Below are 112,844 nucleotides of genomic sequence, written 5' to 3' on the forward strand. Positions count from 1 at the left end.
GCACCACCGCCCGGCTACCGCTTCGCCGCCTGGACCGTCCCCCAAGCTCTTAAGGAGCAGGGCGATACCCCCCATCGTCCCCGATGCCCACGCCGCCGGGTTCGCCCGCGCGCACGACGCCATGGAGGACGCACCGGCCGGCGACCTGGACCTGGCGCACGACCCCTGGAAACCCCGAACGCGTCCGCGCCGCCGCCCGAGTCGTCCTCGACCGCGGCGGCGTCCTGCTGACCGTGGCCGCCCTCGCCGAGGCCGACGGCACCCTCGCCGCCTCCACCGAACTCCTCCTGCCCACCCCCGGCATCCGTACGCGCCCTGCGGTACGACACCGTTGTCCTCCCCGGGCACCGCGGCCACGGCCTGGGCCGGGCCGTCAAGCTCCGGACGCTGGAACGGCTGCGCGCGAAACGGCCGGGCGTACGCGAGATCACGACGACGGTCGCCGACGAGAACCGCCCGATGCGGGTGGTCAATGCGGCCCTCGGCTATCGGGCAGAGGGCGGGCCGGGTCTGTATCAGGTGCGGTGGTGAGGGCTGCCCTCGACGGGTGCCTGCGCGCCCGAAGGAGCTGTCGATGGTGGCTCGGGGGCCCGGCCCGGTCCTCCGGCCCCTCGGGGACCGGGGCGCCGGCCGCCCTGCCTCCGGGGAGCGGTAGCGGGCCACCCGTCCGTACCCTGACCAGGTGACGGAGCACGGCAGAAGCACAAGCGGCGGGGACGGCAGAAGAGGCGGGACCGGCGGGACCGGCGGGCGGAGGGGCCGGTCCGGGCGGGCGCCGTCGGAGGCCGAGGAGCTGGTCGGCGGCGTACTCGGCAGCGTCCGCTACGCGGCGGACGGCGCGGCGGCCGAGGATGCCGTCGAGGCGGGTGCCTCGATGCTGGCCGCGGCGCCCGCCGGCTGGGAGGCGGTGAGCGCGGCGGTCGTCGCGGCCGCCGCGGACGGCGTGGCGCAGTGCTGGGCGGGCGGCTGGCAGCCCGCCGACCTGGAGCGCTACGTACGGCGCGAGGCCGCCGACGCGCCCCTGGTGGCGCTGGTCGTGGACGCGATAGCGGCCGAGGCGGCGCGCCACCCGGCGGCCAGGACCCCGCGCGGCACCCGCTGGACCGAACAGCTGCGGCGGCTGGGCGCCGAGGTCTGGTGGGAGTCCGGCCCCGGCTACCTCGACGCCCTGGCCGCGCGCCGCCGCACCACCCGCTTCGAGACCGCCTACGCCGTCCTCATGGCCCTGCGCGCCCTCGCCAGGGTTCCGCGCATCACCCCGCTGCCGGCCCCGCCCACGGCGCCCGCCCGCAAGGCCCACAGCGCGGCCGCCTCCCGCGCCCTCGGACGCATCCGCGGCCTGCTCGCCAAGGCCGAGGCGACGAACTTCGCGGAGGAGGCGGAGGCGCTGTCCGCCAAGGCCCAGGAGCTGATGGCCCGGCACAGCATCGACGAGGCCCTCCTGGACAGCGGCTCCCCGGAAGGAGCGACGGACGGCCCCTCGGCGATCCGCATCGGCATCGAGGGCCCGTACGAACAGGCCAAGGCGCTCCTCCTGGACGCCGTCGCGGCCGCCAACCGCTGCCAGGCCGTCTGGGCCGCCGACATCGGCTTCTCCACCCTCATCGGCTTCGAAGCCGACCTGGAGGCCACCGAGCTCCTCTACACCTCCCTCCTCCTCCAGGCCACCACCGCGATGCACCGCGCGGCCGACGCCCTCCCGCAAGCTCTCAAGGAGCAGGCCGGTGCCCCCGTCGCCCGCGGCCGCTCCCGCCGCACCCGCGACTTCCGCCAGACCTTCCTCATCGCCTACGCGGACCGCATCCGCACCCGCCTCACCGAGGCCACCGAAGCCGCCACCACGGCCGCCACATCCGAGTCCCCCCACACGGCCCCCGACCTCCTCCCGGTCCTCGCCGCCCGCGAACTCGCCGTCGAGGAAACCACCGCCACCCTCTTCCCGGACACCGCCCCGGTCCGCCTGCGGGGCGTACGCGACGCCGACGGCTGGCACGCGGGGCGCGCGGCGGCGGACCGGGCGCGGTTGGGGGAGGGTGAGTGAGGGGCCTGAGGGCGGCTGAGGGTGCCTGAGGGGAAGCGGCCGAAGGCAGGCGGCCGGGGCGCCAGGGAGCCGCTCGAGCAGCGAGAAGGAAGCCGTCCATGCGTGAACATGAACTCATCCTCAACGAGCTTGCTCAGGGACTCCGCCCCATGGCAGAGGCGTCGCATGGTTCGCCGGCCTGCCGGAGGAAGAGCAACGCCGCGCCGTGCATGCGCTGCAGCTGTTCTGCCACCAGGCCCATCCCGTCAAGGAGGATGCGGCGGAGAGCATTGCGCGTTCGGGCATACGGCCCACGCACACGCCGGCCGTCATGCTCACCAAGTGGCGACTCGGTATGGCCCAACTTCCCGCGTACGAGCTTCCCAAGGCGTTCCGGCTGCTGACCGCCCTGCTGGCGATCGCCGACACCCGACGGCGCGATCGCTACTGCGCCGACGGGTGTGGTCGCGAATGGCATCAGCTGGCGGCCCGCCCGGACACGGGACCCGCCGCTACATGATCAGCTGTCGGCGGGCGCCGCACCGATCGGGCAGGAAACCCCCGTCCCCCCGATCCCGCAGTACCCCGCCGGATTCTTGTCGAGGTGCTGCTGGTGCCTTTATTCAGCGGGCAATTCGGCCTCGATGAGGTCAACCGCCCGCCGGGTGCCGCCCTCGGTAGCCATCTCACGTTGGATGGCCGTGAGGCGGCGTCCCACTTCCGGGTCGGCGACGAGCGCGAGCACCGCCGCGCGGAGGGTGGCGGCGTCCGCCTGGTCCATCGGGAGGTGGCGGGCCACGCCGAGTCCCTGGAGCATGTCCGCGTTGCCGAACTGGTCGGCGGCCTGCGGGACGGCCACCATGGACGTGGCGGTGGCCAGGCCCTCCTGGCTGCCTCCTGCGCCGGCGTGCGTGATGAAGGCGTCGGCCTTCCTCAGGATCGCCAATGCGGTATCCAGTGGTGCACTTCGACGTTCCCGGGGACCTCCCCGAGCTCGTCGGCGGTGATGTGCTTACCCACCTGGAGCACGACGTGCCAGCCCGGCAGGTCGCCGAACGCCTTGACGCACTCGCGGTAGAAACCGGGCTGCTTGGTGAAGGACGAGGGGAGAGTCGCTGCATGATCAGCCTTCGGCGGGCACCACGCCAATGGGGCAGGAAACGCCGGTGCCGCCCAGTCCGCAGCACCCGTTCGGGTTTTTGCTGCGGGAAGGTACTGCCGGTGTCACTCGTCTCGATCGTCATTGAGAGACAGGGCGCGACGGTGGCGCAGGCGTCGGAGGCACCGGCCGGCGGCAGCGATGACAAGGGCCGCGGCCAGGGCGCCGAGGAACTCGGGTACCGCGGCCAGGAGGAGAGCCTCTGCGGCCTCCCGCAGGCCGGGCGCGGCCAGCACGTCGACGTGGCGATCAGAGACGGTGTGCACGGTCATTCTCTCCTTCACGGAATACCCAACATTCCTCTGGGCGGTGCGAGGTGAGGTGACAATGGACCGTGGGGAGTTGGTCCTCGAGTGTTCATGGGACCGACCGGGACCGGCTGGGACAGGCGGCAGCGTGTCCGCAGCTCGAAGCGTGCGTCGTACTTGTGATGCCGGCGCTGCCCCTGGGACGTAGTGGCCATTTCGGGGACATGGTCCCGGAGAGAAGGAGAGGGGCGGGGGTGCAGGTCACGCACAGCCCGGCAAGCCGTGAGGACGATCCGCGGCGAGATTTTGCGGAGTTTCTTCAGTACCAGGCCCGTCAGAGTGGCTTGAAGGTACGGGACATCGCCGAGCGCTTCGATCAGGAAGCCCGGAAAGAAGAGGAAGCGGTCGCGAGTGCCCCCGGCAGCAGGCCGGAGCATCCCGTCCGTGAGATGGCATTCTCCAAGTCGCACATCGACCGTCTGTTCAAAGCCCAGGCCTTGCCCAGCCCACCCTGGCCGTTCACCCTCCAGTTTCTGAGGATCACCAGCCGAGCTGCCGGCTTGTCCCTCGAGGAGCATCAAAAGCGCTGTGCGGAGGCACGTTCCTTGCTCCAGGCACTGGCCGCCTCATCCGCGACTCAAGCCGCGCCTGGTCCTGCCTCGTCATCCGATCCGCCTCGGGACAGCCCCAGCGAGGCTGTTGCCGCTCTGCGACTAGAAGTGGAACTGGAGCGCGCACGCCACAGCGAAACCAGGCTTTGCCACGCCCTGAGAGACGCCCAGTTCCTCGTGACAACTCTGTGGCGGATCATCAGCGCCTTGAGAGACATCATTTGCAGCCATGACGCCCTCCTCGCCCAGGCCCACCACGGCTACGCCGGCCCAGTGAAGCTTGACCGCTTGCGTGACGAGTCTCGACAGGCGCTCACCCATAAGCACACTGCCCAGGAGGAAGCCAACCGCGCCGCCGCCCGCATCCGCACTCTTGAGGCGGCTTGGGACCAGGCCCGCGCTGACGTAAACCGCCTGTCCCTCCACCCCGGTGCTGCTGACCTCACGCCCTTCTCCTCCGACTCCGCGCCCCCTCAGCCGTTACTCCCTCAAGATCTTCTTGCCCAGCCCACCCTCGACGACATAGCCGCCGCCCTGCACACGGCCCAAGTCCTCAACACTCAGGAAGAACAAACAGTCCGCGACCTGCAGCGAAGCTTCACCTCGTCCAGCGCTCTCCAGCCGGATGACGAACTCGCCGTCCTGCTGGCAGCAACCCGGCTCCCCAGTAACCCCAGGCCCCGGCAAGCTGCCGCGGAAGCGCTGGCGAAGGGGTGGCCTGGCGACAGCGATGCCCGCGACGCCCTGCTCCGCCTCACCCGGGACATTGACTACCTTGTCCGGCTGGCCGCCACGATGTGGCTGCCTCGTGGGTGGCCGGGCGATTCGGAAGCGCGCGACGCCCTTCTCCGGCTCACCAGCGACGACTACCAGGTCATCCGGCGGGCAGCCGCGGAAGGGCTGGCGCGTGGGTGGCCCGGCGATTCCGAAGCGCGCGACACCCTTCTCCGCCTCACCGGCGACAACGTCAAGGAAGTCCGACTATCTGCCACGTTGGGGCTGGCGAAGGGGTGGCCCGATGCCATGAGCACGCGACGGTAGACGCTCAGTGACAGCCTTTCAGGCACCCTCCAGCACAGTCCAACGAGGCCTCACTCATCCTTCGTGAGGGTCAACTGGCGGCGGCTCCACACGGACGCATCGACCCCGCAGTACCCAATCGGCCGGCGCCGGCGAAGAGCTCAACCAGGACCGTGTTGGTGCGGCCCAGGACCACGGTGTATTCGTCCTCGGTCTCCGGGAAGCGCTTCGAGCCGGGCAGGCGTCGAGAGAAAGGCTCATTCGCCGGCCGGAGCCACACCGATCGGGCAGGAAACCCCCGTCCCCCCGATCCCGCAGTACCCCGCCGGATTCTTGTCGAGGTACTGCTGGTGATACCCCTCGGCCGGATAGAAGGGCCGTCCGTCGGCGGGGAGGATTTCGGTGGTGATGTCGCCGTAGCCGGAGTTCTGGAGGACGGTGCGGAAGGCGTCGCGGGAGCCCTCGGCGGCGGCCTGCTGGGCGGGGGAGTGGGTGTAGATCGCGGAGCGGTACTGGGTGCCCGCGTCGTTGCCCTGGCGGAAGCCCTGGGTGGGGTCGTGGGATTCCCAGAAGAGCTTCAGGAGGGCCGTGTACGGGACGACGGCGGGGTCGTGGACGACGCGGACGGCCTCGGTGTGGCCGGTGTGGCCGCTGCAGACCTCGTCGTAGGTGGGGTTCGGGGTGTGGCCGCCCTGGTAGCCGACGAGGGTGGTCCAGACGCCGTCCGCCTGCCAGAACTTGCGCTCGGCACCCCAGAAGCAGCCCAGGCCGAAGTCGGCGGTCTCCAGGCCCTCCGGGTACGGGCCGAGCAGCGGGTTGCCGAGGACGGTGTGCCGCTCGGGGACGGTGAAGTCCCGCTCGGGGCGGCCCTTGAGCGCTTCCTCGGGGGTGGGGAGGTGGGTCTTGAAGCGGGAGAACAGCATCAGGATCAGGCTCCAGAGGAAGGGGAGGGGCAGGGGGAAGGTGAGGCGGACGGACACGGGCGCGGCCTATTGGGCAACGCCTGGCGGTGCGCCCGCATTCCGTGCAGGCCGCGGCTGTCCCGCGTACCCCATCGGGCGGACGCCCCGGCCACCCTCACCGCCCCTCCGGCGGAAAGCCCGCCGACGTGCCGCCCAGTTGTTCCCAGCCCGCGATGGCCAGGGCGCGGTAGGCGGCGTACTCGGCGGCGGGGCTGCGGCCGTAGGACCACGGGACGGCGCCCACATGGCCGTCGACGAGGCGGAGCTGGTCCATGGCCTCGGCGTAGCGCTCGGCGCGGACCAGGAACCAGACCAGGAGATGGCGGACGTGCGGGGCCATCGGATGGTCGGCGGGGGCCTGCCCCAGCGCGAAGTGGGCGCCCTCGATGGCCCGCTCGACGACCGCGCTCTGGTAGAGGCTGCGGACCATGTTGGCCTCGGGGAGGTGCTCGTACACCGCGAAGAGGGGGAGGGCGGGCAGGAGACTGTCCGCGGGCGCCCCGGCCGCCGCGCGCTCCGCGAATGCCTCGGCCTCCTTACGGGTCCCGTGCCACTTCTCCGACCAGTACGGGAGCGCCGCGAGATGCGCGCCCATGTGGTGCGGGGCCCGCTGGGCGACCTTGGACCACAGCTCTTCGTAGTCGGCGGGGCGGTCCTGCAGGCCGCGGGCCACGGCCAGCTCGGTGATGTACGGGATCGGGCTGCCGGGTGCCAGCAGCGCCGCCTCCTGGCAGACCGTACGGGCCTCCTCCAGGATCATGCGGAAGTCCTGGGAGCCGGGCTCACGCAGTGCCTGGAGGACCAGGAACTGGGCATGGGTCTGGGCGCCGCCAGGGTCCTTGGGGGACTCCAGACGCCAGGTGCGCAGCCAGAGGCCGCCGGTCCGCTGCCCGGCGCCGTGCGAGGCGTCCGCCGCGCCCCCCTGGGCCAGCTCGAACGCGGCCGAGCCGGCCAGCGTCTGGACCCGCTGCCAGCGCAGCTCCCAGTTGTCCCCGGTGGACTTCAGCAGCTCGGCCGCAGGGCGCCAGTCGTGGGTACGCCGTATCGCGGCCAGCGCCTCGTCCAGATCCTGGTCGGGGCCCGGCAGGCGGACGTCGAGTTCGTTGAGCGGCACAAAGCCGTAGCCCGCCATCGGGTCGGTGGCCACCACCAGACCCTGCTGGGCCTGCTGGACGGCCCGCCGGCGTCGCATCCAGGGCAGGAAGACGAGACCGCCGAGAGCGGTCGCGGCGAGGAGCAGGAGCAGAGCGTCCATGTGGTGTGTCCCGGTCGGAGGGAAGAGGAGGAGAGGAGAGGAGAGGAGAGGGGGCTGGGTCGGGGTGAGGGGGCTGGTTCGGGCGAGGGAGCTGGTTCGGGCGAGGGGCGAGTGCGTGCGTCGGATGGAGCTGTCTTATGTATTCACTATCCAGCGAACCAGAAAGTTCCGGAAAGCGGGGTTGCGCGGCCGACTACCCTCGGCAGGCATGAGCGAACAGCGCGAACAGCGCCATCAGCATTTCGAAACCCGCGCCATCCACGCAGGTCAGGAGCCTGACCAGGCCACTGGTGCAGTGGTGCCGCCCATCTACCAGGTGTCCACTTACAAGCAGGACGGCGTGGGCGGGCTGCGCGGCGGCTATGAGTACAGCCGCAGCGCCAATCCGACCCGTACCGCCCTCGAGGAGAATCTCGCCGCCCTGGACGGCGGCCGCCGCGGCCTCGCCTTCGCCTCCGGCCTCGCCGCCGAGGACTGCCTGCTGCGCACCCTGCTGACCCCCGGCGACCATGTCGTCATCCCCAATGACGCCTATGGCGGAACGTTCCGCCTCTTCGCGAAGGTCGTCGAGCGGTGGGGCGTGGAGTGGTCGGTGGCCGACACCTCCGACCCGCAGGCCGTACGCGACGCCCTGCGGCCCCGTACGAAGGCGATCTGGGTGGAGACGCCCAGCAACCCACTGCTCGGCATCAGCGACATCGCGGCGCTGGCCGGCATCGCCCGGGAAGCGGGCGCCAAGCTCGTCGTCGACAACACCTTCGCCAGCCCCTACCTCCAGCAGCCGCTCGCCCTGGGCGCGGATGTGGTGGTCTATTCGACGACCAAGTACATGGGCGGCCACTCCGATGTCGTGGGCGGCGCGCTGGTCGTCAACGACGACACCCTCGGCGAGGAACTCGCCTACCACCAGAACGCGATGGGCGCGATCGCCGGGCCCTTCGACGCCTGGCTGGTGATGCGCGGCATCAAGACCCTGGCCGTACGGATGGACCGGCACAGCGCCAACGCGGCCCGCGTCGCGGAGCTGCTGGCCTCCCACAACAAGGTCACCCGGGTCTACTACCCGGGACTGGCCGAGCACCCGGGCCACGAGACCGCCGCCAAGCAGATGCGGTCCTTCGGCGGGATGGTGTCCTTCCAGGTGGCGGGCGGCGAGCAGGCGGCCGTGGAGGTCTGCAACCGGGCGCAGCTGTTCACCCTCGGGGAGTCGCTGGGCGGCGTGGAGTCGCTGATCGAGCACCCGGGGCGGATGACGCACGCCTCGACGGCCGGTTCCGCGCTGGAGGTCCCCGCCGACCTCGTACGGCTGTCGGTCGGCATCGAGTCCGTCGATGATCTGCTGGCGGACCTCACGCAGGCCCTCGGCTGACACGAGGCCGTTTGCGGTCCCGCCGACCCTCTCGTCGACAGTCCCGCCGACAGTCCTGTTGGCGGGACTGTTCGGCAGCCCGCCGGCGGTCCCGGTCCCGGTGGCGGTCCGGTCGAGCGGTTCACCACCCTGCGCCGGAGGGGTGGTGTGGGCCGGCGGCGGCAGCCAGGGCTGATCCCTCGCCCACGTCAGCGGCGCCGTCAGCGCGAGGAGGGCGAGCAGCCGGCCGATCCGGCGCAGGAGGCGGCGCCGGGCCAGGAGCCGGCAGCCGCGGGCGGTGGCCCGTACGGCCAGATCGGGCGGTCAAGGGGCGCGGCAGGGGGCGTACGGATACGGGGCCACCAGGCGTCCGTCACGGGGCGGTCCGACGGCGTCCGCTACGGGACCCCGCCGGGAGTGGCGAGCACGGCGCGCGGGCGGAGCATCAGGCGGCGTCGCGGACGGCAGAGAGGTAGAGAGACGCCCGGCCGCTCGGGAGGCGCGGCAGCGAGATGTGAGCTGTGAGCCGCGAGACGTGAGCCGCGAGCCGTGAGAATCGGCAGGCCAGTGCAGGGGCGGGGGCCGTCGGCGTCAGCCGGCACAGCAGGTCGGGGGCCCCATCGGGGGCGCGGCGGACGGCAGGCAGGCAGGCGAGACGCCCGCCCGGCCCCGGCCTCGCCGGGCCGTCCCACCGCCGCCCGTCAGGACTCCGGCCCCGCCGGCGACAACGACGAGGTGAGCGTGGCGAGGGAGGTGTTGAAGCGGGTGAGCAGCGTGCAGAACGCGTCGCGGTCGTCCTGGGACCAGTCCTCCGTCACCAGGGCCATCAGTGCGCGGCGCGAGGCGCGGACCTCCTCCAGGCGGGTGTGGCCGCGCTCGGACAGCTGGAGCACCACCGCCCGGCCGTCCTCGGGGTGGGTGGCGCGGCTGACCAGCCCGGCGTCCACCAGAGGGGCCACCTGACGGGTGACCGTGGAGGAGTCGATACCCATCCCGGCGGCCAGGGCCTTGACGCCCATCGGGCCCTCCTGGTCGAGGCGGTTGAGCAGCAGGTAGGCGGCGCGGTCCATGGAGTTGCGCGCCTGCCCGACGCCACCGAGCCGGCTCTGTTCGGCGCGGCGGGCGAAGACGGCCACTTGGTGCTGCAGCGCGTCGAGGAGAGCGGTGTCGGGGTGGGTCGTCATGTCCGAAGAGGTGGGCATGGCCGGGAGCTCGCTTCATGGAGGTGCGTATGGATGGGAGGACAGCGTACGCGGACCCTGCGCGGACGGTACCGACCCAGTCGTTCCGATAACAGGCCGTGAGGTGGCCGAGACCGTTCCGCGCCGTACGGGCGATCTCGCCATCCGGTCGAAAAGGCCCGGGACCGCCCGAACTGCGAAACTGACGGCATGGCCGATCACACGCCTCGCACGCCGCACGAGTCCCCCGCAGCAGCGCTCGCCGCCGACGCCGCGATCACCGAGGACCCGCTCGCAGAGGACCCGATTGCCGCAATTACGGTCGATGACGTACGCGAGGCGCACAAGCTCCTCTCCGGCGTCTCCCGCGCCACCCCTCTGGAGGGCAGCCGCTATCTCTCCGGGCTGGTCGGCTCCCCCGTCCACCTCAAGTGCGAGAACCTCCAGCGCACCGGCTCCTTCAAGATCCGCGGCGCGTATGTACGGATCGCCGGGCTCTCCCCGCAGGAGCGGGCGGCCGGTGTCGTGGCGGCCAGCGCCGGCAACCACGCACAGGGCGTCGCGCTGGCGGCGTCCCTGCTGGGGGTGCGCTCGACGGTGTTCATGCCGGCCGGCGCACCGCTGCCCAAGGTCGCCGCGACCCGCGAGTACGGAGCCGAGGTACGGCTGCACGGCCAGGTCGTGGACGAGACGCTGGCCGCCGCCCAGGAATACGCGAAGGAGACCGGTGCGGTCTTCATCCACCCCTTCGACCACCGCGACATCATCGCGGGCCAGGGCACGCTCGGCCTGGAGATCCTCGAGCAGTGCCCGGAAGTGCGCACCATCATCGTCGGGATCGGCGGCGGCGGGCTGGCGGCCGGCGTCGCGCTGGCGGTCAAGGCGCTGCGGCCGGACGTGAAGGTCATCGGGGTGCAGGCGGCGGGCGCGGCCTGCTATCCGCCGTCGCTGGAGGCCGGGCACCCGGTGGCCGTCGAGACGCTGACCACGATGGCGGACGGGATCAAGGTCGGGCGGCCCGGTGATGTCCCGTTCCGGATCGTCCATGAGCTGGTGGACGAGGTCCGTACGGTCTCCGAGGACGAGCTCTCCAGCGCGCTGCTGCTGTGCCTGGAGCGGGCGAAGCAGGTGGTGGAGCCGGCCGGGGCGAGCCCGGTGGCGGCGCTGCTCTCGCATCCGGAGACGTTCGAGGGGCCGATCGTCGCGGTGCTGTCCGGCGGCAACGTCGACCCCCTGCTGATGCAGCGCGTCCTGCGGCACGGCATGGCCGCCGCCGGCCGCTATCTCTCTCTCCGGCTGCGCCTGACGGACCGGCCCGGCGCGCTGGCGACCCTGCTGGGCGTGCTGTCCGCGGCCGACGCCAACGTCCTGGACGTGGGCCACGTACGGCTCGACCCCCGACTCGGGCTGACCGAGGTGGAGGTGGAGATCCAGGTGGAGACCAAGGGGCCGGAGCACTGCGCCGAACTGGAAGCGGCGCTGCGCGAGGCCGGGTACTTCGTCATCACGTAACTACCGGCCGCTGGGGTCCGACGCGCGGCGTCGCGGGAGAACCGCGGCGCCGCACGCGTGTTTCCGCACGGACGGGCCGCCGGTATGGACGAGCGGGTACGGCCGGGCCGGTACGGAGAAGCGCGCACCGGCGGGCTGGTGCGCATGCCGGGCGAGTGCGCCAGGCCGGACGGGTGCCCATGCCGGGCGAGTGCGCCGGCCCGGAGGTACGAAATCGGTTGTGCGACACCAGGTGTCCAACACAGGATGCCGACGCCGGATGTGCCGCGCCGGATGCGACGTACGAAAAACCGACAACTTGTATCGCGATGTATCGCGTCTGGCGTACAGTCCTCGTGCCGGGCCGCCGTTCCACCATGGCGACCCACCACGGACAAACGCGCACAGAACGCGTAGATGCGGAGCAAACGCCCGCAAGGCGTGCAATGTCCCTCAAACGTAATATTCGACCTGGACCTCACCCAAGCCATGGGAGTACCCACATGCCAGGCGCCATTTACGCCGAAGGTCTGGTGAAAACATTCGGTGACGTGCGGGCTCTGGACGGCGTCGATCTCGACGTACCCGAAGGAACCGTGCTGGGAATGCTCGGCCCGAACGGCGCCGGCAAGACCACCGCCGTACGGGTCCTGACGACCCTGCTCCAACCCGACCGCGGCAAGGCCGAGGTCGCCGGGATCGACGTCCTCGCCCACCCCGACCGGGTGCGCCGCGCCATCGGGCTGTCCGGCCAGTTCGCCGCCGTGGACGAGTACTTGACCGGCCGCGAGAACCTCATGATGGTCGGGCAGCTCTACCAGATGAGCGGCCACGACGCGAAGCGGCGGGCCGGCGAGCTGCTGGAGCGCTTCCACCTCTCCGACGCCGCCGACCGCACCGCAAAGACCTACTCCGGCGGGATGCGCCGCCGGCTCGACCTCGCCGCTGCGCTGGTCGTCAGCCCGCCCGTGATGTTCATGGACGAGCCGACCACCGGCCTGGACCCGCGCAACCGCCAGCAGCTGTGGGACGTCATCCAGGAGCTCGTCGCGGGCGGCACGACCCTGCTGCTCACCACGCAGTACCTGGAGGAGGCCGATCGCCTCGCCCACGACATCTGCGTCGTCGACCACGGCAAGGTCATCGCCCGTGGCACCTCCGACCAGCTCAAGGCCCGCACCGGCGGCGAGCGCGTCGAGGTGGTGGTGCATGCGCCCGAGCACATCTCCGTCACCGAGGAGGTCCTGCGCCGCTTCGGCAAGGGCGAGGGCACCGTCGAACCGCACACCCGCAAGATCACGGTCCCGGTGGCCGGCGGCGCCAAGCTGCTCGCCGAGATCATCCGCGAACTGGACACCCGCGGCGTGGAGATCGACGACATCGGCCTGCGCCGCCCGACCCTCGACGACGTCTTCATCTCACTGACCGGGCACGCCGCCGAGACCACGGACGGGGCCTCGGACGGGGCCTCGGACGGGGGCGACGCGGACGGGACCACGCGCGGGGGCGCGGAGAACGGCAGGGGCGGCGCCGGAGGGCGTCGGAAGAAGGGCCGGAAGGGCGCCGCGACGGGCGAACCGGCCGCCGTACGGGAGCCGGCCCGCGAGACGGCCGACAAGGAGGGCGTGAAGTGACGACGGCGACAGAAACGGCCCCGGTCCGCACCCCGCAGCCACGCGGCGGCATCAGCCGGTCCGTACGCGACTCCCTGGACGTGAGCGGGCCGGAGGTGCAGGCGAAGTGAGCACCATGAGCGATTCCCTGGTCCTTGCCCGACGGAACCTGATTCGCATGAGCAGGATTCCCGAGATTGTTCTTTTTGGGCTTATTCAGCCGGTCATGTTCGTGGTGCTGTTCACGTACGTCTTCGGCGGCTCCATCAGCATCGGCGGCTCCACCGATCCGAAGCTCTACAAAGAGTTCCTGATGGCGGGCATCTTCGCGCAGACCGTCACCTTCGCCACGGCGGGTGCCGGCGCGGGCATCGCCGACGACATGCACAAGGGCCTCATCGACCGGTTCCGGTCGCTGCCCATGTCGCGCGGTGCGGTGCTCACCGGACGGACCCTCGCCGACCTGGTGCAGAGCGCGCTGACCCTCGTGGTGCTCGCGGGCGTCGCCCTGCTCGTCGGCTGGCGGGCCCACGAGAACATCGCCAAGGTGATCTGTGGCTTCCTGCTGCTGCTCCTGCTCGGCTACGCATTCTCGTGGATCGGCGCGCTCATCGGCCTGACGGTGCGGACACCGGAGGCCGCCACGTCCGGCGGGCTGATCTGGTTGTTCCCGCTGACGTTCATCTCGAACGCCTTCGTGCCGGTCATCGGCATGCCGACGTTCCTCCAGCACATCGCGGAGTGGAACCCCTTCAGCGCTACGGTGGCGGGCGCCCGTGAGCTGTTCGGGAACACGATGCCGAAGGTGCCGAAGTCGGTCACCGGCGCCTGGCCGATGGAGCACCCGGTGATCGCGTCGATCCTGTGGTCGGTGCTGATCGTGGTGGTCTTCCGCACGCTTGCGGTCCGCAAGTACCGCCGGGCGGCCGGTTGAGGTTTCAGCCCGCCGAGGCCGCAACTCGTTGATGCTTCACCAGCCCTCGGGCAGCGAGGCCCCCACCCTCTCGGGTGGGGGCCGCTTCATGTCTGGGGGTGCGGCCGCGGTGGACATCGCGCGGGGGATCGACCGGCTGTCGGGCGAGGTGATCGGTCCGGCTCAACTGAGGGACCTGGCACCGGCGTTCGCGGCGCAGACAGGGGTGCGGGTGGGGGATGAAGAGGAGTATGGGTGGAGGGAGACGTATGGGTGGAGGGAGACGTATGGGCGCTGTGAGGCGTGCGATGGCGTGAAGGGCGAGAGGAACGAGGCCGGTGAGGTCGGCGATCAGGTCGTGCAGGAAGTCGCGGGCCTCGCGGCGTAGTGCGGTGTACGGAGCGCCGGGCCTCGCCCAGCGACTGGCGGGCCGGCGCCTGGGCGCGGTCCAGGTGCTCGCGATCGGCGATGTAGGCATCGCCGCAGAAGAGGTCGTGCCGCAGGGCGTGCACATCCGCGGTCCGGTAGTCCGTCTGTGGGGGATCAGGGAAGCGGCCGGACAAGGAATAGCCGAGATCGATCACCTATTGATCGATCACATAGTGATGGCGTCATGCCGGTGCGGTGGTTCATCGCCCGCACCCGTCGTACCCAGGGCCGTCGACAGCGATCAAAGGGCGGCCTACGCGGCCGAGGCCAGGAGTGGCCACGGCGACGGGCTCGGCAATTCCTCTTACGGCAACGATTACGGAGAGTTATTAGTTCCCACGTGCTGTCACCCACGGTTGTGGACCCGGATCCCCGGTACACACGGCGAAGCGGCCCGGAGCGCTCCTCAGGCTCCGGGCCGCTTCATGCCCTGTTTGCTGCCGCGGGCGGCTCAGGCGTTGTACGGCTTGGCCTCGAGGATCTTCACGGAGGCCTTCTTGCCGTTCGGGAGCTCGTACTCCGCGGTGTCGCCGATCTTCTTGCCGTTCACGCCCCTGCCCAGCGGCGACTGCGGGGAGTAGGTCTCGATGTCCGAGCTCGCGTACTCCCGCGAGGCCAGCAGGAACTCGAGCGTGTCGTCCGGGTCTCCGTCGAACGCGATGGTGACGACCATGCCGGGAGCAACGACGCCGGTCGCGGCGGGGGCCTCGCCGACCTTCGCGGTCTGCAGCAGCTGGGTCAGCTGGCGGACGCGAAGCTCCTGCTTGCCCTGCTCTTCCTTGGCCGCGTGGTACCCGGCGTTCTCCTTCAGGTCACCTTCCTCGCGGGCTGCCGCGATCTTCTCGGTGATCTCGGCGCGTGCGGGACCAGACAGGTGCTCCAGCTCGGCCTTGAGCTGGTCATACGCCTCCTGGGTAAGCCAGGTGACGTTCTCGCTGGTCTGGGTCACAGGTGCTCCTCGTCGGTACTGGGGATAAATCAAACGCCCTACCAGGAAGGTTTGCGCCTTCACAGGTGGGCGAAACCACGAGCCTAACAATTCCGGCACAAAACGGGGAGGGGGAATTCCACAGGGAACGCACAGTGACGCATCGTCGCTGCTCAGCGGCGTTCACCCGGCGCGACACCCGGCCCCGTGTGCCGGGCATGCCGGATAGGTGACGCGGGCGCCGGGTGGTGCCGCTGTCAGTTGCCGCCGGCAGCCCGGCAGCCGACCAGTACGGCGTTGGTCGCCCGCTTGGTCGTGCGCAGCGTGACCTCGGTGTTCACCTGGTCCGTGTGCTGGTCGACGGTGACGTCCTTGCGGCCCACCTCGGAGCCGTCCGCGGCCTGCGAGCGGAGCGTACACACGCCCGTGTCGTCCTTGTCCTTGATCACCTCAAGGTGCACCGTGACGGCGCTGTCGGACACCGCGTCCCAGGTGATGATGCGGCCGCTGAGATCTTCCCCGGCGATGTACGAGGCGCCGGCCCAGCCGACCACCCCGAGGAGCGCGACGCCCAGCACCGCGCCGATGATCTTGAGCTTGCGGTCCGCGCCCTGGTCCGCGGAGCGGCCGTAGCGTCCGTCCGGGAGTCCGTCGCGCACCGTCGTCATGACCATTCCTCCTGCGTACGGGGACCTGTACGGGGATCTGGGGCCCCGGAGCCCTGACGGCTCTGCATCCCAGGGGTCGGTCCAGGGAATACAGCGCCCCTCGCTTCGGTCACTATAGGAGGCAACTTCTTGAGCCTGGCACCCAGCCTTTCACTGAGGATCGAGTCTTGACTGAGCAGCTGCGTTTGATGGCGGTCCACGCCCACCCCGACGACGAGTCGAGCAAGGGTGCGGCCACCATGGCCAAGTACGTGTCCGAGGGGGTGGACGTGCTGGTCGCCACCTGCACAGGAGGCGAGCGAGGTTCCATCCTCAACCCCAAGCTCCAGGGCGACCCGTACATCGAGGAGCACATCCACGAGGTGCGGAAGAAGGAAATGGACGAGGCCCGGGAGATCCTGGGCGTCAAGCAGGAGTGGCTGGGCTTTGTCGACTCCGGGCTGCCCGAGGGCGACCCGCTGCCGCCGCTGCCCGAGGGCTGCTTTGCGCTGCAGGACGTCGAAGAGGCCGCGGCGCCCCTGGTGAAGCTGATCCGCGAGTTCAAGCCGCAGGTCATCACGACCTACGACGAGAACGGCGGCTACCCGCACCCGGACCACATCATGACCCACAAGATCACGATGGTGGCCTTCGAGGCGGCCGGTGACCCGGAGAAGTACCCGGAGGCCGGCGAGCCCTGGCAGCCCCAGAAGCTCTACTACAACCAGGGCTTCAACAAGCCGCGCACCATCGCGCTGCACGAGGCGCTGCTGGAGCGGGGCATGGATTCGCCGTACGGCGAGTGGCTGGAGCGCTGGAAGCAGTTCGAGCAGCGCGAGCGCACGCTGACCACCTACATCCCGTGCGCCGACTTCTTCGAGATCCGGGACAAGGCGCTGATCGCGCACGCCACCCAGATCGACCCCGATGGCGGCTGGTTCCGGGTCCCGATGGACATCCAGCGCGAGGTCTGGCCGACGGAAGAGTACGAGCTCGCGAAGTCGCTCGTGGACACTTCCCTCCCCGAGGACGACCTCTTCGCGGGCATCCGCAACAATTGACCCCATGATGAGCGCGACCAGCACCCTCGCCCTGACGCACTTCGTCACCCTTGCCGACACCTTCGACAAGAACAAAGTGACCCCCGGCGTCCTCGGCTTCCTCGTCTTCGCGGTCATCGGCGGCGCCGTGTGGCTGCTGATGAAGTCCATGAACAAGCACATGAGGAAGGTCGACTTCGAGGAGGCCCCGGAGGAGGGCGCGGCGGCTGCCTCCGCCACTCCGACGGTTCCCAAGCCGAAAACCGGCTGAACCGGCGGAGACCGGCTGCGGACCTTTCGGGGACGCCGCAGACCGGGGCGGCCGATGGACCGGGTGACGGTCGTTGGCCGGCCGATGGGTTACGGCCGGCTGACCGGCCCGGCGGCTCGCTGATCCAAGCGGTCAGCGAGCCGTACCGGCGCGGCCGTCGCCGGGCCGCGACCCGGCGTCAGTCGGCGGTGGCCGGTGCGACGGCTATGCCCATGACCTCGCGCGCATGGCGGCTCGGCAGCATGCCGAGCCGCCACGCCTGCCACCCCGTTTCCGGCTCCACCCCGCGCTCCAGCAGCAGCGCATACGCCTCCGCGCACTCCGTCAGCTTTGCGTCGCGCGCCGCATGCTCCTCCCGTACGAGCTGCGCCAGCTCTTCCTGCGCCACGGCCGAGCCCACCACGGAGCCGCCCGGCGAGGCGAACGGCAGCAGTGTGCAGCGCAGGAAGCGGGCCCAGTCCTCGCCGCGCCGGTCGCCGTAACCGGCGAATGTCCGCGCCGCCTCGTCGGCCAGCTCCAGCGCCTGTGCCGCCCGGCCGTTGCCCGCGTCGATGATCACCAGCTCCAGGCACGACCAGGCCTCGCCGTGCGGCACCCCGATCCGCTGGAAGTCCTTGCGGGCGTCCTGCAACAGCTGCCGGGCGAAGCCGCTGTTGCGCAGCGAACCCGTCTGGGCGGCCCGTAGATCCCGGGTGACCCGCCCCGAATGGTGCCGGGCGCACGCCAGGCCGTAGCCGTCCTGCACCCGGCTGAACATCGTCCGCGACCGCTCCAGCTGCCGCAGCGCCGCGTCCAGCTCGCCCTGCTCCTCCAGCGCCTGGCCCAGGTAGTACATCGTCCAGGCCTCACCGCGGGCGTCCTCGTGCCGCTGGTGCAGCGACAGCGCCTGCCGCAGCCGGTCGGCGGCCGGATCCGGATCACCGTCCACCAGCCTGGCCCGCGCCAGCTGGGTCATCGCCCAGGCCTCGCCGCGCTCGTCCTGCGTCCGCCCGTAGAGCTCCATCGCGGCGTGCAGCGCCTCTTCCGCCCGCGGCACCTCGCCCATCCGCAGATACACCTGGCCGAGCTGGAAGTGCGCCCACGCCTGGCCGTGCACGCTCTCGCTCTCCTCGTGCAGCTCCAGCGCCTCACGGAGCAGGGCGAGGGCCTCGGCGATCCCCGCCCGGTCCCGCTCGACGGCGGCCAGCGCATGCAGCGTCCAGGCCCGGTCACCGTGCATATCGGGCCCGGACTGCATCTCCAGTGCCTCCCGCAGCTTCGCTGCGGCCTCGGCCAGATTGCCCTGCTGCTGGAGGGTGATGCCCAGATCGCGCAGCGCACGGGCGGCGCCCGCCGGATGCTGCGCCTCGAAATACAGGTCCACCACCGACGACAGGGTCGTGCGCGCCTTGTCCAGCTCACCCAGCTGGCGGGCCGCGACACCCGTACGCCACTGCACCGAGCGCATCAGCAGGCCCTGGCCGACCGCCCGGGTCAGGTCGTTCAGCTCGCCGAGGCGGTAGAGGTCGCCGCGCAGCAGGCAGTAGTCGGCGAGTGCGCCCAGCAGATGCGAGACCGTCGCCTGGTCCACGTCCTGGTCGGCGTGGGCCAGCGCGGCCGTGATGAAGCTGGACTCGTCGTCCAGCCACTGCAGGGCCGCGTCCAGCGAGGTGAAGCCGTGCGATCCGAAGCGGTCGGCGCGCGTCGACGTACGGCCGTCGACCAGGCGGATGACCGAGTCGGCCAGCTCCGCATAGCCGCGGATCAGCCGCTCCTGGGCCGCGACACGTTCCTCCGGCGCCTCCTCGGCGGTCAGCCGGTCGTACGCGAAGCGGTGCACCAGGGTGTGCAGGCGGTACCGCTTGCCGCGCACATGCTCTATCAGCCCGGCCTCCGCCAGCGTCGTCAACTGCCGTTGCGCCTCCGCGTTTTCCACCCCCAGCAGCGCCGCCGCGGCCGCCGCGCCCAGGGACGCCCGGCCCACCAGGGCGAGCCGGCGCAGCAGCCGCCGGGCCGTCTCCGAGTGGTCGGCGTAGCGCAGCGACAGGGCCCGCTCCACCGGCGTCGCCGTGTCGTGCGATGCGAGATCCATGGCCAGCGCGGCCGGGGTGCGTGAGCCCAGCGAGGAGCCGGCCACGCGCAGCGCCAGCGGCAGTCCCGCGCACAGTTCCGAGATCGTCTCGATCGCCTGTGTGTCGTACGGACCCGCCTCGCCCGCGGTCTCCGCCGCGGCCGACTCCCGCAGCAGCTCCTCCGTGCCCGCCGCGTCCAGCGGCCCCACCGGCAGCTGATGCACCCAGGCCTGGAGGTCACCGGGTAGTTCCAGCGGCTCGCGGGAGGTGACCAGCACCAGGCTGTCGGAGCGGTCCGGCACCAGCGTGCGCACCTGCTCCGGATCCGAGGCGTCGTCCAGCAGGACCGTCACCGGAAGGCCCGCCACATGCTGCTGATAGAGCTCGGTCAGCCTCTTGATGTGCTGCTCCTGGGACGTCCGCTCGCGGAACAGCAGCTGCTCGCGGGGTGCGCCGAGCCGGTTGAGCAGATGCAGCAGGGCGTTGCGGGTGGGCAGCGGCATCTCTTGGGGGGTGTCGCCGCGCAGGTCCACCACACAGGCGCCACGGAACTGATCGCGCAGCTGGTGGGTCGCCCGCACCGCCAGCGCCGTGCGCCCCGAGCCCGGCTCGCCGTGCAGCACCACCACGGTCGGCTTGGTCTCCGTGCTCGCGCGGGCCGCGTGCACCCACTGTGCGATCTGCGTCAGCTCCGTGCGCCGCCCTGCGAACGGCCCGTCGGGGCGCGGCAGTTGGGAGAACGAATGCTCCAGTACGGACCGCTGCCGGGCCGCTGCGCTGCGGTCCCCGCCGCGCAGCTGCGGGCCCCGGGAGGCGGGTGTGGCGGCCGTCTTGGACCGCGTGCCGCTGCCGTGGGCCGCCGCCAGCATCCGCTGCTGATCCAGGAACGGCCGGATGCCCCGCACCTCCAGCGCCGTCAGCCACTGGAGCCGCAACTGCTCCGGGCCGCCGGGCTGGCCCCGCTTCCCCGCCTGCTCGTGTGCCGCCGGCAGATGCCCTGCCGCCAGCTTCACCACCGTGGCCGCGGCGCCCGCCACCACCACGGCGGCGCCGACGCCCAGCGCCGCGCCGGCGCCCGTGCCGTACGCGAGGTCCGTGCCGAAGGCCGCCACCGCCGCCACGGCCGTCGCCACCGCCGGGGTGCCCAGCTCCTTGCGCGACAGCCGCTCGGCCAGCGGGCGCTGCCCGGCCCCCGCCTCGTCCAGCGCCCGCACGTACGCGGTGTACTCCTCGGCCGCGCTGCCCGCGATGTCGTCCAGCGCCGCGCGCGCTCTGCCGAGCAGCGCGCCCGCGTCGAGCCTCCCGCCCGAACGCCGTGCCTCTTCCTCCACGGCCCGTGCCAACAGCTCGTCCGCCTCCGCTCTGTGCCCGTCACGCAGCACAGCCAGTGCCCCCGGCATGCGAATCCCCCTCCAGCAGTTGCAGCAGTTGCAGTAGTTCCAGCAGTTGCAGTGGTTCGAGCAGGTCCAGCAGTTCTGGTCGTCCCGAATGGTTCTGATGTGGCTTCGGCGTTGATCGTCGCCGTACGCACAGTGTTCCGTCTCCACCCGAATTCCGGCAGGGCTGTGGACAACCGGCCTGTGGACAACCGCGGACAACTCCCTGCGCTCCCGGCGCACCGCCCCGCCTTGGGAGAGGACGGACCCATGCCGAACCGCCTGGCTCATGAGACTTCCCCGTATCTGCTCCAGCACGCCGACAACCCGGTCGACTGGTGGCCGTGGTCCACCGACGCGTTCGAGGAAGCGAGACGACGCGGGGTCCCCGTGCTGCTCAGCGTCGGCTACAGCTCGTGCCACTGGTGCCACAGACACCCGTCATCGTGCTTGTCCGCCCCGTCGTCATCGCCCCGCAAACACGACGGTTCCGGCTGCTGCCGGGCTGGAGTGTCGATGCGCTGTGCTGGTCACAGCCGCTGCTGCGGCCGCACGGCCGGGCGTTGGCGGCGTTCCTGACCCGGCACATCGACGGGATACCGCACCTGCTGGCGCGCGCGTCGGCGGAGGGTGGGCTGCCGAACGGGATGGAGATCGGGCCGACCGTGCAGCACATTCCCGGCGACTGCGGGCGGCCCGGCCGGACGCCGTTGCTCGACCTGGTAGGGGACCCCGACCCCGCGATGATCCGATACGACGCGGTGCACTCGGACGAGGGCGGGCGGTTCCTGCACTCGGAGAGTCGGTACCTGGTCATCGAGACCGACGACGATCAGGTACCGCTGGATCCGCCACCCGGCTATCTGTGGCTGACGCCCGGCCAGTTGACCACCCTCGTCCAGCACCAGTCCTACGTCAACGTCCAGGCGCGGACGCTGCTGGCGTGCCTGACCCTGGGCGCGGTCACTCGGCCTTGAAGTGCGGGTTGAAGATGAGGCCGATCAGGTCGCCGACCGGGTTGCGCACGACCGCGACCTCGATGCCGCCGCCGACCTCGCGGCGTGGCGAGCGAGACGCGCAGCCCGCGGCGAGCAGCTGCTCCTCGGCGTCGGCCACGTCCGCCACACCCCAGTAGACGATCGGGCCTTCGTCGGCGTCGGCATCGGGGTCGAGCGCAAGCTCGTAGCCGCCGACGTCATATCCGACATAGAAGGGCTCGTCGAAGTAGGGCTCGAAACCGAGGACCGAGTTCCATGAGAGCTTGGCGGCGACCAGGTCGCGCGCCGGATAGACGACCGTTCGAAGACCCAGAAACTTTACACTCACCAGCAAACTCCTTCGATCGATTTAGCCGGCCAATATCCTGACCGGGCGCACGATAGCGCAAAACCTCTGAGGTTCGATACCGCCGGATGTAATAGGCATCGCCTCGCGACGGACGCTACCGGAGATCTCGACCGTGCCGGAAATCGACGTGATGGCGATCGCCGCAGGGCCGGCGTGCTGGAGATTTTGCCGTTCTGCAGAACCGGATCATTCAATTTCGGTAAGGCGCTGACCAGGAGCACCTTCCTACGGAAGGCCTTTCTGCGCCGGAGAGCAGGCATGCCGGAACGTCGGGCTGTGGGGCGATCGCCAGTCGATGTCCAATCTCTTGACATCGGTTTTTGCGTCCTAAAGACTCTCCCCGGAAGCTACGGGGGAGTACGGGGGAGGCTGACATTCACACTCTTGATGAGTTGATACGTGCCAGGAAGATCCTGGCCATGGTCGAGGCCGCAGACAAGCTGGGGCTGCTCACGGAACTCGCGCGACAACCTCTGACCCTGACCGATGTCGCCGGCCGCGCCGAGATTGACCGGGGTATGGCATATAAATTCCTCACCATTCTCGCATGGAATGGAATTCTCATGCGGAAGGGTGATCACTGGGCGCTCGATGGGGCCCTGCGCGCCGAGGTGGAGAGCGGGGCGCTGCCCCTGCTGCGCATCGAGGGGTGGGCCACGCGAGACCATCTGAACGCCTTTGGGATCGTTGCCGCGCTGCGCGGGCACCGTAGCCCGCCGGAGATCGACAACCACTACGTGGGTGCGCTGGCCGAGGCCATGCTGCGCGGCGCGCGTGCCAGCGCCCCGCACCTGGCGCGGCTGCCGCTGTGGCGCGACCGCGCCCACCTGGCCGACCTGGCGGGCGGCACCGGCGGCTACGCCATCCTGCTGTGCCGGATGTACCCGCATCTCCGGGCGACGGTGTACGACCGCCCGGAGATGCTGGAGCACACCGCCCGTGCGGTAGCGGACGCCAGGCTGGACGACCGGATCGCGCTGGAACCGTGGGAGCTGCGCGGCGACCCCGTCCCGGCGGGGCACGACTGCGCGCTTCTGTCACATGTCCTGCACCTGCTCGACGCCTCGGCACGGGTAGGGCTGCTGGGCCGGGTCCGGGCGGCGCTGGCGGAAGGCGACCCGGTCGTGGTGCACGACTTCATGCCCGGTACAGCACCGGGCACGCCTTCGCCGGAGGAGGCCGCCTCCGCGATCGACTGGCTTGCGAACGGCTCGGGCTTCCTGCCGGACCTGGACGAGCTCGGCGCGGAGTTGGCAACCGCACAGATCTCCGTGCGCAGCGTCACGCCGCTCGCCGCCACGCGCACGACCGTTGTGTCCGCCGCCTGCACGCGCGGCCTCCCGGACCGCCATTCGAGTCTGAACGGCTCTGTGGAACGGAAGTCCTGATCTTGAGCGACGGTACGAAAGAACTGGACGCCTCCCTGGACAGCCCGGCCGCCGCCGATCCCCCGGAGGACTACCTGGAGAAGCTGCTGCGCAGCTTGGACGACCGCCGGCCCGAGCCGAGCCGGTGCGAGGGATACGCCCTTTGCGGCGACTGGCCCTGGTAGCGGAGACGGGGGCGTGAGGGTAGTTCTCACGCCCCCGTCGAAACCCCGTAGGGAAGGGGCGACGCCGCATCCAGGAACCGCTCGGCTTCGATCAAGAGTCTTGTCACTACAGGTAGTGGGCCCCTATGCGCGGCACAATTCTCGCCGGTGGTACCGGCTCGCGGCTCTGGCCGATTACGAAATCAGTGTCCAAGCAACTCATGCCTGTCTATGACAAGCCGATGGTTTATTACCCGCTGTCGACGCTGGTCCTGGCTGGGATTCGAGAAATCCTGGTGATCACCACGCCAGAGGACCAGGCGGCCTTCCAACGCCTACTCGGCGACGGCTCCCAATGGGGGCTCGAGCTCGCTTACGTGTCCCAGCCCCAGCCCGAAGGGCTGGCTCAGGCATTCATTCTTGGCGAGGAATTTATCGGGGAGAACTCCGTCGCCTTGGTCCTGGGCGACAACATTTTCCATGGCACCGGACTGGGAACCCAATTGCGGAACAACGCTGACGTCCAGGGTGCCCGAGTGTTCGCTTACCCGGTTTCTGATCCCAGAGCATACGGCACGATGAACGTCGAAAGGGAAACGGAATGGACGCCGAACTGATGGCGACGAAGGACATCCATCCACCGCGCGCAGCTCTGAAGGCCGTCATATTCGACCTCGACGGGGTGCTCGTCGACAGCTTCGACGTGATGCGCGAGGCGTTCTACATCGCGTACCGGGAAGTTGTCGGCGGCGGAGAGCCGCCGTTCGAGGAGTACAGCCGACATCCCGGCCGGTACTTCCCGGACATCATGAACATGATGGGCCTGCCCCTGGAGATGGAGGCCCCCTTCGTCAGGGAGAGCTACCGGCTGGCCGACCGCGTCCGCCTCTTCGATGGCGTGACTGACATGCTGGGCGCGTTGCACGAACGCGGCCTCCGGTTCGCCGTCGCCACCGGCAAGAGCGGCCCCCGCGCCCGCTCCCTCCTAGAGGGGCTCGGTGTGCTGCCGATGTTCGACCACGTCATCGGCTCGGACGAGGTCGCCAGGGCCAAGCCCGCACCGGACATCGTCCTGCGGGCCCTGGACCTGCTCGGCGTGGAACCCGACGAAGCGTTGATGATCGGCGACGCGGTGACCGATCTCGCCAGCGCCCGCGGCGCCGGAGTCACGGCCGTCGCTGCGCTCTGGGGCGAGAGCGATCCCGAGCCGCTGCTGGACGCGGCTCCCGACGCGGCCATGGAGAGCCCCGCCGACCTGCTCGCCTGGTGCCTGGAAGTGGGACCATGACCGCAACTCCCCAGATCGTCGCTGTTCACCTCGGCGAGCGCTCGTACGACGTGCACATCGGCCAGGGGGTCCGGCATTCCCTGCCGGACATCGTCGCCGCTCTCGGTGCCCGGCGGGCCGTCGTGATCTCCGCCCGTCCGCCCGAGTGGGTGCCCGACCCCGGCGTGCCCTCGCGCATCCTCCCGGCAGCCGACGGAGAGCACACCAAGACCCTGGCCACGGTCGAGGAATATTGCCGGCAATTCGCCGAGTTCGGGCTGACCCGCTCTGATGTGGTCGTCTCCTGCGGAGGCGGAACCACCACCGACACCGCGGGCCTTGCCGCGGCGCTGTTCCACCGAGGCGTACCCGTAATCCACCTGCCCACGTCGCTGCTGGCACAGGTCGACGCGAGCGTCGGCGGCAAGACCGCGGTGAACCTTCCCGAGGGCAAGAACCTCGTGGGCGCCTACTGGCAGCCCAAGGCGGTGCTGTGCGATATCGACTATCTCACCACCCTGCCGCCGCGGGAGATGACCAACGGCTTCGGAGAAATTGCCCGTTGCCACTTCATCGGCGCGGGCGACCTGCGCGGGCTCTCCCTGAGGGAACAGATCGCCGCGAGCGTACGGCGCAAGTCGGAGGTTGTCGCAGCCGACGAGCGGGACTCCGGTCTGCGGCACGTGCTCAACTACGGGCACACGCTGGGCCATGCGCTGGAACGAGCCACGGACTTCTCCCTTCGGCACGGCGAGGGTGTGGCCATCGGGACGGTCTTCGCCGGCCGTCTCGCCGGCGAACTCGGGCGCATTTCGCAGGCGCGGGTCACCGAACACCATGATGTCGTGAGCCATTACGGGCTGCCGACGCAGCTGCCCTCCGGTGTGGAACCGGCCGAACAAATCGCCCTGATGCGCCTCGACAAGAAGGCGACCACCGGTCTCGCCTTCGTCCTCGACGGCCCGGACGGCGCGGAACTGGTGACGGGGGTACCGCAGGACGCGGTCGCCAAGGTGCTGGCGTCGCTGTCGAGGGAGGCCTGACCGGGGCTTTCGGCATCGCAATTAGGGAGGACCAAGGGCTTGCGGGGAATCAAGGTGTTGCTTCCCGATCTGGGGCCCGTTGCTGGTATGCGCATCCCGGACGAGACTCGTAAGCAACTCACGGTGACGTTCGCGGTGCTGTTCCCGCATCTGGACGAGCGGCAGCGTCGACTGTTGATGGCCGCTGAGGCCCGTGTTCTGGGACACGGCGGAGTTCGGACTGTCGCACTGGCGGCTGCGGTGAGTGAGACGACGGTCCGTAAGGCCGTGTTCGAGCCGGAGGCCGTCGAGGAGCCCCTGGGCCGGGTGCGGCGTCCGGGCGGGGGACGTAAGCGGGTCGCGGACCTCGATCCGGGGCTGCGGCCCGCTCTGCCGGCGATGGTCGAGCCGGATGTGCGGGGTGATCCGATGTCGCCGCTGCGATGGACGGTGAAGTCGACCCGCGCACTCGCGAGGGAACTGACCTGAGCTGGGCACCGGGTCAGCGCGGACACCGTCGCTGATCTGCTGCGGGAGGAAGGCTTCAGCCTGCAGGCCAACGCCAAGACACTCGAGGGCAGCCAGTACGTCGACCGGGAGGCACAGTTCCGATACCTCAACGGCCAGTATCGCCTGAAGGGTCTTCGGCCCGGCCGTGGCAAGGATGTCGAAGAAGCGGGAGACCGTCGGGTCAAAGGCCACCGGCCCGAACACGGTCGGCTCGGCCCGCAGCATCCCGACATCCGCGACGCCTGGGACACCACCCCACGGCTGCCGCCCTCACAACAGACGCGTGGAGAGGAGGACCCGATACGCTTCTTCACCTGGGAAGTGCCTCCGACGGTGGCCGGAACAAGGACCTGAAAAATCCCCATTCTTGCTGGTCAGAGGCGCTTTTCGGTTACCGGGCCACCCGGCGGAAAGGTCGCTCGGGCCCGTCTCGTCAGCCGGAGTGGAGTCGGCGGCCTCGCGGTCACGTGCTGCGTGCAACTTATTGCTCCTGGGTCCGGCCTCGACAAGCTGGGCTGGAGGGTCCTGATCGTGCGACGATGCCGGTATGAATCGACTGGCCAACTCCCAGTCGCCTTATCTCCTCCAGCACGCCTCCAACCCGGTGGATTGGTGGCCATGGGGAGAGGAGGCGATGAGGGAAGCTAAGCGGCGGGACGTGCCCATTCTGTTGAGTGTGGGTTATTCGTCCTGCCACTTATGCTTCCCCTAGTTCACTGGTGCCATGTGATGGCCCACGAGTCCTTCGAGGACGAGGCCACCGCCACCCTGCTCAACGATCACTTCGTCGCCGTCAAGGTCGACCGCGAGGAGCGGCCGGACGTTGACGCGGTCTACATGGAGGCCGTACAGGCCGCCACCGGCCAGGGCGGCTGGCCCATGACCGTCTTCCTCACCCCCGACGCCGAGCCCTTCTACTTCGGCACCTACTTCCCGCCCGCGCCCCGCCACGGCATGCCGTCCTTCGGCCAGGTCCTGGAGGGCGTACGCAGCGCCTGGACCGACCGCCGCGACGAGGTCGACCAGGTCGCCGGCCGGATCGTCGCCGACCTGGCCGGCCGCTCGCTCACCGACTCGCTGCCCGCGGACCGCCGCCCGCCCCGCCCCGAGGAACTGCACGCCGCCCTCATGGGCCTGACCCGTGAATTCGACGCGGTGCACGGCGGATTCGGCGGCGCACCCAAATTCCCGCCGTCCATGACACTGGAATTCCTGCTGCGCCACCACGCCCGTACGGGCTCCGCCGCCGCCCTGGAAATGGCGCAGGCGACCTGCGCGGCGATGGCCCGCGGCGGCATCTACGACCAGCTGGGCGGCGGCTTCGCCCGGTACGCCGTGGACGCGACCTGGACCGTGCCGCACTTCGAGAAGATGCTCTACGACAACGCCCTCCTGTGCCGCACCTACGCGCACCTGTGGCGGGCCACCGGCTCCGACCTTGCCCGTCGGATCGCCGTGGAGACCGCCGACTTCATGGTCCGCGAACTCCGCACCGACCAGGGCGGATTCGCCTCCGCGCTGGACGCGGACAGCGACGACGGCACCGGGTCCGGCAGGCACGTCGAGGGCGCCTACTACGTCTGGACGCCGGATCAGCTGCGCTCCGTACTGGGCGAGAAGGACGCGGAATTCGCCGCCGCCCACTTCGGTGTGACAGAGGAGGGCACCTTCGAGGAGGGCGCCTCCGTCCTCCAGCTCCCGGATACGGCCGACGGCCTGGTGGACGCCGAGCTGGTCGTCTCCGTCAAGGAGCGCCTGCTGGCGGCGCGCGCCGAGCGGCCGCGCCCCGGCCGGGACGACAAGGTCGTCGCCTCCTGGAACGGCCTGGCCATCGCCGCACTGGCCGAGACCGGCGCCTTCTTCGACCGGCCCGACCTGATCCAGGCCGCCACCGACGCCGCCGACCTCCTGGTCCGCGTCCACATGGACTGGCAGGCCCGGCTGCACCGCACCTCCCGCGACGGCACCGCGGGCGCCAACTCCGGCGTCCTGGAGGACTACGCCAACGTTGCCGAGGGCTTCCTCACCCTGGCCTCCGTCACCGGGGAGGGCGTCTGGGTGGAGTTCGCCGGCTTCTTCCTGGACACCGTCCTTCTCCAGTTCACCACCCCGGACGGCGCCCTCTACGACACCGCCGCCGACGCCGAGACGCTCATCCGCCGCCCCCAGGACCCCACCGACGGCGCCACCCCCTCCGGCTGGACCGCCGCCGCCGGCGCCCTCCTCTCCTACGGGGCACTGACCGGCAGCGCCCTCCACCGGGACGCCGCCGAACGTGCCCTGGGCATCGTCACGGCCCTCGGCGGCCGCGCCCCGCGCTTCATCGGCTGGGGCCTCGCGGTCGCCGAGGCCGCCCTGGCCGGCCCGCACGAGGTCGCGGTCGTCGGCCCGCCGGACGACCCCGCCACCACCGCCCTCCACCGGGCCGCGCTGCTCGGCACGGCACCGGGCGCGGTCGTCGCCCTGGGTGCCCCCGGCTCGGACGACGCCGAAGAAATCCCGCTGCTCATGGACCGCCCCCTGGTCGACGGCCGGCCCGCGGCGTACGTCTGCCGCCACTTCACGTGCGAGCGGCCGACGACGGATCCGGAGGAGCTGGGGGAGCGGTTGCGGGGGTGATCCGCCTCAAGTCCTAGGACCATCGACCGGTTTGACCTTGACGCGCGCGTCAGGTTCTAGCCTCGGGGCATGACAAACCGCACGCACCGTGAAGTCCACCTGGCCGCCCGCCCCCAGGGTCGGGTCACCGATGACCTCTTCGAGATCGTGGAGGTTCCGGTGCCCGAACCGGGGCCCGGCCAGGTACTCATACGCAACACCCATATGGGCGTCGCCGCCGTGATGCGCACCCTGATGGACGAGACCAGCGACGTGCCGATGCCGCCGTACGAGATCGGCAGGCCGCTGCACGGCTCCGCGGTCGGCGAGGTGGTGGCCGCCCCAGGGACCGACCTCACCCCCGGTGACCTGGTGGAACACCGGCTCGGCTGGCGCGAGTACGCCCTGCTCGACGCGGACGGGGTGCACCGCCTCGACCTGGACCTCCTGCCCGATCCGGCCGCCTACCTCTCCCAGGGGCCCACCGCCCTGATGGGTATCGCGCGCGGCGCCGAGGTCCGCCCCGGCGACACCGTGTTCGTCACCGGGGCGGCGGGCGGCGTCGGTTCCCTGGCGGGCCAGATCGCCCGGCAGTACGGCGCCACCAGGGTCATCGGCAGCACCGGCTCGCAGCAGAAGGCCGACCGGCTGATCAAGGAGCTCGGCTATGACGCGGTGGTCATCCGCGGCGCCGGCCCCATCGAGGAGCAGCTGCGCACGGCCGCCCCGGAGGGCATCGACGCGCTCTTCGACAACGTGGGCGGCGAGCAGCTGCAGGCCGCCCTCGCCCTCGCCAACCGGGGCGCCCGGCTCGCGATCGTCGGCGCACTCTCCAGCCAGCTCTCCGAAAACGGCCCGGCCCCCACGCCGATCGACACCCTCTCGCTGCTCTCCCGGAGCATCACCCTGCGCGGCGTCGCCCTGTATGACCACCTCGACCTGATCCCGGAGTGGAACCAGCGCTTCGCCGCGGGCCTGCGCGACGGCACCCTCACCTTCCCGCACGCCCGGCTGCACGGCATCGAGCAGGCCCCGCGTGCGCTGCGCGAGCTGACCGAAGGGCGTCATCTGGGCGCCGTGGTACTGGAGTTGTGATCCCGGCGCGGTGAGCGGTGCGGCGGCGGGCGTCCGCCGCGGGACTGTCAGTGGCCGGCGGTAGCCTGCGAGCGTGGAGACCTTGCTGAGGTACCGATCCCTCCTCCGGGACGCCGCGGCGCTGCGGTCCGGCACGGACGACCCCGTCGCCGCTGCGGCGCGCACCTGCGACCGCATCGATGCCATCGATGCACGGGTGCAGGCCTTTGTGCCCGAACCGGAGCGGCGCACACGGCTCTTGGACGCGGCACGACGGCTGACGGCGGCCGTTCCGCCGGACGGGGCCGAACTGCCCGCCCTGTACGGCATACCCGTCGGCGTCAAGGACATCGTGCACGTCGACGGCCTGCCCACCCGCGCGGGGTCCGCGCTGCCGCCGGAGGTACTGGGCGGCGCTCAGGCCACCGTCGTCGACCGCCTGTGTGCGGCGGGCGCCCTGATAGCGGGCAAGACCGTGACCGCGGAGTTCGCCGTCACGGCGCCCGGCCCGACCCGTAATCCCCACAACCTCGCGCATACGCCCGGGGGTTCGAGGTGGGGGTACCTCCCATGCCCTTTAGGCAATGGGGGAGGCTCGGCGGCTGCGGTTGCCGCCGGGATGGTGCCGCTGGCGATCGGGACGCAGACCGTCGGCTCGATGATCCGTCCGGCCGCGTACTGCGGGGTGGTCGGTTTCAAGCCCACGTACGGGCGGATCCCGGTCGACGGGGTGATCCCCAACGCCGCCGGGTTCGACACGCTGGGGTGTTATGCCACGGATGTGGCGGGGGTGGCCCTCGCGGCAGCGGTGCTGTGTGACGGCCGGCGGCCGGACGGGGAAGCGGGCGAGGTTCCGGGAGAGCGGCGGCCGGTGCTCGGCATTCCGGTCGGCCCCTACCTGGAGCGTGCCGGGGACGAAGCACTGCGCGCGTTCAAGGAGCAGCAGGAGCTGTTGCAGGCGGCCGGTTACCGGGTCCGTGAAGTGCCGGTCATGGGTGACTTCGACGAGATCGTCGACCAGCTCTTCACCATCAACCGCTACGAGGTGGCGCAGGCCCACGCCGAATGGTTCGCACAGTACGGTGACCGCTACCGGGACGAGACGGTGGCGGCCATCCGGCAAGGCCACACGATCGGGGACGCCGCCTACGAGGCGGCCCGGATCCGGCGGACCGCATTCCGCGAACGGCTCGCCGCGGAGGCGGACGCGTCCGGAATCGACCTCTGGGCATCCCCCTCGGCCACCGGTCCCGCGCCCGCCGGCCTCGCCAGTACCGGCACATCCATCATGTGCCTGCCTTGGAGCAACGCAGGCCTCCCGTCCCTCAGTCTCCCCGCCGGCCACGCCGCCAACGGGCTGCCGCTCGGGCTCCAGCTGGTCGGTGCGCCGGGCGCGGACGAGTATCTGCTGCGGGCGGCCGCAGACATCGAGAGCGCGCTGGCCAAGGGGGCGGGCGGCCCGAAGGCACCCACTCGAGCAGCGGAAGCGGGAAGGTCCGCCCATGCGCATCGGTGACGCCGCGGCCGCTGCCGGGCTGACGCCGCGGACGGTGCGGTATTACGAGCAGCAGGGGCTGGTGACGGCCCGCAGGGCGCCGTCGGGGCACCGGGAGTACGACGCGGAGGATGTACGGCGGCTGCGGGCGGTTCGTGAGCTGCGGGATGCGGGGCTGACGGTCGGTGATGTCCGCGCCTTTGCGCATCTGCTGGCGACCATGCCGGCCGAGGGGCTGCCGGAGGTGATACCCAAGGACCCGCGGGCGGAGCGGTGTTCGGCCGCGGAGGCGGTGGCCCGGCGCCGGCTTGCTGACCTCGATGCCCGGATCGAGCGGCTGTCGCAGCTGCGGACGCGGCTCGCGGCCCGGCTGGGAGAACCGGGCGCGCAGGGGGAGGAGGCGACCGGGCCGGGCGACGGGTTACGGGCGGGGGCGGACAGCGGCCCGATCTTCTGGCTGGATGCCGCCGCCCCGGCCGACCGCCCCGTTCCGGCCGACCGCCCCGCCCCGGCGGATCGCCCGCCCTTCAGAGCGTGAGGCCGCGGGCCAGGACGTCCATCGCCTGGTCGACCAGTGCCTCCAGGTCGGCGTCCGGGCCCGCCTCGACCCAGCGCATCAGCGCCTCCTGAAGGGCCGCCAGGGCCGCCGCGCTGATGACCCGTACCTCCAGGTCGTCGACCGGACGGCCGGTGCGCTCGGCGATCACGGTGCTGATCATCGCGGCGTCGCGGGCGGCGTTCTCCGCCGTACGGCCCCTGATGGCGGGCACGTCGCGGACCAGCCGCATGCGCTGGACGAGTTCCGTACGGGCCTCCGCCGCGAAGGTGCCGAGCGCCTCGATGGTGACCCGCCGCAGCGACTCGACCATCGGCTCATCCGCCGGACGGGCGCGGAGCCCCGTCTCCAGGACGGTGTCGTACTCGTCGGTCAGCACGATGTCTTCCTTGGTGGGGAAGTAGCGGAAGACCGTGCTGGGCGAGACCTCCGCGGCCTCGGCGATCCGGTCGACGGGGGTCGCGTCGTAGCCCTGCTCCTCGAAGAGCCGATAGGCGGCGCGGCGGATCGCCTGCCGGGTCTGCATCTTCTTCCGCTCGCGCAGTCCGGGCCTGGGAGCCCCGGGCGACGACGTAGTGGCGGAGGGGGAGGTACGTGCGGAGGCCATGGTCATCATTGTCGGGCATCGGGTGTCCTGGTGGCCACGGCCGTGTCCGTACCGGGGAGGTGCCCCGCAGCCGGGCTGTCGGCCGGAGCCGGGCTGTCCGCCGTACCCGGCCCGCGCCCCGCAATCCCCTCTCCGCCGCGTTCCCGCCCGGTCCGCGGATTGGGCAGGAAGGCCGCCGTCAGCAGCGCCGCCACCAGGGCCGCGATGCCGCACACCAGCAGGACCAGGCCCATGCCGTGCAGATAGGCGCGGTCCGCGGAAGCGGCCAGCTGGGGCGCGCCGATCCGGTCGGCCACCAGGTGGGCGGCGACGACCGAGTCCCCCGCGGCGTCGGCGGCCCGCGCCGGAAGCCCGGTGGTGTCGATCCGGTCGCCGTACGCCCCCGCGAGCAGGCTGCCGAGCAGCGCCACGCCCAGCGCACCGCCGAACTGCCGCACCGTCATGAGCAGTCCGGACCCGCTGCCCGCGCGGTCACCGGGCAAGGCACCGAGCGCCGCATCCATGGCCGGGACCATGGCGAAGCCGAAGCCGATGCCGGCGATGGACAGCCACAGCGCGGTGGTGCCGTAGCCGTCGTGGACGTCGGTGGTGGAGCCGAGGAAAGCCGCGCAGGCCAGCACGATCAGGCCGCCGGTGACGACCGGGCGCGGCCCGATGCGCGCGGCGAGGGCGCCGCTGCCCTTGGCCGCGACCAACAGCCCGGCCATCATCGGCAGCATCCGCAGGCCGGTGCCGAACGCGTCCTGCCCCAGTACGGCCTGGAGGTACTGCGGCAGGAGGAACATCAGCCCCGACAGCACCAGGGTGCCGAGCGCCGCGGCGACCGTGTTCCAGAGGAAGCCACGGCCGCGCAGCAGCCGCAGATCGAGCATCGGCCGCTCCAGGCCGCGGCCGCGCAGCACCAGGCCGGTGATCAGGGCAACGGATGAGGTCAGCGCCGTGACCACGAGCAGGTCGCCCCAGCCGCGCGCCGGGCCCTCGATGATGCCGAAGACCAGGGCGCCGAGTCCGGTGGCGGTCAGGCCCGCGGAGAGGGCGTCGACCTTGGGGGAGGCCGGGTCGCGGGTTTCCGGGAGCAGGAAGACGCAGGCGGCGATGCCGATCAGGGCGAGCGGGACGTTGACGAAGAAGATCGACCCCCACCAGAAGTGGTCCAGCAGCCAGCCGCCGACCAGCGGGCCGAGCGGGAGGCCGAGGGCCGAGGCGGCGGAGATCGCGCCGACGGCGGTGGAGCGTTCGTCGGGCCCGAAGAGCGAGGGCAGTACGGACATCGCCAGCGGCATGATCAGCGCGGCGCCGATCCCCATCACGGCGCGGGCCGCGATGACCAGGTGGGCGCTGTCCACGAGGGTGCCGAGCAGCGAGCCGACCAGGAAGATGCCGAGGCCGCAGAGCAGCATCCGGCGGCGTCCGAACCGGTCGCCCAGGAGTCCGGCGGGGAGCATCAGGGCGGCGAAGACGACGGTGTAGGCGTCGGCGATCCACTGCTGCTGGCCCGTGTCGGCGCCCAGTTGGGCGGCCATGGCCGGCAGCGCGACGTTGAGGATCGTCGTGTCGAAGCCGAGGACGAGCATGGCGGCGACGAGCGCTCCAAGTGCCCACCAGCGGCGGGGGCCGGGTGGTGCGGAGGGGGCCGCGTGCGGTACGTCGGTCGGCGATGTCATGGCACACCTTTGAAGTCGACAGTGAGAGCGAGCAGCAGAATCGAGAGCTTGACTCAAATGAGAGTAACTCCCAAAAGATGGTTACTGTCAATATTGGTGCGGAGCGGGGTAGGGCGGGGTGCGGCGGCGGGTGCTGACGCCCAGACATGGCAAATGGCCGCGACCCCAAGGTCACGGCCATCGTTCGAGTCCCGTCGCGAGCCCCCTCGCGGGTGCTCGCCGGTGCCTACGCGTGCGTGTAGGCCACCAGGGAAATCCCCACGTAGTGCACGACGAACGCCGCCAGCGTCAGCGAGTGGAAGACCTCGTGGAAGCCGAACCAGCGGGGCGAGGGGTTGGGGCGCTTGATCCCGTAGATCACGCCGCCCGCGCTGTAGAGCAGGCCGCCGACGACGACCAGCACCAGCACCGCGATCCCGCCCGTCTGCAGGAAGTCGGGGAGGAAGAAGACGGCGGCCCAGCCCATGGCGATGTAGCAGGGGGTGTAGAGCCAGCGGGGCGCGCCGACCCAGAAGACGCGGAACAAGATGCCGGCCAGCGCGGCCGCCCAGACGGCCCACAGGAGTACCTGGCCGCGGGTGCCCGGTACGAGCAGCATCGTCAGCGGCGTATAGGTGCCCGCGATGATCAGGAAGATGTTGGCGTGATCGAGACGCCGCAGGATGCCGTCGGTCCGGGGGCTCCAGTTGCCGCGGTGGTACAGGCCGCTGATCCCGAAGAGCAGACAGGCGGAGAGCGTGTAGATGGCGCAGGCCAGGCGGCCGCGGGGGCTGTCGGCGAGCGCGGTGAGCAGGACGCCGGACAGCAGCACGGCGGGAAACATTCCGGCGTGCAGCCAGCCGCGAAGCCGCGGCTTGAGCGGTGCGGCCGCGGCGGCCACCGCGGAGACGGCGCCGGCCGCGGACGGTGCGGGGTGGGTCGGGCTCTCGGCTGCGTCGGGCGCGGAAGTCATGGCCGACATGCTACCTACGCGACCGTAAGTTACCTCTCTGCCGAGAAGTGGTGACGGTCACGAAAGTGCCCTCTGGACAGAACTCTATCCGGGTCGGATGATCAAATGAGTGCGGTCGGCACCGGATGAGCGGTCACGAAGCATCCGGGTCGCGGCCCCCAAGGGGCAGCTCAGCGAACAGATCCAACTACACAACGGATTTCCCCGGCATACCGGTCGGTAATCCGCCCACACCCTCATCTAGGAGCGATCGTGGCGCGCGACAACGCGGCTCCCTCCCCCATTCCGTCCCGTCACCAGGAACTGATCTCCTGGGTCGACGAGATCACAGCGATCACCCAGCCCGACCGGGTCGTCTGGTGTGACGGCTCGGAGGCGGAGTACGAGCGTCTGTGCGAAGAGCTCGTCGACAAGGGCACGTTCAAGAAGCTCGACCCGATCAAGCGCCCCAACTCGTACTACGCCGCCTCCGACCCCACGGACGTCGCGCGCGTCGAGGACCGCACCTTCATCTGCTCCGAGAAGGAGGAGGACGCCGGCCCGACGAACCACTGGAAGGCGCCCGCCGAGATGCGGGACATCTTCACCGGGGAGAAGGGCCTCTTCCGCGGCTCGATGAAGGGCCGGACGATGTACGTCGTCCCGTTCTGCATGGGCCCGCTCGGCTCTCCCCTCTCCGCGATCGGCGTGGAGATCACCGACTCGGCCTACGTCGCGGTCTCGATGCGCACCATGACCCGTATGGGGCAGCCGGTTCTCGACGAGCTCGGCGAGGACGGCTTCTTCGTCAAGGCCGTCCACACCCTCGGCGCCCCCCTGGCCGAGGGCGAGGCGGACGTTCCGTGGCCGTGCAACTCCACCAAGTACATCTCGCACTTCCCCGAGGCCCGCGAGATCTGGTCCTACGGCTCCGGCTACGGCGGCAACGCCCTGCTCGGCAAGAAGTGCTACGCGCTGCGCATCGCCTCCGTCATGGCCCGTGACGAGGGCTGGCTCGCCGAGCACATGCTCGTCCTCAAGCTGACCCCGCCGCAGGGCGAGGCCAAGTACGTCGCCGCCGCCTTCCCGAGCGCCTGCGGCAAGACCAACCTGGCGATGCTCGAGCCGACCGTGCCGGGCTGGACCGTGGAGACCATCGGCGACGACATCGCCTGGATGCGCTTCGGCGAGGACGGCCGGCTCTACGCGATCAACCCCGAGGCCGGCTTCTTCGGCGTGGCGCCCGGCACCGGCGAGCACACCAACGCCAACGCCATGAAGACCCTCTGGGGCAACTCCGTCTTCACCAATGTCGCCCTGACCGACGACGGCGACGTGTGGTGGGAGGGCATGACCGAGGGCGCCCCGGCGCATCTGACGGACTGGAAGGGCAACGACTGGACCCCCGAGTCCGGCGTCCCGGCCGCCCACCCCAACGCCCGCTTCACCGTCCCGGCCGCCCAGTGCCCGACCATCGCGCCCGAGTGGGAGGACCCCAAGGGCGTGCCGATCTCGGCAATCCTCTTCGGCGGCCGCCGCGCCAGCGCCGTACCGCTGGTGACGGAGTCCCTCGACTGGAACCACGGTGTCTTCCTCGGCGCGAACGTGGCGTCCGAGAAGACCGCCGCGGCCGAGGGCAAGGTCGGCGAGCTGCGCCGCGACCCGTTCGCCATGCTGCCGTTCTGCGGCTACAACATGGGCGACTACATGGGCCACTGGGTCAAGGTCGGCGCGGACAAGGACCAGTCCAAGCTGCCGAAGATCTACTACGTCAACTGGTTCCGCAAGGACGCCAAGGGCCGCTTCGTATGGCCGGGCTTCGGTGAGAACAGCCGGGTGCTCAAGTGGATCGTCGGGCGCCTGGAGGGCACGGCCGAGGGTGTCGAGACCCCCATCGGGGTGCTGCCCACCAAGGACGCGCTGGACACCGAGGGCCTCGGCCTCGCCGACGCCGACCTCGACTTCCTGCTCACCGTCGACAAGGACGTGTGGCGCGAGGAGGCGTCGCTGATCCCCGAGCACCTCAACACCTTCGGTGACCACACGCCGAAGGAGCTGTGGGACGAGTACCGCGCGCTGGTGAAGCGCCTCGGCTAGCGGCCGGTGCACCTGAACGCCCGTCCGGGGTCCCGTACTTGGTGCGGGGCCCCGGACGTGTGACGTCAGGCGGTGGCGAGGTCCGCCACCTCCGCGGCCGCACCGTGCGCCGCCATCCGCTCCGCCGCCAGCTCCGTCGCCGTGGCGTCGTCGCGGGAGGTGGCCACCGCCAGGGCGTTCCCGGCGAGGGTGTGGGCGCGGCGGTGCAGGACCGGCATACGGGAGGGATCGCCGCCGTCGCTGGGCTCGGCACGCAGCGGATGGCGGCCGCCGCTCAGCCGCGCCACCTGCTCGGCGATCCGGTCGGCGGCGGCCGCCAGCGCGGCACTCTCCGTGGCGTCGCCGGCCCGCACCGCCAGGGCGTGCAGCTCATCGGTGACGGTGAGCAGCGCCGTCAGCTGTCCGGCGAGCCGGATGTCCAGCTCCTCCTCGCGGGAGCGGTGCGGAAAGTCCGGGGCGGCGGCCATGGTGTGGACCGACTTGGTGCGGATCGGTTCGTACATGGGGGCCTCCTGCAAGCACCTGGAACGAGTGGCCGCACAGGGGCAGCCGAATACTCCTAGGAGGCCATCCTAGCTTAGACCTTGTCTAAAGTTGTGAGTCGTACAGAAGTCGCGTCGGTTCAGTACTGCCCGTAACCGTCCAGGAAGGTTCCGATCCGGGTGACGGCGTCCGTCAGGTCGTCCGCGCTGGGCAGCGTGACCAGGCGGAAGTGGTCCGGCTCCGGCCAGTTGAAGCCCGTGCCGTGCACGATCATGATCTTCTCGGCGCGCAGCAGGTCCAGCACCATCTGCCGGTCGTCCTTGATCTTGTAGACCTTGGGGTCGAGCCGCGGGAAGGCGTACAGCGCGCCCTTCGGCTTGACGCAGCTGACGCCCGGGATCTGGGTGAGCAGCTCGTACGCCGCATCGCGCTGCTCGCGCAGCCGGCCGCCGGGCAGCACCAGGTCGTTGATGGACTGCCGGCCGCCGAGGGCGGTGGCGACCGCGTGCTGGGCCGGCATGTTGGCGCACAGCCGCATATTGGCCAGGATCGTCAGGCCCTCGATGTACGAGGAGGCGTGCGCCTTGGGGCCGCAGACGGCCATCCAGCCGCTGCGGTAGCCCGCGACCCGGTACGCCTTGGACAGCCCGTTGAAGGTCAGGGTCAGCAGGTCGGGCGCGAGCGAGGCGAACGGGGTGTGGGTGGCGTCGTCGTAGAGGATCTTGTCGTAGATCTCGTCGGCGCAGACGATCAGCTGGTGGCGGCGGGCGATGTCCGCTATGCCGCGCAGCAGTTCCTCGCTGTAGACGGCACCCGTGGGGTTGTTGGGGTTGATGACGACGATGGCCTTGGTGCGGTCGGTGACCTTGCGTTCGATGTCGGCCAGGTCCGGCATCCAGTCCGCCTGCTCGTCGCAGCGGTAGTGCACGGCCGTGCCGCCGGAGAGCGAGACCGAGGCCGTCCACAGCGGATAGTCCGGCGCCGGGACCAGCACCTCGTCGCCGTCGTCCAGCAGCGCCTGCATCGACATCTGGATCAGCTCGGAGACGCCGTTGCCCAGATAGATGTCGTCGACCGACAGCTCGATGCCCTGGGTCTGGTAGTGCTGCATCACCGCGCGGCGGGCGGAGAGCAGGCCCTTGGCATCGCCGTAGCCGTGTGCCGTGCCGACCGAGCGGAGGATGTCCTCCAGGATCTCGGGCGGGCACTCGAAGCCGAACGCCGCCGGGTTGCCGGTGTTGAGCTTGAGGATGCGGTGACCCGCCGCCTCCAGCCGCATGGCCTCCTCGAGCACCGGGCCACGGATTTCGTAGCAGACGTTGGCGAGCTTGGTTGACTGGATCACCTGCATGTCCGCCACTTTACGGCCGTGTATCGGCGACCGCCGGGTGTTTTTCCCCACCTCGATGAGCGCATGGTGTGGATTTGCTCACGTGGGGTGAGGGACGGGCGGGGATCGCTGCCGGGCCGCCCTACCGATTCCGTCGCACGTCGGCGGGTGTGGCGCGGCGGCCGCCTAAGGCCTGTCCGAGGCGGTCCGCCGCACCGCCCGCCCCGCCAGTACGTCCGTGCGTCGGCCGTCCTCGATCACGAAGCGGCCGTCGATCAGGACATGCGGAATACCGGTGGGCAGGGTGCGCGGCGCCTCGTAGGTCGACCCGGCCGCGACCGTGGCCGGGTCGAAGAGGACCAGGTCGGCGCGGTAGCCCTCGCGGACGAGGCCGCGGTCGGGCAGGCGCAGGCGGGCGGCCGGGCGGCCCGTCAGATGGGCGACGCACTCCTCCAGGGAGAGGACGCCCAGGTCGCGGACGTACCTGCCGAGGTACTGGGGGAAGGTGCCGTACGCGCGCGGATGCGGCTTGTCGCCCTGGAGGATGCCGTCGCTGCCGCCGGTGTGGACGCGGTGGCGCATGATCCGGCGGACGTTCTCCTCATGGCCGACGTGCTGGAGGATCGTGGAGCCCAGGCGGTCGTCGATCAGGAGGCGGCGGGCGGTGACCCAGGGCTTCTCGCCGCGTTCGGCGGCGCTGCGGGCGACGGTCCTGCCGACGTGTCCGGCGAGTGCGGGGTCGCTCACCCCCGAGATCTCGACGGTGTCCCAGTCGATCGGCACACCGTGGCAGCCGTCCGCGCCCTCGACCTCCATGACGTGCCGGATGCACTCGGCCGTCGCCTCGTCCCGGAGGCGGGCCAGGATCGCCTCGGGTCCGCCCTCGCTCGCCCAACTGGGCAGCATCGCCACGAGAGTGGTGCAGCCGGGGGTGTAGGGATAGGTGTCGAGGGAGATGTCGGCGCCGGCGTCGAGGGCCTTGTCCAGGAGCGCCAGCAGCTCGGGGGCGCGGCCCTTGTTGACGCCGAAGTTCATGGTGGCGTGGGCGAGATGGAGGGCGCAGCCGGCCTCGCGGGTGAGGGCGACCATCGCCTCGTACGCCTCGAGCGCACCCGCCCCGTAGGAGCGGTGGTGCGGGCAGTAATAGCCGTCGTAGCGGGCCACCACCCGGCACAGTTCCGTCAGTTCGGCGTCCGAGGCGTACATGCCGGGCGTGTAGGTCAGACCGGAGGAGAGGCCGACGGCGCCCTGTTCCAGGCCCTCGGCGACCAGCTGCTTCATCCGTGCGAGCTCGTCGGGGCCGGCGTCGCGGTCGTCCCAGCCGAGGGCGAGCATCCGGACGGTGCCCTGCGGGATGAGGTACGCGGCGTTGACGGCGATGCCCCGGCCGTCGAAGCCGTGGTCGAGGCGGTCGAGATACTCGCCGACGGTGCGCCAGGTGAAGTCGATGTCCCCACCTCCCCCACTCTCGGCTCCGCTCGAGCGGGAGGTACCCCCACCGTTCCAGCCGGTGATCTGCGCGCGGACCTCGGCGAGGGTGCGGTCGTCGACCGGCGCGTACGACAGGCCGTCCTGGCCGATGACTTCGAGGGTGACGCCCTGGGCGGCCTTGGCCTCGTGCGCGGGGTCGCGGAGCAGCGCGAGGTCGCTGTGGGCGTGCATATCGATGAAGCCGGGGGAGAGGGCGAGGCCGTCGGCGTCCACCATGCGCGCGGCAGCCGGGCGCGGCCCGCCGTCCGTCTCCCGCCGGATCCCGGCGATCCGGCCGCCGGCCAGGGCGACATCGGCGCGGTAGGACGGACCGCCGGAACCATCGATGACGCGGACGTCGCGGAGCACGGTGTCCATGGCTGGGGCTGCCTTTCTCACGGCGTGCGGGGCCGGCTCATGCGGCCTGCTGGGTCCGACGGCGCGCGCCGCGGGGGATCGGCGCGCACCGTCGGGGTCTTGGGGGACGGCCCTGGAAGGACGGCCCTAGAAGAAGGTGCGGATGTAGTCCGTGACCGTGCCGTCCGCCTCGACCAGCGGGATCAGCTGCCACTTGTCGAACGACGTACAGGGGTGGGACAGGCCGAGGCCCACCCAGTCGCCGACCTCCAGGTCGCCGGCGTGCTCGGTGGTGACCCAGGCGTGCTGGTCGGACAGGCCGGTGACGGCGATGCCGTCCGCGCGGCGCTCGGTGCCGTCCCGGCCGGACCGTACGACCTGGGCCTGCGGCAGATCGAGGTCGTACGCCGCGTCCCGCTTGCCCGCGTTGAGGAAGGCCTGCTGGGGGGTGGGGCGGGAGACGACCTGTGCCCAGAGGCGGAAGGCGGGCTGCAGGGCGCCCTCCTCCGGGATGCGGTTGAAGGGGGTGAGACGGCGGTAGTGGGCGTCGTCGTGCGAGACATACGCGCCCGAGCGGAGCAGCTTGAGGACCGGCGCGGAGAGTCCGGGGATCTCGGCGAAGACCTCGGCGACCGCGTCGAACCAGGCGCTGCCGCCCGCGCTGACCACGATCTGGTCGAGATCGGCGAACCGGCCCGCCTTGTCGAACTCCACGGCCAGCGCGACCAGCCGGCGCAGCCAGGCGGTCACCCGCGCGGAGTCGGCGTCGGGCACCTCGCCCTCGTAACCGGCGACGCCCACGAGGCGCAGGGTGTCCACGCCCGCGATGGCGTCGGCGAGTTCGAGGCATTCGGCCTCGGTACGGACGCCGGTACGGGCACCCTCACCGGCACCCAGCTCGATGACGACATCCACTGGGCGGACGGCCCCGGCCTCGCGCAGCGCCGTGTCCATCAGCTCGATACCGCGCAGCGAGTCGACGTAACAGAGGAAGCGGAAGTCCGGGTCGGCGGCCAGTTCGGCGGCGAGCCAGCGCAGCGCGGGCGCGTCCACCAGCTCATTGGCGAGGAAGATCCGCTGGATGCCGTAGCCGCGGTAGACGCGGGCCTGGTGGGGGACGGCGGCGGTGATGCCCCAGGCGCCGTACTCGATCTGGCGGGCGAAGAGCTGCGGCGCCATGGAGGTCTTGCCGTGCGGGGCGAAGGCCAGGCCGTGCCGGTCGGCGTAGGTCTCCATCAGGGCGAGGTTGTGCTCGACCGACTCGGCGGAGAGGGCGAGGACGGGGGTGGTGAACCCGCCGGTGAAGAGGTTGCGGCGCTCGGCGGCCAGCGCACCGACGGTGCGTCCCTCGGCGTCCGGGGGGAGCGCCTTGAAGCGGTGGTCGACGCGTTCGTCGGCGAGTCCCTTGAGTGCCTGGGCGAGCCGCTCGACGGCCATGGGGGTCTCCTCGAAAAGCTGTGGGATCTCTTGCTGTGGTTGCGGCATTGCTGCCGTGCTGCACATCTACGCAGATCTCCGCAGGTCCGTGAAGATCCCCGTAGATCTGGTGTTGCATTCTCTGCAACGGTCATTGCGTATACCGCTTATGGCTGTCTAACATCCGGGCCATCACCCGGTCAATGGCCGCCCAACGGTGAGAAACCCGCACCACAGCGGTGAGAAACCCGCACCACAGCGAAGGAGCACCACCGATCGTGACCAGGTCCTCGAACGTCAGCGACAGCACCGGCCCGAAGGCCGATGCCGATGTCGTCTGCCTCGGCGAGTCCATGGTCACCTTCCTGCCCACCACACCGGGGCGGCTCGCCGACGTCCCCGCCTTCGAGCGCGCCATCGGCGGCGCGGAGTCCAATGTGGCGTGTGTGCTCGCCGCCGCCGGGCATGCGGCGAAGTGGGTCAGCCGGGTGGGCGCCGACGGATTCGGCGATCACCTGGTGGCCGCCATCCGCGCGTACGGGGTCGACACCACGGCCGTACGACGCGACCCCGCCCGCCCCACCGGCATCTACTTCCGCACGGCCGGCGACCGCGCCACCGATGCCCACGAGGTCGCGTACTACCGGGCCGGCTCCGCCGCCTCCGCGATGGCCGTCGCGACCATGGACCTGGCCGCGGTCCGGTCGGGCCGCGTCCTGCACCTGTCGGGGATCACCGCGGCGCTCTCCGGGGACTGCCTCGGCCTGCTGCGCGAGCTGACGGCGCCGGGCGGCGGCCGCCCCCTCGTCTCCTTCGACGTCAACCACCGGCCGGGTCTGTGGCGCGATGCCGCCGACGCCCGGGTGCTGCTCGACCTCGCGCGCGGCGCCGACCTCGTCTTCGTCGGCGAGGACGAGGCGGCGGACGCCTGGGGCCTCACCGGCGGCCCCGACGCCGTCCGCGCGGCGCTGCCCGAGCCCGGCATGCTGGTCGTCAAGCGCGGGGCCGCGGGCGCCGTCGCCTACGACCGGCACGGCGGCCGGCACACCGAGCCCGCCCCGCGCGTCGACGTCGTCGCCGCCGTGGGCGCCGGCGACGCCTTCGCCGCCGGCTTCCTCTCCGCCACCCTCCGCGGCCTGCCCGTCCGCAGCCGTATCCGGTACGGCCACCTGTGGGCCGCCGCGGTCCTGACCGTCCCCGGGGACCTGACCGCACCGCCCGCCCGTCTCCCGACCACCGCCCCTCAACGAGCCGCTGCGCGGCGCCCCTCCTGGGTCGCCCTCGCCGACCGCCTCGCCGCCCTCGACGACACGGCCTGGGGGACACTGCACCTCGGCCCCGGCTGGACGGAAGCCATGGCGGCCGTGGACCAGGAGGTACGGACACCGTGAACGAGCGCAGCGAGAGAACCATCGAGAGGTGCGCCCCTGGCGAAGGCAGGGCCGAGCGAAGCGAGGCACAAGCATGAGCCAGACCGTCGACCGGGCACTGAGCATCCTGCCGCTGCTCGCCGAGGGACCCGCCGACCTGGGGCAGGTCGCCGACCGTCTCGGCGTCCACAAGTCCACCGCCCTGCGGCTGCTGCGCACCCTCCACGAACACGGCCTCGTCCACCGCCAGCCCGACCAGCGCTACCGCCTCGGTGCCCGCCTCTTCGCCCTCGCCCAGCAGGCCGTCGAGAACCTCGACGTCCGCGAGATCGCCCACCCCCACCTCGTCGAGCTCAACGAGAAATGCGGACACACCGTCCACCTTGCGGTCCACGAGGAGAACGAGGTCGTCTACATCGACAAGGTCGAGAGCCGCTACCCGGTCCGGATGTACTCCCGGATCGGCAAGCCCGTCGCGATAACCGTCGCCGCGGTCGCCAAGCTGCTCCTCGCCGACCTGCCCGAGCCCGAGCGCCGCGCCCTCGCGGAAAAGCTCGACTACCCCCTCTACACGTCCCGTTCGACCCCCCACGCCATGGCCTTCCTCGCGGAACTGGCCAAGGTCCGCGAACAGGGCTGGGCCACCGACCTCGGTGGCCACGAGGAGTCCATCAACTGCATCGGCGCCCCCATCCGCGGCGCCGACGGACGCCTGGTCGCCGCGATGTCGGTCTCCGCGCCGAACGTCGTCGTCAGCGCCGAGGACCTCCTCAGGCTGCTCCCGCTGGTACGCCGCACCGCCGACGCCATCAGCCGGGAGTACTCCGGCACACCACCCACCAAGGAAGCATGAGTATGAGCGAGAAGACCGCCCTCACCCCGGCCACCCACACCACCCCGCCCGCGAAGTTCTCCCACGGCGTCAAGAAGGGCAACATCCTCCAGGTCGCCGGCCAGGTCGGCTTCCTGCCCGCCGTCGAGGGCCAGGCCCCCACGCCCGCCGGACCCACCCTGCGCGAGCAGACCCTCCAGACCTTCGCCAACGTCAAGGCGATCCTGGAGGAAGGCGGCGCGAGCTGGGACGACGTCATGATGATGCGCGTCTATCTCACCGACGTCGCGCACTTCGCCGAGATGAACGAGATCTACAACGCCTACTTCGAGGAGCAGGGCCTCAAGGAGGTCCCCGCCGCCCGGACGACCGTCTACGTCGGTCTCCCCAAGGGCCTCCTCATCGAGATCGACGCCCTCGCCGTCCTGAGCTGAGCCACCGCCCGAGCCGTCGCCCGAGCCGTCGCCCGAGCCGCCGGACCACCCGAGCCGTTAGACCACCTGTGCCTTTAGTACGCCCGCACCACTACCCGCCGCACGGCACGGCGCCCCGCACCCCAGGGGCGCCCTGCCGCGGTCCCCCCTGCCCGGAAAGCCCCTGCCTGCCAACGGAGTCACCCCATGTTCCTCGCTGCCACGGCCCCCACCCCGTCACCGCCACCACCCCACACCGGCGGTCTGCTCGCCGTGATACCAGGCACCGCAGGCCTCCTGACGGTCGCCGCCCTCGGCATCGCCCTGCTGCTCGTGCTGATCATCAAGGTCCGGCTGCAGCCCTTCGTCGCGCTGCTGTCGGTGTCCATCGTGGTCGGCCTCGCCGCCGGCCTCTCCGTCACCGAACTCTTCGGCACGGTCCAGAAGTCCGACGCCATCTCGATGATCGAGACCGGCATGGGCGGCATCCTCGGCCATGTCGCCATCATCATCGGCCTGGGCACCATGCTCGGCGCGATACTCGAAGTCTCCGGCGGTGCGGAGGTGTTGAGCGCCCGCCTCCTCCGCCTCTTCGGCGAAAAGCGCGCCCCGCTGGCCATGGGGATGACGGGCCTGATCTTCGGTATCCCCGTCTTCTTCGACGTCGGCATCTTCGTCCTCGCCCCGATCGTCTACGCGGCCGCGAAGCGCAGCGGTAAGTCGATCCTCCTCTACTGCATGCCCCTGCTCGCGGGTCTCTCCATGACCCACGCCTTCCTGCCCCCGCACCCCGGCCCGGTCGCCGCCGCCGGCCTGTTCAAGGTGGACCTCGGCTGGGTCATCCTCATGGGCATCATCTGCGGCATCCCCGCCGTACTGGCCGCCTGGGGCTACGCCGCCTGGATCGGCAAGCGCCTCTTCGTCCCCGTACCGCAGGACATGCTCGAGGCCGCCGAGGAGGCCAAGGCCGCCGTCGCCGCCGAGCAGAAGGCCGCCGGGGTCACTCCCCGGGAGAAGCCGGCTTCCCTCGCCACCGTCCTGGCCATCATCGGCACCCCGCTCGTCCTCATCCTCCTGGCGACCTTCTCCTCCATCGCCCTGCGCCCCTCCACCGGCCGCTCGGTCATCGAGTTCTTCGGCCACCCCTTCGTCGCCCTGACGATCGCGCTGCTGCTCTCGTACTACCTCCTGGGCATCCGTCGCGGCTGGTCCCGCAAGTCCCTGGAGCAGGTGTCCACGGCGTCGTTGAAGCCGGTGGGCAACATCCTCCTGGTCGTCGGCGCCGGCGGTGTCTTCGGCGCCGTACTGAAGGGCAGCGGCGTCGCCACCGCCCTCTCCGACACCTTCCACAACGTCGGCCTGCCCATCATCGTGCTGGCCTACCTGCTGTCGCTGGTGCTGCGGGTGGCCCAGGGCTCGGCGACGGTCGCCATCGTGACGACGGCCGGCATCGTGCTGCCGCTGGTGGAGGGTCAGGGCATGTCCCAGGCCCAGTTGGCGCTGATCATCATGGCGATCTCGGCGGGATCGATCTTCGCCTCGCATGTGAATGACGGCGGGTTCTGGATGGTGTCGAAGTACTTCGGAATCTCCGAACGGGACACCCTGAAGTCCTGGACGGTGCTGGAATCGGTGCTCTCGGTCGCGGGCTTCGCGGTCGCCGCGGTGGTCGGCATCTTCGTATAGCGGCAGAGTGCTACACGGTACGTACGGCGTTGCATGCGATGGGGCGCCCGGAGTCGCACCGGGCGCCCCATCGGCCGCCAAGGCTGCAGGGGCGACGGCGTACGCGGCGCGCCGCGGCTTCTGAGGGGGTGTCCGTTCACAGCGGACGATGAAGGGAAAGGGGAGTACCCACGCCTTTCCACTCTCAACGTATAGCGCACAGGGGGCCTTGCGGCAAGGCCCCGGTCGTCCTGCAGAATCACCCGCCGAGGCCGTGATCTGCGGAAATGGGAGTCCCGAAATGCGTGTGTTGCTGTTGTCGTACGGGTCGCGCGGGGACGTCGAACCGATGGTGGGACTCGCGGTGCAGCTGCGGGAACTGGGCGCGGAGGTACAGATGTGCGCGCCGCCGGACTTCGCGGAACTGCTGGACGGTTTCGGCCTCCCGCTGGTGCCGCTCGGCACGTCGGTGCGCAAGATGGCGAGCGGGGCGATCACCGGGAAGAAGCCGCAGCCGCCGTCGAGCATGTCCCAGCGGGCGGCCGAGATGGTCGCTGCGACGTACGAGCCGGTCGCCGCGGCGGCCGAGGGATGTGACGCGGTGGTGGCGACCGGCTTGCTCCCGGCCGCGGCCGCCGCGCGGTCGGTGGCCGAAAAGATGGGCATCCCCTACGTGTTCGTGGCCTACTTCCCGACCTACCTGCCGTCGCCGCACCACCCGCCGCTCGTGTGGCCGGGCCGCCCGGTCCCACCGGACGTGACCGACAACCGGACGCTGTGGGATCTCAACACCGAGCGCCTGAACGAGTTGTTCGGCGAGGCGGTCAACACCCACCGGGCATCGATCGGCCTGCCCTCGGCGGACAACGTCCGCGACCACGTTTTCACCGACCGCCCGTGGCTGGCGGCGGACCCGGTCCTGGGCCCGTGGCGGCAGCCGGCGGACCTCGACGTCGTGCAGACCGGCGCGTGGATCAGGCCCGACGAGCGCCCGCTCCCGGCCGATCTGGAGGCGTTCCTCGACGCCGGTACCCCACCGGTGTACGTGGGCTTCGGCAGCATGCCCCTGCGCGACGCGCAGGACGTCGCCAGGGCTGCCATCGATGCGGTCCGCGCGCAGGGCCGCCGCGCACTCGTCTCCCGCGGCTGGGCCGACCTGGCCCTGACCGACGATCAGGACGACTGCTTCGCCGTCGGCGAGGTCAACCAGCAGGCACTGTTCCGTCGGGTGGCCGCCGTGGTGCACCACGGCGGCGCGGGCACGACGACGACGGCCGCCCGGGCCGGCGCGCCCCAGGTGGTGGTCCCGCAGTTGGCGGACCAGCCGTACTGGGCCGGCCGCGTGGCCGAGCTGGGCATCGGCGCGGCACACGACGGTCCGACGCCGACCACCGAGTCCCTGTCGGCCGCGCTCAAGACGGCCCTGACCCCCGAGACCCGCGCCCGAGCGCAGGCCGTGGCCGGCACGGTCCGCGCCGACGGAGCAGCGGTGGCCGCAAAGCTGCTGCTCGACGCGATCGGCCAGGAAGGGCCGCCCATGGTCGCGTGAACCACACGGGATCGTTGAGCAGGCTCGATTGCCCGGGCGGCCGACTGAGACCATGGCCCCCCGGGTCTTGACTGGACAGGGCCAAGCCCCACCCGGAAAGAATGTCGGGCAGTGCCGCAGGCATCGTCGGGGGGCGGGCCAGTGAAACCTGTTTCCTCCGCGTCACGCCGCATCGTCCCGCCACCGGGTAACCGGCGGGTGCATCGCCCTTTAGGGCGGTGGGGAAGCCGGTGGCCTGCGGAGCAGGGCAGGGCAAGCCGATTCGCCGCTGGGCGGACCGGCGTTCACCACCTACAGCGGGCGGTTGTGCTGTTCGATGTACTGGCGAAGGACGCTGATCGGGGCACCGCCTACCGAGCCGGCGAAGTAAGACCCTGCCCACAGCTTGTTTGCCCGGTAGTAGTGCTGAACAAGGTCGGGGAACTCTTGCCGCAGTCGCCGCGAGCTGACGCCCTTGAGGCTGTTGACCAACTTGGAAAGGGCGATCTTCGGCGGGAAGTTCACGAGTAGGTGGACGTGATTGTTCTCGCCGTTGAACTCGACCATCTCTAGGTGGCGCCCGTGGTCGGTATCGACCTGGGGCTGACGCACTTCGCGATCCTCTCCGACGGCACGAAGATCGGCAGTCCGCGCTTCCTGCGCCGGGCTGAGAAGAAGCTGAAGAAAGCTCAACAGGCTCTGTCGCGCAAGGCGAAGGGCAGCAACAACAGGACGAAGGCGCGGGTCAGGGTTGCCCGCGCTCACGCACGGACCGCCGACGCACGGCGCGAGTTTCACCATCAGCTCTCCACCAAGATCATCCGTGAGAACCAAGCGGTTGCGGTGGAAGATCTGCCGGTCAAGGGACTCGCCCGCACACGGTTGGCGAAGTCCGTGCACGACGCTGGATGGTCCGCGTTCGTGTCGATGCTGGAGTACAAGGCAGCACGGTACGGGCGGCAGTTCCACCGCATCGGCCGCTTCGAGCCGACCTCTCAGGTCTGCTCGCAGTGCGGCGTCAAGGACGGCCCTAAGCCCCTCAACGTCCGCGTATGGACGTGCGGGGAATGCGGGGCCGTCCTTGATCGAGACATCAACGCGGCGGTCAACGTCGCAAAGGCTGCCGGACTGGCAGTGTCAGCCTGCGGAGCGCGGGTAAGACCGGGACTCGTCCCGGCACAGCGCGAAGAAACAGGAACCCACCCGAAGGGACTGCCTACAACGGCGGCCCAGACGGGAATCTCCCTCCTTTAAGGGGAGAGGATGTCAATGACCTATCGGAGGAACACCGCAGATGAGCTTCGGCGACCCGAACCATCCCTACGGCCAGCAGCCGCCGCAGGCCCCGTACGGAGTTCCGCAGCAGCCGGCCCAGTACGGCTACCCGCAGCAGCCCCAGCAGCCGTACGGTGCCCCGCAGCAGCCGGCCCAGTACGGCGGCTACCCGCAGCAGGCCGCGCCGGGCTACGGCTATCCGGGGCAGGGGCAGGGGCAGGGGCAGGGGCAGGGGCAGGTCGGCATGCCGGGTGTGCCGATGGCGTTCGCGAGCTGGGGGGCGCGGGTGGGTGCCGCTCTGCTCGACGGTCTGATCGTGGGCGTGGTGCCGCTCGTCCTCGTCATCGGCCCGTTGATCATCGACCTGCGCGGCGGTGTCGAGCTCATGGTCCTCGGCCTGATCGCCTGGCTGTACGCGATGGTCGTCGGGATCATCATGCTCGTCAAGGAGGGCACGACGGGCCAGACCCCGGGCAAGAAGGCCCTGGGTATCCGGCTCGTCCGCGAGATGAACGGCCAGGTGCCCGGCTTCGGTCTGGCGCTCGGACGCCGGTTCTGCCACATCCTGGACTCCCCGGTGTGCGGCCTGGGTTACTGGTGGCCGCTGTGGGACGACAAGAACCAGACCTTCGCCGACAAGGTCGTCGGCACGGTGGTCGTCCGCGCGCAGTAGGACCGAGGGGCGCCCGGCATCGAGGCCGGGCGCCCTTTGCATGCGGGCCGGGCGGGTCAGCCCTTGCCGTTGCCCTTGCAGTACTGGTCTTCCTTGCCGATCGCGCGATACGGGCAGTCCGCCGTCTCCAGCAGTTGCAGCACCGCGTCCTTGTTCCGCGACGTCTCCTTCGGGATCACCGAATCCTTCGGGTAGAAGCCGCCGCCGCCATTCGACGACGGATACATCTCGAAGGTGTAGGCGAAGATTTTCTGGTCGCCCCACAGCCAGTCGTCGATCGCCCCATCGGTGATGTAGAGCTCGCTGGACTGCTCCGGCGTATAGCCGTTGCTGGCGGCCATCTTCTTTCCGATGGTGGCGAACGTGTCGTGGTCGTCCTGGGTCATCCCGGGACCGGTTTCGTCATTGGTGAAGCCGAAGGGCCACAGGACGAGTTCGCTGTAGGTGTGGAAGTCGATGGCGGCCTTGATCTGCTGCTTGCCTCCGACATTGCGGCTGTGGACGAATTTCGAGACGACCTGGACCTCGGGGGCGGAGGCGGCGGAGGCGCCGCGGTAGGTCTCGTCGGCCGGGTCGTCGGAGGAGCCGTTGCAGCAGCCCCATTTGAAATCCCAGTTGCGGTTGAGGTCGGTGCCGACCTCGTCGGTGCCGGCATTGGGCTGGCGGTTCTTGCGCCACATCTGGAACTCGCCGGTGGCGATGTCGTATTCGCCGCCGTCCGGGTTCAGATCGGGAATGACCCAGATCTCGCGGGAGTCGAGCATCTTGGTGATGCGGTCGTCGGAGCCGTACTTCGAGGTGAATTCGTTGAGGAGGTAGAGGGCCATCTCGACGGTGAGATGCTCGCGGGCGTGCTGGTGGGCCGTGAAGAGGACCTCGGGCTCGTTCTCGTCCTTGGTGACGTTCTTGCTGAGTTTGAGGGCAAGGATGTCGCGGCCTTCGTGGGACTTGCCGATGACCTCCTTGCTGAGAATGTCCGGGTGCTTGGCGACGAGGCCGTCGATCTCCTTGGTGGCCTCGTCGTAGTTGTGGTAATTCGTGTAGCCGTCCGGGAAGTCCTTGATGCGGCCGGAGGCGGCGGGGGGACTCGGCGGGTCCGGCAACTTCCGCAGCGAATAGCCGAGTTGGCGTACGAGGGCGGCCTGGGCGCCGTCCGCGGTGATGACGGCGGCGCGGGCGTGGACCTCGTCGACGGAGGCGCCGGTCGAGGCGAGGGCGGTGCGCTCGGCGCGGGTCGCGGGGCCGGTCACCTCGTACTGGTGGGGGCGATCGGCGCTCTGCTCGGCGCGGGTGGTGGGGGAAGTGGGCGGGGACGCCTGCGCCTGGGCGGCGGCCAGGGGCGCGGCGAGTGCGAGGGCGAGGATGGCGGCGAGGACGGTGGTCCGTCCGCCGCGTATGCGTGGGGGTCGCATGCGGTCTCCTGTGGGGTGTGAGGCGAAGCGACGGCGCCAGTCTTCGACGTTGGCATGGCTTGGTCAAGGTTTTTGCCGGTCAGATGTGAGAGAGGGGGGCGAGGGGGACCAACCCGGCAACTTGGTATCGGTTTACGGAAATTCATTGCCCAGGGACGTTGTGGGGCCAACAATGCGCACGACAAAACCGAAGGGAACGTTGACGACGATGTGACGGACCTTCGGTACCGAAGCTGAGAGGACCCCCACATGAATCGACCTCTCGTCGGCGCCCTGGCCTCGGCCGTTCTGGGAGCCGCAGCCCTGGTGAGCACCGCCGGCACCGCCGGTGCGACCACCCCCAGCGGGACGCATGACGCGCCGCAGCACCAGGCCACCTACCAGGCCAAGCACAAGACCAAGCCCAAGGCCGTCGACTTCGCCGGCACCGTCGCGCTGGACAACTGTTCCGGCTCGGTCGTCAAGATGCCGACCTCGCAGGAGAACGACCCGGCCCTGGTGATGTCCAACGGGCACTGCCTGGAGAGCGGTATGCCGGGCGCGGGCGAGGTCGTCGTCGACCAGCCGTCCAGCCGGAGCTTCACCCTGCTCGACAAGTCGGCCGGCGACCTGGGCACGATCAAGGCGACGAAGATTGCCTACGCGACGATGACCGACACGGATGTGTCGCTGTACGAGACGGGCTCGACGTACGCCGAGATCGAGCAGAAGTACGGCATCAAGCCGCTGGAGCTGGCCACCGAACACCCGGCCAAGGGCGCCGGGATCAGCGTGGTCTCCGGCTACTGGAAGAAGATCTACTCCTGCAACATCGACGGGTTCGTGCCGCAGCTCAAGGAGGGTGACTGGACCTGGAAGGACTCGGTCCGTTACACGCCGGAGTGCAAGACCATCGGTGGGACGTCCGGGTCGCCGGTGATCGACACCACCAGCGGCAAGGTCGCGGCGATCAACAACACGGGTAACGAGAGCGGTGAGAAGTGCACCGTCAACAACCCGTGCGAGGTCGACGAGAACGGCAATGTCACGGTGCACAAGGGCATCAACTACGCCCAGGAGACGTACGGGATACCGAAGTGCTTCGGGGTCGGCAACAAGCTGGACCTGAGCGCGGCGGGGTGTGAGCTGCCCAAGCCGTCGGGCGCCCGTAAGTGACGTAGCACCGGCAGAACGCCAGGTCCCGTGCATGCGGTGCACGGGACCTGGCTGTGGGGGGTGGCACCAGGGGGCCGGTCAAAGGGCCGGATACGGCGGCCCGTTGGCCTGGCTACTGAAGCCGGTTGGGCCGGTTACGGAAGCCCGTGGACGTGCGCGCCCACCTGGCTCGCGAAGGCATTGCCGTTCGCGGCGTCCCAGTTCGTCGACCAGGTCATCGCGCCGCGCAGGCCCGGATAGGTCTTGGCCGGCTTGAAGGAGCCGCAGTTGCTGCCCTGGGTGAGGCAGTCCAGGGCGGCGTTGACGACGTCCGGGGACACATATCCGCTGCCGGCCGCGCTGGAGGAGGCCGGCACGCCGATGCCGACCTGGGACGGGTCGAGGCCGCCCTCCAGCTGGATACAGGCCAGCGAGGTCAGGAAGTCCACCGAGCCCTGGGCGTAGACCTTGCCGTCGCAGCCGTTCATGGAACCGCTGTTGTAGTACTGCATGTTGACGACGGTCAGGAAGTCCTTGATGCCGAGGGCCGTCTTGAAGTACTCGTTCTGCGGTGACTGCATATCGATGGTCTGCGGGGCCATGGTCACCACGACGTCGCCGTGCGCGGCGTGTACGGCCTTGAGCGCCTGCGTCATGTACGTCGAATTGAGGCCATTTTCGAGGTCGATGTCGACGCCGTCGAAGCCGTACTCGTCCATCAGCTTGTTGACGGAGTCGGCGAAGTTCTTGGCGGAGGCGTCGTCGTTGACGGAGACCGCGCCCTTTTCACCGCCGACGGAGAGGACGACGGACTTTCCGGCCGCCTGCTTGGCCTTGATGTCCGCCTTGAAGTCGTCCACGGAGCCGTAGCCGACGGCCGGGTCGAGGTGGAAGGTGACGGCGCCGGGCTGCCCGGCCGCGTCGGCGAAGGAGACGGCGATGATGTCGTACGCGTCGTTGACGTCCTTGAGTTTCTGGACGGTGGCGCCGTTGTTGAAGTTCTGCCAGTAACCGGTGACGGCGTGCCCGGGGACGGCGGCGGTGTCCGGTGCGGGTGCGGCCGCCGCGGTCCCGGTCGATATCAGGACGGCCGCGGCCAGCCCTGCCAGCAGCCTTTTCGCCAGTGTTCTCGTCGCTGTTCCTGAAGGTGCGCGAACCACGACTGCCTCCGTGTGGGGGGAAGTTGAGGGGGTGGTGCCGGAACGCGCTCAGGGGCCCCTGGGCTTGCCGTACAACGTGGTCCAGACCAATGAGCCTGTCAAGGGGTTTTCCGGGGATTGGCGAGGAAGCGGAAGTTCCCCCATCGGTTGCCCGGGTGGTATGTGCCGTTTCCCTATAGGGAAGCCGTCATGACGAGTAGCCCAGAACGTGTTCTCTGGGGCGTATCTCGTGGATAAAGTGCTGAGCGTATGGCGCCGATGGCGCAGAGCTGTGCCGATCCGCGGTCCCGGACCCCCGGCGGCCGCTAGGAGTGGGGGAGCGACGTGCCGACCGCGATTGCAGTCACCAGCCCTGACCTCGCGCTGCCCGCCGACCCGCAGACCCCCGCCGCGGTCGTCCTGCAGGCCCCCCATCTCCAGCCGCTGGACGACGCCCTGACGGAGACCGCCGCCGTCCTGGAGCACCACGGCCATCTCGTCGTGCTCTACTCCTCCGCCTGCCCGCCGGAACACATCCGCCGGCTGCACACCCTGCGCTCCGTCCTCGAGAGCGACCGGATCGCCATCCTTCCGCTGTCCCTGCCGCCGCTCGGGGTGGCCGTCCTCGCCCGGCAGCTGCGGCAGTTGTCGCTGGGTGACTTCAGCCCGGGGGTACTGGCCTGCGCGGCGCGGCTGCTGGCGCATTACGTCCATGCGGGCGCACTGCTTGGCAGCGTCAGCGGCCTGGACCGGGTCGAGGTGGATCTGCGCGCACATATGAAGTCCTGGCTGCCCGGCGCGCATTTCGCAGTGCTGGCCAACCCCGCGCCGCAACTGCTGCACCTGGACCGGCACGGCACCGGGGCCGGGCTGCCCGGCCCTGGCTTCGCCACCCAGCTCGCGGTCGCCCACGGACAGCTCTCCGCCGAGTGGGTCACCCGGTCGCTGGCCCCCGCCTGGCAGGTGCAGGGCGCCTACGAGGCGCGGCTGCCGGCCGAGTCCGCCCGGTGGTGGGGGACCCAGAAGCTGATCGAATTCGCGGCGGCCATTCCGGATCCCTCCGTGCTCCACCAGCTGGTGTCCTCCGTACGGCGCGAGGAGTGCCGCTGGTGCGGCCTGGAACTCCTCGGCGACCGCTGCGCGTTCTGCGCGGCGCCGGTGGCCCGGGACGGATCGGCGGGGGGTGGTGCGGGGCGCGCTCCGGCGGCCATAGCCGGGCCGGAGGCGGCCGGCTGCGCTGCGGCGGACGCCTCCGGCACGGCGCCGGGCGCGGAGACACGGACGCCTCCGCCCCCCGCGCAGGCTCCGACATTCGCTCCGGCCGCCGCTCCACCGCCCGCTCCGGCCCCCGCGCACCCCACCCCGCCCGTGGCCCAGCCGCCCGTGGCCCCCGGCCCGCCCGCAGTCGACCCGACACCGCCCCCGTCGCCCCTGCGCCGGCGCGGCCTCTCCCCGGTGGCCCCGTCGGGCGTCCCCGGCGTACGGGGCGGCGCTCCCGGCCAGTTGGACGTCCGCGGGCCGGGCGTGCCGAACGAGCCCAACAGCCCCGGCGCCCCCGGCTGCTGGGACCTGCCCGGCCACCCCGACTTCCCCGGCACCGCCCGGACGGTGGCCCGCGTGCGCTGACCCGACCGCGGCCCGTGGCCCGCCTCCCCCCGCCGACCGACCGTGCCAACCCCCGTCCCCCGAACGAGGTCCCACCCCATGAACTCACGCCAGCGCCGCGGAGTGATCCTGCTGCTCGTGTCGGCCCTCTGTGCGGTCGGCGCGTTCATCGGAGTGCTGTCGGTGATCAAGAACGTCGAGTCCAAGGTCGGGCCGGAGCGGACGGCGTACCGGCTGAAGGCGGATGTCGCCGCCTATAAACCGCTCGATCCGGGGCAGTTCGAAAGGGTGAAGATGCCCGAGCGGTGGCTGCCGTCCACCGCGGTGACCGACCTCGACCAGGTCAGCGGCAAGATAGCGGTCACCCCCCTGAAGAAGGGGTCGCTGCTCCAGGAGGACATGGTGGTCGAGCGGCCGGCGCTGAAGTCGGGGCAGCAGGAGATCGCCATCATGATCGACGCCGCCACCGGTGTGGCCGGCAAGATCAACCCCGGTGCGCGGGTGAACATCTACGCCACCTTCGAGGGCAAGAACCCCGAGGACAAGCCCGTCTCCAAGGTCATCGTCGCCGGCGCCCAGGTCATCGACGTCGGCAAGCTGACGCCCCTGGAGGCCAGGGACCCCGGCGACACCACCGCAGGCCGCCAGGCCGGCGAGGCCGTCCCGATCACCTTCGCCCTCAACACCCCCGACGCCCAGCGGGTGGCATACGCCGAGTCCTTCGCCTCCCACGTACGGCTCGCCCTGCTCGGCCCCGGCAACGACGCGACCATCCCGCCGAGCCAGCGCACCTACACCCTCGATGGCGACAAGTGACCCGGAGGCACAGGTGACCATCCGCATCCTCCCCGCAGTCGGCGACCCGGACGCCGCGCGCATCGTGTCCTCACTGCTCAGCCAGCTGCCGGACGCCGAGCCCGCCCCGGTGGTCGCCGACTCCACCGCGCTGCTCGGCGCCCTGGCCCAGGCCGCTTCGCCGGACACCCAGCCGCCCGCCGGTCCCACCGGCGGCCGCGGCCCGGCCCCCGCCGTCGACGGGCTGCCCGAGGTCGTCCTCGTCCACGAACGGATCGGGCCGGTGCCCGCGCTGGAGCTGATCCGCGAGGTGGCGCTGCGCTTCCCGGCCGTCGGCGTCGTCCTGATCACCACGGATGCCGGCCCGGCCCTGTACTCCGCGGCGATGGACGCCGGCGCCCGCGGCATCGTCGGACTGCCGCTCGGCTACGAGGAGCTGGCGGCCCGCGTACAGGCGGCCGCCCAGTGGTCGGCGGGTGTACGGGTGCACCTGGGGGGCAGCCCGGATGCGGTCCCCGGACCGGCCGGCACCCTGGTGACGGTGACCGGCGCCAAGGGCGGCGTCGGCACGACCGTCACCGCCGTCCAGCTGGCGCTGGCCGCGCACGCCGCGGGCCGCAGCGTCGCCCTGGTGGACATGGATCTCCAGTCCGGCGATGTCGCCTCCTATCTGGACGTCCGGTTCCGCCGCTCCATCGTGGACCTGGCCGGCATCGAGGACATCTCCGTACGGGTCCTCCAGGACGCGGTGCACGACCACCACACCGGGCTGGGGCTGCTGCTTGCGCCGGAGGAGGGCGAGCGCGGCGAGGAGGTCGACGACCGGGCCGCCCGGCACATCGTCGCCGCGCTGCGCTCCCGCTACGAAGTGGTGATCGTCGACTGCGGCTCGCAGATGCAGTCCGCGAACGCCGCCGCCGTCGAACTCGCCGATGTGGCGCTCCTGGTGGTGACCCCGGACGTGGTCGCCGTACGGGCCGCCAAACGGCAGGTGCGGCTGTGGGACCGCCTCCAGATCCGCACGGCGGCGGACACCACGACACTGGTCAACCGGCTCACCCGCAACACCGAGATCCAGCCACCGCTGGTCGCCAAGGCCACCGGCACCCAGATGGCCAGGACCTCCGTCCCGGCCGCCTTCAAGGAGCTCCAGCCCTGTGTCGACACCGGCAGGATGCAGGACCTGGACGCCCGCTCGACGGTCAAGCAGGCGCTGTGGGCGCTGGCGGGGGAACTGGGTCTGGTCGATTTGCCGGGCGCACGCCAGGGGCACGGCGGCCAGCGGGGACGGACGGCACTGACGGGGCGCAAGCGCAAGGCGATCACGGTGGGGGCGCCGCCCGGACCGGGGGCGGGTCCGGGTCAGGCCCCGGGGCAGGCTTCGGGACCGGCGCGGTTCGGAACGCGCCGCGGTCCCGCGGCGGCGGCCGGCGGTACGGGCCAGTTCGGCCCGTACGAGGAGGGCTGAACGGTGCGGCGCCCGCTGGGCGGCAGCGACCGGGGCCAGGTCTCCGTCGAATTCCTCGGCCTGCTCCCGCTGATCGGACTGGTCCTCGTCCTGCTCTGGCAGCTCGTGCTGATCGGCTACACCTACTCGCTGGCCGCCAACTCCGCCGACCGCGGCGCACGGGCCGCCACCGCCGTCGAGGCCGGCGGCGCGGGCGCCTGCCGGACCGCCGCGGAACGCGATCTGCCCACCTCCTGGCGCAGCGGCGCCACGACCTCCTGCGGCACCGAGACCGGCCTGTGGAAGGCGACGGTCCGGATCAAGGTCCCGGTGCTGTTCCCCGGCGCGGCCAACTTCCCCTGGACGGTGACCGGTTCGGCCGGCGCCGTGAAGGAGGCCCGAGGGTGATGGCCTCCATGAGGACCCCGCTCCCCGCCCGGCTGCGCGTGCCCGGCCGGCACCGCGACCGCGGCCAGGTGTCCATCGAATTCCTCGGATTTCTGCCCGTCCTGCTGGCCGTCGCGCTGGCCGTGGTCCAGCTGGGCCTGGGCGCGTACGCCGTCCAGCAGGCCGGTACGGGCGCCCGCGCCGCGGCCCGTACCGCCTCCCTCGACGAGGCCGACCGCGAGACCGGGCCACAGGCCGCGGGCAGGGCCGCGATGAGCGGCTGGATCGCCAAGGGCGCCACCATCTCGGTGGGCGGCGGGAGCGCGGTGCACGCCACCGCGACCGTGCACATCCCGTCGATCATCCCCGGCGTCGACTTCGGCTCCGCCAGCCGCAGCGCCACCATGCCCGGCCCCGCCGACGACACCCGCGGCGCCGCGGCAGGCACAGACGAAGGAGCCACCCCGCGATGAGCCTGAAAGCGCGGATCGTCGCCCCCGAGCCGCCCGCCGAGGCGCGCCACGACAGCCATCTGGTCGCCGTCTACCGCGCCAAGCTGCTCGAAGAAATCGACCTCGCCGAGATGTCCGCGCTGAGCGCCGCCGAACGCCGCTCGCGCCTGGAACGCGTCCTGGGACACCTCATCAGCCGCGAGGGCCCGGTGCTCTCCACCGCGGAACGCTCCCAGCTGATCCGCCGGGTGGTCGACGAGGCGCTGGGCCTGGGCGTCCTGGAACCGCTGCTCGAGGACGCCTCCATCACGGAGATCATGGTCAACGGGCCGGACCAGGTGTATGTCGAGCGCGCGGGCCGGGTCGAACTCCTCCCCGTCCGCTTCGCCTCGCACGACCAGCTGATGCAGACCATCGAGCGGATCGTGTCCACCGTCAACCGCCGCGTGGACGAGTCGAATCCGATGGTGGACGCCCGCCTGCCCTCCGGGGAACGCGTCAACGTCATCATCCCGCCGCTCGCCCTGAACGGCGCCACCCTCACCATCCGCCGCTTCCCGCGCGCCTACACCCTCGCCGAACTCATCGGCATGGGCACCCTCGACGAGCAGATGCTGATGCTGCTGGCGGGCCTGGTCCGCGCCAAGTTCAATGTCGTGGTCTCCGGCGCCACCGGCGCGGGCAAGACCACCCTCCTCAACGCCCTCTCCGGCCTCATCCCCGACGGCGAACGCATCATCACCGTCGAGGACGCCGCCGAACTCCAGCTCCAGCAGTCCCACGTCATCCGCCTCGAATCACGCCCGCCCAACGTCGAGGGCAAGGGCCGCATCACCATCCGCGACCTCGTACGCAACTCCCTGCGGATGCGCCCCGACCGCATCATCGTCGGCGAGGTGCGCGGCGGCGAGACCCTCGACATGCTCCAGGCCATGTCCACCGGCCACGACGGCTCGCTCGCCACCGTCCACGCCAACAGTGCCGAGGACGCCCTGATGCGGCTGCAGACCCTGGCCTCCATGTCGGACGTCAAGATCCCCTTCGAGGCGCTGCGGGACCAGATCAACAGCGCCGTCGACTGCATCGTCCAGCTCACCCGGCACGCCGACGGCTCCCGCCGGATCAGCGAGATCGCCCTCCTCGACTCGCGCGGCCACGAGGACTACCGCATCGCCACCGTCTGCCGCTACGACGCCGAGCCGATGGGCGCCGACCGCGTCGTACACGGCCGCTTCCGCTACTTCCCGCTGCCCCGCCGCGTCGCCGAACGCCTCTTCATGGCCGGCGAGCCCGCCCTGCCCGCCTACGGCGTCGCGTCCACCGACGACCAACTCGCCACCCGGAAGGCCTCCTCATGACCGGCTGGGCCCTGACCACTGTCGCCGGGGGGCTGATGACGGCCTCCGGGAACGCCCTGCCCCTGCTTGCCCTGGGTGCCACCGTGCTGTGCGGAGTGCTGGCGGTCATCGGCATCCGCACCTACGCCACCGGGCGCGCCCAGCGGCAGGCCGTCGTCGACCGGCTCGCCGACGAGCGCGGCCTGCCGGTGACGGGGCGCCGCCGCCGCTTCCCGTCCGTCGACCGCACCCTGCGCTCCACCCGCTTCGGCCGCCGCCTCGAACTCCGGCTGGCCGCCACCGGGCTGGAGGTGACCCCCGGCGAATTCTTCGTCTACCTCCTCGCCGCGGTCATTGCGCTCTGGGTGATCGCCCAGGCCACCCTCGCGCCCTTCTTCGGCCCGATCGCCGCGCTGGTCGCCGTCTGGGCCGCCGCCGCCTTCCTCAACTGGCAGCGCCAGAAGCGCATCGAGAAATTCATCAACCAGCTCCCCGAACTCTCCCGCATCCTCGCCAACGCCACCCAGGCCGGCCTCGCCCTGCGGACGGCACTGGGCATGGCCGCCGAGGAACTGGAGGCCCCCGCGGGCGAGGAACTGGCCAAGGTCTCCGACAAGCTCGCCGTCGGCCACTCCATCGACGAGGCCCTCGGCGAACTCGCCGAACGCCTCCCCTCGCGCGAACTCGTCGTCCTGGTCACCACCCTGGTCCTCGCCAACCGCGCCGGCGGCACCGTCGTCGGCTCGCTCCGCAACCTCACCAAGACCCTCGAGGAGCGCAAGGAAACCCGCCGCGAGGTCCGCACCCAGCTCTCCCAGGTCGTCGTCACGGCGTATGTCGTCCCGCTGCTCGGCATCGGCACCCTGCTCCTGATGAACCGCATCGCCCCCGGCGCCATCGACCGCATGACCTCCACCTTCCTGGGCCAGGCGGCGGTCGTCGTCGCCTTTGTCCTCTACGCCCTCGGCTTCTCCTTCATCCGCCGCTTCGCCAAAATCGACGTCTAGGAACGGGGATCGGGTACAGGTATGGGAACGGGAATCGGGGTCCTCCTGGCCCTCGCCTTCGCTCTCTCGGTCGTCGGCATCTGCTGCGGCATCGCGCTCTACCGCCGCGAGGCCAAACTCCCGCCCGACCTCGCGCTGTCCCTGGAGGTCGGCTCGACCCGTACGACGGTCGTCGGCTCGGCCGTGGACCGGATGGGCATGCGCTACGCCCCGCTCGTGCTGCGCCTGATGGGCGACAAGCGCGTTGCCAGGGTCCGCCGCCGTATCGACCAGGCCGGCAACCCCGCCGGCCTCACCGTCGACCGCTACGCCGCCCGCCGGGCCGTGTACGGCGCCCTCGGCATCCTGGCCGCCCTGGTGATGTTCCTCCGCGGCCAGCTCGTCCTCGGCGTCCTCATGCTCCTCTTCGCCCTCTTCTGGACCGAGGTCGGCATCTGGGCCGCCATCCGCCAGCGCAAGGACACCATCGAGCGCACCCTCCCCGACTTCCTGGACGTCCTGGCCGTCGTCGTCAGCGCGGGGCTCGGTTTCCGCCAGGCCCTGGACCGGGTCGCCGAGAAGTACGAGGGCCCCTGGGCCGACGAACTGCGCATCACGCTCCGCCAGATGGACATGGGCGTCAGCCGCCGCGTCGCCTTCGACGAACTACGCAAACGCAACGACTCCGAGCAGGTCGCCCAATTCGTCACGGCCCTTCAGCAGGGCGAGGAACTGGGCTCGCCGATCGTCGAAACCCTCATCCAGATCGCCAACGACATGCGCCGCACCGACGCCCAGAACGCCCGCCGCCGCGCGACCCGCGCGGTCCCCAAGGCCACCATGGTGATCACCACCTTCATGGTCCCCGCCACCATGATTCTGCTGGTTGCCGGCTTCTTCCTCGGCTCCGGCACGGACTTCGGCTCCCTGATGGGGAAATGAGCCATGGACCGGACCACTCCCTCCCCGGCCTGGCGCCGCTGCACCGCCCTCGCCGTCCCCGCCCTCGTCCTCCTCGGCGCCGGCCTGTTCACCCTGCGCGGCACCGCGTTCGCCCACGACACCTTCCACGACTGCCACTATTTCGGCCCGTCCTTGCGGATGCACATCGCCGCCTGGTCCGGCCTCGCCTGCGGTCTGGCGGCCCCCGCGCTGTACGTCGCCCTGCGCGTCCGGGCGGCCCGCCGGGGGTGGCGGACGGAGTCGGCGACGGCCTCCGCCGTGGCCGTCGCGTTCCTGCTCCTGGGCTTGCTGCCGCTGCTCTTCAACGCCGTCGAGGTGTGGTTGCTGTACCAGCCCGACCCGTCCGGCGGCCACGACTGCTCGGGCCTGGCGCACCCCCTCGCCGGCCCGGCACCGTACGCGGCCGGATGAGGACGCTACGGACCCCTGCTTCTCGCCAACGCCTTCGCAGCAGCAACGAGTTGTGCCACAGTGGGTGTCCTGGCGGCCCCCGCCCGTACCCTGGTACGAGCGGGCCGGCCGGTCCCAGTGGTGTCGGAGTGCCGGAGGTCCCGGAGGGTGAGCGGGGGTGGTCGAGGTGCGGCTGAGTGGCCAAAACGCGCCATTGCGCCACCCGTTCCTCTTCCTGGTGGAGGAAGGGGTTCGGAATCCCTGTTCCGGGAACCCTGTTCCGGCGTACTTTTCAAGTGTCCTGAGCGCGGACAAGCGCGCCGGCACCACGGGGGCAGACCAGCCGGACCAGAGCGGGCCGGCCGCCCATGGAGGGGAAGACGATGGCGAAGCGGTTTTTGGGGAACGACCGGGGACAGACCTCGATCGAGTACCTGGGCATCATCGCGGTGGTGGTGGCAATCGTCATCGCGATCGCCGGTACGGACATCGGCCAGTCCATCTACGACGCCATCACCTCGAAGATCTCTCAGCTCACCGGCTGATTGACGCGGTGCGGCGCGGCATACGGCGAGACGCAGGGCAGGCCTTCCCCCTCTACATAGTGGCCGTGGCGGGCCTGCTCTTTCTTGCCTTCGCCCTCTTCGCCGTGGGCCAGGCGGCCGCCACCCGCAACAGCGCACAGACCGCCGCCGACGCCGCGGCCCTCGGCGCCGCCCAGAGCTACCGCGACGGTCTGCACCGCGCGCTGCGCAAGGCGCTCCAGGGCGACGACGCATGGGAAGACCTGCTGAAGGCCATGGGCGCCCCCACGGACACGGCCTGCACCAACGCCCGGTGGTTCGCCGGCAAGAACGACGCCGACGTCACCGGCTGCACCCCCGACTCCTGGCCGACATCCTTCGCGGTGCGGGTCAAGACGCGCGGCACGGTGGGCGATTCGATCGTTCCGGGTACGGAGCACACCCATGCGTCGGCCAGGGCCAGGGCGGTCGTCGACCCGCGCTGCACCGTACGGCCGGCGAAGGGCGGGCAACGGCCCGGTGACGGCGGCGACGCCCACAAGAAGGGGTCCGGCAAGAAAGGGTCCGGCAAGAAGGAACCCGGCAGCGGGAAGATCGAGCTGACCTGCGACGGGAAGCCCTGGACCCTCGACCCGGAGCATCTCGACCCCTTCCCCCGGCCCGCCGACTTCTTCGCCGTACGGCTCGCCGAATGACCACCCCCCGCTGATATGTCCCCGCCGCGCGGCCCCTCGCCGAATGAGCACCGATGACCAGCAAAGGAATCTCGCCCATGAGCATGCGACGCACCGCGAAGCGCCGTAAGGCAGCGGCCGCGATCGTGCTTGCCGCCGGCTTGGCCTTCGGCGCGGTCGGCTGCGGCAGCGACGGCGGACCGCGGGACGACGCGAAGAAGCCGAAGCCGCCGAGGGGCTCGCACAGTTCCCCGGCGAGCACCCCGGCCGCGGACTCCACCAAGGTCATTGCGGTGCTCAAGGGCAAGAAGGGCATGGTCTTGACCCTCAACTCCGCGGTACGGGACGCGGGCGGCTTCGTCACGGTGCAGGGCGTCCTGAAGAACACCGGTGCCGAGCCGTTCAGCGAGTCCTCCGCCTGGCGGGGCGACGAGACGGAGATGCAGCAGCACGGCAACCACCTCGGCGGGGCAACGCTCATCGACGCCAAGGAGCGCAAGCGCTACTACGTCCTGCGGGACACCGAGGGGCGCCCGCTGGCCACCACCGGCATCCGGATCATCAAGGCGGGGGAGACCCTGCCGGTCTTCATGCAGTTCCCGTCGCCGCCGGCCAGCACGACCGACGTGGAATTCCAGCTGCCGACCTTCCCCTCCGCCGCCATCGAGATCGCCGGGTGAGTGCCCCCATGTCCCCTCGCCGCACGATCCCCAGGGCCCTGACGGCCGCCGCCACGGCCGTACTCGTCGCCGCGCTGCTGACGCCGACGGCCCGCGCGGACGGCCCGCCCGGCACCCAGGAGGGCTCCGCCGCGCCCGTGCGCATCGATCCCGGCGACCCGGACCTCCGTATGGTCCAAGGCGCAAAACTCGCCACCTCCAAGGTCCTCAACATCAAGTCCATCGTCGAGACCGACGACGGCTCCGAGCGCCGCCAGGACACCAACGACAATGTGACCTTCTCGCTCCAGGCCGAGGTCCTCTTCGGCAAGGACAGCGCCAAGCTCTCGCCGGACGCGCTGGCGCGTGTCGACACCATCGCCGCCGAGGTAAAGAAGCAGGACGCCACCCGGCTGCGGGTCTTCGGCTTCACCGACAATCTCGGCTCGTCCGCCCACGGTCTGACGCTCTCCAGGGAACGCGCCCACGCCGTCCAGCGGGAGCTGGCCAACGACCTCGGCTCCTCGGTGACGTTCGAGATCCGCGGCTACGGCGAGCAGTACCCGATCGCCGACAACGCCACCGAAGCGGGCCGCACGAAGAACCGCCGGGTCGAGGTCAGTTTTCCGCGGGCGTAAGAGTATTGGACCGGTCGATCCAATAAGTGTTAGCGTGGGTGCCATGGCGCGACCCAGGAAGTTCGACGAAGGGCGGGCGGTCGACGCGGCGATGGACGCGTTCTGGTCCGCCGGCTACGAAGCGACGTCCACCCAGGACCTGTGCGAGGCCACGGGCCTGGGGCGCAGCAGCATCTACAACACCTTCAAGAGCAAGCACGACCTCTTCGAACGGTCCCTGGCCCGCTATATGGAGCACCGCAACGGCGAGCTCTTCGCGCTGCTGGAGGGCGAGCTGCCCGCACGGCAGAAGATCCGCACGGTGCTGCAGCGGGTGATCGACCACGAGTTCGCGCGGGATGCGGACGGCCGCGGCTGCCTGGTCGTCAACGCCGGCGTCGAGCTGTCGGCCCATGACCCCTCGGTCGCGGCTTCGCTCGAGCGGGATTACGGCCTGCGGCTGGAGGCGATCCGTGCCGTGATCGAGTCCGGCCAGCGCGACGGCGACATCACGCGCGACAAGGACGCCCGCACGCTCGCCCACCTCGTCATCGCCTCGGTCGGCGGCCTGCGTGTCTCGGCGCGGGCCGGGGCCGGCCGCGCGGCGCTGGAGGGTGTCGTGGAGGCGGTGTTGAGCGCCTTCTGATTCCGGGCGGTCCGCACCGTCCGCCTGGCTGCCGCCACCCTGAATCCGCTTCGCCCTGAACCTGCTTCGCCCTGGGCTCACGCCGCCCTGATTTTGAACTGAGCGATACAAAACATATCCGATACGCGGTACCGCGATACCGCGATACCCGATCAGCGATCCAACGGAGCGCCCTCTCGTGCCACTTGTCGTATACCTCCTGGGCCTGGGCATCTTCGCCCAGGGCACCTCCGAGTTCATGCTCTCCGGGCTCATCCCCGACATCGCCGCCGACCTCGGCGTCTCCATCTCCGACGCCGGTCTGCTGGTTTCCGCGTTCGCCATCGGCATGGTCGTCGGCGCGCCAGTACTGGCCGTGGCCACGCTGCGGGTGCCGCGCCGCACCGCGCTGGTCGCCTTCCAACTCGTCTTCGTCGCCGGGCATGTGGTCGGGGCGCTGGCGCCGGGGTACGGGGTGCTGTTCGCGACCCGTGTCGTCAGCGCCCTCGCGTACGCCGGGTTCTGGGCGGTGGCCGCCGCCGCGGCGGTGGGCCTGGCGGCGCCCGGGGCCAAGGGGAAGGCGCTGTCGATCGTCACCATGGGGCTCACCCTCGCCACCATCGTGGGGGTGCCGGCCGGTACGGTCCTCAGCCAGCACGCGGGCTGGCGCGCGGCGTTCTGGGGCGTGGCCGGGCTGACCGCACTCAGCGCACTCTCCCTGTGGACCGCGCTGCCGGCGGGGCGGAATGCGGCCGGGGCCGGCGCTGCCGCCGGGCCGGAAGTACCCTCCGTACGACGGGAACTGGCGGGGCTGGCCCGGCCGGAGCTGTGGGTGTCCTACCTCGTCACGGCACTGACCTTCGGCGCGGCGGTGGTCACCTTCAGCTATCTCGCGCCGCTGCTGACGGAGGTGAGCGGCCTGCCCGAGGGCTGGGTGCCGCCGGTGCTCGCGCTGTACGGGGCCGGCGGACTGATCGGGCTCACACTCGGCGGACGGGTCGCCGACACGGCGCCCCTGCGGACCCTGGTCATCGGAGGCGGTGCGCTCACGGCCGCCTCCGCCGCGCTCGCCCTGACGGCCGGCAGCCTCGGCGTCGCCGTCGCGCTGGTCTTCGTCCTCGGGCTCGCCGGATATGTCACCAACCCTGTGGTGCAGTCACGGGTGTTCCGCCTCGCCCCCGATGCGCCGACGCTGACGGGGGCCGTGAACACCTCGGCCTTCAACGTCGGCATCACCCTCACCCCGATGCTGGGCGGCCTCACCATCGACGCGGGCCTCGGCTTCACTTCGGTGGCCTGGGTCGGCGCCGGCACCGGCGCGGTGGCCCTCGCGGCCATCGGGTGGGCGGCGACCTTGGAACGACGGGCAAAGCGCCGCGGGCTGCCCGCCGAGAAGCGGCCGGTGTACGCCGGCGCCTAGACGGCCGGTCAGCGAGCGGGGCCGGCCGTCTCCACCGTGAGGCGCCTGCCCGGCCGCAGGCCCCAGCGCTCCATCGCGCCGGCCTCCGCCTCCAGGACGTGCCGGGCGCGCAGTCGCGGGCGGCCCAGCCGGCCTGGGGGCATGGTGCGTACGGCCAGAACGGTCAAGTCCCGGCTCAGATAGGCGACATCGATCGCGAACCGCATCCGGAAGGTGTGCACCCCACTCGCCGGGGTCAGCAGCAGCACCCCCTCGATGCCGTCGCGGCCCAACAGGCCACGGGTGCGCGCCCGATAGGACGCCGCGATCTCCACCGGGACGGCGGCGCCGATCTCCACGCCGTGGAGCACACCGGGGCCGTCCTGCCAACGCACCATGCCCGCCGTTCTATCAGCCGGGCCCCACAAGGCGTGAGGGGAATCGGCCATCGCCGACCGGATCACCTTCCGAACGCCGGGGCAGGAAGCCAACACATCACAGGCAGTGGTCACCCCTGCGTCGCTAGGGTCCGGCACATGGCCACAGCCCACCACACCGTCATCGACGCCCTCGCCCGCTACCGGCCCAGGACCACGGCGGAACTCGCCGACGTGGACCGCGTCCATGCCCTCGCCGAAGCGGGTGACCTCTGGCTCCGGTCGAGCCCCCTGCACGTCACGGCATCGGCGCTGATCGTGCACCCGGACAGCGGACGGGTGCTGCTGCGCCGGCACCCGCGCCACCGGTCGTGGCTGCTGGTCGGCGGGCACGCCGATCCGGGCGAGCACGACCCGCTCGCCATCGCTCTCCGGGAAGCACATGAGGAGACGGGACTGCCCGATCTGTCACCGTGGCCGGACGCGGACATACGGCACGTGGTGATCGTGCCGGTCCCGGCGAACAGCCGGGAGGCGGCGCACGAACATGCGGACCTGCGGTTCGTGCTGGCCACCAGGGTTCCCGCGGCGGCGCGGCCGGAGAACTCGGACGCGCCGCTTCGGTGGCTGTCACCGGAAGATGCACGGAAGGCGATCACCGAGGCCAACATCCAGGAGACGCTGTCCCGTGTGACACCACTGCTCCCGGGCTGACCTCCACAGCGGTGGCCGGAGCGAAGGCGCGGAGCGCCCGCAGCCTTCCCGCGCGCCGGCCGTCGCTGCCCCGGAGCTGCGGCATCACCTCACCGGCGAACCGCCCTGGCGGGCCTCGTCCTCCACAGGCGGATACGCGGCAGGCATGCCGAGGACGGACAGACCCTAAGGTCGAATGCATGCCGGTGATGCTGATGGTTCTCGCCGCCGCCTACGGGGCCGCGGCCGGGCTGTTGATACCGCGGCCCGTCCACCGGATGGCCGTCGGGCCCGAGGAGGGGTGGCGGGTGGCCTGCCCCGGCGGTCACCCGATCGGCGGGCCGGCGCGGGGCTGGCTGGGGCAGGGCCGCTGCGCGGAGCCGGGCTGCGGGGCGTACGGGCCGGGGACGGTGCCGACGGCGGCGGTCACCGCGCTGGTCTGTGCGGCGCTCGCGGCCGTCGCCGGGGCGCGGCCCGAGCTCGCCGTCTGGCTGCTGATGGCGCCGGTCGCCGTCCTGCTGGCGGCCGTCGACCGGCGGGTGCACCGCCTCCCGGACGAGCTGACGCTGCCGCTCGCCGTCGTGGCGGCCGGGGCGCTGGGACTCGTCACCTGGCTGCCGGGAGAGTCCGGGGCGTCGTGGCCGCGGGCGCTCCTGGGCGGGCTGGCGCTGGGGGCGTTCTATCTCCTGCTGTTCGTCGTCAACCCGACGGGCATCGGCCTGGGTGACGTCAAGCTGGCGATCGGGCTGGGGATCGCCCTTGGGTGGTACGGCTGGCGCACGGTCGTCACCGGCGGCGCGGCGGGGATCCTGATCGGTGCCCTCTACGGGGCCGTGCTGATGTGCGCCCGGCGGGGCGGGCCGAAGGTCATGCCACTAGGACCATTCATGATCATTGGGGCGTTCGGCGGGCTGCTCCTGGGGGCCGCCGCCACGGCCTGACCGCCGCCCGCCCCGCCGGCCGCGCCGCCCGCCGCCACGCCGAGCCACGCCGCGATACGACGGGGTGCACGCACCACCCCTCCGTCGGGGTTATGGTGGAAACCCCCCCTCGGGCCGGTCCGTATCCCCCCCCCACGGACCGGCCCGCTTTTTTGTGCCGCCGGTCAGGCCCTGGCGAGCACCCCGGGCTTCCCCCCCACCGCAACCCACAGCGGCTCCTGCCCCGGCCCACCACGACGTACGGCGCTAGTCGCGGCGCGCCCAGATGTTCACGCCCTCCGTCGACGTCGCAAACCGGTCGATCTCGGCCAGCTCCGCATCCGTGAGTCCCGGGCCGTCGAGCGCCGCGACATTGGCCTCCAGCTGCGCCACGCTGCTGGCGCCGATGAGCGCGGAGGTCATCCGCTCGTCGCGCAGCACCCAGCGCAGGGCGAGCTGTGCCAGCGACTGGCCGCGGCGGGCGGCGATGTCGTTGAGGCCGCGCAGGCGCCGTACGACGTCCTCGGACAGCAGACCCGGGTCCAGTGACTTGCCCAGGGAGGCGCGCGAGCCCTCGGGGATGCCGTGCAGGTACTTGTCGGTGAGCATGCCCTGCGCCAGCGGCGCGAACGAGATGCAGCCCATGCCCTCGGCCTCGAGGGTGTCCAGCAGGGCGTCGTCCTCGGTCCAGCGGTTGATCATCGAGTACGAGGGCTGGTGGATCAGCGCCGGGACGCCCATCTGGCGCAGAATGCCGGCCGCCTCGCGGGTCTGCTCGGCGCTGTAGGACGAGACACCGGCGTACAGCGCCTTGCCCTGGTGGACCGCGGACGCCAGCGCGCCCATCGTCTCCTCGAGCGGCGTATGCGGATCGAAACGGTGCGAGTAGAAGATATCGACGTAATCGACACCCATCCGCTTCAGTGAGGCATCCAACGACGAGAGGAGGTATTTCCGCGAACCCCATTCGCCGTAGGGGCCCGGGTGCATCAGATATCCGGCCTTCGTGGAGAGAATCATCTCGTCGCGGTAGGGCCGGAAGTCCTGCGCGAAGATCTTTCCGAAGTTCAGCTCGGCGGAGCCGGGCGGCGGGCCGTAGTTGTTGGCCAGGTCGAAGTGGGTGATGCCCAGGTCGAAGGCGCGACGCAGGATCGCGCGCTGGGAGGCCAAGGTGCGGTCGTCCCCGAAGTTGTGCCACAGTCCGAGAGAGATGGCGGGGAGTTTCAGACCGCTGCGGCCGGTGCGCCGGTACTCCATGGAGTCGTAGCGCGAATCCACGGCGCGGTAGTCAGATGTGCCAGTCATGCTCATCTCCCTATCACGTACCTGTGACACACCTGATTGGGCCGTCGACACACCCGGGAAGTAAAGTTGCCCCCTTGAGGCGACGGGGCGATGGCCATTTCGGCACGGAGGGGCTGGACCCACATATGACGCGATCTTCCGGAGTGCGCATCCCTTATCCGCCCGCAGTGCGCAATCTGGTCTACCGGCTGTACGCGCGCCGGGTGGAGGGCCGTCTGGACCACACCCAGGTGCCCAAGCACATCGGTGTCATCCTCGACGGCAACCGCCGCTGGGCGCGGGCCGACGGGCGGACCACCGAGCAGGGCCACCAGGCGGGCGCGGCCAAGATCAGCGAGCTGCTGGGATGGTGCGCGGAGACCGATGTGGAGGTCGTCACGCTCTGGCTGCTGTCGACGGACAACTTCGACCGGCCCGAGGCCGAGCTGACCCCGCTGCTGGGCATCATCGAGAACACCGTGCGCGACCTCGCCGCCGACGGCCGCTGGCGGGTCCACCACGTCGGCAACCGCGATCTGCTGCCCGAGGGCACGCAGCGGGTGCTCAAGGAGTCCGAACAGGCCACGCTCGAGAACAAGGGCATCCTGGTGAATGTCGCGATCGGCTACGGCGGCCGCCAGGAGATCGCCGACGCGGTGCGCTCGCTGCTGCTGGACCACGCCGAGCGCGGCACCTCCTTCGAGGAGCTCGCCGAGACCGTCGACATCGACGCGATCTCGGAGCACCTCTACACCCGCGGCCAGCCCGACCCGGACCTGGTGATCCGTACGAGCGGTGAACAGCGGCTCTCGGGCTTTATGCTCTGGCAGAGCGCCCACTCGGAGTACTACTTCTGCGAGGTCTTCTGGCCGGCCTTCCGCAAGGTCGACTTCCTGCGCGCACTGCGCGACTACGCGGCCCGGCACCGCCGTTACGGCTTCTAGGACCGCCCCCGCACCTGGGGGAACCAGGCCCGCCCCACCGGCGTTCCCGCCGCTCAGCGCCGCACGCAACCGGAGGCCGTAACCAAAGGTTCATCAAGCGTGTGTCATATGCCGTGGCATGGGGGCGGGTCTTCGAGGGCATATCCCTGGCAGGTCGGCGTCCGGAACCAGACATCGGGCGCCGTATCTCAGCGGACGGCACGGGGTCGTCCGCCCGGGAGGCCCTTTGCGCATCACGGACGAACGTGCAGACCGCACGGACGACGCGGAGGGCCGGCGTTCGGCCCATGCATCGTGGCCTGAACCCGGCCCTGTCCCCCGCGACGCCGTCGCAACCAACCTCATCCGAGGGGGTTCGTCCACCCGTGGTGAACAGCAACAAGCGCCGTGAGAATGGCCGGCGCACCTACGTCCTCGACACCAGCGTCCTGCTGGCGGATCCAGGCGCCATGTCCCGCTTCGAGGAGCACGAAGTCGTCCTCCCGGTCGTCGTCGTCACGGAGTTGGAGGCCAAGAGGCACCATCCCGAACTCGGCTACTTCGCCCGGCAGGCGCTCCGGCTGCTGGACGAGTACCGGGTCCAGTACGGAAGGCTGGACGCCCCCCTCCCCATCGGCGGGCTCGGCGGCAGCCTCCGCGTCGAGCTGAACCACTCCGATCCCGGCATCCTCCCGGCCGGCTTCCGCCTCGGCGACAACGACTCCCGGATCCTCGCGGTGGCCCGCAATCTGCAGGCCGAGGGCTATGACGTCACGGTCGTCTCGAAGGACCTGCCGCTGCGCATCAAGGCGTCGTCGGTGGGTCTGCTGGCCGAGGAGTACCGCGCCGAGCTGGCGATCACCGACTCCGGCTGGACGGGCATGGCCGAATTGGCCGTCTCCGCGGAGCAGGTGGACGATCTGTTCGCCGCCGAGACCGCCGACCTTCCGGGTGTAGCGGACTTCCCCGTACATACGGGACTGGTCCTGCAGTCCGAGCGGGGCAAGGCGCTCGGCCGGGTCACCGCGGACGGCGCGGTGCGGCTGGTGCGGGGCGACCGGGAGGCGTTCGGGATCCACGGCCGCAGTGCCGAGCAGCGGATCGCACTGGATCTGCTGCTGGACCCGGAGGTCGGCATCGTCTCGATGGGCGGGCGGGCCGGTACGGGCAAGTCGGCGCTGGCGCTGTGCGCGGGCCTGGAGGCCGTACTGGAGCGCCGGCAGCACCGCAAGGTGATGGTCTTCCGCCCGCTGTACGCCGTCGGCGGGCAGGAGCTGGGCTATCTGCCCGGCAGCGAGGCCGAGAAGATGAGCCCCTGGGCGCAGGCCGTCTTCGACACGCTGTCCGCGGTGACCAGTAAGGAGGTCATCGAAGAGGTGGTGGGGCGCGGCATGTTGGAGGTGCTGCCGCTCACCCATATCCGGGGGCGCTCGCTGCACGATGCGTTCGTCATCGTCGACGAGGCCCAGTCGCTGGAGCGGAACGTCCTGCTGACGGTTCTGTCCCGTATCGGCGCCAACTCCCGGGTTGTGCTCACCCATGACGTGGCACAACGGGACAATCTGCGCGTCGGGCGGTACGACGGCGTGGTCGCGGTCGTCGAGAAGCTGAAGGGGCATCCGCTCTTTGCGCACGTCACCCTCAACCGCTCCGAGCGGTCGCCGATCGCCGCACTGGTGACCGAAATGCTGGAGGAAGGCAGTATCTGACCCACTGTGAACCACTGCGCCGCCCGGAGAAGCGAAGGAGCTTAGCCGGGCGGCGCGTGTGTGCGCGCGGATATCCGAGAATCCTTGGGCGTAAACGAGGTGTGAGCTTTCACACCCGGCCGGGAATTGATTCACGGCGTCCCGTTCGGGCAGAGTCTGGGTCCTGTCAGGCCCCGCATACGGCACCACCAGCATCCCCAGAGGTGCGGAACAACCGAACTTCATAGCGAGTCGCCGTATGCCGCCCGAGCACCACGCGGACCCCCCAGGGGGACGTACCGGGCCAGTGCCTCCCGTGACCAGCCGGTCCCGCCCGCTCAACTGGGTCCGGAACAAGGGGAGACCAGCGCCAGGGGCACGATTGCGTCCGCGAGGTCACCTATGCGGGCGATGCTGGAAGGAAATCGTGTGAGCCGGATCTCGGTCCGGGGATTCGCCGTGGCCTCCGCCACCGCGGTCACCACCGTCGGCGCCGTGGTCGGCGTCGCCGCAGGACAGCCCGCCTCGATGGGCAACACCGAGGCTGCCGCTGCCGATGCGACGATCGCTGATATCCCCGCGGGCACACAGGCCCAGGTGCAGACGGCTTCCCTGACGCAGCAGGCGGACGACGCGTCCACCCAGGCGGACGCGGCAGCCCTGAAGTCGGCACAGGAGGACGCCCGCAAGGCAGCCGCGGAGACCGCGCAGTCCAAGAAGGACGCCGCGGACGAGGCGAAGGCGCAGAAGGCAGCCGAAGCGCGCAAGAAGAAGGAGCAGGCCGCGTCCCGCTCCGCAGAGCGCGACGTCGGCGACCTCCTCGGCAAGAGCTCCTACACCATCGCCGAGACGCAGGCCCTCGCGCGCGGCATGGTCGCCGGCGACCAGTTCCAGTGCTTCAGCAACATAGTGGACCATGAGTCCGGCTGGAACTACCGCGCCACCAACGCCTCCTCCGGTGCCTACGGCCTCGTCCAGGCTCTGCCGGGCTCCAAGATGTCCTCGGCGGGCTCCGACTGGCAGAGCAACCCGGCCACCCAGATCAAGTGGGGCCTGAACTACATGAACGACCGCTACGGCAGCCCCTGCGGCGCCTGGTCGTTCTGGCAGGCCAACAACTGGTACTAGGCCGTACCGGCAGCGCCCGGCACTTCCGAAACCCCCGACTGCGTGAGCGTCGGGGGTTTCGCGTGTCCGGCACAGGTAACGTCGTGCCGTCAGGTGTGGCGTAAGGGCGGGGAAGAGGAAGCGACATGTCCAGATTGCCTCAGTGGGTCGGCGGCCTCGGCGCCGGTCTGACGCGGCTCGCGCAGCGGCTGGAGGACCAGCGCCGCCGGGCGGAGGCCGCTGCGGTAGCAGGCGACCCGGATGAGCTGAGGCGTGCCGAGTTCACGCCCGACGGCGTCCCCGCACGGCCCGCCCACGCGGCGGCGGCCGCGGCCGCCGACGGTCCGGCCGGAACGCTCACCGCCACCCGTACCGCCGTACCGGACACCCTGAAGGCGGTGGACGGCGTGCCGCGGCCGGCTGCGGAGGAGGTCCCGCCCGCCGCCGCCCCGCCGCCCGACTCCGTCCCTGCACCGCCCGCCTATGCGCCCGCCGTTGCGGCCCGCCCGGATCCCGTCGCGGCGGTGCCGTGGGGTGTACGGGTCGCCACCGAGGTCGCCTGGCGGCTGCTCGTCCTGGCCGGGACGCTGTGGGTGCTGGCACAGATCATCACCTCCATCGAACTGGTCGTGCTGTCCTTCACCGCGGCTCTGCTGATCACGGCGCTCCTCCAGCCCACCGTGGCATGGCTGCGCAACCGCGGGCTGGCGCGTGGGCTGGCCACGGCGCTGACCTTCATCGGCGGCTTCGTTGTCATGGGCCTGGTCGGCTGGTTCGTCGTCTGGCAGGTCCAGGACAACATCGACTCGGTGTCCAGCCGCATCCAGGAGGGCATCACCGAGCTCAAGGGCTGGCTGCTCAAGAGCCCGTTCCATGTGACCGAGGATCAGATCAACCAGATCGCCAAGAATCTGCAGGACGCGGTCAGCCACAACACCGAGGCGATCACCACGGCCGGGCTGGAGGGCGTCACCGTCGTCCTCGAGGTGTTCACCGGCATCCTGCTCGCGATGTTCACCACGCTCTTCCTGCTCTACGACGGCCCCCGTATCTGGACCTGGCTCCTCAAGCTCGTCCCCGGCGCGGCCCGCGAGGGCGTGGCGGGCGCGGGCCCGCGGGCCTGGCGGACGCTGACCGCCTACGTCCGCGGCACGGTGATAGTCGCCCTGATCGACGCGATATTCATCGGCATCGGCCTGTGGATCCTCGACGTCCCGCTGGCCGTGCCGCTCGCCGTCTTCATCTTCCTCTTCGCGTTCATCCCGCTGGTCGGCGCGGTGATCTCCGGCGCGCTGGCCTGCCTGATCGCGCTGGTCACCCAGAGCGTGTTCACGGCCCTGATCGTGCTGGCGATCGTCCTGGCCGTCAATCAGCTCGAGGGCCATGTCCTGCAGCCGTTCATCCTGGGCCGTGCGGTACGGGTCCACCCGCTCGCCGTGATCCTCTCGGTCGCCTGCGGCAGTCTGGTCGCCGGCATCGGCGGCGCGGTCGTCGCCGTCCCCCTGGTGGCCGTCACCAACACGGTCGTCGGCTATCTCCGCGGGTACTCCAAGGAGCAGGCGCTGCGGATGGCGACAGGGCCCCACGGGGCCACCGCGATCGGGGCGGCGAACGCGGAGGGACGCGCGGGGGCCGACAAGTAGGGCGGAGCCCGCAACGCACGGAGCCCGCAACGCACGGAGCCCCGTCGGAACGCACGGAACCCCGCAGAAGAATCTGCGGGGTTCCGTCTGTTCTGAGGGTGCCGGGGAATTACTCCGCCAGCGTGTCCTCGGCGTCCAGCGTGGCGCCCACGGCCTGCAGGACGGAGGCGATCTTGATGGCCTCGAGGATCGTCTCGCGGTCCACGCCCGCCTTGCGGAGCACCTGCTCGTGCGAGTCCAGGCACATACCGCAGCCGTTGATGGCCGAGACGGCCAGCGACCACAGCTCGAAGTCGACCTTCTCCACGCCCGGGTTGCCGATGACATTCATCCGCAGACCGGCACGGAGGTTGCCGTACTCCGGGTCCGACAGCAGGTGCCGGGTGCGGTAGAAGACGTTGTTCATCGCCATGACGGCGGCGGCCGACTTGGCGGCCTTGTACGCCTCGGCGGAGAGGTTCGCCTTCGCCTCGGGCTCCAGCTCACGCAGCACCTTCGGCGACCGCGAGGCGATCGCGCAGGCGAGCACGGTGCCCCACAGCTGCTGCTGGGGCAGGTCGCTGTTGCCGATTACCGAACCGAGGTTCAGCTTCAGGTCCTTGGCGTAGTCCGGTACGGCGGACTTGAGCTCATCGAGAGCCATGTCGGATCAGCCTTCCGTTCAGAGGTCAGTTCACTCGCCCGAGAGGAGCGCGACCGGGTCGAGGGTGTCCTCGCCCTTCGACCAGTTGCAGGGGCACAGCTCGTCGGTCTGCAGGGCGTCGAGGACCCGCAGGACCTCCTTGGGGTTACGGCCGACGGAGCCGGCGGTCACCATGGTGAACTGGATCTCGTTGTTCTGGTCCACGATGAAGACGGCGCGCTGCGCGAAGCCGTCCTCGCCCTCGATGCCGAGGTCGCGCATGAGCTCGTGCTTGGAGTCGGCGAGCATCGGGAAGGGCAGGTCGGTCAGGTCCGGGTGGTCCTTGCGCCAGGCGTGGTGCACGAACTCGGAGTCACCGGAGAAGCCGAGGATCTGCGCGTCGCGGTCGGCGAACTCCTCGTTCAGCTTGCCGAAGGCGGCGATCTCGGTGGGGCACACGAAGGTGAAGTCCTTGGGCCACGCGAAGACGATCTTCCACTTGCCCTCGTAGGTCTTGTGGTTGATCTGCTCGAACTCCTTGCCGGTCTCCAGCGAGACGCAGGCGGTCAGATCGAACTCGGGGAACTTGTCACCAACAGTGAGCACGCGCTCTCCTTGCAGCGGGGGGAAAAGCCAGCGAACTGCCCCTTTTGGGGGTCTGCGTTGGCTTTCCTTGGGGCTTGGACGGTTCACACCCTGGCACAGGAGACATTGATCAGGGAAATAGCTAGACTGGTTGATGTTGATCGGAGGTGGTTATCAGTGGCTTCACCGCTGACACCGGGCGCCAGGCCCCGCCAGCCCAGCCTGGCCCAGCTGCGGGCGTTCGCCGCGGTGGCCGAGCATCTGCATTTCCGCGAGGCGGCCGCCGAGATCGGCATGAGCCAGCCCGCGCTGTCCGGTGCGGTCTCCGCGCTGGAGGAGGCGCTCGGCGTCCAGCTTCTGGAGCGTACGACGCGCAAGGTGCTGCTCTCGCCCGCAGGGGAGCGGGTGGCGGCGCGCGCCCGTACGGTCCTGGAGGCCGTCGGCGACCTGATGGAGGAGGCGGAGGCGGCCCGCGCCCCCTTCACGGGCGTCCTGCGTCTCGGCGTCATCCCCACCGTCGCCCCGTACCTCCTGCCGGCGGTCCTGCGGCTCACCCACGGCTCGTACCCGGACCTCGACCTCCAGGTCCACGAGGAACAGACCGCCTCGCTGCTCGAAGGCCTCACCCAGGGCCGCCTCGATCTCCTCCTCCTTGCCGTCCCGCTGGGCGTCCCCCAGATCGCCGAACTCCCCCTTTTCGACGAGGACTTCGTCCTGGTCGCACCCAAGGAGCACTGGCTTGGCGGCCGCGCCGACATACCGAGGGGCGCGCTGAAGGAACTCGATCTGCTGCTGCTGGACGAGGGCCACTGCCTGCGTGACCAGGCCCTGGACATCTGCCGCGAGGCGGGCCGGGAGGAGGGCGCCCCGGTGACCACGAGCGCGGCCGGCCTGTCCACGCTGGTCCAGCTGGTGGCCGGCGGACTCGGGGTGACGCTGCTGCCGCGTACGGCGCTACGGGTGGAGACGGCCCGCAATGAACTGCTGACGACCGGCTATTTCGCGGACCCGCAGCCGTCGCGGAGAATCGCCCTCGCCATGCGCACGGGCACGGCCCGCCAGGCGGAATTCGAGGAGTTCGCGGGGGCGTTGCGGGAGGCCATGCGGTTGTTGCCGGTGCGGGTGGTGGAGGGCTGAGGGGCGGTCAGGCTTGGCTCTTTCCGGCTGCCAGGAGCTCGGAAACGTCGAGCTTGACCTCGGCGCCGATGGATTCGGGAAGCGTGATCTGCTCGCCTGCGGCGTGCACACGGTGGCTGTCGTAGCCGTTCTCCGCCGGGTCGGTGAGGACGTGGATGCGCTCGTGCTTGCGGTCGATGATCACGTAGACGGGGATCTTGGCGTTGGCGTAAGCGACCACCTTTGCCCGAAGGTCGTTGTTGTAGTTGCTCGACGTGACCTCGAGGACGAGGCGGAAGACCACCGGGTCGTAGCAGTCGTTCGTGATTTTGTGTTCTTCGATATCGGCGTCGACCAGGCACAGATCCGGGATGGCGTAGTTCTCAGGCCCGTCAGGCAGCCACACGCCGATGCCTTGGAACAGCTCCGACTCCTCGCCGTCGTCCAGGCCTGCCGCGATCAACGGGGCTGCGACCCGCTTCAGCGCCCGCTCGTGAGGAACGTTCGGTGGTGGGGTCACAACGATGACGCCTCCGATGATCTCGACGCGGTGGCCCGGGTTCTGCTCCATGAGCCTGTTCGCCACGGCGAGCTGCGTCAGCGGTGCGTCCGAGGGCGGTGGCTCGACGGGTGCTGCAGACATCAGATGCCTCCCGTTGGCTGGTGTCGAGGCCATCATCGTAGGCCGGGCCGCCCGCACACGTCTCGTATGACCACGTCCACCCGTTCGGGAAGGGTGGGCGGGCGGCTTCGATGACCGCCGCCACATCGAGCTCGACCTCCGCGCCGATGGAGGCCGGGAGCGTGACGCGCTCGCCGGGGGTGTGGACACGATGGCTGCGGTAGGTGCCGCCGGAGGGGGCGGTGTGCACGTGGATGCGCTCGTCCCGCCGGTTGACCATCACGTATACGGGGATCCGGGCCTCGGCGTACGCTTCCGTGAACAGGAGCGCGAGGTCGGTCAGTACGCCCGCATGAGCCGCATCCGCCAACGGCGTCACACAGATCTCACCCCCCAACACCTCTGACCGGGCGCCCGGCACCCGTTCCATCAGCCAGTCGACTTCGCCAGCAGGGTCGGGGTGGTGCGGGGGCGCATACAGGTCCTGTTCGTCACGGGGCGGCAGGGCGGTCATATGCCACCACGCCACGCCGCTCTTGAGGCAACGCTCAGGCGTCGCGCCCGCCGTGGCCGCTACTCCGTACGAAGCCCCGCCGGCCGCATCAGCCGCCACAGGAGCGGCAGGGAAAGGGCCGTGATGCCCAGGATGACCGCGGCGGCCGTGCCGGTGAGGGTGACGATTGCGGGCCAGTCGGGTTGCAGGGGGCGGCCCGCCATGTGGACGAGGAGGGTGCCGAGGGAGAGGCCGCAGGTGAGGGCCAGGGTGAGGCCCAGGGCCACGGGGAGGGCGGTCTGCCACAGGATGGCGCGGCCGAGGACGGCGCGGGGGGTGCCGAAGGCGTCGAGGGCCGACAACAGGCGGGCGCGGTCGTGGAGTTGCTCCAGGGTGGTGAGCAGCAGGCCGCAGCCGATCAGGACCAGGACGGCGATGGCGCCGGCGGTCAGGCCGCGGCGGGTGAGGCTCAGGACGCCGTCGTCGGTGTCGCCGGACACAAAGGTCATCACGTCCACGCGGACGCCGGTGCGGGCGGCGGCGTTGCGTACGTGTTCGAGGGCGTCGGGGTGGTCCGGGTCGAGCCGTAGCACGGTGCTGACGGTGGGACGGCGCAGAAGGGCGGAGTCCAGCGCCTTGGGCGTGGCGAGGACGCCGGATGCCGCGACCCAGGGCGGGGCGGAGGCGCGGAGGTGGACGTGGCGGGCGGTGGCCGGGACCGTCCAGGTGGCGGGGCGTCGGTGGTCGGCGTCGCTGCTGACCGGCTCGAGCGCCAGCCGTTCCCCCGGGCGCGGGGTGGCGTCGCCGCCGTTCTTGACGAGGAAGACATCGCCGTCGGAGCACGAGGTGAGGCGGGCCAGTTCGCGGAGCGAGCCGCAGTCGCCGAGGGTCAGGGGGTAGGGCTCGGGGGCGGTGTCCTGGAGGGCGGGGTCGCGCGTCGGCCCGGCCGGACCCGCGTTGGCCGCGATCAGACCGAGAGAAGTGCGGACGCCGTCGGCCGCGGACAGCCGGGCGTACATCTCGTGGGCGCGGGCGGCGGGCACCGCGCCGCCCCGCGCCTCGGCCACCGTCCACCGGGTGTCCGGGACGGGTTCCGGCGAGAACTGCACCCCGACGCCGGTCAGCAGCAGCTGCAGGGCGAGGGCGCCGGCCACCGCCACGGTGATTCCGCTGACCGAGCGGGCGGCGGTGGTACCGCTCAACCCGAGGCGCCGAACGGCCAGTTGCCAGGACGGGCTGCCGCGCCCGGAGCGGCCCAGCCGGGCCACCGCGGCATCCAGCAGCCAGGGCAGCAGCGCCGCGACGCCCAGCAGGAGGAGGGAGGTGCCGAGGATCGTCTGGATGATGGCGGTGTCCCCGGACCAGATCTCGCCGATCGCCTGCGGCAGGAGGAGCGCCACTCCGGCGGCGGGCAGCAGCAGCCGCCACCACAGCCTGCGGTGGAGCGGTGGCGCCGTACGGGTCACGCCCAGCGGTTCGACGGTGACCCGCCGCATGGCGAAAAGGGTGACGCCCACCGCGCAGGCGGGGACGGCCAGGGCGATGAAGGCCGTCAGCGCGGCGTCCGGGACGACGTCGGAGGGGAAGACGCCGAGGTTGGAGGTGGTGATGGTGGACAGCGGGGTGCGGCCGGCGAGGAAGAGCGCGGCGCCGGTGAGCATGCCGAGCAGGGCACCGGCCAGCGCCTCGCCCGCGGCGATGCGGCGGGTGGTGGCCCGGTCGGCGCCGACCAGGCGGAGGGCGGCCAGCCGTCGTTCGCGGCGCTCCCCGCCGAACCGCACCGCGGTCGCGAGGAAGACGGCGACGGGCACGAGCAGGGCGACACAGCCCACGACGATGGCCAGGACGGCCAGCGGGCTGAACGCGAACCCGTTGCCCCGTTCCCCGAAGGCGGTGATCCGCTCGACGTCCTCGTCGGGCCCGCGCAGCGCGTCGGCCCCCTCGTAGAAGAGGAGTTCGCCGGGGTGGGTCAGGCCCGCGTCGGCGATCCGGGCGGTGATCCGCAGATGGGGGAAGCGGCCCTTGAGGAGCGCGCCGTCGGGGGAGGCGAGGAGGTCGGCGAGGGCGGGGGAGACGGCCATCTCGCCGGGGGCGGGCACCCGGGACAGTCCGGGCGGGACGGGGGCGTGCGGGCCCTCCGCCCGCAACGCCCGGCCGTGGATCACCTCGTAGCGGTACGCGGTGTCCGCCGTGGTGATCAGCAGCGTGCGGTCCGTCGGCCCGGACCCTTCGACGGCGGGCACCGTGGAGCGGGCCCGGTCGCGCGCGATGGCGGCGTTCATGGCGTTCGGGACGGCGGCCGCGATCAGCAGCACGGCCACGCCCAGGCCGACACCGAGCGCCGTCAGGGCCGTACGGATCGAGCCCCGGCGGCCGCCGGTGACCGCGAACCGGGCGCCCATGGCGAGGTCGTGGCACCAGCGGACGGCCTCGGGGCCGCGGAGGTCGGTGGGCATCCGGGGGTCACTCCGTCCGCAGCCCGTCCGGCCGCATCATCCGCCACAGCGGCGGCAGGCTGAGCACCGTGACGAACAGGATCACCGCGGCGCCGATACCGGTCATCCCCGCCATCACCGGCCAGTCCACGACCACCGCGCTGTCGATCATGGTCAGCAGCAGGCCCCCCAGCGCCAGCCCGCAGCCGAGCGCCAGGCCCAGACCGAGGGCGACCGGGAGGGCGGTCTGCCACAGGACCGACCAGCCCAGGGTGGTGCGGCGGGTGCCGTAGGCGTCGAGGGTGGACAGCAGCCGGCGGCGCTCGTGGAGCTGCTCGACGGTGGAGATGATCAGGCCCGCGCCGATCAGCAGCAGGGTGATGACGGAGCCGATGAAGACGCCGTTGCGGACGCTGGAGAGCTGCTGGTCATGGGGGTTGTCGAGGTAGGAGTGCTCGTGCAGGGCCGGGTTGATGCGAGCCGCGGTGTTGCGGAGGTGCTCGAGGGCGTCCGGGGCACCGCGGTCGAAGTCGGCCCTGAGCTCCATGGTGGGGTCCTGGAGCCGGGCGGGATCAAGGGCGGCGGGTGTGGCCAGGACGTCGTACGAGCCGAAGGAGAAGGGGCCGGGGTCGACCGCGGGGGAGAGAAGGCGGGCCGTGCGGGCGGTCCTGGGGATCTTCCAGGGGTGCGGGGGCGGCGGCGGCTCGTCGCCGATCGACGGGGTGAGGTTGAGGGCCGCGCCGGGGGCGAGCGGCGGCCGGGTGGCGCCCTTGCTCCGGGCGCCGGTCACGAACACATCGCCGTCGCGGCAGGAGGGAAGGCGGGCCAGCCGCCGCAGTTCGGCGCAGCTGCCGACGGCCAGGGACGCGCTCTTCGAGGCGTCGTACCCGGTGGCGCCGTCACCGTGCCGGGGCAGCCGGCCGGCCAGTGCGTCGATGGCGCCGCGGGCGGCGGTCACCCCGGGCGTGGCCCGCAGCGCGCCGAGCGCCCGCTCGGTCCCCGGCCAGTCGGCCGCGCCGGCCCAGTAGCCGACCTGCGGGAGCCTGCCGGAGATCGCATACGCCTGGGCGTAACCGGCCTGCATCCCCGTCATCAGCATATGGACGGCGATGGCGCCGGCCACCGCGACGGTGATCCCGCTGACCGCGCGGGTGGCCGAGCCGCTGCTCAACTGCAGGCGGCGGACGGCCAGTTGCCAGGGAACCGGCCCGCCGCGCAGCCGGCCGACGACCGCGTCGACCAGCCAGGGCAGCAGCGCGGTGACCCCGAACAGCAGCAGCATCGCACCGGCCGCGAGGCGGAGGGTGTTGAGCCCGCTCTCGGTCCACGGCCCCGCCCACGCCGGCGGCGCCAGCAGTACGGCGCCGACCAGGGGCAATGCCAGCCGCCACAGCAGTCGGCGGCGCAGCGGGGGGCGGTTGCGGACGATGCCGAGCGGTTCGACGGTGATGCCGCGCTGCGCGATCAGCGTCACCACGACCGCGGCCGTCGGGACGAGCACGGCGATCGCCGTGGCGGCGAGCGGGCCGGGCGCCACGTCGGAGGGGAAGACATTGACGTCCCACAGCGTGATCGGCGACGCGAACTGCCGCCCGCCCAGGAACAGCACGGCGCCCCCGGCGAGCCCCAGCAGCGAGCCGAACAGCGCCTCGCCGGAGGCGATCCGGCGGGTGGTGCGGACATCGGCGCCGACCAGGCGGAGCGCGGCCAGCCGCCGCTCGCGGCGCTCGTTGCCGAACCGCAGGGAGGTGCCGAGGAAGACCATGACCGGCATCATCAGCGCCACACACGTCATGATCACCAGCAGGACGACGGGCGCCCGCATCGGCGGCGATTCCCAGTCCTTGCCGAAGTGGTCGATGCGGTAGCCGTCGGACTCGCGCAAGGTGGCGGGCCGGGCCACATAGGTCAGCTCCTGCGGGCCGAGCAGGCCCTCGTCGCCGATGACACCGGCCACGCCGTAGTCCAGCCGGTCGCGCAGCAGCGCGCCGCCGGGGGAGTCCAGCAGTTCCTTGAGGGCGGGCGAGACCCACATCCGGCCGGGGCCCGGCAGGTGGCGGATGCCGGGCGGTACGGGCGGATGCGCGCCGTCGGGCCGTACCAGGCGGCCGCGGATCTGCGCGCCGTGGAAGACGGTGTCCGCCGAGGCGTAGAGCACGGTGGTGTCGGCGGCCTTCGGCTCGTGCTCCTGGCCGAGGTTCTCGCGGGCCTTCTCGCGGCCGTGCCAGGCGTTCGTCAGCGACGGTACGGACGCGCCGAGCAGCAGTACGGCCACGCCCAGGGCGACGCCGAGTGCCGCCAGGGCCGTACGGATCCAGCCCTCGCGCCCGCCGCCGGCCGCGAACCGCATCCCCATCGCCAGGTCGCGGGCCCAGACCGACGGGCCGCCGCGGGCCCCGCTCACCTGCACGGACGGCTCATATCAGGCCCACCGGCGCATCCTTGACCCGGCCGTCGCGGACGACGATCTCGCGGTCGGAGTAGGCGGCGACCCGGGACTCGTGGGTGACCAGCACGACCGCGGCGCTGGTGTCGCGCGCGGCATCGGTCAGCAGGGTCAGCACGCGTTCGCCGTTGAGGGAGTCCAGGGCGCCGGTCGGCTCGTCGGCGAAGATCACCCGCGGGCGGGTGGCGAGCGCGCGGGCGACCGCGATCCGCTGGCCCTGGCCGCCGGATATCTCACCGGGCCGTCGGCCGTGTACGGCCTCCACCTCCAGCCGCTCCAGCCACTCGCGGGCCTGCCGCTCGGCCTCCTTGCGCTTGGTGCCGTTCAGCCGCAGCGGTAGCGCGACATTCTCCAGCGCGGTCAACTCCGGTACCAGCTGGCCGAATTGGAAGACAAAGCCGAAGTCGCTGCGGCGCAGGGCGCTGCGCTGGGCGTCGCTGAGCCGGGTCAGCTCGTGCGGGCCGTAGCGCACCGTGCCCGAGTCCGGGCCGATGATCCCCGCGAGGCAGTGCAGCAGGGTGGATTTGCCGGAGCCGGAGGGGCCCATGACGGCGACCACCTCGCCCGGGTGGATGGAGAAGTCGGCGCCGTCCAGCGCGGGCGTGGACCCGTAGGACTTGTGCAGCGCCTCCCCGGAGAGCAGGGATCCCTCCGGCGTCATGGCCTGACCGCCGCTGCCAGCCGCTCCAGCCGCGCCGCGGTCAGCTCCAGCCAGCGCAGATCGGCCTCCAGGTGGAACAGCGCATGGTCGCAGATCAGCTGGTCGGCGAGGTCGCCGCCGCGCTTGCGCTCGGTCAGTCCGCGCATCAGCCGCAGATGCTCGGCGCGCTGGGTGTCCAGCAGCTCGGCGGCATTGCGGTCGGTCATCAGCGCCAGGACGACCTTGGTGAAGAGCGTGGACTGAAGGTAGGGCTCGGGCTTCTCGGGGCGGGCGAGCCACTGGGCGACGTCCGTGACGCCGGCGTCCGTGATCGCGTACCGCTTGCGCTCGGGGCCCGCGCCGGGCTCCACGGCGTCCACCTCGACCAGGCCGTTCTTCAGCAGCCGGGACATCGTGGAGTAGACCTGGCCGTAGTGCAGCGGCCGGTCGTGCCCGAAGTGTGCGTCGAAGGCCCGCTTGAGGTCGTAACCATGGCGGGGGCCGGACTCCAGCAGGCCCAGCAGCGTATGTCCGATTGACATGCCGACCACCTTACGTCGTGGTGTATCGCTCGTGTATACGCGGGTGGTATAGCCCGCCGGGGGGCGGGTGGCGGCCGCCACCCGGAGCGCTCTTACTCACCCCGTTCTGCTGACCCCGTTCTGCTCATCCGTACGGCTCACTCCGTCCGCAGCCCGTCCGGCCGCATCATCCGCCACAGCGGCGGCAGGCTGAGGCCGGTGACCACCAGGACCAGCGCGGCCCCGGTCGCGGCGGGCGGCCAGACCGCCGACCAGGCAAGGCCGCTCTTGCCCGCCATCCTCAGCAGGACGAGACCGAGCCCCACGCCGCCCGCCACGGACAGCGCGAGCCCCAGCACCACCGGCACGGCGGTCTGCCACAGCACCGACCAGCCCAGCGTGCCCCGCCGCGTCCCGAACGCCACCAGGACCGACAGCAGCCGCCGCCGCTCGCGCAGCTGCTCCAGCGTGGAGACCAGCATGCTGGCGGCGATCAGGGCCAGCGTCGCGGTGGAGGCCACCAGCAGGACGGTGCGCACGCTCGCGTACTGCTTGTCGATCGAGGTCTCCTGTAGGGCGTAGACGTCGCTCGCGGGATCGATGCGGGCCGCGGTGTTACGGACGTACTCCTCGGCATCGGGCACCCGCGGGTCGGTCCGGATCAGGGCGCGGGCCCCGGGGGAATGCAGGACGGCGGCGTCCAGGGCGCCGGGAGTGGCGAAGACGCCGGCGTTCGGCCGGCCCATGGGGTCCTCGCGGGACGGGACCACACGGGCCGACTCCGGGATGGTCCACAGCCGCGGCGCGGCGGGCGCCTTGCCGGACCCCGATTCCCGGTCGAGCAGCACCCGGGCACCGGGCCGGGCGGTCTTGGCGAGCTCCGCGTCGTCCACCATGCCGGTGCTGTCCTGGACCACGAACACATCGCCGTCCTTGCAGGAGCCGGTGCGCGCCAGTTCCCGCAGGGTGCTGCAGTCCCCGACGGTGACCTCGGTGCTCGGGAAGGCGTCCTCGCCCATGCGCAGCGGTCCGGGCCGGAAGGCCTCGCTGTGCAGGGCGGCGATCACGCCACGGACGCCCTCGGTCGCACGGAATGCCGCGATCGCCTTCCGGGTCGTGGTGATGTCCCTGACGGGCAGTTCGATGTCCAGCTGGGCCCGGTCGGAGTCCTGTCCCGTCGCCTTGACGAAGTCGCTCTGGATGGCGGCGAAGAACAGCTGGAGGGCGATGGCCCCGGCGACCGCCACGGTGATGCCGCTGACCGCGCGTGCGGCCGCACCACTGCTCAACTGCAGGCGGCGGATGGCCAGTTGCCATGCCACCGGGCCGCCCCGGAAGCGCGCGACGACCGCCTCGACCAGCCACGGCAGCAGCACCGTGATCCCGATGAGGAACAGCACGGCGCCGCCCGCGATCCACTTCGTGTGCGGCACCCCGCCGTCGGCCTCCGGCCCTCCGGCGGCCAGCAGCAGGGCCGCCCCCGCGACCGGCAGCGGCAGCCGCCACCACAGCCGGCGGCGGCGCCCCGTGGACTCCCGTACGACCCCCAGCGGCTCGATGCCGACCCTGCGCAGGGCGAGCAGGGTGACCACCACCGACAGCACCGGCACGGCCAGCAGCACCAGCGCCGCCAGCGCCGGGTCGGGCGTCACATCGGCCGGAAAGGCGGTGACGCCCCAGATGGTGATCCGGGCGATCAGCTGCCGGGCGACCACGAACAGCACTCCACCCAGCGCCAGCCCGCACAGCGCCCCGAACAGCGCCTCACCGGCCGCCATCCGCCGCGTCATCCGCACATCGGCGCCGACCAGCCGCAGCGCCGCCAGCCGCCGGTCGCGCCGCTCCCCGCCGAACCGCACCGCCGTGGCGATGAAGATGGCCACCGGCATCAGCAGCACCACACACCCCACGATGATCAGCAGGATGAGCGTCGGGGGCACGACCCCGCCCTCGGACTTCTGGCCGAAGCCGGTGATGCGCACGGTGTTGTCGTCGGCGGCGAAGGAGGCGCGGCCCGCGTAGTACATCCGGTCATCGGGCCCGACCAGACCGGGGTCACCGATGGTGCCGACGATCCGGTACGGCAGCCGCTCCCGCAGGAGCTTCCCGTCCGCCGAGACCAGCAGCTCCTTCAGCGCCGGGGAGACCACCATCTCGCCCGGCCGCGGCAGCGCGGCGACGCCGGGCGGCCTGGGCGCGGCGGGGCCGTCGGGGTGCAGCAGCAAGCCCGAGATGCGATCCCCGCGGAATTCGGTCTCGGTCGGGGCGAAGACCAGGCTGGAGGCGGACGGCTTGCCCTCCGTCGTCATGCCGTACGGGCTACGGGCATCCCCCCGCTGCTCCCGCTGCTCGAGGATGTGCGGAACGGACGCGGCGCCGAGCAGCAGCACCACCCCCAGCCCGACGCCGACGGCCGTCAGGACCGTACGGACCCAGCCCTCGCGCCCGCCGCCGGCCGCGAAGCGGATCCCCATCGCCAGGTCCCGCACCCACGGGGCGCGGCGCTCGGTGTCGTCAGTGCTCATACCGCCGCCGTCACCTCCCGCGCCACGCCGTCGCGCACCACGACCTCCCGGTCGGCGTACGCGGCAACCCGGCCCTCATGCGTGACCAGCACGACCGCGGCGCTGGTGTCCCGCGCCGCATCCGTCAGCAGCGTCATCACCCGCTCCCCGTTGAGCGAGTCCAGCGCCCCGGTCGGCTCATCGGCGAACACCACCCGCGGCCGCGACGCCAGCGCCCGCGCCACCGCGACCCGCTGCCCCTGCCCGCCCGACACCTCACCGGGCCGCTTGCCGGCGACCTTGTCCACCTCCAGCCGCTCCAGCCACTCCCGCGACCGCGCCTCGGCCTCCTTGCGCCCGGCCCCGGCCAGCCGCAGCGGCAGCGCGACATTCTCCACACACGTCAACTCCGGCACCAGCTGCCCGAATTGAAAGACAAAGCCGAAGTCCGCGCGGCGCAGCGCGCTGCGCTCCGTATCGGTCATGGCGGCGAGGTCGCGCCCGTCGTAACGGATGGTCCCGCAATCCGGGCGGATGATCCCGGCGAGACAGTGCAGCAACGTCGATTTGCCGGAGCCGGAGGGGCCCATGACGGCGACGACCTCGCCGGGATGGATCGAGAAATCCGCACCGTCGAGCGCGGGCGTGGGCCCGTACGACTTCCGCAGTGCGCTCGCTTCGAGCAGGGAACCGGCCGGGGTCATCCGCGGGCCTCCGGGGGTGCGGAGAGGGGGTGTCGGGTGAGCATGCCACGCACTCTACATGAGATGTATACTCGCGATGTATAGTTCGATGTCCGGCTGTACCGCGATGCAGGTGCCAGGGTGGGCCGGGCGGGCCGTTGCCCGGGGTGCGGCGCCGCGGACGGCGCGTCAGGACGCGGGGCGGCGGCTCGTGTCAGGACGGCCGAGGTGGCCGGGCTCGCGCTGCACCTCGCCCCACCGCAGGTGCGCCGGGGCATACCGCCGGATCGCCTCGTTCGCCTTGTCCTGCGTTCCCGGCCGCAGCGGGAACCGGTAGCGCAGGCGGGGCAGCGCGGACCCGATCGGCTCCTCGTCGCGGACCGTGGCCCAGAGCACGGGGATCCCTTGGGCGATCAGCCCGACCACCCCCACCAGACCCACCAGCCCCAGAGCGGCCAGAAGCAGACAGAACAGAAGAAGGGGTATGAGTCTCAGCGTGCTCTGGCGCAGCGCGACGGCGTATTACGTGGCATGGTCATGATCGTCGAGTCTACGCAGCCCCCCACGGGCTCACCGGTGGAAACGGCAGGCTCCTGTCCCGTGGGCGGGCTACGGAGACGGGCCGACCGCACCGAGGCGGCGCCCGGTCAGCCCCCGCCCGCTGCCTCCGGCGGCGACCCCCCTTTGGGCGGCCGCCCCCGCCGCGGAATGGCCCCCGCGCCCTTGGGCAGCCGCCCCGCGTCCGACAGTGCCTTGCGCAGCAGGAACTCGATCTGCGCGTTGGCGCTGCGCAGTTCGTCGTCGGCCCAGCGGGTGAGGGCGTCGTGGATCAGCGGGTCCAGCCGCAGCAGCACCTGCTTGCGCTGCTGCGGCCGTCGCGCGGGGGTCCGCTCGCCCTCGGAGCCGGGCCCCTCGGGGTCGGGGCTCACTGGTAGAGGGAGCCGGTGTTCAGGACGGGCTGGGCGGCCCGGTCGCCGCACAGCACCACCATCAGATTGCTCACCATGGCGGCCTTGCGCTCCTCGTCCAGCTCGACGATGCCCTGCTCGTTGATCCTGGCCAGCGCGGACTCGACCATGCCGACCGCGCCCTCGACGATCTGCTGGCGGGCCGCGACGACCGCGCCGGCCTGCTGCCGCTGGAGCATCGCGGAGGCGATCTCGGGGGCGTAGGCGAGGTGGCTGAAGCGGGTCTCGATGATCTGGACGCCGGCCGCCTGCACCCGGGCGGTCAGTTCCAGGGCGAGCTTCTCGGTGATCTCCTCGGCGTTGCCGCGCAGCGACAGCCCGTTTTCGTCGTGCGCGTCGTAGGGGTACTCGATCGCGATGTGCCGGACGGCGGCGTCGGTCTGGGTGGAGACGAACTCGAGGAAGTCATCGACCTCGAACAGTGCCTGCGCGGTGTCCTCGACCTTCCAAACGACGATGGCGGCGAGCTCGATCGGGTTGCCGTAGGCGTCGTTGACCTTCAGTACGGCGGTCTCGTGGTTGCGCACCCGGGTGGAGATCTTCTGGGCGGAGGTCAGCGGGTTGACCCAGCGCAGACCGTCGGTGCGGATGGTGCCCACGTACCGCCCGAAGAGCTGGATGACCCGGGCCTCGCCGGGCGCGACCATTTTCACGCCGGTCATGCAGAAGAAGGAGCCGACCACCAGAAGGGCGCCGACGATCGCGAACGGCGCGGTCAGTGATCTGTTGTCGCCGGAGCTGAGGACGCCGCCGATGCTGATGGCGGCGATGCCCAGGGCGACGCCGAACACGGTCAGCAGCAGGGCGAGGCCGCCCGGGATGCTGTGCGCGGCGGTCTCGCGGACCTGGGGCTCCGGCATCTCCGGAGCGTCGACGGCCGGTGCGACGGCCGGTGCGACGGCCGGGTCGGCGGCCGTTACCTGATCGGTCCGGCCGGTCTGGTCGGGCTGAGCGGACATAGGGGTTCCCCGTTCCTCTGGTGCGGCGCGTGATGTCCGCCGCATCAAGTGATGACGCTGATCTAGCAAAGTGCTATCACAATACCCGTCTGGCCTGCCGGAGCGCCAGAGCGATGGCCGAAACCCCCCTGTTGGTTCCCGTACGCCCCGTGCTGTTTGTCACGCCAGGAAAAGCCGTGATCGATGAGTATCTGTTGACAGATGCGGTGTTAGCTTCAACAGCTGAATGACCCGGGGGCGGAACCGACTGGAGTTGCTGGAGCGATGGGCCGAGCGGATGCGAGGCGGGCGAGGCAGGGGAGCGCCCGCCGGGCCAAGCCGAAACAGAGCAAGCCGAAACAGGAGAAGAGCTTCATACGCCGCCTCTTCACCTGGAAGAAGATCCTCGGGACCGTCCTCGGGGTGATCCTGCTGGGCATGCTCGGCTTCATCGGCCTGTACCTGTACGTCGATATTCCCGACAAGGCCAATCAAGACGCCGGCAAGCAGGCCAATGTCTTCAAGTACGCCGACGGCAAGGTCATCGCCCGGTCCGGCACGGTCAACCGCGAGGCCGTCCCGCTGAGCAAGATCCGCAAGGTTGTGCAGCGCGCCTTCATCGCCGCCGAGAACAAGAACTTCGAACACGACTCCGGCGTCGACCTGATGGGCACCGCCCGCGGCATCCTCAACACCCTGCTGGGGCACGGCAAGCAGGGCGGCTCGACGATCACCCAGCAGTACGTGAAGAACTACTACCTGAGCGACGAGCAGACGGTCAGCCGCAAGCTCCAGGAGATCATCATCTCCCTCAAGGTGGACGACAAGTACAGCAAGGACCAGATCCTCGAGGGCTACATCAACACCAGCTACTACGGCCGCGGCGCCTATGGCATCCAGGCCGCGGCCCAGGCGTACTACGGCAAGAATGCCGACAATCTGAGCGTCTCGCAGGGCGCCTATCTCGCCTCGCTGCTCCAGGCACCCAGCCAGTACGACTGGGCGGTCGCGAGCAAGACCGGCCGGAAGCTGGTGAAGAACCGCTGGGCCTACACGCTCAACAACATGGTCGAGATGCACTGGCTCAGCCCGCAGGATCGCGACCGGCAGAAATTCGACGTCCCCGACAAGCCCAAGCGGCTGGCCGGTGTGACCGGCCAGGAAAGCTACCTCATCGAAGAGGCGAAGCAGGAACTCTTCGCCCAGGGCGTCGTCAACAAGTCGGACTTCGACCGCGGCGGGTGGACGATCACCCTCGGCATCGACCCGAAAAAGCAGAAGGCGCTGGAGCGGTCCGTCAAGCGCAAGCTCACCGACGACCTCGACCCCAAGAAGCGCAAGGTCGACCAGGACGCTCAGCTCGGCGCCGTCTCCGTGGATCCGGAGACGGGCCATATCGTCGCGATGTACGGCGGCGACGGCTACCCGAAGCACTACACCAACAACGCCACCCGCGAGGACTATCAGCCGGCCTCCACCTTCAAGCCGCTGATCCTCGCCTCCGCGATGGAGAACCAGGAACAGACTCAGGACGGCGTGCAGATCACCCCGAGCACGATCTACGACGGCCGCAACCGTCGCCCGGTCGTCGGCGGTACCACCCCCTTCGCTCCGCCCAACGAGGACGAGGAGCAGTACGGGAAGATCAGCGTCCAGACCGCGACCAACAACTCCGTCAACGCCGTCTTTGCGCAGATGGGCGCGGATGTCGGGCTGGACAGGATCAAGCAGACCGCGGTCGACCTGGGCCTGAACGGCAAGAAGATGGACGTTCAGCCCGCCATGACGCTGGGCACCATGGGCGCCAGCCCGCTCCAGATGGCCGGCGCGTACGCCACCCTCGACCACCACGGCATGAAGGTCACCCCGACCCTGGTCACCAAGGCCAAGGACAGCCAGAAGGACGTCGAGCTGCGCAAGCCGATCGGCGATCGGGTCCTCAGCGAGAGGACCGCCGACACCATCACCTCCGTCCTGACGGGCGTGGTCAACGACGGCACCGCCTCGCAGGCCGTGAAGACCACCGCGTACGAGGCGGCGGGCAAGACCGGCACCTCCGACGACGACAAGTCGGCCTGGTTCGTGGGGTACACCCCCAAGCTGGTCACCGCGGTCGGAATGTTCGGCGAGTCCCCCAAGGGCGGTGCCCAGGTCACCCTCAAGGGCACCGGCGGCGGCGGCCGGGTCAACGGCGGCGGCTACCCGGCGCGGGTGTGGGCGGACTACACCCAGGCCGCGCTGGGTGGCGACACCAACGACCAGTTCATCCTGAACACGGACATGGGCGCCGGGGTGGCCCCGACGCCCACCCCCACGCCGAGCAACACCCCGTCGGCGACCCCCACCCCGTCCGGCACCCCGAGCGAGACCCCCTCGCACAGCCCGACGCCGTCCGGTACCCCGACGCCGACCGGCCGCCCGTCCGGCGAGCCCTCCGAGCCGAGCCCGTCCGGCTCCGGCTTCCCGGACGGCGGCACCACCGGCGGTGACACCACCACCGGAGGCACCACCGGGGGCGACACCACCGGCGGGACCAGCCGCGGACCGGGCGGCGGCAGCGGAAAAGACAGCCTGAGCGACTTCAACTGACGCCGGCCCGGTCTCCCGGACATCACCGCGGCCCCCGCCTCAAGGCGGGGGCCGCGGTGCCGTATACGGAGCCGGTCATCAGCCTCCGTTGACCTTCTTGGCGATCCGGTCGCCCACGTTCTTGTCGATGGTGCGCCAGTACTGGAGCGCCCGGTCCCGCACCGGCCGGCTGACGCCGTTCAGCAGATGACCGGAGACGTTGTGGACGAGGCGGTCGCGGGCCGCGTCGTCGAGGACCTCGCGGACCATCGTGCCCGGCTGGCCCCAGTCGTCGTCCTCGCGGCGCAGCGTGTAGGCATTGCGCACCATCTCACCAGCGGTCTCCCAGCCGGCGGCCCGGTCGAACTGCTCGGGAGGGGCGGCCGGTCCGCCGTACGAGTTCGGCGCGTACGGTGCGCCGACGCGGGCCGGGTCGAAGCGCATCGGGCCGTCCTTGGCGTACGAGTGCACCGGCACATGCGGCCGGTTCGGCGGGAGCTGGGTGTAGTTGGGGCCGATGCGGTACCGGTGGGTGTCCGGGTAGGAGAAGATCCGGCCGAGCAGCATCTTGTCGGGCGACACGCTGACGCCCGGAATCAGGTTGCTGGGCTCGAACGCGGCCTGCTCGATGTGGATGAAGTAGTTCTCCGGGTTCCGGTTGAGGGTCATCCGGCCGACCTCGATCAGCGGGTAGTCGCCGTGCGGCCACACCTTGGTCAGATCGAACGGGTTGAAGCGGTAGTCGGCCGCATCCTCGAACGGCATGACCTGCACATACAGCGTCCACGACGGGAGGTTGCCGCCCTCGATCGCCTCGTACAGATCCTTCCGGTGCACATCGGGGTCCACCCCGGCGAGGCGGTCGGCCTCCTCCTGGGTGAGGAAGTCGATGCCCTGGTCGGTCTTGAAGTGGTACTTGATCCAGAACCGCTGACCGCTCTCATTGATCCACATGTAGGTGTGGGAGCCGTAGCCGTTCATGTGGCGGTACGTCCTGGGGATGCCGCGGTCGCCCATCAGCCAGGTGACCATGTGCGCGGACTCCGGGGACAGCGTCCAGAAGTCCCACTGCATGTCGTTGTCGCGCAGACCGTTGTCCGGCCGCCGCTTCTGGGAGCGGATGAAGTCCTGGAACTTGATCGTGTCGCGGACGAAGAAGACCGGGGTGTTGTTGCCGACGAGGTCGTAATTGCCGGCCTCCGTATAGAACTTGAGGGCGAAGCCACGCGGATCGCGCCAGGTGTCCGGGCTGCCCTGCTCACCGGCCACGGTCGAGAAGCGGGCCAGCATCTCGGTCTGCTTGCCGGGCTGGAACACGATCGCCTTGGTGAACTGGCTGACGTCGTTGGTGACCTCGAAGGTGCCGTAGGCGCCCGCTCCCTTGGCGTGCACCACCCGCTCGGGGACCCGCTCGCGGTTGAACAGGGCCATCTTCTCGATCAGGTAATGGTCGTGCAGCAGGATCGGGCCGTCGCGCCCGACGGTGAGCGAATGCTCGTCGCTCTCCACCGGGACCCCGGCGTTGTTCGTCGTGTGCGGGACATCGCGAGCGGTGCTGGTCATCGAAGGAATGCCTCCCCATTCGACTGACGTGGGGGTGGTGGGACCGTAAGCCCCTGTTTGCCCCTTTTGCCCACCCAAGCAGTCAACGCCCCCGGAGGCATGTCGGCAAGAGTTGGACCCCGTCCGGTCTCAGACGGGGTCCAATATGTGGGATACGGGCCGGGCGCCCGCCGGCCGTCAGGTACGCGCCCCCGGCGGCATCGACAGCTCGAACCAGACCACCTTGCCCATACTCAGCCGCGTCGCACCCCAGCGCCGCGCCATCCGGTTGACCAGATACAGCCCCCGCCCGCCCTCGTCGGACGGCCGGGCCTGCCGCAGCCGCGGCAGCTGCGGCACATCGTCACCCACCTCGCAGCGCAGCACATCGGTCCGCAGCAGCCGCAGCGTGATCGGCCGCTCCGCATACCGCACCGCGTTGGTGACCACCTCGCTCACCAGCAGCTCCACCTGGTCGGTCAGCTCGTCCAGCCCCCAGCGCGCCAGCGCCCGGCGGGCCAGACGACGGGCCTGCCCGGCCGTCTGCGCCTTCGGGTCCAGATACCAGTACGCGACATCGCTCGGCGCTATCCCGTCGAACCGGGCGGCCAGCAGCGCGATGTCGTCATCGCGGTCGCCCGGCCCGAGCATGTCCAGCACCTCGTCGCACAACGGCTCCAGCGGCGGCGGATTGGGACCCGTCAGCCGGGCCGTCTCGGTCAGCCGCTCCCGAAGCTGCTCGATCCCCGTCCACACATCCCGGATCCGCGACTCCACCAGCCCGTCCGTGTAGAGCACCAGGGTCGCGCCCGCCGGGGCGTCCAGCTCCACCGCCTCGAAGTCCACCCCGCCGACACCGATGGGCGCGCCCGGCGGCACCTTCAGCACCTCCGCGCGGCCGCCGCGGTGCAGCATCACCGGCGGCGGATGCCCCGCGTTCGCGATGATGATCCGGTGCGCGACCGGGTCGTAGACCGCGTACAAGCACGTCGCCATACGGTCCGAGCCCAGCCGCTGCGCCTGCTCGTCGAGATGGTGCAGCACCTCCTGCGGCGGCAGATCCAGCCCCGCCAGCGTCTGCGCCGTCGTCCGCAGCTGCCCCATGATCGCCGCCGACGTCATCGAGTGCCCCATGACATCGCCGACCACCAGCGCCACCCGGCTGCCCGGCAACGGGATCGCGTCGTACCAGTCGCCACCCACCCGCGCCGTCTCGGCGGCCGGCAGATACCGGCTGGCGAGCCGCACACCGGTCGGCTGCGGCAGCGAGTCCGGCAGCATCGTGCGCTGCAGCGCATCGGCGATATACGCCTCGCGCCCGTACAGCACCGCCTTGTCCACACCCAGCGCGGTGTGCGTCGCCAGCTGCGCCGCCACCAGCAGATCGTCCGGCTCGAACGCCGGCCGGTCCGGACGGCGCAGGAACACCGCCGCCCCGATCACCCGCCGCCGCCCGCGCAGCGGCGCCAGAACCACCCGGTGACCACCGGGCAGCCGGGTGTCCGGCCCCAGCAGCTCCGGCAGCGCCGTACGCGCCGCCTGCGCCTCCCCGAACAGCGGCCGCACGCCCCGCAGCACCTCCGCCAACGGACCACCCGGCCGCACCTCGGCGAGCTCCGCCGCGCTGCCGCCCATCGCGGGCCCGAGATCCGGCTGCGCGGGCAGCACCGGCAACCGGCCGCCATTGGTGTCCGGCTCCTCCGGAATCCGGTCCGTACGCCGCAGCCGCAGCACCACCGGCCCCGTCGGCCGCTCATCGCCCACCGGCAACGGATCCCGCAGATACACCAGGATCGCGTCGGCGAACGTCGGCACCGTCGCCCGGCACAGACCCAGCACGATCTCGTCCAGGTCTATCCCGCGCGCGATCCGCCGCGTCGCCGCCCCGATGAACCGCAGCCGGTCGCCACCCGCCTGCCGGGCCGCCACCACCTCACCGCTCTCCCCAGGATGCCCGGAACGGGCCGGGGGAGCGGGCGGCGGACCGGCCGGCGGCGGCACCTGCGCCCCGGCGGCCTCACCCGCCGCAAAGCCGACACCGCCCTCGCGCTGCCGGCCGATGCCGTCACCGCCGGGACGCGCCTCCTGCCCCGCCCGCGGGTCCTCGCCCGGCTCCGGCGCCTGGGCACGGCCCACCGCGCCCGCCCCCGCCGCCTGCACGGCGCGGGCCGCGGTTCGTTCCTCCGGCACGCCGGCCGGCCGCCCGGCCACGGGCATCGCCACCTCCCTGTACGAATCCGGGTACGCCTCGTCGTACGAGCTTCCGTACGGGCCGGACGCACCCCGCGCCGCGGCGTGACCGGCCGCGTGGTCTCTCACATGATGACCGGTCAGCTGCCCGGCCGTGTGCTCCGCGGCATCGCGCTCCGCCTCACCCGCCGCATCCCGCTCCGCCGCACCGTGATCCGCGACCGGCTCGTCCCGAGCGCCACCATGCACGCCGCCACCACTCATGCCCACCCTCATACCAACGTCCATGCCGATGTCGTCACCGCCGCGCACCGCGAAGCCGGTGCCGGGGCGCGGCGCGAACCCGGCCGCGGTGGGTTGTTGCAGAGCGCTGCGCGGGTCGGGAACCGCCCCGAGCGCCGCCGCCTGGGCCGCCCCCCGAAATGGGGACGCCGAGGGCGCGGCGGTCGAGGCCGACCGCCGCGATTCGTGGGAGGTGGGGTGCTCCGTCACGCGTGGGATTCCATCCGTCCGGGGCTGCATACCTGATACCTGACGCGTCGCGTATCAGGCGATTCAGACGCGTCGCAGGTGCAGAAAGAGCTGGATCTCGGGTGGTACGTCCGTACTCGCCGGGGCATACGCATACGCATCCTCCCCGGCGACCTCGAAACCCGCGTCGCGCACGACCCGGCGCAGGTCGTCCCGCAGGTACCCCGATACCCGGACCGAGGAGCCCAGGAACGGAATCGTGAAGTCGTCCACATCCGCTTCGACCATCGACAGGGCCAGCAGCCCCTCAGGTCGTAGGAGATCATGCAGCAGGCCCAGCGCGTAAGGGATTTCCGCACGAGGCAGCATCAGAAGCGAGAAAAAGGCGGCAATTCCGTCGAAGGAACCGGAGCCGCCGAGCCGGCCGCCGCGCAGATCGGCGATGTCCAGCCGGTGGAATTCCCCGGCCGGGGCGTTGTCCCGGGCCAGTTTGATCATCGAGGGGGAGAGATCGATGCCCACGACACGATGCCCGGCATCGGACAACTGACGGGCCGTCGGCAGCCCCGTACCGCATCCCACATCCAGGATCCGCGACCCGGCGGGCAGCGCCCCCGCAAGCCAGGCACCCGACGCCACCTGGCCCTCCTTGTGCGGAAAGGCATCGTCGTACCGGTCACCGATCGCGTCGAACGCCTCGGCCTGGCCCGCCCGGTCAAGTGCTAACCGGTTCAGGCCCTCATATCCGTCGTAGCTTGTCGCGCTCACGACCTCGCCCCTCCTGCGACCGCGGTCAAGTTCGTTTTCCCGTTCTGGAGTTGCGCCTGTGCAGCCTTGCGGAGGACGATCCTACGGTTGCCGACCCCCGGCACAGCAAGGGGGATCGGTCCCCCTTCTTGCCGCGCAGGAAAAGGCGGTCACCCTTAGGCGCGTCTTTCCACACTTCGCCCGGTTCACTCACCCCACTTCCCTTTCCGCACTCACGACCGCAAACGGTCCGGCGGACGGTCCCAGTTCTCCGGAAGCCCGGGAACCTCCCAGCCCGGATCGGGCCGCCAATTCTCCCAGCCGTCCGCGAACGGCCTGCCCCACGCGCTGATCTGCGCGACCGCCGCCCGCCCCGCCGAGCGGACCTCCGCCGCCTGCGCGGACGTCATCAGCCCGTCCTGCTGCGCCTGTGCGAACTCGTCCTCGTCCCGCCACCCCCAGTGCCGGTCCGGATAGACGCAGATGTCAAGAAAATGATCCTGCGAGTCAATCCCGCTGCGCCAACGACGACGCGGCTCCTCCAAATTGACGTACCAGTTCTTGAAACGCCAACCACGCTCCCAGAACAGCCACACCGACCAGGGATCCCCCGGCCGCGCCAGCTTCAGCACCCCCGTCCCGAACCACTGGTCGTAGGCGATCCGCCGCTCCCTGGTGTAGCGGGTGGCCAGCGGCTCACGGTGCACCGGCGTCCCGTCGTCCAGCACCGGCTTGACGCACGGCGTACCCGACGCCAGCCACACCGCCAGCAGGTCCTCGGTGTCCTGGACAACGGTCACCGGACGGGCGATATGGATCCGGCAGGGATCGGCGTTGTCCCGGTAACGCCACAGAATGTGCTCCCCCGGCGCCCACCGCGCGCCCTGCTCCCGCCGCGCCCGACCGACCGTACGGGCCGCCTCGCCCTCCGCCGTCCCCACCATGTCCGCTGTCATGACCAGAGCTTAGGACCACGGAGTTACGCGCGCCGTGACCTGAGCCGCACTGCACGTTACGGATCCATGATGCCGGTGGTGCCGTTACGGAGGCGCGATGCCGGTGCTGCCGTTACGGATGCATGAGGACGAGGGTGCCGTTACGGACGGGTCATCCGCAGCACATCCAGCGCCGCATCCAACTGCCCCTCGCTCAGCAGCCCCCGCTCGACATACCCCTCCTCGATCACGACCTGCCGAATCGTCTTCCGCTCGGCGAGCGACTTCTTCGCCACCTTCGCCGCCTCCTCGTACCCGATGTACTTGTTGAGCGGCGTGACCACCGACGGCGACGACTCCGCATACTCGCGGGCCCGCTCCACATTCGCGGTGATCCCGTCAACGGTCCGGTCCGCGAGCAACCGCGCCACATTCGCCAGCAACCGCACCGACTCCAGCACATTCCGCGCGATCACCGGAAGCATCACATTCAGCTCGAAATTACCGGCCGCACCCGCCGCCGCCACCGTCGCATCATTGCCGGTGACCTGCGCCGCCACCATCAGCACGGCCTCCGGAATGACCGGATTCACCTTCCCCGGCATGATCGACGACCCCGGCTGCAAATCCGGCAGCGCAATTTCCGCCAGCCCCGTCCGCGGCCCCGAAGCCATCCACCGCAGATCATTGGCAATCTTCGTCAGCCCGACCCCGATGGTCCGCAGCTGACCGCTGATCTCGACAATGCCGTCCCGCGCCCCCTGCGCCTCGAAATGATCACGGGCCTCCGTCAGCGGCAGCCCCGTGGCCAGCGCCACCTCCGCAATCACCGCGGCCGAGAATCCCGGCGGCGTATTGATACCGGTCCCCACCGCCGTCCCCCCGAGCGGCAGCTCCGCCAGCCGCGGCAACGACGCCCGCACCCGCTCGACGCCATAGCGGACCTGGGCCGCATACCCCCCGAATTCCTGCCCCAGCGTCACCGGCGTCGCATCCATCAAATGCGTCCGCCCCGACTTCACCACCTCGGCGAAATCCACCGCCTTACGGTCCAGCGCCCCCGCCAGATGCTCCAGCGCCGGCACCAGATCCCGGATGACCGCGGCCGTCGCCGCAATATGAATCGACGACGGAAACACATCGTTCGACGACTGACTGGCATTGACATGATCGTTGGGATGCACCTTCCGGCCGCCGCCCAGCCGCTCGCTCGCCAGCGTCGCGATGACTTCGTTGGCGTTCATGTTGGACGACGTCCCCGACCCCGTCTGGAACACATCGATGGGGAAGTGCTCGTCCCAGCGCCCCTCCGCCACCTCCCGGGCCGCCTCCTGAATGGCCACCGCCGTCTCCCCGTCGAGCACCCCCAGCTCCGCATTGACCTTCGCCGCCGCCGCCTTGATCCGCGCCAGCGCCTCGATATGCGCTCGCTCCAGCCGCTGCCCCGAAATCGGGAAATTCTCCACCGCCCGCTGCGTCTGCGCCCGCCACTTCGCGTGCGCGGGCACCCGGACCTCACCCATGGAGTCGTGCTCGATGCGGAAGTCTCCGGGGTGGCCGGGGTTGCCGGGGGCTCCGGGGGCGACGGGACCGCTGCCGAAATCGCTGTTCTCGCTCATGTCTCTTTCAGTACCAGCGGCCGCGATTCTGTTCCCGGATGCGGCCATCGGCTCACCGATCGGCTCACGTACGGGTGAGGGCCCGGCTCTGGTGAGCCGGGCCCTCAGGTGTCCGCACCGCTCAGTGGCGGCGCCGGGACATCAGCCCTTCCGGCACTTGTCGTACTGCATCCGATACACGCGGGACCATTGGTATTCGTCCACTGCTTGGCGCTCGTACCTGTCCATCATGGCTGGGTCCGGGTGGGCCTTGTCCTGTTCCTGCTCGAGGAGGTGCCGGTAATGATTTCCCACCCTCCGGCGCTCGTCCGACTGCAGACGGTATTTAAGGCACTTGGCGTCGCTCCCGTGCGCATGATGCGGATTCCCTCATGAAGGTGGTCGTGAACGGAGCGAGGTGACGCCTGGGAAGCCGGGACCTCGTACGTCACGAAGTCACCGCATGCACGCCTCGTACTCCTGCCTGAACTTGTTGACCAGGACCTTCTCGTCATGAATCTTCGCGTCGTACTGCCGGAGCTTGTCCCGGTCGGGGTGTGCCTTGGCGGCTTCCTTCTTGGCAAGCGCCTCGTACTTGTCGGCAGCGATCGTGTGCTGCCGCAACCCCGTCTCGTATGGGGTGCAGTCGCGGCCACGCGCGGCTGCGGTCCCGGCCGGTGCGGCGTTGGCCGGGGCGACTCCGGTGAAGGTGATGCCGGCGACGGCGATGGTGGTGGCCGCCAGGGCCAGGGCGCGCTTCATTGTGCGCATGATGTGGATTCCCCCATGAACGTGGTCATGAACTGACTGAGCGACGTGACGCAGGTCTGACGACACGTCGCTCGAACAGTCTAGCGATCAGGGGGACTTGCCGGGCTCAGCGCTTCAGGCCGGTGACGAACGCGGTCCAGGCGTGGTGGGGGATGAGGAGGGCCGGTCCGTGCGGGGCCTTGGAGTCACGTACGGGGACCAGGCCGGGGTGGTTGTCGGCGACCTCGACGCACTCGCCCCCGTCATTGTTGCTGTAGCTGCTCTTGCGCCATGCGACGGCGCTCAGATCCGGGGTGGTTCGCATGCTGTCCAGTCCTCCATTGCCTCTCGGATCAGCGCCTCGGAGTCGCGAGGCGAGAGGGCCATGGCCCTAATGAGATCGTAGGACTCCTCAAGTTCCGCCACATGGTCCGGGTTTTCGATTATTGACCCGGACCGACTGCCTTCGAGGTAGGCCACAAGTGGCTCGTCCGGCAAGGTGTAGAGCGTCAGCGAACCCCCCATCTCCGCATGCTCGCCCGCGTCGTACGGCAAAACCTGGATGGTCACGTGTGGAGCTGTCCCGCGCTCGATCAGGGACAGCATCTGGCGGCGCATCACCTCAGGACTGCCGATCCGACGACGGAGCACGGCCTCGTCCAGAACGAACCAGCAGCGCGGCGGCTTTGGCGCATTCAGCAACTCCTGCCGGTCGATACGGGCCTTGACCATCGCCTCGATCTCCGCGTCGGGGGCGTGTGGGCGCCCACAGCGCAATGACGGCGCGGCAAGCTCACGGGTCTGGAGCAGACCGGGGACCGTGGAGCACATGTACTGCCGGATGACCTTCGCCTGTTTCGCGAGTTCGGTCGCAAGCCGGTACTTGCCGGGAAACGGTTCCTGCAACGCGAGTTCATACAGGCTGGCGAAGAGCCCGCCCGTTCCGAAGCACGCATCCAACTTCGCCGGCAGATCGTCGTACGGCAGCGATTCCGCCCGCTCATACCGCGCCAGCTGCGACTTGCTGTAGTTCAGCACGTCAGCGAGCCGTCTCAGGGACAAGCCCTGCATCTCGCGGTAGTAGCGGATTCTTTCGCCGAACAGGTCGCGCGCTGAGCGGCCCGGCTCGAGGCCCTGTGGCTGGAACGTCATCGGCGCATCCTCCCCGTCCCGAGCGGTGTGCGGGACAGCTGCACCCTGCACATCGTAATCAGCGCAGAGCAACTATGGGGACACTCGCAGTAGTTGCCCCGGCGGCCGCCCTACGGCCCCGGGGCACGGCCAACGCTTGATCCGCGAAGGAGCGTCAACATGGCTCACTGTATTTCCCGTTGCCTCGCCCGGGTGCGCGCTTTACTCATGCCGCGGGCGACCGGTCGGCACCGAGCGAACCCCACCGATCCCACACCGCACACCTGCACCTGCCGCGCCCGTATCCGTACGGTCCTCGTACTGCCGGGGAATCCGCCGGAACTCCCACGCCGGGTCCGGCGGCACCGGCCCGTGGAGCACCCGGTGGACGGTGGCCGTTCGCCGCTGGTGCGGCCGTACTACGCGGCGTACGAGGAAGCCGAGCAGCGGCGCGATGCCGAGCTGTTCGGCTACGAGGTCGTCTCATGAGCGGCGCCGGGTGGACGCAGCCCCTCCGTCCCGCCAGTCCCTGATGACCCTGCGCGTCTACACGGCCGGCCCCGACGGCGCGGTGAAGGAGGAGCGGGCGCAGGTGCACGTCGTCGCCGGCGACCGCTTCGACCCGTACTGCCTCAGCCAGGCGTGGCCGCCCTGCGCCTGCCCCCGGCACCGGCACCGGCACCGGCACCGGCTGCAGTGAAAGCGAACGGCCATCACCCAAACAACGCGGGTGATGGCCGCAAGCCGTTCCTGCGTCGTACGGGCTACGCCTGTCGCACCGGAATGCTCGTGAACGTCGGCGTCGGCGCCGGGTCCTGGAAGAAGTCATTGCCCTTGTCGTCGACGACGATAAAGGCCGGGAAGTCCTCGACCTCGATCCGCCAGACGGCCTCCATGCCGAGCTCCTCGTACTCCAGGACCTCGACCTTCTTGATGCAGTCCTGGGCGAGGCGGGCCGCCGGGCCGCCGATGGAACCCAGGTAGAAACCGCCATGCGCGGCGCACGCGTCGGTGACCTGCTGGGAGCGGTTGCCCTTGGCCAGCATGACCTTGGAGCCGCCGGCCGCCTGGAACTGCTCCACGTACGCGTCCATGCGCCCCGCCGTCGTCGGACCGAACGACCCGGAGGCGTACCCCTCGGGCGTCTTGGCCGGACCGGCGTAGTACACCGGGTGGTTCTTGAGGTACTCCGGCATCTCCTCACCCGCGTCCAGCCGCTCCTTGATCTTCGCGTGCGCGATGTCGCGGGCGACGACCAGCGTGCCGGTGAGGGAGAGGCGGGTCTTGACCGGGTGCTCGGTCAGCTCGGCGAGGACATCGTCCATGGGGCGGTTGAGGTCGATGCGTACGGCATCGAGGTCCGGGCCCGCGCCCTCGGTCAGCTCCTCCTCCGTCGTCTCCGGGAGGAAGCGCGCCGGGTCGGTCTCCAGCTGCTCGAGGAAGACGCCCTCGGCGGTGATCTTCGCGACGGCCTGGCGGTCCGCGGAGCAGGACACGGCGATGGCCACCGGGCAGGAGGCGCCGTGGCGCGGCAGTCGTACGACCCGTACGTCGTGGCAGAAGTACTTGCCGCCGAACTGCGCACCGATCCCGATCTTCTGCGTCAGCTCGAAGACCTTGTCCTCCAGCTCCTTGTCGCGGAAACCGTGGCCGGTCGGCGAGCCCTCGGTCGGGAGCTCGTCCAGGTAGTGCGCGGAGGCGTACTTGGCGGTCTTGAGGGCGTACTCGGCACTCGTACCGCCGACCACGATGGCCAGGTGGTACGGCGGGCAGGCCGCGGTGCCCAGCGAACGGATCTTCTGCTCCAGGAACTTCATCATGGAGGCCTCGTTGAGGACCGCCTTGGTCTCCTGGAAGAGGAAGGACTTGTTGGCCGAGCCGCCGCCCTTGGCCATGAACAGGAACTTGTACGCGTCGCCGTCGTTCGCGTACAGCTCGATCTGCGCGGGGAGGTTCGACCCGGTGTTCTTCTCGTCCCACATGGTCAGCGGGGCCATCTGCGAATACCGCAGATTCAGCTCCGTGTACGCGTCGTAGATGCCGCGCGAGAGGGCTTCCTCGTCCCGCCCCTGCGTCAGCACGTTCTGTCCGCGCTTGCCCATCACGATCGCCGTGCCGGTGTCCTGGCACATGGGCAGCACGCCCGCCGCCGCGATATTGGCGTTCTTGAGCAGGTCGAGCGCGACGAACCGGTCGTTGCCGCTGGCCTCGGGGTCGTCCAGGATCTTGCGCAGCTGGGCGAGATGGGCCGGGCGCAGATAGTGCGAAATGTCGTGCATCGCCTCGGCGGCCAGCTTGCGCAGCGCCTCCGGCTCGACCTTGAGGAACGTACGGCCATCGGCCTCGAAGGTGCTCACGCCCTCCGAAGTGACCAGGCGGTAGGGGGTGTTGTCCTCGCCGGTGGGCAGTAGGTCGGCGTAGGCGAATTCCGGCATTTGGGGATGATTCCTTACTCGGAGGGGTTCGGCTGGCGTCTACGGCAGCACCTCAACAGCGTAGAACCCTGGCGGCCGGGTGCCGCTGTGAGGTGAGGCTCAGTCGGGGTGCGGGGTGCGGGGTGCGGGGTGCGGGGCGCGGGGCGCGGTCCGGGTGGGGGCTCGCTCCCGCTCACCCCCGTTCACCCCCACTCACTCTCCGCGGGAACCAATTACTCTCCGTAATCGTTGCCGTAAGAGGAAGGAGGCGAGCGAGGCGGATGCGACGTATCCGTGGGGATCTAGTCGCGATCTATCGCGTTTCGGTACGCTGAGCGCGTGGACGCTGCAGACAACGGGGGACAACCGGGCCCCGAGACCCCGCCCGGACCGCTTCAGAAGCAGGAAGGCCGCGTGCCGGTGAATCTGACCAAGCCGGTGGCGGAGGCGGAGATCCGCGCGTCCGACGCGGACCGCGACCGCGTCGCCGAGATCCTGCGCGAGGCACTGGCGGAGGGCCGGCTGGACGCCGAGGAGCACGCCGAGCGGATCGACGTGGTCTACCGGGCCAAGACCATGGGCGAGCTGGAGCCCGTCGTACGGGATCTGCCCGCGGCGGACGGCGGCAGCCATAGCCGTTCCGCGCCGGGGGCGTATGCGTACGGGCCCGCCGCCCCGATGCCGGACCAGAACCTGGTGGCGATCTTCAGCGCGTCGGCACGCAAGGGGCGTTGGCGGGTTCCCGCGCGGATCAACGCCGTTGCGATCTTCGGGAGCGTGGAGATCGATCTGACCGAGGCGGTGTTCCCGCAGCAGCAGGTGCAGATCAATGTCACCTCGCTCTTCGGGAGCGTGGAGATCCGGGTCCCGGAGAACGTCACGCTGCGCAGCAGCGGTTCCGCCGTGCTGGGCACCTTCGAGATCGAGGCGCACGAGGCGGAGGACGAGAACGCCCCGCAGGTGCAGATCAACGGCTATGCGGTGCTGAGCAGTGTGGAGGCCAGGCCGAAGCGCGGCGCCTGGATCCGCGATCTGCGCAGCCGGCTCCGGGAGGACCGGCACGACCGGCACGACCGGCACGAGCGGCGGCGCGAGGAGCAGCAGGACCGGCTGGACGAGCGGCTCGACTGGCACGCCCGGTTGCTCGAGGACCGGCACGAGCGGCACGTGCGGATGCGGGAGGAGCGCCAGGAACGGCACGAGCGGCGGCGGTTCGAACGGCGGGAGCGTCGGGACCGGTTCCGTAAGGGGCTTGGCGGCTGAGGTGAGGGGGTGGCTGCGGGCTTGGGGGCGCAGGCTGCGGGCTGCCGGCTCGGGGGCGCGGGCTGCGGGGTCGGGAGCGCGGGCTCTGGGCCGCGGCGGCCTCCGAGGCGCCCGCGGCGCGGCGGCCGGGCAGCCCGGCGGCCCCGCGGGCCCGGCGGCGGTCAGGGCCGAAGCCGCCCCTCCGGATTGTGATTTTCTGGTTTCCGCACGATCGCCACGGTGTGCATAAGAGTGCGTACAGCGGGTAGGGCTGGTGCATCGTCTCTCGTACGGCTGCGGGGTGCGAAAAGCCGTGCGCAGCGAGACGGGCAAGGGTGATTTCTTCGCCGAAGCCGTCGTCAGGAGTAGACCGTGCTGCTACCGCATCAGCCCCTGCAGGATGCCGCTGTCGTTCCGTCCCCGCGAGAGCCCGCTGCTCGCGACGAGGCCGGCCCCTGGCATTCGGAGGCGGTGTGCCGCCGGGATGAAGCCGGGCTGTTCTTCGCCCCGTCCAAGGAGCCGACCGCCGCGCGCCTTGCCAGGGAAGAAGCCGCAAAGCGGGTCTGCGCCCGCTGTCCCGTGATGGTGGAGTGCCGCGAACATGCGCTGCTCCAGCCGGAGCCGTACGGCGTCTGGGGAGGGTTGACGGCGGCCGAGCGCCGGGTCGTCCTGGCCCGTCGCCGGCGCCGGGAGGCCGATCTCCAGCGCGCAGCCAGGATGCCTGCCGCGGGCTGAGCCCCTGGCAGGCAATGTGTAGGTGCGTCATCCCCGTACGTGCGTGATGCCCCCGCGTCCGTACGCGCTTCGCCCCCGCCGGGAGATCTCCGGGCGGGGGCGAAGCGTTGGTGCGTGAACGCAGACCGTAACCGACAACGGCTCCGGCCCCGGTCCAGTACGCCGCGGGGTGCTAGCTGGGCCTCTCGAAGTCCACCGAGCTGTACGCCCGCAGCTTCGACAGGCGGTGCTGGGAGTCGATCTGGCGGATCGTGCCGGACTTGGAGCGCATCACCAGGGACTGGGTGTAGGCGTTCTCGGCGCGGTAGCGGACGCCGCGCAGCAGCTCGCCGTCGGTGATGCCGGTGGCGACGAAGAAGACGTTGTCGCCGCTGACCAGGTCGCCGATCTCCAGGACCTTGTCGAGGTCGTGGCCGGCGTCCAGCGCGCGCTGCCGCTCCTCGTCGTCCTTGGGCCACAGCTTGCCCTGGAAGGCGCCGCCCAGACACTTCAGCGCGCAGGCCGCGATGATGCCCTCGGGCGTACCGCCGATGCCCAGCAGCAGGTCGACGCCGGTGCCCTCGCGGGCCGCCATGATCGCGCCGGCGACATCGCCGTCGGAGATGAACTTGATCCGGGCGCCGGCCTCGCGGACCTCCTTGACCAGGCCCTCGTGGCGGGGCCGGTCCAGGATGACCACGGTGACGTCCTCGACGGCGGACTTCTTCGCCTTGGCGATCCGCCTGATGTTCACGGCCACCGGGGCCGTGATGTCGACGAAGTCCGCCGCCTCGGGGCCGGTGGCGAGCTTGTCCATGTAGAAGACCGCGGACGGGTCGAACATCGAGCCGCGCTCGGCGACCGCCATCACGGAGACGGCGTTGGCCATGCCCTTGGCGGTCAGCGTCGTACCGTCCACCGGGTCCACGGCCACGTCGCACTCGGGGCCGGTCCCGTCGCCGACGCGCTCGCCGTTGTAGAGCATCGGGGCGTTGTCCTTCTCGCCCTCCCCGATGACCACGACGCCGTTCATCGAGACGGTGTGGATCAGGGCGCGCATGGCCTTGACCGCCGCGCCGTCCGCGCCGTTCTTGTCACCTCGCCCCACCCAGCGGCCCGAGGCCATGGCGCCGGCCTCGGTGACCCGGACGAGCTCCAGGGCGAGGTTGCGGTCCGGAGCCTCCGGGCTGACCTCGAGTTGGGACGGGAGATGATGCTCGGTCATCGAGCGCACCTTTCTGTACGGCGACGGCCGTGAAGGATGAGGGTGATACGACCTTATCCGTATGGCGCCTAATTGAGCAGAGGGCCCTTCGCATGAGCGGCGTCAAGGGTGGCTGGAAACTTGCGTTTGCGCAGGTCGCGGCCGTGGGCGGGGGGCCTGTCGGGACCGCTGCCGCCATAGGGGACGATAGGGGCGTGGCAGGTATGCGAGGCAGGCAAACGGTGCGGGACATGATCCTGTCGCTGGCGGTGATCGGCATCGTCGTGGCGGCGGTGTATGTCTTCATTCCGCACGACGACAGTCGGAACGCCGAGGACAGCGCGGTCAGGACGGTCGACTACCGGGTCGAGGTCACCACCGCCCGGCGGGCCGCGCCGTACGCGGTCGCGGTGCCCGAGGGGCTGCCGAAGACCTGGCGCGCCACCTCCGTCTCGTACAAGGCGAGCAACGACGGCAAGGGCGGCGCCTGGCACCTGGGCATGCTGGACCCGGAGCAGCAGTACGCGGCCATCGAGCAGAGCGACGCGCCCGCGAAGAAGTTCGTCCGGGAGGTCACGCTGGGCGCGACCAAGGTCAAGGGCAAGCAGGCCGTCGGCAGCAAGAAGTGGGACCGCTACGAGGGCGACAAGTACAAGGCGCTGGTACGCGAGGAGCCGGGTGTGACCACGGTGGTCACGGGGACGGCACCGTACGGGCGGCTCGCGGATCTGGCCGCGGCCCTGGTGACGCGGAAGGGCTGAGCGCCCGCGTAAGTCCCTGCGGGATGACTCGATGGACGGCCCCGCGGGATGCCCTGACGATATGCATGAGGCCGCCGCACCCTTTCCGGGTGCGGCGGCCTTTTGATGCGTCCTGCGTTCTTGCGTCCTGCGTTCTTGCGCGGTTCCGTGCGTGACGGGGACGCGTGACGCGCCTCAGACGGTGGCGGCGACCTCGTCGAAGGTCAGGCGCGGGGAGCGCGGGAAGAAGGCGTCGGCGCCCGGCTTGCCGACGTTGATGACCAGGAAGGACTTCTGCTTGCCGTCGCCGAAGAACTCCTTGTCGATGCCGGTGAAGTCGAAGCCGGTCATCGGGCCGGCGGCCAGGCCGGCGGCGCGGATGCCGACGATGAGGTAGCCGGCCTGGAGGGTGGCGTTCTGGGTGCCGGCGGTCTCGCGGGCGGCGGCCTCGGAGAAGAAGGCGTCCTTGACGCCGGGCATCGCCGGGAAGAGGTGCGGCAGCTTCTCGTGGAAGTCCAGGTCGACGGAGAGGACCAGGGTCAGCGGCGCGGCCAGCGTCTTCGGGCCGTTGGCGCCCATGGCGTGGTTGGCCAGGCGCTGCCGGGCCTCCTCGGAACGGACCAGGGTGAGCCGCAGCGGCGACTGGTTGAAGGCGGTGGGGGCGTACTTCACCAGGTCGTAGATGGCCTGGACCTGCTCGTCGGTGACCGGCTCGTCCGTGAACGTGTTGGCGGTCTGGGCCTCGCGGAACAGGAGGTCCTGAGCGGCGGCGTCAAGGGCGAGAGACATAAGGGCACCTCGGTGAGTCGGCTTGGTTTCACATCTACGGAAACCACTGTAAGGCAGATAGATTAATGTTCAACTAAAATGCGGGATTGTGACGGGGTTCACATGGCCGACGCCCGCCCGTCCATACGTCCCCCCGGTCGATACGCCCCCCGCAGGCATCCCCGCCTACGCGTTCCCCGACGGCTCCGCCAGCGCCGCGTCCAGCCGGGCCCGTGCGCCCTCCAGCCAGTGGCGGCAGACCTTCGCCAGCTCCTCGCCGCGCTCCCACAGCGCCAGCGACTCCTCGAGCGTCGTGCCGCCCGCCTCCAGGCTGCGGACGACCTCGATCAGCTCGTCCCGCGCCTGCTCGTAACCGAGGACCGACTCCACCTCGGCCGGATCCCCGGCCGCCGCGCCCTGCTCGGCGTCTGCCATGCCGTCCACCCCGTCGTCCACCACGCCGTCCGTCTTCGTCCTCGTCTTCGCCATGTCTTCCTTGTCTCCCACCCTATGAGTCCGTGATCGCCCTATGAGTCGTGAATGCCGGCCTGCGCGTCGTGATCGTCGCTCTGCACGTCGTGATCCCCGGCCTACGAGTCCGTGTCCCCTGCGGAGGCGACGGCACCGGGCACGCCCTCCACCCGCACCCGGAATTCGCCCTCCGCCACCCGGGCCCGCAACGCGTCGTCCGCGCCCACCTCTTCCGGTGAGCGCACCGCCGACCCGTCCGCCTTCTGGAGCACCGCATAGCCGCGCTCCAGCGTCGCCTTGGGGGAGAGCGCGACCACCCGCGCCAGGGTGTGCGCCAGCTCGGAGTCGGCGCGGTCCAGCAGATGGCCGAGCGTGCGCCGACCGCGCTCCAGCAGCGCGGTGATCTGCTCCTCGCGCTCCTCCACCATCCGCTGCGGCCGCTGTATGCACGGCCGCTGGAGCGCCGCCGCCAGCCCCCGCTCCTCCCGCTCGACGAAGCCGTTGACCGCGCGCCAGGCCCGGTCCCGCAGCTGCCGGACCCGGGCCAGCTCCTCGCCCACGTCCGGGACGACCTTCTTGGCCGCGTCCGTGGGCGTCGAGGCCCGCAGATCGGCGACCAGGTCCAGCAGCGGCGAGTCCGGTTCGTGCCCGATCGCGGACACGACGGGCGTACGGGCCGCGCTCACCGTCCGTACCAGCTGCTCGTCGGAGAACGGCAGCAGGTCCTCCACGCTGCCGCCGCCACGCGCCACGATGATCACGTCCACCTCGGGCAGCGCATCCAGCTCCTGGACCGCCTCGATCACCTTCGGCACCGCGTGCACGCCCTGCACCGGCACATTGCGCACCTCGAAGCGGACCGCCGGCCAGCGGTGCCGGGCGTTCTCCAGGACGTCGCGCTCGGCGGCGCTGGCCCGGCCGCAGACCAGCCCGATCAGCTGCGGCAGGAACGGCAGCGGCCGCTTGCGGTCCGCCGCGAACAGCCCCTCCGCCGCCAGCGACTTCTTCAACTGCTCGAGCCGGGCGAGGAGTTCCCCGACCCCGACCGGCCGGATCTCGGCGGCGCGCAGCGACAGCTGACCGCGCGGGGCGTACCACTCCGGTTTGGCGTGCACCACCACCCGGGCGCCCTCGCTGATCACGTCGGCCACCTTGTCGAAGACCTGGCGGTAGCACGTCACGCTCAGCGAGATGTCGTGCGAGGGGTCGCGCAGCGTCAGGAAGACCACGCCCGCGCCGGGCCGCCGCGAGAGCTGGGTGATCTGCCCCTCGACCCATACGGCGCCGAGACGGTCGATCCACCCCCCGATGAGCCGGGACACCTCGCCGACCGGGATCGGCGTTTCCGCAGACGTAGAGACAGCCATACGAGCGAGAGTAGCGGCGGCCACTGACAGTGCCGGTCCTGCGGCGGTCAGCCCCGCCCCGCCCGGTCCCGTGCCCGGCACCCGTACCGCACCGCCGGCACCACCAGTCCCACCGCCAGCCAGACCGCGCCCACGGCCTGCGCCGTCGCCGACGCCGAGACGATCACCGCGACCACCACCGCCAGCCCCAGCAACGGCACCACCACATGGCGCAGCACGCGCGGCGCCCCCGCCCGCCCGCGGAAGCAGAACCACCCGATCACCGAGGCGTGCAGCAGCGCGAACGCGGTCAGCGCGCCCACGTTCACGACCGACGACAGCTGGTCGAGTCCGTCGTCCCGGCGGGCCGCCCACACCGCCGCCACCAGCGTCACCAGGGCCGCCCCCAGCAGCGCCCGGCGCGGCACCCCGCTGCCCGCGTCCACCTTCGACATCGCCCCCGGAAGCCGCCGGTCCCGCGCCATCGCGAACAGCAGCCGCCCCGCCGCGGCCTGCCCCGCCAGCGCCGCGAACGCCGCACCGAGCGCCTTGCTCCCCGCCACCAGGTCGTGCAGCCACCCGCCGACCGCCGCATCGACCGTCACGTAGAACGCATCGCCCTGCGCACCCGGCCGTGCCGCCAGCTCGCCCGCCGTCATCGGGGCGAGCAGCGCCGCCAGATACGTCTGTACGGCGAAGAGCACACCGGCGACCACCAGACAGGTGAGCACCGCCCGCGCCACCCGCCGGGAACCCCCGGCCGCTTCCTCCGCAAACGAAGCGATCGCATCGAAGCCCAGATAGGACAGCACCGCCACCGACACCGCCGACAGCACCGCGGTGACGGAGAACCCGCCCTCCCCGGTCAGCGGCACCGTCCAGCCGCGCTGCGCACCGTGCGCGGCCAGCTCCGCCACGGCCGCCACCACGAACACCGCCAGCACCGCGATCTCCAGCGCCAGCACCGCGAACCCGACGACGGCCGCCACCCGTACGCCCCACAGATTCAGCAGCGTCGTGACGGCCACCGCGAGCGCCGTCCACACCCACTGGCGCACCGACGGCACCAGCGCATGCATCGCGATCCCGGAGAAGAGATACGCCACCGCCGGGATCAGCAGATAGTCCAGCATCGCCATCCACCCGGCGACGAACCCCGCGCCCTCGCCCAGCCCCACCCGCGCGTACGTATAGACCGACCCGGCCTGCGGGGCGACCCGCACCATCTGCGCGTACGAATACGCCGTGAACGCCATCGCGACCGTGGCGGCCAGATAGACGACCGTGATCGCACCGTGCGACTTCGCCTGCAGCGTGCCGAAGATCCCGACCGGCGCCATCGGGGCGATGAACAGCAGCCCGTAGACGATCAGATCCCGGAACGTCAGCGTCCGCCGCAGCGATCCGGGGCCCCCGCCGGTGCTCCCGGCCCCGCTGCCGTCCGCCGCATCGCCCGTGGCTGCACCGACCGTGCCCGGCATCCGTCCTCCTTCGTACGGCCTTCGTACGTGCTTAAACAGTCTCAGCCACCGGTGCGATCCGCCGACGGTGAGGCACGGCCTACGATGGACGGCATGACTGCACTGCCCGGCCAGCCGCCCGCCCGCAAGGTCCTGCTCGCCGCCCCCCGTGGCTACTGCGCGGGCGTGGACCGCGCCGTGATCGCCGTCGAGAAGGCCCTTGAGCAGTACGGCGCGCCCGTCTACGTACGCCACGAGATCGTGCACAACAAGTACGTCGTCAAGACCCTCGAGAAGAAGGGCGCGATCTTCGTCGAGGAGACGGAAGAGGTGCCCGAGGGCAACATCGTCATCTTCTCCGCGCACGGCGTCGCGCCCGTCGTCCACGAAGAGGCCAAGCGCGGCAAGCTCGCCACCATCGACGCCACCTGCCCGCTGGTCACCAAGGTCCACAAGGAAGCCGTCCGGTTCGCCAACGAGGACTACGACATCCTCCTGATCGGCCACGAAGGCCACGAGGAAGTCGTCGGCACCAGTGGCGAGGCGCCCGAGCACATCACCCTCGTCGACGGCCCCGGAGACGTCGAGAACGTCGAGGTCCGCGACCCCGACAAGGTCGTCTGGCTCTCCCAGACCACCCTCTCCGTCGACGAGACCATGGAGACCGTCGACGCCCTCAAGGGCCGCTACCCCAACCTCCTCTCGCCGCCCAGCGACGACATCTGC

Annotated in this window: 99 protein-coding genes and 13 pseudogenes (1 of these 112 running past the window's edge); 61 read left to right on the top strand and 51 right to left on the bottom strand. The window is 70.7% G+C overall.

Translation table 11 applies throughout. The annotated features are described in order from the left end of the window. Positions 1–315: 315 nt before the first annotated feature. The 3 genes from AB0D04_RS00005 to AB0D04_RS00015 all read left to right on the top strand — a co-directional run bounded on the left by AB0D04_RS00005 (position 316) and on the right by AB0D04_RS00015 (position 2,540). Positions 316–531: a GNAT family N-acetyltransferase gene (locus AB0D04_RS00005; protein ID WP_362697662.1), complete on the top strand. Its 216-nt coding sequence runs from the start codon at positions 316–318 to the stop codon at positions 529–531. A 151-nt stretch (positions 532–682) separates the two neighbouring features. Then, the gene (locus AB0D04_RS00010) at positions 683–2,041 is read left to right on the top strand and encodes a DUF2786 domain-containing protein (RefSeq protein ID WP_362697136.1); all 1,359 of its coding nucleotides are present in this window, start codon (positions 683–685) and stop codon (positions 2,039–2,041) included. Between the two features lie 205 nt (positions 2,042–2,246). Then, entirely contained in the window at positions 2,247–2,540 is a 294-nt protein-coding gene (locus tag AB0D04_RS00015; protein ID WP_362697139.1) for a DUF5958 family protein, read from the top strand. Here the strand turns inward: AB0D04_RS00015 and AB0D04_RS00020 are convergent. The 4 genes and pseudogenes from AB0D04_RS00020 to AB0D04_RS00035 all read right to left on the bottom strand — a co-directional run. Next, a pseudogene (locus AB0D04_RS00020) lies at positions 2,541–2,651 on the bottom strand (peptide-methionine (S)-S-oxide reductase); the annotation flags it as partial. It abuts the gene before it with no gap. Further along, a pseudogene (locus AB0D04_RS00025) lies at positions 2,646–3,133 on the bottom strand (nucleotide disphospho-sugar-binding domain-containing protein); the annotation flags it as partial. The pseudogenes AB0D04_RS00020 and AB0D04_RS00025, both read right to left, overlap by 6 nt. A gap of 10 nt (positions 3,134–3,143) precedes the next feature. Continuing rightward, a pseudogene (locus AB0D04_RS00030) lies at positions 3,144–3,221 on the bottom strand (peptide-methionine (S)-S-oxide reductase); the annotation flags it as partial. Between the two features lie 23 nt (positions 3,222–3,244). Continuing rightward, positions 3,245–3,451 (bottom strand): hypothetical protein, encoded by a 207-nt coding sequence (locus tag AB0D04_RS00035; protein WP_362697142.1) that lies wholly within the window; start codon positions 3,449–3,451, stop codon positions 3,245–3,247. Between the two features lie 230 nt (positions 3,452–3,681). Between AB0D04_RS00035 and AB0D04_RS00040 the strand changes: the two genes are divergently transcribed. After that, positions 3,682–5,079, top strand: a complete 1,398-nt coding sequence (locus tag AB0D04_RS00040) for a HEAT repeat domain-containing protein (RefSeq protein ID WP_362697145.1) — start codon at positions 3,682–3,684, stop codon at positions 5,077–5,079. A gap of 236 nt (positions 5,080–5,315) precedes the next feature. On the opposite strand, the gene msrA is transcribed toward AB0D04_RS00040, so the two are convergent. Together msrA and AB0D04_RS00050 are read right to left on the bottom strand one after the other, a co-directional pair. Further along, positions 5,316–5,981 carry a peptide-methionine (S)-S-oxide reductase MsrA gene (gene msrA, locus AB0D04_RS00045; protein ID WP_362697665.1) on the bottom strand — a complete coding sequence of 222 codons (666 nt, stop codon included), beginning with the start codon at positions 5,979–5,981 and terminating at the stop codon, positions 5,316–5,318. 154 nt (positions 5,982–6,135) lie between these two features. Beyond that, positions 6,136–7,275 (bottom strand): hypothetical protein, encoded by a 1,140-nt coding sequence (locus AB0D04_RS00050; protein WP_362697148.1) that lies wholly within the window; start codon positions 7,273–7,275, stop codon positions 6,136–6,138. Between the two features lie 208 nt (positions 7,276–7,483). Here AB0D04_RS00050 and AB0D04_RS00055 point away from each other — a divergent pair, with 208 nt between their 5' ends. Next, positions 7,484–8,644 (top strand): cystathionine gamma-synthase, encoded by a 1,161-nt coding sequence (locus AB0D04_RS00055; protein ID WP_362697151.1) that lies wholly within the window; start codon positions 7,484–7,486, stop codon positions 8,642–8,644. Between the two features lie 680 nt (positions 8,645–9,324). Here the strand turns inward: AB0D04_RS00055 and AB0D04_RS00060 are convergent. Continuing rightward, positions 9,325–9,825 carry a MarR family transcriptional regulator gene (locus AB0D04_RS00060; RefSeq protein ID WP_362697154.1) on the bottom strand — a complete coding sequence of 167 codons (501 nt, stop codon included), beginning with the start codon at positions 9,823–9,825 and terminating at the stop codon, positions 9,325–9,327. 189 nt (positions 9,826–10,014) lie between these two features. On the opposite strand from AB0D04_RS00060, the gene ilvA reads away from it, so the two are divergent. The 4 genes and pseudogenes from ilvA to AB0D04_RS00080 form a co-directional block, all read left to right on the top strand. After that, entirely contained in the window at positions 10,015–11,316 is a 1,302-nt protein-coding gene (gene ilvA / locus AB0D04_RS00065) for a threonine ammonia-lyase (RefSeq protein ID WP_362697157.1), read from the top strand. A gap of 482 nt (positions 11,317–11,798) precedes the next feature. After that, positions 11,799–12,929 (top strand): ATP-binding cassette domain-containing protein, encoded by a 1,131-nt coding sequence (locus AB0D04_RS00070; protein WP_362697160.1) that lies wholly within the window; start codon positions 11,799–11,801, stop codon positions 12,927–12,929. 106 nt (positions 12,930–13,035) lie between these two features. Next, the gene (locus AB0D04_RS00075) at positions 13,036–13,842 is read left to right on the top strand and encodes an ABC transporter permease (protein ID WP_362697163.1); all 807 of its coding nucleotides are present in this window, start codon (positions 13,036–13,038) and stop codon (positions 13,840–13,842) included. Between the two features lie 97 nt (positions 13,843–13,939). Then, positions 13,940–14,056: pseudogene (locus tag AB0D04_RS00080) on the top strand (pentapeptide repeat-containing protein); the annotation flags it as partial. A 96-nt stretch (positions 14,057–14,152) separates the two neighbouring features. Here AB0D04_RS00080 and AB0D04_RS00085 read toward each other — a convergent pair. The 3 genes and pseudogenes from AB0D04_RS00085 to AB0D04_RS00095 all read right to left on the bottom strand — a co-directional run. After that, positions 14,153–14,405: pseudogene (locus tag AB0D04_RS00085) on the bottom strand (hypothetical protein); the annotation flags it as partial. Positions 14,406–14,701: 296 nt separating this feature from the next. After that, positions 14,702–15,199, bottom strand: coding sequence for a transcription elongation factor GreA (greA, locus tag AB0D04_RS00090; protein WP_362697165.1), 498 nt, complete (start codon positions 15,197–15,199; stop codon positions 14,702–14,704). Between the two features lie 236 nt (positions 15,200–15,435). Then, positions 15,436–15,846: a DUF4307 domain-containing protein gene (locus AB0D04_RS00095; RefSeq protein WP_362697167.1), complete on the bottom strand. Its 411-nt coding sequence runs from the start codon at positions 15,844–15,846 to the stop codon at positions 15,436–15,438. 167 nt (positions 15,847–16,013) lie between these two features. On the opposite strand from AB0D04_RS00095, the gene mca reads away from it, so the two are divergent. Both mca and AB0D04_RS00105 read left to right on the top strand, forming a co-directional pair. Then, entirely contained in the window at positions 16,014–16,886 is an 873-nt protein-coding gene (mca, locus tag AB0D04_RS00100) for a mycothiol conjugate amidase Mca (RefSeq protein WP_362697170.1), read from the top strand. A 4-nt stretch (positions 16,887–16,890) separates the two neighbouring features. Further along, positions 16,891–17,136 (top strand): hypothetical protein, encoded by a 246-nt coding sequence (locus AB0D04_RS00105; protein ID WP_362697173.1) that lies wholly within the window; start codon positions 16,891–16,893, stop codon positions 17,134–17,136. Between the two features lie 178 nt (positions 17,137–17,314). Here the strand turns inward: AB0D04_RS00105 and AB0D04_RS00110 are convergent, their stop codons facing one another. Continuing rightward, a complete protein-coding gene (locus AB0D04_RS00110) occupies positions 17,315–20,587 on the bottom strand; it encodes a tetratricopeptide repeat protein (protein ID WP_362697176.1) in 3,273 nt (1,090 codons plus the stop codon). 246 nt (positions 20,588–20,833) lie between these two features. Between AB0D04_RS00110 and AB0D04_RS00115 the strand changes: the two are divergent. Then, positions 20,834–20,938 (top strand): annotated as a pseudogene (locus AB0D04_RS00115) (DUF255 domain-containing protein); the annotation flags it as partial. Positions 20,939–20,988: 50 nt separating this feature from the next. Then, on the top strand, positions 20,989–21,540 hold the full coding sequence (locus AB0D04_RS00120; protein ID WP_362697179.1) for an NDP-hexose 2,3-dehydratase family protein: 552 nt from the start codon (positions 20,989–20,991) through the stop codon (positions 21,538–21,540). On the opposite strand, the gene AB0D04_RS00125 is transcribed toward AB0D04_RS00120, so the two are convergent. Further along, positions 21,527–21,889: a glyoxalase gene (locus tag AB0D04_RS00125; RefSeq protein ID WP_362697182.1), complete on the bottom strand. Its 363-nt coding sequence runs from the start codon at positions 21,887–21,889 to the stop codon at positions 21,527–21,529. The genes AB0D04_RS00120 and AB0D04_RS00125 overlap by 14 nt on opposite strands. A gap of 413 nt (positions 21,890–22,302) precedes the next feature. Here AB0D04_RS00125 and AB0D04_RS00130 point away from each other — a divergent pair, with 413 nt between their 5' ends. From AB0D04_RS00130 to AB0D04_RS00175, 10 genes and pseudogenes are all read left to right on the top strand, one after another. Beyond that, positions 22,303–23,298 (top strand): methyltransferase, encoded by a 996-nt coding sequence (locus AB0D04_RS00130; protein WP_362697185.1) that lies wholly within the window; start codon positions 22,303–22,305, stop codon positions 23,296–23,298. 2 nt (positions 23,299–23,300) lie between these two features. Beyond that, positions 23,301–23,462: a hypothetical protein gene (locus AB0D04_RS00135; RefSeq protein WP_362697188.1), complete on the top strand. Its 162-nt coding sequence runs from the start codon at positions 23,301–23,303 to the stop codon at positions 23,460–23,462. Positions 23,463–23,587: 125 nt separating this feature from the next. Then, positions 23,588–24,037 (top strand): annotated as a pseudogene (locus AB0D04_RS00140) (sugar phosphate nucleotidyltransferase); the annotation flags it as partial. A gap of 5 nt (positions 24,038–24,042) precedes the next feature. Further along, on the top strand, positions 24,043–24,729 hold the full coding sequence (locus tag AB0D04_RS00145; RefSeq protein ID WP_362697191.1) for an HAD-IA family hydrolase: 687 nt from the start codon (positions 24,043–24,045) through the stop codon (positions 24,727–24,729). Further along, entirely contained in the window at positions 24,726–25,751 is a 1,026-nt protein-coding gene (locus AB0D04_RS00150) for a 3-dehydroquinate synthase family protein (RefSeq protein ID WP_362697194.1), read from the top strand. Before AB0D04_RS00145 ends, AB0D04_RS00150 begins: the two co-directional genes overlap by 4 nt. 87 nt (positions 25,752–25,838) lie before the next feature. Further along, positions 25,839–26,363 (top strand): annotated as a pseudogene (locus tag AB0D04_RS00155) (ISAzo13 family transposase); the annotation flags it as partial. A gap of 424 nt (positions 26,364–26,787) precedes the next feature. After that, a pseudogene (locus AB0D04_RS00160) lies at positions 26,788–28,859 on the top strand (thioredoxin domain-containing protein). A 69-nt stretch (positions 28,860–28,928) separates the two neighbouring features. Continuing rightward, entirely contained in the window at positions 28,929–29,933 is a 1,005-nt protein-coding gene (locus tag AB0D04_RS00165; protein ID WP_362697196.1) for an NADP-dependent oxidoreductase, read from the top strand. Between the two features lie 73 nt (positions 29,934–30,006). After that, on the top strand, positions 30,007–31,428 hold the full coding sequence (locus tag AB0D04_RS00170) for an amidase (RefSeq protein WP_362697198.1): 1,422 nt from the start codon (positions 30,007–30,009) through the stop codon (positions 31,426–31,428). Further along, on the top strand, positions 31,415–31,945 hold the full coding sequence (locus AB0D04_RS00175; protein WP_362697201.1) for a MerR family transcriptional regulator: 531 nt from the start codon (positions 31,415–31,417) through the stop codon (positions 31,943–31,945). The genes AB0D04_RS00170 and AB0D04_RS00175 overlap by 14 nt, the downstream gene beginning before the upstream one ends. Here the strand turns inward: AB0D04_RS00175 and AB0D04_RS00180 are convergent. The 3 genes from AB0D04_RS00180 to AB0D04_RS00190 all read right to left on the bottom strand — a co-directional run bounded on the left by AB0D04_RS00180 (position 31,935) and on the right by AB0D04_RS00190 (position 35,186). Beyond that, positions 31,935–32,579, bottom strand: coding sequence for a TetR family transcriptional regulator (locus AB0D04_RS00180; RefSeq protein WP_362697204.1), 645 nt, complete (start codon positions 32,577–32,579; stop codon positions 31,935–31,937). The genes AB0D04_RS00175 and AB0D04_RS00180 overlap by 11 nt on opposite strands. Then, positions 32,576–34,234: an MFS transporter gene (locus tag AB0D04_RS00185; protein ID WP_362697207.1), complete on the bottom strand. Its 1,659-nt coding sequence runs from the start codon at positions 34,232–34,234 to the stop codon at positions 32,576–32,578. The genes AB0D04_RS00180 and AB0D04_RS00185 overlap by 4 nt, the downstream gene beginning before the upstream one ends. A 226-nt stretch (positions 34,235–34,460) precedes the next feature. Next, on the bottom strand, positions 34,461–35,186 hold the full coding sequence (locus AB0D04_RS00190) for a hemolysin III family protein (RefSeq protein ID WP_362697210.1): 726 nt from the start codon (positions 35,184–35,186) through the stop codon (positions 34,461–34,463). 252 nt (positions 35,187–35,438) lie between these two features. Between AB0D04_RS00190 and AB0D04_RS00195 the strand changes: the two genes are divergently transcribed. Next, complete coding sequence (locus AB0D04_RS00195) at positions 35,439–37,262, top strand: phosphoenolpyruvate carboxykinase (GTP) (RefSeq protein ID WP_362697213.1); 1,824 nt, start codon at positions 35,439–35,441, stop codon at positions 37,260–37,262. A gap of 65 nt (positions 37,263–37,327) precedes the next feature. Here the strand turns inward: AB0D04_RS00195 and AB0D04_RS00200 are convergent, their stop codons facing one another. The 4 genes from AB0D04_RS00200 to AB0D04_RS00215 all read right to left on the bottom strand — a co-directional run bounded on the left by AB0D04_RS00200 (position 37,328) and on the right by AB0D04_RS00215 (position 42,339). Continuing rightward, positions 37,328–37,765 (bottom strand): hypothetical protein, encoded by a 438-nt coding sequence (locus AB0D04_RS00200; RefSeq protein WP_362697216.1) that lies wholly within the window; start codon positions 37,763–37,765, stop codon positions 37,328–37,330. Positions 37,766–37,884: 119 nt separating this feature from the next. Next, the gene (locus AB0D04_RS00205; protein WP_362697219.1) at positions 37,885–39,096 is read right to left on the bottom strand and encodes a pyridoxal phosphate-dependent aminotransferase; all 1,212 of its coding nucleotides are present in this window, start codon (positions 39,094–39,096) and stop codon (positions 37,885–37,887) included. A gap of 165 nt (positions 39,097–39,261) precedes the next feature. Next, the gene (locus tag AB0D04_RS00210; protein ID WP_362697222.1) at positions 39,262–40,923 is read right to left on the bottom strand and encodes a D-aminoacylase; all 1,662 of its coding nucleotides are present in this window, start codon (positions 40,921–40,923) and stop codon (positions 39,262–39,264) included. Between the two features lie 126 nt (positions 40,924–41,049). After that, positions 41,050–42,339: an amino acid deaminase gene (locus tag AB0D04_RS00215; RefSeq protein WP_362697225.1), complete on the bottom strand. Its 1,290-nt coding sequence runs from the start codon at positions 42,337–42,339 to the stop codon at positions 41,050–41,052. Between the two features lie 257 nt (positions 42,340–42,596). Here AB0D04_RS00215 and AB0D04_RS00220 point away from each other — a divergent pair, with 257 nt between their 5' ends. The 5 genes from AB0D04_RS00220 (at position 42,597) to AB0D04_RS00240 (ending at position 48,147) form a co-directional block, all read left to right on the top strand. After that, the gene (locus AB0D04_RS00220; protein WP_362697228.1) at positions 42,597–43,709 is read left to right on the top strand and encodes a sugar kinase; all 1,113 of its coding nucleotides are present in this window, start codon (positions 42,597–42,599) and stop codon (positions 43,707–43,709) included. Between the two features lie 73 nt (positions 43,710–43,782). Beyond that, on the top strand, positions 43,783–44,541 hold the full coding sequence (locus AB0D04_RS00225; protein WP_362697230.1) for an IclR family transcriptional regulator: 759 nt from the start codon (positions 43,783–43,785) through the stop codon (positions 44,539–44,541). A 2-nt stretch (positions 44,542–44,543) separates the two neighbouring features. Beyond that, a complete protein-coding gene (locus tag AB0D04_RS00230) occupies positions 44,544–44,954 on the top strand; it encodes a RidA family protein (protein WP_362697233.1) in 411 nt (136 codons plus the stop codon). Between the two features lie 186 nt (positions 44,955–45,140). Further along, the gene (locus AB0D04_RS00235) at positions 45,141–46,619 is read left to right on the top strand and encodes a gluconate:H+ symporter (RefSeq protein WP_362697236.1); all 1,479 of its coding nucleotides are present in this window, start codon (positions 45,141–45,143) and stop codon (positions 46,617–46,619) included. Positions 46,620–46,899: 280 nt separating this feature from the next. Then, the gene (locus AB0D04_RS00240; RefSeq protein ID WP_362697239.1) at positions 46,900–48,147 is read left to right on the top strand and encodes a glycosyltransferase; all 1,248 of its coding nucleotides are present in this window, start codon (positions 46,900–46,902) and stop codon (positions 48,145–48,147) included. Between the two features lie 291 nt (positions 48,148–48,438). Here the strand turns inward: AB0D04_RS00240 and tnpA are convergent. Continuing rightward, a pseudogene (gene tnpA / locus AB0D04_RS00245) lies at positions 48,439–48,696 on the bottom strand (IS200/IS605 family transposase); the annotation flags it as partial. 12 nt (positions 48,697–48,708) lie between these two features. Here tnpA and AB0D04_RS00250 point away from each other — a divergent pair. Together AB0D04_RS00250 and AB0D04_RS00255 are read left to right on the top strand one after the other, a co-directional pair. Continuing rightward, positions 48,709–49,380 (top strand): annotated as a pseudogene (locus AB0D04_RS00250) (RNA-guided endonuclease TnpB family protein); the annotation flags it as partial. 40 nt (positions 49,381–49,420) lie between these two features. Beyond that, complete coding sequence (locus AB0D04_RS00255) at positions 49,421–50,074, top strand: RDD family protein (protein ID WP_362697242.1); 654 nt, start codon at positions 49,421–49,423, stop codon at positions 50,072–50,074. A gap of 56 nt (positions 50,075–50,130) precedes the next feature. Here AB0D04_RS00255 and AB0D04_RS00260 read toward each other — a convergent pair whose 3' ends face one another. Beyond that, the gene (locus AB0D04_RS00260) at positions 50,131–51,486 is read right to left on the bottom strand and encodes a M14 family metallopeptidase (protein WP_362697245.1); all 1,356 of its coding nucleotides are present in this window, start codon (positions 51,484–51,486) and stop codon (positions 50,131–50,133) included. Between the two features lie 249 nt (positions 51,487–51,735). Here AB0D04_RS00260 and AB0D04_RS00265 point away from each other — a divergent pair, with 249 nt between their 5' ends. Then, complete coding sequence (locus tag AB0D04_RS00265; protein WP_362697248.1) at positions 51,736–52,641, top strand: serine protease; 906 nt, start codon at positions 51,736–51,738, stop codon at positions 52,639–52,641. A 134-nt stretch (positions 52,642–52,775) separates the two neighbouring features. Here the strand turns inward: AB0D04_RS00265 and AB0D04_RS00270 are convergent, their stop codons facing one another. Beyond that, positions 52,776–53,720 carry a chitinase gene (locus AB0D04_RS00270; RefSeq protein ID WP_362697668.1) on the bottom strand — a complete coding sequence of 315 codons (945 nt, stop codon included), beginning with the start codon at positions 53,718–53,720 and terminating at the stop codon, positions 52,776–52,778. Positions 53,721–54,104: 384 nt separating this feature from the next. Here AB0D04_RS00270 and AB0D04_RS00275 point away from each other — a divergent pair, with 384 nt between their 5' ends. The 15 genes from AB0D04_RS00275 to AB0D04_RS00345 all read left to right on the top strand — a co-directional run bounded on the left by AB0D04_RS00275 (position 54,105) and on the right by AB0D04_RS00345 (position 66,640). Then, complete coding sequence (locus tag AB0D04_RS00275; RefSeq protein WP_362697251.1) at positions 54,105–55,385, top strand: hypothetical protein; 1,281 nt, start codon at positions 54,105–54,107, stop codon at positions 55,383–55,385. Between the two features lie 78 nt (positions 55,386–55,463). Further along, a complete protein-coding gene (gene cpaB / locus AB0D04_RS00280) occupies positions 55,464–56,180 on the top strand; it encodes a Flp pilus assembly protein CpaB (RefSeq protein ID WP_362697253.1) in 717 nt (238 codons plus the stop codon). 13 nt (positions 56,181–56,193) lie between these two features. Further along, positions 56,194–57,627, top strand: coding sequence for an AAA family ATPase (locus AB0D04_RS00285; protein WP_362697256.1), 1,434 nt, complete (start codon positions 56,194–56,196; stop codon positions 57,625–57,627). A gap of 3 nt (positions 57,628–57,630) precedes the next feature. Beyond that, the gene (locus AB0D04_RS00290; protein WP_362697259.1) at positions 57,631–58,014 is read left to right on the top strand and encodes a TadE/TadG family type IV pilus assembly protein; all 384 of its coding nucleotides are present in this window, start codon (positions 57,631–57,633) and stop codon (positions 58,012–58,014) included. Next, a complete protein-coding gene (locus AB0D04_RS00295; protein WP_362697261.1) occupies positions 58,014–58,466 on the top strand; it encodes a TadE/TadG family type IV pilus assembly protein in 453 nt (150 codons plus the stop codon). Before AB0D04_RS00290 ends, AB0D04_RS00295 begins: the two co-directional genes overlap by 1 nt. Further along, positions 58,463–59,803, top strand: a complete 1,341-nt coding sequence (locus tag AB0D04_RS00300; RefSeq protein ID WP_362697264.1) for a CpaF family protein — start codon at positions 58,463–58,465, stop codon at positions 59,801–59,803. The genes AB0D04_RS00295 and AB0D04_RS00300 overlap by 4 nt, the downstream gene beginning before the upstream one ends. Before the next feature lie 35 nt (positions 59,804–59,838). Then, complete coding sequence (locus AB0D04_RS00305; RefSeq protein ID WP_362697671.1) at positions 59,839–60,789, top strand: type II secretion system F family protein; 951 nt, start codon at positions 59,839–59,841, stop codon at positions 60,787–60,789. 21 nt (positions 60,790–60,810) lie between these two features. Next, the gene (locus tag AB0D04_RS00310; RefSeq protein ID WP_362697267.1) at positions 60,811–61,710 is read left to right on the top strand and encodes a DUF5936 domain-containing protein; all 900 of its coding nucleotides are present in this window, start codon (positions 60,811–60,813) and stop codon (positions 61,708–61,710) included. A 3-nt stretch (positions 61,711–61,713) separates the two neighbouring features. Next, positions 61,714–62,142: a hypothetical protein gene (locus AB0D04_RS00315; protein ID WP_362697270.1), complete on the top strand. Its 429-nt coding sequence runs from the start codon at positions 61,714–61,716 to the stop codon at positions 62,140–62,142. Between the two features lie 362 nt (positions 62,143–62,504). After that, positions 62,505–62,666, top strand: coding sequence for a Flp family type IVb pilin (locus tag AB0D04_RS00320; RefSeq protein ID WP_046930826.1), 162 nt, complete (start codon positions 62,505–62,507; stop codon positions 62,664–62,666). A gap of 8 nt (positions 62,667–62,674) precedes the next feature. Next, positions 62,675–63,340: a pilus assembly protein TadG-related protein gene (locus AB0D04_RS00325; RefSeq protein ID WP_362697273.1), complete on the top strand. Its 666-nt coding sequence runs from the start codon at positions 62,675–62,677 to the stop codon at positions 63,338–63,340. A 77-nt stretch (positions 63,341–63,417) separates the two neighbouring features. Beyond that, positions 63,418–63,999, top strand: a complete 582-nt coding sequence (locus tag AB0D04_RS00330) for a hypothetical protein (protein WP_362697276.1) — start codon at positions 63,418–63,420, stop codon at positions 63,997–63,999. 8 nt (positions 64,000–64,007) lie between these two features. Then, entirely contained in the window at positions 64,008–64,616 is a 609-nt protein-coding gene (locus tag AB0D04_RS00335) for an OmpA family protein (protein ID WP_362697279.1), read from the top strand. Between the two features lie 43 nt (positions 64,617–64,659). Then, positions 64,660–65,241, top strand: coding sequence for a TetR/AcrR family transcriptional regulator (locus AB0D04_RS00340; RefSeq protein ID WP_362697282.1), 582 nt, complete (start codon positions 64,660–64,662; stop codon positions 65,239–65,241). Positions 65,242–65,419: 178 nt separating this feature from the next. After that, positions 65,420–66,640, top strand: coding sequence for a Cmx/CmrA family chloramphenicol efflux MFS transporter (locus AB0D04_RS00345; protein ID WP_362697285.1), 1,221 nt, complete (start codon positions 65,420–65,422; stop codon positions 66,638–66,640). A gap of 8 nt (positions 66,641–66,648) precedes the next feature. Here AB0D04_RS00345 and AB0D04_RS00350 read toward each other — a convergent pair whose 3' ends face one another. After that, positions 66,649–67,017 carry a DUF192 domain-containing protein gene (locus AB0D04_RS00350; protein WP_362697288.1) on the bottom strand — a complete coding sequence of 123 codons (369 nt, stop codon included), beginning with the start codon at positions 67,015–67,017 and terminating at the stop codon, positions 66,649–66,651. Positions 67,018–67,155: 138 nt separating this feature from the next. Here AB0D04_RS00350 and AB0D04_RS00355 point away from each other — a divergent pair, with 138 nt between their 5' ends. Both AB0D04_RS00355 and AB0D04_RS00360 read left to right on the top strand, forming a co-directional pair. After that, on the top strand, positions 67,156–67,710 hold the full coding sequence (locus AB0D04_RS00355) for an NUDIX domain-containing protein (RefSeq protein ID WP_362697291.1): 555 nt from the start codon (positions 67,156–67,158) through the stop codon (positions 67,708–67,710). 179 nt (positions 67,711–67,889) lie between these two features. Then, positions 67,890–68,630: an A24 family peptidase gene (locus tag AB0D04_RS00360; protein ID WP_362697294.1), complete on the top strand. Its 741-nt coding sequence runs from the start codon at positions 67,890–67,892 to the stop codon at positions 68,628–68,630. 246 nt (positions 68,631–68,876) lie between these two features. Here the strand turns inward: AB0D04_RS00360 and mgrA are convergent, their stop codons facing one another. After that, positions 68,877–69,914, bottom strand: coding sequence for an L-glyceraldehyde 3-phosphate reductase (gene mgrA, locus AB0D04_RS00365; RefSeq protein WP_362697297.1), 1,038 nt, complete (start codon positions 69,912–69,914; stop codon positions 68,877–68,879). A gap of 125 nt (positions 69,915–70,039) precedes the next feature. Between mgrA and AB0D04_RS00370 the strand changes: the two genes are divergently transcribed. The 4 genes from AB0D04_RS00370 to AB0D04_RS00385 all read left to right on the top strand — a co-directional run bounded on the left by AB0D04_RS00370 (position 70,040) and on the right by AB0D04_RS00385 (position 75,254). After that, positions 70,040–70,837, top strand: a complete 798-nt coding sequence (locus tag AB0D04_RS00370; RefSeq protein ID WP_362697300.1) for an isoprenyl transferase — start codon at positions 70,040–70,042, stop codon at positions 70,835–70,837. Positions 70,838–71,202: 365 nt separating this feature from the next. Then, on the top strand, positions 71,203–72,525 hold the full coding sequence (locus AB0D04_RS00375) for a PhoH family protein (RefSeq protein ID WP_362697303.1): 1,323 nt from the start codon (positions 71,203–71,205) through the stop codon (positions 72,523–72,525). Positions 72,526–72,933: 408 nt separating this feature from the next. Next, on the top strand, positions 72,934–73,632 hold the full coding sequence (locus tag AB0D04_RS00380; RefSeq protein ID WP_362697306.1) for a transglycosylase SLT domain-containing protein: 699 nt from the start codon (positions 72,934–72,936) through the stop codon (positions 73,630–73,632). Positions 73,633–73,757: 125 nt separating this feature from the next. Continuing rightward, positions 73,758–75,254 carry an AI-2E family transporter gene (locus AB0D04_RS00385; protein ID WP_362697309.1) on the top strand — a complete coding sequence of 499 codons (1,497 nt, stop codon included), beginning with the start codon at positions 73,758–73,760 and terminating at the stop codon, positions 75,252–75,254. Between the two features lie 109 nt (positions 75,255–75,363). Here AB0D04_RS00385 and AB0D04_RS00390 read toward each other — a convergent pair whose 3' ends face one another. Together AB0D04_RS00390 and AB0D04_RS00395 are read right to left on the bottom strand one after the other, a co-directional pair. Continuing rightward, entirely contained in the window at positions 75,364–75,897 is a 534-nt protein-coding gene (locus AB0D04_RS00390; protein WP_362697312.1) for an alkyl hydroperoxide reductase, read from the bottom strand. Positions 75,898–75,927: 30 nt separating this feature from the next. Next, the gene (locus tag AB0D04_RS00395) at positions 75,928–76,482 is read right to left on the bottom strand and encodes a peroxiredoxin (RefSeq protein WP_362697315.1); all 555 of its coding nucleotides are present in this window, start codon (positions 76,480–76,482) and stop codon (positions 75,928–75,930) included. Between the two features lie 156 nt (positions 76,483–76,638). Here AB0D04_RS00395 and AB0D04_RS00400 point away from each other — a divergent pair, with 156 nt between their 5' ends. Next, positions 76,639–77,598, top strand: coding sequence for a LysR substrate-binding domain-containing protein (locus AB0D04_RS00400; RefSeq protein ID WP_362697318.1), 960 nt, complete (start codon positions 76,639–76,641; stop codon positions 77,596–77,598). A 7-nt stretch (positions 77,599–77,605) separates the two neighbouring features. Here the strand turns inward: AB0D04_RS00400 and AB0D04_RS00405 are convergent, their stop codons facing one another. From AB0D04_RS00405 to AB0D04_RS00455, 11 genes and pseudogenes are all read right to left on the bottom strand, one after another. Then, entirely contained in the window at positions 77,606–78,220 is a 615-nt protein-coding gene (locus AB0D04_RS00405) for a Uma2 family endonuclease (protein ID WP_362697321.1), read from the bottom strand. Between the two features lie 130 nt (positions 78,221–78,350). Beyond that, positions 78,351–78,713, bottom strand: a pseudogene (locus AB0D04_RS00410) (Uma2 family endonuclease); the annotation flags it as partial. A gap of 59 nt (positions 78,714–78,772) precedes the next feature. Then, positions 78,773–81,148, bottom strand: coding sequence for an FtsX-like permease family protein (locus AB0D04_RS00415; RefSeq protein WP_362697324.1), 2,376 nt, complete (start codon positions 81,146–81,148; stop codon positions 78,773–78,775). A 7-nt stretch (positions 81,149–81,155) separates the two neighbouring features. Further along, positions 81,156–83,537, bottom strand: coding sequence for an FtsX-like permease family protein (locus tag AB0D04_RS00420; protein ID WP_362697327.1), 2,382 nt, complete (start codon positions 83,535–83,537; stop codon positions 81,156–81,158). 7 nt (positions 83,538–83,544) lie between these two features. After that, positions 83,545–84,234: an ABC transporter ATP-binding protein gene (locus AB0D04_RS00425; RefSeq protein WP_362697330.1), complete on the bottom strand. Its 690-nt coding sequence runs from the start codon at positions 84,232–84,234 to the stop codon at positions 83,545–83,547. After that, positions 84,231–84,755 (bottom strand): PadR family transcriptional regulator, encoded by a 525-nt coding sequence (locus AB0D04_RS00430; RefSeq protein WP_362697333.1) that lies wholly within the window; start codon positions 84,753–84,755, stop codon positions 84,231–84,233. The genes AB0D04_RS00425 and AB0D04_RS00430 overlap by 4 nt, the downstream gene beginning before the upstream one ends. Before the next feature lie 137 nt (positions 84,756–84,892). Further along, positions 84,893–87,259, bottom strand: coding sequence for an FtsX-like permease family protein (locus AB0D04_RS00435; RefSeq protein WP_362697336.1), 2,367 nt, complete (start codon positions 87,257–87,259; stop codon positions 84,893–84,895). Beyond that, positions 87,256–87,942, bottom strand: coding sequence for an ABC transporter ATP-binding protein (locus AB0D04_RS00440; RefSeq protein WP_362697339.1), 687 nt, complete (start codon positions 87,940–87,942; stop codon positions 87,256–87,258). The genes AB0D04_RS00435 and AB0D04_RS00440 overlap by 4 nt, the downstream gene beginning before the upstream one ends. A 168-nt stretch (positions 87,943–88,110) precedes the next feature. Further along, entirely contained in the window at positions 88,111–88,353 is a 243-nt protein-coding gene (locus AB0D04_RS00445; protein ID WP_362697342.1) for a hypothetical protein, read from the bottom strand. 215 nt (positions 88,354–88,568) lie between these two features. Beyond that, positions 88,569–88,850, bottom strand: coding sequence for a hypothetical protein (locus AB0D04_RS00450; RefSeq protein WP_362697345.1), 282 nt, complete (start codon positions 88,848–88,850; stop codon positions 88,569–88,571). Further along, complete coding sequence (locus AB0D04_RS00455) at positions 88,847–89,749, bottom strand: SPFH domain-containing protein (protein WP_362697674.1); 903 nt, start codon at positions 89,747–89,749, stop codon at positions 88,847–88,849. Before AB0D04_RS00455 ends, AB0D04_RS00450 begins: the two co-directional genes overlap by 4 nt. Before the next feature lie 363 nt (positions 89,750–90,112). On the opposite strand from AB0D04_RS00455, the gene AB0D04_RS00460 reads away from it, so the two are divergent. Next, a complete protein-coding gene (locus tag AB0D04_RS00460) occupies positions 90,113–92,416 on the top strand; it encodes a transglycosylase domain-containing protein (protein WP_362697348.1) in 2,304 nt (767 codons plus the stop codon). A gap of 78 nt (positions 92,417–92,494) precedes the next feature. Here AB0D04_RS00460 and AB0D04_RS00465 read toward each other — a convergent pair whose 3' ends face one another. From AB0D04_RS00465 to AB0D04_RS00500, 8 genes are all read right to left on the bottom strand, one after another. Beyond that, complete coding sequence (locus AB0D04_RS00465) at positions 92,495–93,958, bottom strand: catalase (RefSeq protein ID WP_362697351.1); 1,464 nt, start codon at positions 93,956–93,958, stop codon at positions 92,495–92,497. Positions 93,959–94,135: 177 nt separating this feature from the next. Next, entirely contained in the window at positions 94,136–96,619 is a 2,484-nt protein-coding gene (locus AB0D04_RS00470; RefSeq protein ID WP_362697354.1) for a SpoIIE family protein phosphatase, read from the bottom strand. A 63-nt stretch (positions 96,620–96,682) separates the two neighbouring features. Continuing rightward, positions 96,683–97,366 (bottom strand): class I SAM-dependent methyltransferase, encoded by a 684-nt coding sequence (locus AB0D04_RS00475; protein ID WP_362697357.1) that lies wholly within the window; start codon positions 97,364–97,366, stop codon positions 96,683–96,685. A 212-nt stretch (positions 97,367–97,578) separates the two neighbouring features. Then, positions 97,579–98,289 (bottom strand): DUF402 domain-containing protein, encoded by a 711-nt coding sequence (locus AB0D04_RS00480; RefSeq protein ID WP_362697677.1) that lies wholly within the window; start codon positions 98,287–98,289, stop codon positions 97,579–97,581. Between the two features lie 152 nt (positions 98,290–98,441). Further along, on the bottom strand, positions 98,442–99,899 hold the full coding sequence (locus AB0D04_RS00485; RefSeq protein ID WP_362697360.1) for a class II fumarate hydratase: 1,458 nt from the start codon (positions 99,897–99,899) through the stop codon (positions 98,442–98,444). A 435-nt stretch (positions 99,900–100,334) separates the two neighbouring features. Further along, positions 100,335–100,649, bottom strand: a complete 315-nt coding sequence (locus tag AB0D04_RS00490; protein ID WP_362697363.1) for a hypothetical protein — start codon at positions 100,647–100,649, stop codon at positions 100,335–100,337. Positions 100,650–100,755: 106 nt separating this feature from the next. Then, positions 100,756–100,953: a DUF397 domain-containing protein gene (locus tag AB0D04_RS00495; protein ID WP_362697366.1), complete on the bottom strand. Its 198-nt coding sequence runs from the start codon at positions 100,951–100,953 to the stop codon at positions 100,756–100,758. Further along, positions 100,932–101,780 carry a helix-turn-helix transcriptional regulator gene (locus AB0D04_RS00500; RefSeq protein WP_362697369.1) on the bottom strand — a complete coding sequence of 283 codons (849 nt, stop codon included), beginning with the start codon at positions 101,778–101,780 and terminating at the stop codon, positions 100,932–100,934. Before AB0D04_RS00500 ends, AB0D04_RS00495 begins: the two co-directional genes overlap by 22 nt. A 159-nt stretch (positions 101,781–101,939) precedes the next feature. On the opposite strand from AB0D04_RS00500, the gene AB0D04_RS00505 reads away from it, so the two are divergent. Together AB0D04_RS00505 and AB0D04_RS00510 are read left to right on the top strand one after the other, a co-directional pair. Beyond that, positions 101,940–102,248, top strand: coding sequence for a hypothetical protein (locus AB0D04_RS00505; RefSeq protein WP_362697372.1), 309 nt, complete (start codon positions 101,940–101,942; stop codon positions 102,246–102,248). Positions 102,249–102,258: 10 nt separating this feature from the next. After that, entirely contained in the window at positions 102,259–102,459 is a 201-nt protein-coding gene (locus AB0D04_RS00510) for a hypothetical protein (RefSeq protein WP_362697375.1), read from the top strand. Positions 102,460–102,523: 64 nt separating this feature from the next. Here AB0D04_RS00510 and AB0D04_RS00515 read toward each other — a convergent pair whose 3' ends face one another. Then, positions 102,524–104,194, bottom strand: a complete 1,671-nt coding sequence (locus AB0D04_RS00515; protein WP_362697377.1) for a fumarate hydratase — start codon at positions 104,192–104,194, stop codon at positions 102,524–102,526. Between the two features lie 393 nt (positions 104,195–104,587). On the opposite strand from AB0D04_RS00515, the pseudogene AB0D04_RS00520 reads away from it, so the two are divergent. Both AB0D04_RS00520 and AB0D04_RS00525 read left to right on the top strand, forming a co-directional pair. Continuing rightward, positions 104,588–105,223 (top strand): annotated as a pseudogene (locus AB0D04_RS00520) (DUF1707 domain-containing protein); the annotation flags it as partial. A 564-nt stretch (positions 105,224–105,787) separates the two neighbouring features. Then, positions 105,788–106,150 (top strand): WhiB family transcriptional regulator, encoded by a 363-nt coding sequence (locus AB0D04_RS00525; protein WP_362697380.1) that lies wholly within the window; start codon positions 105,788–105,790, stop codon positions 106,148–106,150. A gap of 172 nt (positions 106,151–106,322) precedes the next feature. Here AB0D04_RS00525 and glpX read toward each other — a convergent pair whose 3' ends face one another. Beyond that, positions 106,323–107,354 carry a class II fructose-bisphosphatase gene (gene glpX / locus AB0D04_RS00530; protein ID WP_362697383.1) on the bottom strand — a complete coding sequence of 344 codons (1,032 nt, stop codon included), beginning with the start codon at positions 107,352–107,354 and terminating at the stop codon, positions 106,323–106,325. A 203-nt stretch (positions 107,355–107,557) separates the two neighbouring features. On the opposite strand from glpX, the gene AB0D04_RS00535 reads away from it, so the two are divergent. Next, positions 107,558–108,094 carry a DUF4245 domain-containing protein gene (locus AB0D04_RS00535; RefSeq protein ID WP_362697680.1) on the top strand — a complete coding sequence of 179 codons (537 nt, stop codon included), beginning with the start codon at positions 107,558–107,560 and terminating at the stop codon, positions 108,092–108,094. Between the two features lie 174 nt (positions 108,095–108,268). Here the strand turns inward: AB0D04_RS00535 and AB0D04_RS00540 are convergent, their stop codons facing one another. From AB0D04_RS00540 to AB0D04_RS00555, 4 genes are all read right to left on the bottom strand, one after another. Further along, complete coding sequence (locus tag AB0D04_RS00540; RefSeq protein ID WP_362697386.1) at positions 108,269–108,862, bottom strand: malonic semialdehyde reductase; 594 nt, start codon at positions 108,860–108,862, stop codon at positions 108,269–108,271. A gap of 165 nt (positions 108,863–109,027) precedes the next feature. Continuing rightward, positions 109,028–109,276, bottom strand: a complete 249-nt coding sequence (locus AB0D04_RS00545) for an exodeoxyribonuclease VII small subunit (protein WP_362697683.1) — start codon at positions 109,274–109,276, stop codon at positions 109,028–109,030. 155 nt (positions 109,277–109,431) lie between these two features. Further along, positions 109,432–110,679 (bottom strand): exodeoxyribonuclease VII large subunit, encoded by a 1,248-nt coding sequence (gene xseA / locus AB0D04_RS00550; protein ID WP_362697389.1) that lies wholly within the window; start codon positions 110,677–110,679, stop codon positions 109,432–109,434. 47 nt (positions 110,680–110,726) lie between these two features. Then, positions 110,727–112,139: an APC family permease gene (locus AB0D04_RS00555; RefSeq protein WP_362697392.1), complete on the bottom strand. Its 1,413-nt coding sequence runs from the start codon at positions 112,137–112,139 to the stop codon at positions 110,727–110,729. Positions 112,140–112,232: 93 nt separating this feature from the next. On the opposite strand from AB0D04_RS00555, the gene AB0D04_RS00560 reads away from it, so the two are divergent. Then, positions 112,233–112,844, top strand: partial view of a 4-hydroxy-3-methylbut-2-enyl diphosphate reductase gene (locus tag AB0D04_RS00560; protein ID WP_362697395.1) — the 5' portion only. 381 nt of this gene lie beyond the right edge of the window; 612 of the gene's 993 nt are visible here — the first part of the coding sequence; it begins with the start codon at positions 112,233–112,235; its stop codon lies beyond the right edge, outside the window.

The sequence above is a fragment of the Streptomyces sp. NPDC048483 genome (assembly GCF_040651455.1).
Taxonomy (GTDB): Bacteria; Actinomycetota; Actinomycetes; order Streptomycetales; family Streptomycetaceae; genus Streptomyces.

Bases quoted from the DNA above. Each gene is read 5' to 3' on its own strand.
- AB0D04_RS00455 (WP_362697674.1), bottom strand. From the start codon at position 89,749: ATGCCGGAGCCCCAGGTCCGCGAGACCGCCGCGCACAGCATCCCGGGC.
- AB0D04_RS00460 (WP_362697348.1), top strand. From the start codon at position 90,113: ATGGGCCGAGCGGATGCGAGGCGGGCGAGGCAGGGGAGCGCCCGCCGG.
- AB0D04_RS00190 (WP_362697210.1), bottom strand. From the start codon at position 35,186: ATGACTTCCGCGCCCGACGCAGCCGAGAGCCCGACCCACCCCGCACCG.
- ilvA (WP_362697157.1), top strand. From the start codon at position 10,015: ATGGCCGATCACACGCCTCGCACGCCGCACGAGTCCCCCGCAGCAGCG.
- AB0D04_RS00415 (WP_362697324.1), bottom strand. From the start codon at position 81,148: ATGCCCACCGACCTCCGCGGCCCCGAGGCCGTCCGCTGGTGCCACGAC.
- AB0D04_RS00150 (WP_362697194.1), top strand. From the start codon at position 24,726: ATGACCGCAACTCCCCAGATCGTCGCTGTTCACCTCGGCGAGCGCTCG.
- AB0D04_RS00185 (WP_362697207.1), bottom strand. From the start codon at position 34,234: ATGACATCGCCGACCGACGTACCGCACGCGGCCCCCTCCGCACCACCC.
- AB0D04_RS00505 (WP_362697372.1), top strand. From the start codon at position 101,940: ATGGCTCACTGTATTTCCCGTTGCCTCGCCCGGGTGCGCGCTTTACTC.
- AB0D04_RS00205 (WP_362697219.1), bottom strand. From the start codon at position 39,096: ATGCAGGTGATCCAGTCAACCAAGCTCGCCAACGTCTGCTACGAAATC.
- AB0D04_RS00500 (WP_362697369.1), bottom strand. From the start codon at position 101,780: ATGACGTTCCAGCCACAGGGCCTCGAGCCGGGCCGCTCAGCGCGCGAC.
- AB0D04_RS00235 (WP_362697236.1), top strand. From the start codon at position 45,141: ATGTTCCTCGCTGCCACGGCCCCCACCCCGTCACCGCCACCACCCCAC.
- AB0D04_RS00310 (WP_362697267.1), top strand. From the start codon at position 60,811: ATGGGAACGGGAATCGGGGTCCTCCTGGCCCTCGCCTTCGCTCTCTCG.
- AB0D04_RS00110 (WP_362697176.1), bottom strand. From the start codon at position 20,587: ATGCCGGGGGCACTGGCTGTGCTGCGTGACGGGCACAGAGCGGAGGCG.
- AB0D04_RS00315 (WP_362697270.1), top strand. From the start codon at position 61,714: ATGGACCGGACCACTCCCTCCCCGGCCTGGCGCCGCTGCACCGCCCTC.
- AB0D04_RS00320 (WP_046930826.1), top strand. From the start codon at position 62,505: ATGGCGAAGCGGTTTTTGGGGAACGACCGGGGACAGACCTCGATCGAG.
- AB0D04_RS00465 (WP_362697351.1), bottom strand. From the start codon at position 93,958: ATGACCAGCACCGCTCGCGATGTCCCGCACACGACGAACAACGCCGGG.
- AB0D04_RS00200 (WP_362697216.1), bottom strand. From the start codon at position 37,765: ATGTACGAACCGATCCGCACCAAGTCGGTCCACACCATGGCCGCCGCC.
- AB0D04_RS00390 (WP_362697312.1), bottom strand. From the start codon at position 75,897: ATGGCTCTCGATGAGCTCAAGTCCGCCGTACCGGACTACGCCAAGGAC.
- AB0D04_RS00435 (WP_362697336.1), bottom strand. From the start codon at position 87,259: ATGAGCACTGACGACACCGAGCGCCGCGCCCCGTGGGTGCGGGACCTG.
- AB0D04_RS00370 (WP_362697300.1), top strand. From the start codon at position 70,040: ATGACGCGATCTTCCGGAGTGCGCATCCCTTATCCGCCCGCAGTGCGC.
- AB0D04_RS00430 (WP_362697333.1), bottom strand. From the start codon at position 84,755: ATGTCAATCGGACATACGCTGCTGGGCCTGCTGGAGTCCGGCCCCCGC.
- msrA (WP_362697665.1), bottom strand. From the start codon at position 5,981: ATGCTGTTCTCCCGCTTCAAGACCCACCTCCCCACCCCCGAGGAAGCG.
- AB0D04_RS00060 (WP_362697154.1), bottom strand. From the start codon at position 9,825: ATGCCCACCTCTTCGGACATGACGACCCACCCCGACACCGCTCTCCTC.
- AB0D04_RS00145 (WP_362697191.1), top strand. From the start codon at position 24,043: ATGGACGCCGAACTGATGGCGACGAAGGACATCCATCCACCGCGCGCA.
- AB0D04_RS00490 (WP_362697363.1), bottom strand. From the start codon at position 100,649: ATGCGCACAATGAAGCGCGCCCTGGCCCTGGCGGCCACCACCATCGCC.
- AB0D04_RS00095 (WP_362697167.1), bottom strand. From the start codon at position 15,846: ATGACGACGGTGCGCGACGGACTCCCGGACGGACGCTACGGCCGCTCC.
- glpX (WP_362697383.1), bottom strand. From the start codon at position 107,354: ATGACCGAGCATCATCTCCCGTCCCAACTCGAGGTCAGCCCGGAGGCT.
- AB0D04_RS00305 (WP_362697671.1), top strand. From the start codon at position 59,839: ATGACGGCCTCCGGGAACGCCCTGCCCCTGCTTGCCCTGGGTGCCACC.
- AB0D04_RS00495 (WP_362697366.1), bottom strand. From the start codon at position 100,953: ATGCGAACCACCCCGGATCTGAGCGCCGTCGCATGGCGCAAGAGCAGC.
- AB0D04_RS00255 (WP_362697242.1), top strand. From the start codon at position 49,421: ATGAGCTTCGGCGACCCGAACCATCCCTACGGCCAGCAGCCGCCGCAG.
- AB0D04_RS00385 (WP_362697309.1), top strand. From the start codon at position 73,758: ATGTCCAGATTGCCTCAGTGGGTCGGCGGCCTCGGCGCCGGTCTGACG.
- AB0D04_RS00070 (WP_362697160.1), top strand. From the start codon at position 11,799: ATGCCAGGCGCCATTTACGCCGAAGGTCTGGTGAAAACATTCGGTGAC.
- AB0D04_RS00540 (WP_362697386.1), bottom strand. From the start codon at position 108,862: ATGTCTCTCGCCCTTGACGCCGCCGCTCAGGACCTCCTGTTCCGCGAG.
- AB0D04_RS00555 (WP_362697392.1), bottom strand. From the start codon at position 112,139: ATGCCGGGCACGGTCGGTGCAGCCACGGGCGATGCGGCGGACGGCAGC.
- AB0D04_RS00215 (WP_362697225.1), bottom strand. From the start codon at position 42,339: ATGGCCGTCGAGCGGCTCGCCCAGGCACTCAAGGGACTCGCCGACGAA.
- AB0D04_RS00230 (WP_362697233.1), top strand. From the start codon at position 44,544: ATGAGCGAGAAGACCGCCCTCACCCCGGCCACCCACACCACCCCGCCC.
- AB0D04_RS00350 (WP_362697288.1), bottom strand. From the start codon at position 67,017: ATGGTGCGTTGGCAGGACGGCCCCGGTGTGCTCCACGGCGTGGAGATC.
- AB0D04_RS00300 (WP_362697264.1), top strand. From the start codon at position 58,463: ATGAGCCTGAAAGCGCGGATCGTCGCCCCCGAGCCGCCCGCCGAGGCG.
- AB0D04_RS00535 (WP_362697680.1), top strand. From the start codon at position 107,558: ATGCGAGGCAGGCAAACGGTGCGGGACATGATCCTGTCGCTGGCGGTG.
- AB0D04_RS00405 (WP_362697321.1), bottom strand. From the start codon at position 78,220: ATGTCTGCAGCACCCGTCGAGCCACCGCCCTCGGACGCACCGCTGACG.
- AB0D04_RS00240 (WP_362697239.1), top strand. From the start codon at position 46,900: ATGCGTGTGTTGCTGTTGTCGTACGGGTCGCGCGGGGACGTCGAACCG.
- xseA (WP_362697389.1), bottom strand. From the start codon at position 110,679: ATGGCTGTCTCTACGTCTGCGGAAACGCCGATCCCGGTCGGCGAGGTG.
- AB0D04_RS00515 (WP_362697377.1), bottom strand. From the start codon at position 104,194: ATGCCGGAATTCGCCTACGCCGACCTACTGCCCACCGGCGAGGACAAC.
- AB0D04_RS00545 (WP_362697683.1), bottom strand. From the start codon at position 109,276: ATGGCAGACGCCGAGCAGGGCGCGGCGGCCGGGGATCCGGCCGAGGTG.
- AB0D04_RS00225 (WP_362697230.1), top strand. From the start codon at position 43,783: ATGAGCCAGACCGTCGACCGGGCACTGAGCATCCTGCCGCTGCTCGCC.
- AB0D04_RS00035 (WP_362697142.1), bottom strand. From the start codon at position 3,451: ATGACCGTGCACACCGTCTCTGATCGCCACGTCGACGTGCTGGCCGCG.
- AB0D04_RS00210 (WP_362697222.1), bottom strand. From the start codon at position 40,923: ATGGACACCGTGCTCCGCGACGTCCGCGTCATCGATGGTTCCGGCGGT.
- AB0D04_RS00330 (WP_362697276.1), top strand. From the start codon at position 63,418: ATGAGCATGCGACGCACCGCGAAGCGCCGTAAGGCAGCGGCCGCGATC.
- AB0D04_RS00265 (WP_362697248.1), top strand. From the start codon at position 51,736: ATGAATCGACCTCTCGTCGGCGCCCTGGCCTCGGCCGTTCTGGGAGCC.
- AB0D04_RS00175 (WP_362697201.1), top strand. From the start codon at position 31,415: ATGCGCATCGGTGACGCCGCGGCCGCTGCCGGGCTGACGCCGCGGACG.
- AB0D04_RS00055 (WP_362697151.1), top strand. From the start codon at position 7,484: ATGAGCGAACAGCGCGAACAGCGCCATCAGCATTTCGAAACCCGCGCC.
- AB0D04_RS00440 (WP_362697339.1), bottom strand. From the start codon at position 87,942: ATGACCCCGGCCGGTTCCCTGCTCGAAGCGAGCGCACTGCGGAAGTCG.
- mgrA (WP_362697297.1), bottom strand. From the start codon at position 69,914: ATGACTGGCACATCTGACTACCGCGCCGTGGATTCGCGCTACGACTCC.
- AB0D04_RS00260 (WP_362697245.1), bottom strand. From the start codon at position 51,486: ATGCGACCCCCACGCATACGCGGCGGACGGACCACCGTCCTCGCCGCC.
- AB0D04_RS00180 (WP_362697204.1), bottom strand. From the start codon at position 32,579: ATGATGACCATGGCCTCCGCACGTACCTCCCCCTCCGCCACTACGTCG.
- AB0D04_RS00295 (WP_362697261.1), top strand. From the start codon at position 58,014: ATGGCCTCCATGAGGACCCCGCTCCCCGCCCGGCTGCGCGTGCCCGGC.
- AB0D04_RS00050 (WP_362697148.1), bottom strand. From the start codon at position 7,275: ATGGACGCTCTGCTCCTGCTCCTCGCCGCGACCGCTCTCGGCGGTCTC.
- cpaB (WP_362697253.1), top strand. From the start codon at position 55,464: ATGAACTCACGCCAGCGCCGCGGAGTGATCCTGCTGCTCGTGTCGGCC.
- AB0D04_RS00105 (WP_362697173.1), top strand. From the start codon at position 16,891: ATGATGAGCGCGACCAGCACCCTCGCCCTGACGCACTTCGTCACCCTT.
- AB0D04_RS00335 (WP_362697279.1), top strand. From the start codon at position 64,008: ATGTCCCCTCGCCGCACGATCCCCAGGGCCCTGACGGCCGCCGCCACG.
- AB0D04_RS00340 (WP_362697282.1), top strand. From the start codon at position 64,660: ATGGCGCGACCCAGGAAGTTCGACGAAGGGCGGGCGGTCGACGCGGCG.
- AB0D04_RS00165 (WP_362697196.1), top strand. From the start codon at position 28,929: ATGACAAACCGCACGCACCGTGAAGTCCACCTGGCCGCCCGCCCCCAG.
- AB0D04_RS00485 (WP_362697360.1), bottom strand. From the start codon at position 99,899: ATGAGCGAGAACAGCGATTTCGGCAGCGGTCCCGTCGCCCCCGGAGCC.
- AB0D04_RS00480 (WP_362697677.1), bottom strand. From the start codon at position 98,289: ATGGTGGGGACGGCGGAGGGCGAGGCGGCCCGTACGGTCGGTCGGGCG.
- AB0D04_RS00360 (WP_362697294.1), top strand. From the start codon at position 67,890: ATGCCGGTGATGCTGATGGTTCTCGCCGCCGCCTACGGGGCCGCGGCC.
- AB0D04_RS00425 (WP_362697330.1), bottom strand. From the start codon at position 84,234: ATGACGCCGGAGGGATCCCTGCTCTCCGGGGAGGCGCTGCACAAGTCC.
- AB0D04_RS00355 (WP_362697291.1), top strand. From the start codon at position 67,156: ATGGCCACAGCCCACCACACCGTCATCGACGCCCTCGCCCGCTACCGG.